The 110,761-nt window shown below is 63.8% G+C and carries 108 protein-coding genes, 1 tRNA gene and 1 pseudogene (2 of these 110 cut by a window edge); 48 read left to right on the forward strand and 62 right to left on the reverse strand.

Features of this window, described 5'->3' with window-relative positions; all coding sequences use genetic code 11:
* The 3 genes in view from hutG to hutI are tightly spaced (each overlapping or abutting the next) and all read right to left on the reverse strand, a layout consistent with a single transcriptional unit that may run on beyond the window.
* Positions 1-275, reverse strand: the 5' portion of a protein-coding gene (gene hutG / locus JI59_RS15200) for an N-formylglutamate deformylase (protein WP_007011796.1). The gene continues 535 nt to the left of window position 1, outside the view; only the first 275 of its 810 coding nucleotides appear in the window; its start codon is at positions 273-275; its stop codon lies off the left edge, out of view.
* Positions 272-1,801 (reverse strand): histidine ammonia-lyase, encoded by a 1,530-nt coding sequence (gene hutH / locus JI59_RS15205; RefSeq protein ID WP_007011795.1) that lies wholly within the window; start codon positions 1,799-1,801, stop codon positions 272-274. The genes hutG and hutH overlap by 4 nt, the downstream gene beginning before the upstream one ends.
* Positions 1,798-2,997 (reverse strand): imidazolonepropionase, encoded by a 1,200-nt coding sequence (hutI, locus tag JI59_RS15210; protein ID WP_038577708.1) that lies wholly within the window; start codon positions 2,995-2,997, stop codon positions 1,798-1,800. Before hutI ends, hutH begins: the two co-directional genes overlap by 4 nt.
* Positions 2,998-3,086: 89 nt before the next feature.
* Between hutI and JI59_RS15215 the strand changes: the two genes are divergently transcribed.
* On the forward strand, positions 3,087-4,451 hold the full coding sequence (locus tag JI59_RS15215) for a formimidoylglutamate deiminase (RefSeq protein WP_007011793.1): 1,365 nt from the start codon (positions 3,087-3,089) through the stop codon (positions 4,449-4,451).
* Positions 4,448-5,155: a GntR family transcriptional regulator gene (locus JI59_RS15220; protein WP_007011792.1), complete on the forward strand. Its 708-nt coding sequence runs from the start codon at positions 4,448-4,450 to the stop codon at positions 5,153-5,155. The genes JI59_RS15215 and JI59_RS15220 overlap by 4 nt, the downstream gene beginning before the upstream one ends.
* 49 nt (positions 5,156-5,204) lie before the next feature.
* Here the strand turns inward: JI59_RS15220 and JI59_RS15225 are convergent, their stop codons facing one another.
* The 7 genes from JI59_RS15225 to JI59_RS15255 form a co-directional block, all read right to left on the reverse strand.
* Entirely contained in the window at positions 5,205-6,056 is an 852-nt protein-coding gene (locus tag JI59_RS15225) for a TorF family putative porin (protein ID WP_007011791.1), read from the reverse strand.
* Positions 6,057-6,361: 305 nt separating this feature from the next.
* Entirely contained in the window at positions 6,362-7,894 is a 1,533-nt protein-coding gene (locus JI59_RS15230; protein WP_007011790.1) for a SulP family inorganic anion transporter, read from the reverse strand.
* Positions 7,891-8,580 carry a carbonic anhydrase gene (locus JI59_RS15235; RefSeq protein WP_038577710.1) on the reverse strand — a complete coding sequence of 230 codons (690 nt, stop codon included), beginning with the start codon at positions 8,578-8,580 and terminating at the stop codon, positions 7,891-7,893. Before JI59_RS15235 ends, JI59_RS15230 begins: the two co-directional genes overlap by 4 nt.
* 131 nt (positions 8,581-8,711) lie before the next feature.
* Entirely contained in the window at positions 8,712-10,037 is a 1,326-nt protein-coding gene (locus JI59_RS15240; protein ID WP_007011788.1) for an ATP-binding protein, read from the reverse strand.
* A complete protein-coding gene (locus JI59_RS15245; RefSeq protein ID WP_007011787.1) occupies positions 10,037-10,765 on the reverse strand; it encodes a response regulator in 729 nt (242 codons plus the stop codon). The genes JI59_RS15240 and JI59_RS15245 overlap by 1 nt, the downstream gene beginning before the upstream one ends.
* A 119-nt stretch (positions 10,766-10,884) precedes the next feature.
* The gene (locus tag JI59_RS15250) at positions 10,885-11,529 is read right to left on the reverse strand and encodes a hypothetical protein (RefSeq protein WP_007011786.1); all 645 of its coding nucleotides are present in this window, start codon (positions 11,527-11,529) and stop codon (positions 10,885-10,887) included.
* Positions 11,526-11,843, reverse strand: a complete 318-nt coding sequence (locus JI59_RS15255; protein WP_007011785.1) for a hypothetical protein — start codon at positions 11,841-11,843, stop codon at positions 11,526-11,528. Before JI59_RS15255 ends, JI59_RS15250 begins: the two co-directional genes overlap by 4 nt.
* 395 nt (positions 11,844-12,238) lie before the next feature.
* Here JI59_RS15255 and JI59_RS15260 point away from each other — a divergent pair, with 395 nt between their 5' ends.
* Genes JI59_RS15260 through JI59_RS15270 form a run of 3 tightly spaced genes read left to right on the forward strand, consistent with a single transcriptional unit; the run spans position 12,239 to position 14,185 of the window.
* On the forward strand, positions 12,239-13,459 hold the full coding sequence (locus JI59_RS15260; protein WP_007011784.1) for a PP2C family protein-serine/threonine phosphatase: 1,221 nt from the start codon (positions 12,239-12,241) through the stop codon (positions 13,457-13,459).
* A complete protein-coding gene (locus JI59_RS15265; RefSeq protein ID WP_007011783.1) occupies positions 13,456-13,779 on the forward strand; it encodes an STAS domain-containing protein in 324 nt (107 codons plus the stop codon). The genes JI59_RS15260 and JI59_RS15265 overlap by 4 nt, the downstream gene beginning before the upstream one ends.
* On the forward strand, positions 13,763-14,185 hold the full coding sequence (locus JI59_RS15270; RefSeq protein ID WP_007011782.1) for an ATP-binding protein: 423 nt from the start codon (positions 13,763-13,765) through the stop codon (positions 14,183-14,185). Before JI59_RS15265 ends, JI59_RS15270 begins: the two co-directional genes overlap by 17 nt.
* Here JI59_RS15270 and JI59_RS28015 read toward each other — a convergent pair.
* Complete coding sequence (locus JI59_RS28015) at positions 14,176-14,310, reverse strand: hypothetical protein (protein ID WP_007011781.1); 135 nt, start codon at positions 14,308-14,310, stop codon at positions 14,176-14,178. The two genes, JI59_RS15270 and JI59_RS28015, sit on opposite strands and share 10 nt — an antisense overlap.
* A gap of 279 nt (positions 14,311-14,589) precedes the next feature.
* Between JI59_RS28015 and JI59_RS15275 the strand changes: the two genes are divergently transcribed.
* Positions 14,590-15,390 carry a DUF2189 domain-containing protein gene (locus JI59_RS15275; protein ID WP_007011780.1) on the forward strand — a complete coding sequence of 267 codons (801 nt, stop codon included), beginning with the start codon at positions 14,590-14,592 and terminating at the stop codon, positions 15,388-15,390.
* Positions 15,391-15,396: 6 nt separating this feature from the next.
* On the opposite strand, the gene JI59_RS15280 is transcribed toward JI59_RS15275, so the two are convergent.
* From JI59_RS15280 to cyoA, 14 genes are all read right to left on the reverse strand, one after another.
* Positions 15,397-16,083, reverse strand: a complete 687-nt coding sequence (locus JI59_RS15280; protein WP_007011779.1) for a c-type cytochrome — start codon at positions 16,081-16,083, stop codon at positions 15,397-15,399.
* A 3-nt stretch (positions 16,084-16,086) separates the two neighbouring features.
* Positions 16,087-16,455 carry a cytochrome C oxidase subunit IV family protein gene (locus JI59_RS15285; RefSeq protein WP_007011778.1) on the reverse strand — a complete coding sequence of 123 codons (369 nt, stop codon included), beginning with the start codon at positions 16,453-16,455 and terminating at the stop codon, positions 16,087-16,089.
* Between the two features lie 18 nt (positions 16,456-16,473).
* Positions 16,474-17,169: a heme-copper oxidase subunit III family protein gene (locus JI59_RS15290; RefSeq protein ID WP_007011777.1), complete on the reverse strand. Its 696-nt coding sequence runs from the start codon at positions 17,167-17,169 to the stop codon at positions 16,474-16,476.
* Positions 17,170-17,191: 22 nt separating this feature from the next.
* On the reverse strand, positions 17,192-17,830 hold the full coding sequence (locus JI59_RS15295; protein WP_007011776.1) for a cytochrome c oxidase subunit 3: 639 nt from the start codon (positions 17,828-17,830) through the stop codon (positions 17,192-17,194).
* Positions 17,827-19,575, reverse strand: coding sequence for a cytochrome c oxidase subunit I (locus JI59_RS15300; protein WP_007011775.1), 1,749 nt, complete (start codon positions 19,573-19,575; stop codon positions 17,827-17,829). The genes JI59_RS15295 and JI59_RS15300 overlap by 4 nt, the downstream gene beginning before the upstream one ends.
* The gene (locus JI59_RS15305) at positions 19,575-20,444 is read right to left on the reverse strand and encodes a cytochrome c oxidase subunit II (RefSeq protein WP_007011774.1); all 870 of its coding nucleotides are present in this window, start codon (positions 20,442-20,444) and stop codon (positions 19,575-19,577) included. The genes JI59_RS15300 and JI59_RS15305 overlap by 1 nt, the downstream gene beginning before the upstream one ends.
* A 146-nt stretch (positions 20,445-20,590) precedes the next feature.
* Entirely contained in the window at positions 20,591-20,971 is a 381-nt protein-coding gene (locus tag JI59_RS15310) for a winged helix-turn-helix domain-containing protein (RefSeq protein ID WP_007011773.1), read from the reverse strand.
* A 15-nt stretch (positions 20,972-20,986) separates the two neighbouring features.
* Positions 20,987-21,535: a response regulator transcription factor gene (locus tag JI59_RS15315; RefSeq protein ID WP_007011772.1), complete on the reverse strand. Its 549-nt coding sequence runs from the start codon at positions 21,533-21,535 to the stop codon at positions 20,987-20,989.
* Complete coding sequence (locus JI59_RS15320) at positions 21,532-22,827, reverse strand: ATP-binding protein (RefSeq protein WP_007011771.1); 1,296 nt, start codon at positions 22,825-22,827, stop codon at positions 21,532-21,534. Before JI59_RS15320 ends, JI59_RS15315 begins: the two co-directional genes overlap by 4 nt.
* The gene (locus JI59_RS15325; RefSeq protein WP_007011770.1) at positions 22,821-23,510 is read right to left on the reverse strand and encodes an SURF1 family protein; all 690 of its coding nucleotides are present in this window, start codon (positions 23,508-23,510) and stop codon (positions 22,821-22,823) included. The genes JI59_RS15320 and JI59_RS15325 overlap by 7 nt, the downstream gene beginning before the upstream one ends.
* Positions 23,511-23,581: 71 nt before the next feature.
* Positions 23,582-23,992 carry a cytochrome o ubiquinol oxidase subunit IV gene (cyoD, locus tag JI59_RS15330; protein WP_038576294.1) on the reverse strand — a complete coding sequence of 137 codons (411 nt, stop codon included), beginning with the start codon at positions 23,990-23,992 and terminating at the stop codon, positions 23,582-23,584.
* Complete coding sequence (gene cyoC / locus JI59_RS15335; RefSeq protein WP_007011768.1) at positions 23,992-24,636, reverse strand: cytochrome o ubiquinol oxidase subunit III; 645 nt, start codon at positions 24,634-24,636, stop codon at positions 23,992-23,994. Before cyoC ends, cyoD begins: the two co-directional genes overlap by 1 nt.
* Before the next feature lie 3 nt (positions 24,637-24,639).
* Positions 24,640-26,646: a cytochrome o ubiquinol oxidase subunit I gene (cyoB, locus tag JI59_RS15340; protein ID WP_007011767.1), complete on the reverse strand. Its 2,007-nt coding sequence runs from the start codon at positions 26,644-26,646 to the stop codon at positions 24,640-24,642.
* 4 nt (positions 26,647-26,650) lie between these two features.
* Entirely contained in the window at positions 26,651-27,904 is a 1,254-nt protein-coding gene (gene cyoA / locus JI59_RS15345) for a ubiquinol oxidase subunit II (protein ID WP_007011766.1), read from the reverse strand.
* A gap of 191 nt (positions 27,905-28,095) precedes the next feature.
* On the opposite strand from cyoA, the gene JI59_RS15350 reads away from it, so the two are divergent.
* Positions 28,096-29,421, forward strand: coding sequence for an MFS transporter (locus tag JI59_RS15350; RefSeq protein WP_007011765.1), 1,326 nt, complete (start codon positions 28,096-28,098; stop codon positions 29,419-29,421).
* 82 nt (positions 29,422-29,503) lie between these two features.
* Here the strand turns inward: JI59_RS15350 and cueR are convergent, their stop codons facing one another.
* From cueR to JI59_RS15365, 3 genes are all read right to left on the reverse strand, one after another.
* Positions 29,504-29,908, reverse strand: coding sequence for a Cu(I)-responsive transcriptional regulator (gene cueR / locus JI59_RS15355; RefSeq protein ID WP_007011764.1), 405 nt, complete (start codon positions 29,906-29,908; stop codon positions 29,504-29,506).
* The gene (locus JI59_RS15360) at positions 29,905-32,253 is read right to left on the reverse strand and encodes a heavy metal translocating P-type ATPase (protein ID WP_007011763.1); all 2,349 of its coding nucleotides are present in this window, start codon (positions 32,251-32,253) and stop codon (positions 29,905-29,907) included. The genes cueR and JI59_RS15360 overlap by 4 nt, the downstream gene beginning before the upstream one ends.
* Before the next feature lie 87 nt (positions 32,254-32,340).
* Positions 32,341-33,918: a BCCT family transporter gene (locus tag JI59_RS15365; protein ID WP_007011762.1), complete on the reverse strand. Its 1,578-nt coding sequence runs from the start codon at positions 33,916-33,918 to the stop codon at positions 32,341-32,343.
* 373 nt (positions 33,919-34,291) lie between these two features.
* Between JI59_RS15365 and JI59_RS15370 the strand changes: the two genes are divergently transcribed.
* Together JI59_RS15370 and JI59_RS15375 are read left to right on the forward strand one after the other, a co-directional pair.
* Entirely contained in the window at positions 34,292-36,961 is a 2,670-nt protein-coding gene (locus JI59_RS15370; protein WP_007011760.1) for a TonB-dependent receptor, read from the forward strand.
* A gap of 84 nt (positions 36,962-37,045) precedes the next feature.
* A complete protein-coding gene (locus JI59_RS15375; protein ID WP_007011759.1) occupies positions 37,046-39,013 on the forward strand; it encodes a tetratricopeptide repeat-containing sulfotransferase family protein in 1,968 nt (655 codons plus the stop codon).
* 13 nt (positions 39,014-39,026) lie between these two features.
* On the opposite strand, the gene fahA is transcribed toward JI59_RS15375, so the two are convergent.
* Complete coding sequence (gene fahA, locus JI59_RS15380; protein WP_007011758.1) at positions 39,027-40,328, reverse strand: fumarylacetoacetase; 1,302 nt, start codon at positions 40,326-40,328, stop codon at positions 39,027-39,029.
* Between the two features lie 210 nt (positions 40,329-40,538).
* Between fahA and JI59_RS15385 the strand changes: the two genes are divergently transcribed.
* Positions 40,539-40,997 carry an Lrp/AsnC family transcriptional regulator gene (locus tag JI59_RS15385; RefSeq protein WP_007011757.1) on the forward strand — a complete coding sequence of 153 codons (459 nt, stop codon included), beginning with the start codon at positions 40,539-40,541 and terminating at the stop codon, positions 40,995-40,997.
* A gap of 23 nt (positions 40,998-41,020) precedes the next feature.
* Here JI59_RS15385 and JI59_RS15390 read toward each other — a convergent pair whose 3' ends face one another.
* Positions 41,021-41,635, reverse strand: a complete 615-nt coding sequence (locus tag JI59_RS15390; protein ID WP_007011756.1) for a TetR/AcrR family transcriptional regulator — start codon at positions 41,633-41,635, stop codon at positions 41,021-41,023.
* A 66-nt stretch (positions 41,636-41,701) separates the two neighbouring features.
* Here JI59_RS15390 and JI59_RS15395 point away from each other — a divergent pair, with 66 nt between their 5' ends.
* From JI59_RS15395 to JI59_RS15405, 3 genes are read left to right on the forward strand one after another with little or no spacing between them, the layout of a single operon-like run.
* A complete protein-coding gene (locus JI59_RS15395; protein WP_038576299.1) occupies positions 41,702-43,162 on the forward strand; it encodes an efflux transporter outer membrane subunit in 1,461 nt (486 codons plus the stop codon).
* Positions 43,155-44,315, forward strand: coding sequence for an HlyD family secretion protein (locus tag JI59_RS15400; protein ID WP_007011754.1), 1,161 nt, complete (start codon positions 43,155-43,157; stop codon positions 44,313-44,315). Before JI59_RS15395 ends, JI59_RS15400 begins: the two co-directional genes overlap by 8 nt.
* Positions 44,315-45,877, forward strand: a complete 1,563-nt coding sequence (locus JI59_RS15405; RefSeq protein ID WP_038576301.1) for a DHA2 family efflux MFS transporter permease subunit — start codon at positions 44,315-44,317, stop codon at positions 45,875-45,877. The genes JI59_RS15400 and JI59_RS15405 overlap by 1 nt, the downstream gene beginning before the upstream one ends.
* Before the next feature lie 99 nt (positions 45,878-45,976).
* Here the strand turns inward: JI59_RS15405 and cheB are convergent, their stop codons facing one another.
* Positions 45,977-47,014 carry a chemotaxis-specific protein-glutamate methyltransferase CheB gene (cheB, locus tag JI59_RS15410; RefSeq protein WP_038576304.1) on the reverse strand — a complete coding sequence of 346 codons (1,038 nt, stop codon included), beginning with the start codon at positions 47,012-47,014 and terminating at the stop codon, positions 45,977-45,979.
* Between the two features lie 355 nt (positions 47,015-47,369).
* Between cheB and JI59_RS15415 the strand changes: the two genes are divergently transcribed.
* The 9 genes from JI59_RS15415 to JI59_RS15455 all read left to right on the forward strand — a co-directional run bounded on the left by JI59_RS15415 (position 47,370) and on the right by JI59_RS15455 (position 54,179).
* Positions 47,370-47,630: an STAS domain-containing protein gene (locus JI59_RS15415; protein WP_052117901.1), complete on the forward strand. Its 261-nt coding sequence runs from the start codon at positions 47,370-47,372 to the stop codon at positions 47,628-47,630.
* On the forward strand, positions 47,627-49,846 hold the full coding sequence (locus tag JI59_RS15420) for a chemotaxis protein CheA (protein WP_007011750.1): 2,220 nt from the start codon (positions 47,627-47,629) through the stop codon (positions 49,844-49,846). Before JI59_RS15415 ends, JI59_RS15420 begins: the two co-directional genes overlap by 4 nt.
* On the forward strand, positions 49,843-50,712 hold the full coding sequence (locus JI59_RS15425; protein WP_007011749.1) for a CheR family methyltransferase: 870 nt from the start codon (positions 49,843-49,845) through the stop codon (positions 50,710-50,712). The genes JI59_RS15420 and JI59_RS15425 overlap by 4 nt, the downstream gene beginning before the upstream one ends.
* Positions 50,709-51,734 carry a protein-glutamate methylesterase/protein-glutamine glutaminase gene (locus JI59_RS15430; RefSeq protein WP_007011748.1) on the forward strand — a complete coding sequence of 342 codons (1,026 nt, stop codon included), beginning with the start codon at positions 50,709-50,711 and terminating at the stop codon, positions 51,732-51,734. Before JI59_RS15425 ends, JI59_RS15430 begins: the two co-directional genes overlap by 4 nt.
* A 6-nt stretch (positions 51,735-51,740) precedes the next feature.
* Complete coding sequence (locus JI59_RS15435; RefSeq protein WP_007011747.1) at positions 51,741-52,292, forward strand: chemotaxis protein CheD; 552 nt, start codon at positions 51,741-51,743, stop codon at positions 52,290-52,292.
* Positions 52,293-52,308: 16 nt separating this feature from the next.
* A complete protein-coding gene (locus JI59_RS15440) occupies positions 52,309-52,680 on the forward strand; it encodes a response regulator (RefSeq protein ID WP_013833019.1) in 372 nt (123 codons plus the stop codon).
* A 41-nt stretch (positions 52,681-52,721) separates the two neighbouring features.
* A complete protein-coding gene (locus tag JI59_RS15445; RefSeq protein ID WP_007011745.1) occupies positions 52,722-53,162 on the forward strand; it encodes a chemotaxis protein CheW in 441 nt (146 codons plus the stop codon).
* 8 nt (positions 53,163-53,170) lie between these two features.
* The gene (locus JI59_RS15450) at positions 53,171-53,494 is read left to right on the forward strand and encodes a hypothetical protein (protein ID WP_007011744.1); all 324 of its coding nucleotides are present in this window, start codon (positions 53,171-53,173) and stop codon (positions 53,492-53,494) included.
* Between the two features lie 82 nt (positions 53,495-53,576).
* Positions 53,577-54,179 carry a DUF938 domain-containing protein gene (locus tag JI59_RS15455; protein ID WP_007011743.1) on the forward strand — a complete coding sequence of 201 codons (603 nt, stop codon included), beginning with the start codon at positions 53,577-53,579 and terminating at the stop codon, positions 54,177-54,179.
* Here the strand turns inward: JI59_RS15455 and JI59_RS15460 are convergent.
* The 5 genes from JI59_RS15460 to JI59_RS15480 form a co-directional block, all read right to left on the reverse strand.
* The gene (locus JI59_RS15460; RefSeq protein ID WP_138921277.1) at positions 54,160-55,518 is read right to left on the reverse strand and encodes an MATE family efflux transporter; all 1,359 of its coding nucleotides are present in this window, start codon (positions 55,516-55,518) and stop codon (positions 54,160-54,162) included. The two genes, JI59_RS15455 and JI59_RS15460, sit on opposite strands and share 20 nt — an antisense overlap.
* A 961-nt stretch (positions 55,519-56,479) precedes the next feature.
* On the reverse strand, positions 56,480-57,409 hold the full coding sequence (locus tag JI59_RS15470; RefSeq protein ID WP_007011739.1) for a 1-phosphofructokinase family hexose kinase: 930 nt from the start codon (positions 57,407-57,409) through the stop codon (positions 56,480-56,482).
* A gap of 128 nt (positions 57,410-57,537) precedes the next feature.
* Positions 57,538-59,610: a putative bifunctional diguanylate cyclase/phosphodiesterase gene (locus JI59_RS15475; protein WP_007011738.1), complete on the reverse strand. Its 2,073-nt coding sequence runs from the start codon at positions 59,608-59,610 to the stop codon at positions 57,538-57,540.
* 289 nt (positions 59,611-59,899) lie between these two features.
* A complete protein-coding gene (locus tag JI59_RS27400) occupies positions 59,900-60,073 on the reverse strand; it encodes a hypothetical protein (RefSeq protein WP_162829753.1) in 174 nt (57 codons plus the stop codon).
* A 139-nt stretch (positions 60,074-60,212) separates the two neighbouring features.
* Positions 60,213-61,805 carry an isocitrate lyase gene (locus JI59_RS15480; RefSeq protein WP_007011736.1) on the reverse strand — a complete coding sequence of 531 codons (1,593 nt, stop codon included), beginning with the start codon at positions 61,803-61,805 and terminating at the stop codon, positions 60,213-60,215.
* A gap of 150 nt (positions 61,806-61,955) precedes the next feature.
* Here JI59_RS15480 and JI59_RS15485 point away from each other — a divergent pair, with 150 nt between their 5' ends.
* From JI59_RS15485 to JI59_RS15510, 6 genes are all read left to right on the forward strand, one after another.
* Positions 61,956-63,353 carry a helix-turn-helix domain-containing protein gene (locus JI59_RS15485; RefSeq protein ID WP_007011735.1) on the forward strand — a complete coding sequence of 466 codons (1,398 nt, stop codon included), beginning with the start codon at positions 61,956-61,958 and terminating at the stop codon, positions 63,351-63,353.
* Between the two features lie 16 nt (positions 63,354-63,369).
* On the forward strand, positions 63,370-64,140 hold the full coding sequence (locus tag JI59_RS15490; RefSeq protein ID WP_007011734.1) for a TonB family protein: 771 nt from the start codon (positions 63,370-63,372) through the stop codon (positions 64,138-64,140).
* Positions 64,141-64,269: 129 nt separating this feature from the next.
* Positions 64,270-65,082 carry a class I mannose-6-phosphate isomerase gene (locus JI59_RS15495; RefSeq protein WP_007011733.1) on the forward strand — a complete coding sequence of 271 codons (813 nt, stop codon included), beginning with the start codon at positions 64,270-64,272 and terminating at the stop codon, positions 65,080-65,082.
* A gap of 24 nt (positions 65,083-65,106) precedes the next feature.
* Entirely contained in the window at positions 65,107-65,547 is a 441-nt protein-coding gene (locus tag JI59_RS15500; protein WP_007011732.1) for a DUF2721 domain-containing protein, read from the forward strand.
* A gap of 133 nt (positions 65,548-65,680) precedes the next feature.
* The gene (gene asnB / locus JI59_RS15505) at positions 65,681-67,600 is read left to right on the forward strand and encodes an asparagine synthase (glutamine-hydrolyzing) (protein WP_007011731.1); all 1,920 of its coding nucleotides are present in this window, start codon (positions 65,681-65,683) and stop codon (positions 67,598-67,600) included.
* Complete coding sequence (locus JI59_RS15510) at positions 67,590-69,194, forward strand: FAD-dependent oxidoreductase (protein ID WP_007011730.1); 1,605 nt, start codon at positions 67,590-67,592, stop codon at positions 69,192-69,194. Before asnB ends, JI59_RS15510 begins: the two co-directional genes overlap by 11 nt.
* A gap of 150 nt (positions 69,195-69,344) precedes the next feature.
* On the opposite strand, the gene JI59_RS15515 is transcribed toward JI59_RS15510, so the two are convergent.
* On the reverse strand, positions 69,345-71,105 hold the full coding sequence (locus JI59_RS15515; RefSeq protein WP_007011728.1) for a fatty acyl-AMP ligase: 1,761 nt from the start codon (positions 71,103-71,105) through the stop codon (positions 69,345-69,347).
* Positions 71,106-71,254: 149 nt separating this feature from the next.
* On the opposite strand from JI59_RS15515, the gene JI59_RS15520 reads away from it, so the two are divergent.
* Entirely contained in the window at positions 71,255-71,809 is a 555-nt protein-coding gene (locus JI59_RS15520; RefSeq protein WP_007011727.1) for a regulatory protein RecX, read from the forward strand.
* A 35-nt stretch (positions 71,810-71,844) separates the two neighbouring features.
* The gene (locus JI59_RS15525) at positions 71,845-72,291 is read left to right on the forward strand and encodes a DUF192 domain-containing protein (RefSeq protein WP_081473927.1); all 447 of its coding nucleotides are present in this window, start codon (positions 71,845-71,847) and stop codon (positions 72,289-72,291) included.
* 249 nt (positions 72,292-72,540) lie between these two features.
* Here the strand turns inward: JI59_RS15525 and JI59_RS15530 are convergent, their stop codons facing one another.
* On the reverse strand, positions 72,541-72,870 hold the full coding sequence (locus JI59_RS15530; RefSeq protein WP_007011725.1) for a glycine zipper 2TM domain-containing protein: 330 nt from the start codon (positions 72,868-72,870) through the stop codon (positions 72,541-72,543).
* Between the two features lie 278 nt (positions 72,871-73,148).
* On the opposite strand from JI59_RS15530, the gene JI59_RS15535 reads away from it, so the two are divergent.
* Together JI59_RS15535 and JI59_RS27700 are read left to right on the forward strand one after the other, a co-directional pair.
* On the forward strand, positions 73,149-73,556 hold the full coding sequence (locus tag JI59_RS15535) for an NADH:ubiquinone oxidoreductase subunit NDUFA12 (protein WP_007011724.1): 408 nt from the start codon (positions 73,149-73,151) through the stop codon (positions 73,554-73,556).
* A 252-nt stretch (positions 73,557-73,808) separates the two neighbouring features.
* A pseudogene (locus JI59_RS27700) lies at positions 73,809-73,991 on the forward strand (DUF2155 domain-containing protein); the annotation flags it as partial.
* A gap of 35 nt (positions 73,992-74,026) precedes the next feature.
* Here the strand turns inward: JI59_RS27700 and aat are convergent.
* Positions 74,027-74,827: a leucyl/phenylalanyl-tRNA--protein transferase gene (gene aat, locus JI59_RS15545; RefSeq protein WP_007011723.1), complete on the reverse strand. Its 801-nt coding sequence runs from the start codon at positions 74,825-74,827 to the stop codon at positions 74,027-74,029.
* Positions 74,828-74,981: 154 nt separating this feature from the next.
* Here aat and JI59_RS15550 point away from each other — a divergent pair.
* The 4 genes from JI59_RS15550 to nusG all read left to right on the forward strand — a co-directional run bounded on the left by JI59_RS15550 (position 74,982) and on the right by nusG (position 77,684).
* Positions 74,982-75,057: transfer RNA gene (locus tag JI59_RS15550), tRNA-Trp, on the forward strand.
* A gap of 223 nt (positions 75,058-75,280) precedes the next feature.
* Entirely contained in the window at positions 75,281-76,792 is a 1,512-nt protein-coding gene (locus JI59_RS15555) for a hypothetical protein (protein WP_007011722.1), read from the forward strand.
* Between the two features lie 131 nt (positions 76,793-76,923).
* Positions 76,924-77,118, forward strand: a complete 195-nt coding sequence (gene secE, locus JI59_RS15560; protein WP_007011721.1) for a preprotein translocase subunit SecE — start codon at positions 76,924-76,926, stop codon at positions 77,116-77,118.
* Positions 77,119-77,147: 29 nt separating this feature from the next.
* Positions 77,148-77,684 carry a transcription termination/antitermination protein NusG gene (gene nusG / locus JI59_RS15565; RefSeq protein ID WP_007011720.1) on the forward strand — a complete coding sequence of 179 codons (537 nt, stop codon included), beginning with the start codon at positions 77,148-77,150 and terminating at the stop codon, positions 77,682-77,684.
* Between the two features lie 21 nt (positions 77,685-77,705).
* On the opposite strand, the gene JI59_RS15570 is transcribed toward nusG, so the two are convergent.
* Positions 77,706-78,401, reverse strand: coding sequence for a GNAT family N-acetyltransferase (locus JI59_RS15570; protein WP_007011719.1), 696 nt, complete (start codon positions 78,399-78,401; stop codon positions 77,706-77,708).
* Positions 78,398-78,913: a MarR family winged helix-turn-helix transcriptional regulator gene (locus JI59_RS15575; protein ID WP_007011718.1), complete on the reverse strand. Its 516-nt coding sequence runs from the start codon at positions 78,911-78,913 to the stop codon at positions 78,398-78,400. The genes JI59_RS15570 and JI59_RS15575 overlap by 4 nt, the downstream gene beginning before the upstream one ends.
* A gap of 164 nt (positions 78,914-79,077) precedes the next feature.
* On the opposite strand from JI59_RS15575, the gene JI59_RS15580 reads away from it, so the two are divergent.
* The 5 genes from JI59_RS15580 (at position 79,078) to JI59_RS15600 (ending at position 82,965) form a co-directional block, all read left to right on the forward strand.
* Complete coding sequence (locus JI59_RS15580; RefSeq protein WP_238532463.1) at positions 79,078-80,157, forward strand: acyltransferase family protein; 1,080 nt, start codon at positions 79,078-79,080, stop codon at positions 80,155-80,157.
* A gap of 26 nt (positions 80,158-80,183) precedes the next feature.
* On the forward strand, positions 80,184-81,275 hold the full coding sequence (locus JI59_RS15585; RefSeq protein WP_038576310.1) for an acyltransferase family protein: 1,092 nt from the start codon (positions 80,184-80,186) through the stop codon (positions 81,273-81,275).
* A gap of 211 nt (positions 81,276-81,486) precedes the next feature.
* The gene (rplK, locus tag JI59_RS15590; RefSeq protein ID WP_007011715.1) at positions 81,487-81,918 is read left to right on the forward strand and encodes a 50S ribosomal protein L11; all 432 of its coding nucleotides are present in this window, start codon (positions 81,487-81,489) and stop codon (positions 81,916-81,918) included.
* Positions 81,919-81,922: 4 nt separating this feature from the next.
* Complete coding sequence (gene rplA / locus JI59_RS15595) at positions 81,923-82,624, forward strand: 50S ribosomal protein L1 (protein WP_007011714.1); 702 nt, start codon at positions 81,923-81,925, stop codon at positions 82,622-82,624.
* Between the two features lie 113 nt (positions 82,625-82,737).
* Positions 82,738-82,965, forward strand: coding sequence for a hypothetical protein (locus JI59_RS15600; RefSeq protein WP_007011713.1), 228 nt, complete (start codon positions 82,738-82,740; stop codon positions 82,963-82,965).
* On the opposite strand, the gene JI59_RS15605 is transcribed toward JI59_RS15600, so the two are convergent.
* From JI59_RS15605 to rimO, 3 genes are all read right to left on the reverse strand, one after another.
* Positions 82,920-83,492, reverse strand: coding sequence for a hypothetical protein (locus JI59_RS15605; RefSeq protein ID WP_007011712.1), 573 nt, complete (start codon positions 83,490-83,492; stop codon positions 82,920-82,922). The genes JI59_RS15600 and JI59_RS15605 overlap by 46 nt on opposite strands.
* A complete protein-coding gene (locus JI59_RS15610; RefSeq protein ID WP_007011711.1) occupies positions 83,482-84,243 on the reverse strand; it encodes a competence/damage-inducible protein A in 762 nt (253 codons plus the stop codon). The genes JI59_RS15605 and JI59_RS15610 overlap by 11 nt, the downstream gene beginning before the upstream one ends.
* A 477-nt stretch (positions 84,244-84,720) precedes the next feature.
* A complete protein-coding gene (rimO, locus tag JI59_RS15615) occupies positions 84,721-86,103 on the reverse strand; it encodes a 30S ribosomal protein S12 methylthiotransferase RimO (protein ID WP_007011709.1) in 1,383 nt (460 codons plus the stop codon).
* 171 nt (positions 86,104-86,274) lie between these two features.
* Between rimO and JI59_RS15620 the strand changes: the two genes are divergently transcribed.
* A complete protein-coding gene (locus JI59_RS15620) occupies positions 86,275-86,667 on the forward strand; it encodes a DUF1761 domain-containing protein (protein ID WP_007011708.1) in 393 nt (130 codons plus the stop codon).
* 10 nt (positions 86,668-86,677) lie between these two features.
* On the opposite strand, the gene JI59_RS15625 is transcribed toward JI59_RS15620, so the two are convergent.
* The 5 genes from JI59_RS15625 to JI59_RS15645 all read right to left on the reverse strand — a co-directional run bounded on the left by JI59_RS15625 (position 86,678) and on the right by JI59_RS15645 (position 91,349).
* Positions 86,678-87,715, reverse strand: coding sequence for a potassium channel family protein (locus JI59_RS15625; protein ID WP_007011707.1), 1,038 nt, complete (start codon positions 87,713-87,715; stop codon positions 86,678-86,680).
* Between the two features lie 9 nt (positions 87,716-87,724).
* Complete coding sequence (locus JI59_RS15630) at positions 87,725-88,978, reverse strand: LysM peptidoglycan-binding domain-containing protein (protein ID WP_007011706.1); 1,254 nt, start codon at positions 88,976-88,978, stop codon at positions 87,725-87,727.
* Positions 88,975-89,739: a 5'/3'-nucleotidase SurE gene (gene surE / locus JI59_RS15635; RefSeq protein WP_007011705.1), complete on the reverse strand. Its 765-nt coding sequence runs from the start codon at positions 89,737-89,739 to the stop codon at positions 88,975-88,977. The genes JI59_RS15630 and surE overlap by 4 nt, the downstream gene beginning before the upstream one ends.
* Positions 89,740-89,822: 83 nt before the next feature.
* Positions 89,823-91,103, reverse strand: coding sequence for a serine--tRNA ligase (serS, locus tag JI59_RS15640; RefSeq protein WP_007011704.1), 1,281 nt, complete (start codon positions 91,101-91,103; stop codon positions 89,823-89,825).
* Between the two features lie 54 nt (positions 91,104-91,157).
* A complete protein-coding gene (locus tag JI59_RS15645) occupies positions 91,158-91,349 on the reverse strand; it encodes a YgaP family membrane protein (protein ID WP_038576314.1) in 192 nt (63 codons plus the stop codon).
* A 166-nt stretch (positions 91,350-91,515) separates the two neighbouring features.
* On the opposite strand from JI59_RS15645, the gene JI59_RS25685 reads away from it, so the two are divergent.
* The 5 genes from JI59_RS25685 (at position 91,516) to JI59_RS15675 (ending at position 94,341) form a co-directional block, all read left to right on the forward strand.
* Positions 91,516-92,991, forward strand: a complete 1,476-nt coding sequence (locus JI59_RS25685; protein WP_007011702.1) for a DHH family phosphoesterase — start codon at positions 91,516-91,518, stop codon at positions 92,989-92,991.
* A complete protein-coding gene (locus JI59_RS15660; RefSeq protein WP_038576316.1) occupies positions 92,991-93,170 on the forward strand; it encodes a hypothetical protein in 180 nt (59 codons plus the stop codon). The genes JI59_RS25685 and JI59_RS15660 overlap by 1 nt, the downstream gene beginning before the upstream one ends.
* Positions 93,167-93,490 (forward strand): hypothetical protein, encoded by a 324-nt coding sequence (locus tag JI59_RS15665; protein ID WP_039857058.1) that lies wholly within the window; start codon positions 93,167-93,169, stop codon positions 93,488-93,490. Before JI59_RS15660 ends, JI59_RS15665 begins: the two co-directional genes overlap by 4 nt.
* Entirely contained in the window at positions 93,480-93,731 is a 252-nt protein-coding gene (locus JI59_RS15670; RefSeq protein WP_007011699.1) for a hypothetical protein, read from the forward strand. The genes JI59_RS15665 and JI59_RS15670 overlap by 11 nt, the downstream gene beginning before the upstream one ends.
* Before the next feature lie 343 nt (positions 93,732-94,074).
* On the forward strand, positions 94,075-94,341 hold the full coding sequence (locus tag JI59_RS15675) for a hypothetical protein (RefSeq protein ID WP_138921275.1): 267 nt from the start codon (positions 94,075-94,077) through the stop codon (positions 94,339-94,341).
* Between the two features lie 8 nt (positions 94,342-94,349).
* Here JI59_RS15675 and JI59_RS27405 read toward each other — a convergent pair whose 3' ends face one another.
* From JI59_RS27405 to JI59_RS15705, 7 genes are all read right to left on the reverse strand, one after another.
* Complete coding sequence (locus JI59_RS27405; RefSeq protein WP_007011697.1) at positions 94,350-94,517, reverse strand: hypothetical protein; 168 nt, start codon at positions 94,515-94,517, stop codon at positions 94,350-94,352.
* Positions 94,518-94,662: 145 nt separating this feature from the next.
* Positions 94,663-95,067: a hypothetical protein gene (locus JI59_RS15680; protein WP_007011696.1), complete on the reverse strand. Its 405-nt coding sequence runs from the start codon at positions 95,065-95,067 to the stop codon at positions 94,663-94,665.
* Entirely contained in the window at positions 95,064-95,447 is a 384-nt protein-coding gene (locus tag JI59_RS15685; RefSeq protein WP_007011695.1) for a hypothetical protein, read from the reverse strand. Before JI59_RS15685 ends, JI59_RS15680 begins: the two co-directional genes overlap by 4 nt.
* Positions 95,444-96,094 carry an N-acetylmuramidase domain-containing protein gene (locus JI59_RS15690; RefSeq protein WP_007011694.1) on the reverse strand — a complete coding sequence of 217 codons (651 nt, stop codon included), beginning with the start codon at positions 96,092-96,094 and terminating at the stop codon, positions 95,444-95,446. The genes JI59_RS15685 and JI59_RS15690 overlap by 4 nt, the downstream gene beginning before the upstream one ends.
* Positions 96,094-96,486, reverse strand: a complete 393-nt coding sequence (locus JI59_RS15695; RefSeq protein WP_007011268.1) for a hypothetical protein — start codon at positions 96,484-96,486, stop codon at positions 96,094-96,096. The genes JI59_RS15690 and JI59_RS15695 overlap by 1 nt, the downstream gene beginning before the upstream one ends.
* A 116-nt stretch (positions 96,487-96,602) precedes the next feature.
* Positions 96,603-98,168, reverse strand: a complete 1,566-nt coding sequence (locus tag JI59_RS15700) for a hypothetical protein (RefSeq protein WP_007011692.1) — start codon at positions 98,166-98,168, stop codon at positions 96,603-96,605.
* Between the two features lie 59 nt (positions 98,169-98,227).
* The gene (locus JI59_RS15705; RefSeq protein ID WP_038576321.1) at positions 98,228-104,503 is read right to left on the reverse strand and encodes a hypothetical protein; all 6,276 of its coding nucleotides are present in this window, start codon (positions 104,501-104,503) and stop codon (positions 98,228-98,230) included.
* A 136-nt stretch (positions 104,504-104,639) separates the two neighbouring features.
* On the opposite strand from JI59_RS15705, the gene JI59_RS26795 reads away from it, so the two are divergent.
* Positions 104,640-104,981 carry a hypothetical protein gene (locus JI59_RS26795; RefSeq protein WP_203226067.1) on the forward strand — a complete coding sequence of 114 codons (342 nt, stop codon included), beginning with the start codon at positions 104,640-104,642 and terminating at the stop codon, positions 104,979-104,981.
* Here JI59_RS26795 and JI59_RS15710 read toward each other — a convergent pair.
* The 6 genes in view from JI59_RS15710 to JI59_RS15735 are tightly spaced (at most 40 nt apart) and all read right to left on the reverse strand, a layout consistent with a single transcriptional unit that may run on beyond the window.
* The gene (locus JI59_RS15710; RefSeq protein WP_007011689.1) at positions 104,978-107,059 is read right to left on the reverse strand and encodes a lytic transglycosylase domain-containing protein; all 2,082 of its coding nucleotides are present in this window, start codon (positions 107,057-107,059) and stop codon (positions 104,978-104,980) included. The genes JI59_RS26795 and JI59_RS15710 overlap by 4 nt on opposite strands.
* Position 107,060: 1 nt before the next feature.
* Complete coding sequence (locus JI59_RS15715) at positions 107,061-107,606, reverse strand: virion core protein, T7 gp14 family (RefSeq protein WP_038576324.1); 546 nt, start codon at positions 107,604-107,606, stop codon at positions 107,061-107,063.
* Complete coding sequence (locus JI59_RS15720; protein WP_239000569.1) at positions 107,606-108,019, reverse strand: hypothetical protein; 414 nt, start codon at positions 108,017-108,019, stop codon at positions 107,606-107,608. The genes JI59_RS15715 and JI59_RS15720 overlap by 1 nt, the downstream gene beginning before the upstream one ends.
* 40 nt (positions 108,020-108,059) lie before the next feature.
* The gene (locus tag JI59_RS15725) at positions 108,060-109,871 is read right to left on the reverse strand and encodes a phage tail protein (protein WP_038576326.1); all 1,812 of its coding nucleotides are present in this window, start codon (positions 109,869-109,871) and stop codon (positions 108,060-108,062) included.
* A complete protein-coding gene (locus tag JI59_RS15730) occupies positions 109,871-110,512 on the reverse strand; it encodes a hypothetical protein (RefSeq protein WP_007011685.1) in 642 nt (213 codons plus the stop codon). The genes JI59_RS15725 and JI59_RS15730 overlap by 1 nt, the downstream gene beginning before the upstream one ends.
* A protein-coding gene (locus tag JI59_RS15735) for a phage connector family protein (protein ID WP_007011684.1) crosses the window boundary here: on the reverse strand, positions 110,509-110,761 show its 3' portion. It continues 386 nt past the right edge of the window; only the last 253 of its 639 coding nucleotides appear in the window; the start codon falls outside the window, past its right edge; it ends in the stop codon at positions 110,509-110,511. The genes JI59_RS15730 and JI59_RS15735 overlap by 4 nt, the downstream gene beginning before the upstream one ends.

A 110,761-nucleotide genomic window follows, 5' to 3' on the forward strand; every position in this document is an offset into this window, starting at 1 on the left:
CACAGGCCGGTAGTCGCCTGGCCAGGATAGAGTGAGAGGCCGGAAGGATCGCGATTGCAGTCAATCACCGTGCGCGACATGGCGGTGCGGATCGTCGTCGCGCCCATGTCGCGCACGAAGGCGTAGAGCTGCGCGATGTGCCAGTCGGCATCCTTGCGCGCCAGCCAGGGCGAGCTCAGGCCCGCCTCGATGGCTTCTGGGATCGCCGTGCCGCCATGCGGAAAGCAGACGATCAGCGGTGCATCGCCGCGCTCTATGTCGAGCCAGTCGCTCATGCCACGCCCGGCAGCTCGACGCCTGCCGCCGCGATGATGGCGCCCGAACGGATCAGCGCATTGGCCGCTTCCAGGTCGGGATGAAAATGGCGGTCCGGGCCAAGCGCAGGGACCTTTGCGCGCACGGCGTGCCTGACTGCCTCCAACGCCTCGCTCGACTGTAGCGGGGCATGGAAGTCGCATCCTTGCGCGGCGGCCAGCAGTTCGATGCCGACGACAGCGGTTGCATTGCGGGCCATGGCCACGAGGCGGCGACTCCCGTGCGCAGCCATCGAGACATGGTCCTCCTGGTTGGCGGAAGTCGGGATGGAATCGACGCTGGCGGGATAGGCGCGCTGCTTGTTCTCGGAAACGAGCGCGGCGGCGGTCACTTGCGGGATCATGAAGCCGGAGTTGAGCCCGGGCTCGGGCGTCAGGAAGGCGGGCAGGCCGGACAGCGCGGGATCGACCAGCATGGCAGTGCGGCGTTCGGAAAAAGAGCCGATCTCGCAGATGGCCAGCGCGATCATGTCGGCGGCGAAAGCGACCGGCTCCGCATGGAAATTGCCGCCCGACAGCGCCTCGTCGGTTTCGGGGAAGATCAGCGGATTGTCCGAGACGCCGTTGGCCTCGATAGCAAGGGTCCCGGCCGCCTGCCGCAGCACATCCAGCGCGGCGCCCATGACTTGCGGCTGGCAGCGCAGGCAGTAGGGGTCCTGCACGCGTATGTCGTTCTCGACATGCGAGGCGCGGATCGCCGAACCGGCCATGAGGCAGCGCAGGACATCGGCGGCGGCGATCTGGCCGACATGGCCGCGCAGCGTGTGGATTCGATGATCGAAGGGCGCGTCCGATCCCTTGGCCGCCTCGGTCGATAGGGCGCCTGCGACCAGCGCGGATTGCAGCAGGCGTTCGGCCTCGAACAGCCCCGCAAGTGCCCATGCGCAGGAGAACTGCGTGCCATTGAGCAAGGCAAGACCCTCCTTGGGGCCAAGCTCGGCCGGTTCCAGTCCGGCATCGGCCAGCGCCTTTGAGGCTGCCATGCGTTCACCGCCTGCGAAGACATCGCCCACGCCCAGCATCGTTGCCGCCATGTGGGCAAGCGGCGCGAGGTCTCCGCTCGCGCCGACCGACCCCTGACAAGGCACGACCGGTGTAATGTCCCTTTCGAGCATCGCTTCGAGCAGACCCGCCGTGCGCGCCGAGATGCCCGATGCGCCCTGGGTCAGGCTGGCGAGCTTGAGCGCGAGCATCAGCCGGACGACTTCGACGGGCGTCGGCTCGCCCGTACCGGCGGCATGGCTCAGGACGATATTGCGCTGCAGCTTGGCAAGGTCGGCATCCTCGATGCGGATGCTGGCCAGCTTTCCGAAACCGGTGTTGATGCCGTAGACCGGCTCCCCGCGCGCGACGATGCGGGCCACGGCCTGCGCGCCGCGGGCGATGGCCTCGTTCGCCCCGGCATCGAGGCGGACTCGCGCGCCCCGGTAGATGGCGCGCCAGTCGGCCAGCGGAACGCTGCCGGGCTTCAGGGTAACGGTATTCACTGGCCTCTCCGAATGCGGGCGTGAAGGGGATTGAAGCCGATGCGGTAGACAAGCTCGGCCGGGGTCTCGATGTCCCAGATCGCCAGGTCGCAGGCCTTGCCTGCCTCCAGCGTGCCGATCCTGTGGCCCAGCCCGAGTGCGAGGGCCGAATGACGGGTAATGCCGAGCAGGCATTCCTCGACAGTCATGCGAAACAGCGTCGCCCCCATGTTCATCGCCAGCAGGAGCGACGTCATCGGCGATGTGCCGGGGTTGCTGTCCGTAGCAAGCGCCATGGGTACGCCCGCGCCGCGCAAGGCTTCGATAGGCGGAACGCGGCTTTCGCGGGTAAAATAGAAGGCTCCGGGCAGCAGGGTGGCGACAGTGCCTGAACCGGCCATCGCGGCGACGCCGGCATCGTCGAGCCATTCGAGATGGTCGGCCGAGAGCGCGCCGAAACCTGCAGCAAGGGCTGCGCCGTGCCGGTTCGACAGCTGCTCGGCATGGAGCTTGACCGGCAGGCCGGCCCGGCGCGCCGCTTCGAAGACGCGCCGGGTCTGCGCGGGCGTGAAGCCGATGCTTTCGCAGAAGGCATCGACGGCATCGGCCAGCCCTTCGGCGGCAAGCGCAGGGATCATTTCGTGCACCACGGTATCGATGTAGCCATCGGCATTACCGGCGAATTCCGGAGGCAGGGCGTGGGCGCCAAGAAAGGTTGTTGTCACGCCGACGGCGCGTTCGTCGGCAAGTCGGCGGGCAGCGCGCAGCATGCGCCGTTCGGCATCGAGCGAGAGCCCGTAGCCCGACTTGATTTCGATGGTGGTGACGCCTTCGGCGATCAGCGCGTCGAGGCGGGGCAGGGCACTTGCGACCAGTTCGGCTTCGCTGGCGGCGCGCGTCGCCGCCACGGTCGAGACAATGCCGCCACCGGCGCGGGCAATCTCCTCGTAACTCGCACCGGCGAGCCGCAGTTCGAATTCCTGCGCGCGGTTGCCCGCGTAGACAAGGTGCGTGTGGCAATCGATCAGGCCAGGGGTGATCCAGCGACCCGCGCAATCGACCGTCTCGACAGCTGCGAAGTCCGGAGCCTGCCTGCGCGGTCCCGCATAGGCGATATTGCCGCCGTGCACCGCTACGATGCCGTCTTCGACCACCCCGAGACCGGGCCCGGCCATCGTCGCCAGACGCGCATTCATCCAGACCCTGTCGCACTTCACGAGAATCGCGGCCTCCATTTCGAGAGTGAAATCTTGGCATGGACGTGCAATAATGTATAGACATTAAATCGAGCCGATGGAGTCGCGCCATGAACACGGAAACGGTGCTGCATTTCGAACGCCTGCTCCTGCCCGGCGGCTGGCAGCGCGACGTGCGTCTGGTGCTCGAGGACGGGTTGATCGTGTCGATCACGCCCGATGCCGCGCCGCGGCCCGGCGACAAGCGCCACGCCACCGGACTACCCGGCATGCCCAACCTGCACAGCCACGCCTTCCAGCGCGGCATGGCAGGCGCTGCGGAGTATCGCGGCGGGGGCAAGGACAGCTTCTGGACCTGGCGCGAGGCGATGTACTGCTTTGTCGACCGGCTCGATCCCGAGGCGATGCTGGCCATCGCCGCGCTCGCCTACATGGAGATGCTGGAGGCGGGCTTCACCCGCGTTGGCGAGTTCCATTACCTGCATCACGATCCTGCCGGCCATTCTTACGAAGAACCGGCGCGCATGGCGGTAGCGCTTGCAGAAGCCGCCGCCGAGACCGGGATAGCGCTTACGTTGTTGCCGGTTTTCTATGCGCAGGCAGGCTTCGGCGGGTTGCCTGCCTCACCTCGGCAACGGCGCTTCGTTACCGATCCAGAGAGTTACGCGCGGCTGCTTGATGCCTCGCGGCACGCGCTCGCGGGATTGCACGATGCGCGCCTCGGTATCGCCCCGCATTCGCTGCGTGCGGTCACGCCCGCCGCATTGGCCGAGGTGACCGCGCTGGGGCATGATGGCCCGGTACACATCCATATCGCCGAACAGCAGCGCGAAGTGGACGATTGCCTTGCCTGGAGCGGTGCGCGGCCGGTGCAGTGGCTGCTCGACAATGCCGAGGTCGGACCCGACTGGTGCCTCGTCCACGCAACCCACGTGAACGAGGCGGAGTGGAGGGGCATGATCCTCAGCGGCGCGATTGCGGGGCTTTGCCCCATGACCGAGGCGAACTTGGGCGACGGCATCTTTCCCGCTGCCGCAGCGTTGGCAGGTGGGCTGGGCTTTGGCATAGGCTCCGATTCCAACATCCGGATCGACATGACCGAAGAACTCCGCCTGCTCGAATATGGCCAGCGCCTCTCGCACCATGGCCGCAACTGCCTGACAGAACCGGGCGGAGGATCGACCGGTCGGTTCCTGTATCATGGTGGGGTGGCGGGCGGTTCGCAGGCACTGGCCGCTCCAGCGCCGCTTGCCCCGGGATCGCCGGCCGATCTGGTGAGCCTGCGCGCCGATGCGCCGTCGCTGATCGGGCGCAGCGACGATGCGCTGCTCGATGCCTTCGTATTTTCCGCCGGACAGGGCGCTATCGAAAGCGTGTGGCGGCGTGGTTGCCGGATCGTACGGGATGGCCGCCATGTCCGGCGCGGTGCGATCGTCGATCACTTCGCGCTAACCCTCAAGCGGCTGGCGCAATGACACTGCCGCTGGGCGAACGCATTCGCGCCGAAGTGGAGGCACGCATCGTTTCGGGCGAGCTGTCTCCAGGAGAGCGGCTGCCGACCGAGGCGGACCTGATGGCACACTACGGCTGTTCGCGCATGACGGTGAACAAGGCGCTGTCCGCGCTCGCTGCCGCCGGACTGATCGAGCGGCGCAAGCGTGCCGGCTCGTTCGTGTCCCGGCCTCGGGTGCATTCGATGGTGCTGGACATTCCCGATCTGGCCGAGGAGATCGCGGCGCGGGGACAAGTGCACCAGTATCGCTTGCGCAAGCGCGAGATCACCGAAGGGTCCGACAGTCCTTTCGGGCCGGAGCGAGGGCGGGTGCTGTCTCTGGCAGGGGTTCACTACGCCAACGATGCGGCTTTTGCAGTCGAGCATCGCCAGGTCGACCTGACGGCAGTGCCGGATATCGAATTCGTCGATTTTGCCGAGCAGGCGCCGGGGTCATGGCTGCTGCGGCACGTGCCCTGGGACGAAGCCGAGACGCGCATTGCGGCGGAAGGTGCGGATGCTGAAGTGGCAAGCTGGATGGAGGTTGTGCCCGGTACGGCAACCTTGCTGGTCGAGCGCAGGACATGGCGCGGCAAGGACAGCATCACTTTCGTGCGCCAGCACTTTCGCGGAGATCTCTACGATCTGGTCGCGCGCTTCGGCCAGACGGGCGCGCGGCGAAGCTAGAGGGAGATGCCCGCCCGGACGCGCATCGCATCCGGGCGGGACATCAAGGTCAGAAGCCTGCCGAGATCGAGAACAGGATCGTCGAGTCGGCGATCTTCGAGCCGTCCTTCGACGAGGCGAAGTTCGGCTGCAGGTAGGCGGCATCCGAGCTGGAGATGTCGGTGTCGACATAGGCGACGCCCAGCGTCACCGGGCCAAGCGCGAGATCGGCGCCGAGCGACCAGTCGAGGAATTCACCGGTCGGCGCGATGCTCGTGCCATTGGGGCCGAGGCCCGCGTTGCCGTTGGAATAGCCCAGGTGCGCGCTGAGCGTGAGCGGCGTATTGGGCACGCCGACGCTGGCATCGGACCAGATGTAGACGTTGTCCGACTTGGCACCCGGATTGTCGGGGATGCCGGCGTTGTAGCTGGCGGCGTTGTTGTAGACCTTGCCGAGCGCCTGCTGCTTGGGCGCGTAGGCGACACCGACGAGGAAGTCGGCCGGGCCGAACGTGGTCGAACCCTTGACGTAGACTTCGGCGAAGTCGGTGTCGGAGGCGCCGCCCGGATACATGAACCAGGTCATGCCGACGTCGACGTTGAGGCCGCTGGCGATTTCGGTGGCATAACCGGCGTAGAGGTCGAGCTCCATGTTCGAGCCGCCGAAAGTGCCCCACCCCGAGAGATTGGACGCCCAGGTGCCAGCGTAAAGGCCGCTCTCATGTTCGACGTTGATACCGCCCTGTACTGCCATTTCCTCGTCGGTCTGCGAAACGCCGCGGAAACGGTAGTCGGAAACGAGAGCGACTTCGCCCGAAACGGTGATCGGGCCGGGAACTTCCTGCGCAAGGGCAGGGGACGCCGTGCCGAGCAGGCTGGCGGCGGCAAGACCGGCAACGCCGGAAAGCAGACGAAACTTCATAGTTGGAACACCCTCATGTTGACTTGTGTCTTCGTGTCCCTTCCTGCGGCCGCCTCGTCGCCTGTCGTTTCGTGACGCAGGTGTGTCGTGGCGGACTATCCACTCCTATGCGCGAGACTTGTCCGCAGCCTTGCCTGTTTGTGACAAAGTGTTTCGCACCTGCAGCATGGATATGCGGCGGGCGGGTTTCTGGCCGGTCGATGGTCTGGGGTCTGCAGGAAAGAAGCGGGCGGGCACCCGTGCGCGTGCCCGCCCGCAGATGGCGGCCGGACGTGGAGGTGTCCGGCCGCTCAAGGTCAGTTGTGTCAGGTTGCCAGCGGCAAAGGCTTCAGGATCGAGGCCGGTCCGGTCACCCTGTCCTGATGGCCGCGCTGGCGCCGGCGGGAGATCCACTCGCTGAGCGTTTCCGCCGTCGTGTGGTCCATGGCGCGCACCCGATCGAGATCGAGGTGGACGGGCCGGTCGGCGGGCTGGCGCTCCAGCACCGCATTGAGCCGCGTCAGGCCGAGGAAGGTGGCCGCGCCGTGCAGTTCGAGACGCGGTCCGGCCTCGTCCTCGTGTTCCTGGACCTTGAGGCCGAGGTCACGGCCGTGGGGCAGGAGTTCGACCAGCGACAGGCCGAGGCCGACAAGCACGCCGGTCAGGAGGTCGGTGGTCACCACCAGGATGAAGGTCACTGCCCAGATCGCAGCCGGCAGGTAGCCGTGGGCCTTGAGCAGGTGCTGGACATGCTTCAGGCTGACGAGGCGCCAACCGGTGACGACGAGCACGCCGCCCAGGGCAGCCATCGGCACTTCGCGCAGCAGCCAGGGCAGCAACGCGACGAAGCCGAGGATCCAGGTACCGTGCAGGATCGTCGACAGGCGGGTCTTGGCGCCGGCCTGCACATTGGCAGAGCTGCGCACGATCACACCGGTCATCGGCAGCGCGCCGACCATGCCGCACAGGAAGTTGCCGATGCCCTGCGCCCGCAACTCCTTGTTGTACTCGGTACGCACGCCGTCGTGCATGCGGTCGACCGCAGCGGCCGAGAGCAGCGTTTCGGCACTGGCGATGAAAGCGATGGCCACGGCGGCAATGATCAGGCTCGGATTGGCAAGCGGGGCGAACCAGTCAGCGCTGGTGGGCAGCGCGAAGGCCGAACCGATCGAAGCGGGTACCTCGATCCGTGCGACGCCCAGGCCCAGCATCCATGCCACGGCAGTGGCAGCGACCACGCCGAGCAGGGCGCCCGGGACGAGAGCCATCGACTTGGGGCGCAGCTTTTCCCAACCCAGCATGATGACGATGGTCAGCAGGCCAAGGCCCAGCGCCAGTTCGGTGGCGGACACGCTGGAGAGATCGAGACCCAGAACCCGGGCGGGCATCATCGCGATGTTCTCCAGCCCGCTCGACATCGGCTTGGCGTCGAACAGGATGTGGAACTGGCCGATCACGATCAGCGCGCCGATACCGGCGAGCATGCCGTGGACGACGGCCGGGCTGATGGCGCGGAACAGGCCGCCCATCTTGAGCGCGCCGGCTACCAGCTGGATCACACCGGCCAGCAGCAGGACCGGGCCGAGCGCTTCGAGGCCGTTTTCGCGGACGAACTCGAAGACGATGACGGCAAGGCCTGCGGCTGGGCCGCTGACCTGCAGCGGCGAACCGGCGAACAGGCCCACGATGATGCCGCCGATAATACCGGTGACGAGGCCCTTTTCAGGCGGCACGCCCGAAGCGATGGCAATGCCCATGCACAGCGGCATGGCGACCAGGAAGACCACGATCGAGGCCGTGAAGTCGCGCGCGAAGAAGGCGAAAGGCCCACTGCGCGTTTCGGCGGCAGCGCTGCTCATTCCGCGGCCTCGGCCAATTCGGTGGCGATGCGGGTGCGAGCCTTGAGCGCGACCGGCAGTTCGCGATCCTCGCGCAGGGCCACGAATTCGCCGGTATCGCCGTCGAGTCCGAGGACCTGGCCGGCGTGGATGTCGACGAACCAGCCATGCAGCGACATTTCGCCGCGGGCAATGGCCGCCGCGACCGAGGGGTGGGTGCGCAAGTGGGCGATCTGCGCGATCACGTTCTCAAGGCTGATGGCCCGCACACGTTCACGCTCGCCCAGTTCGGGGTGGCAGGTGCTCACGATGTGCTCGGCCGCCGATCCGTGACGCAGCCATGCCGCGACATTGGGCATCTTTTCGAGTCCTACCGGGTTGCTCAGTGCCTTCATCGCGCCGCAGTCGGAGTGGCCGCACACGATGATGTCGCGCACGCCGAGGGCCGCGACGGCATATTCAACGGTGGAGGATACGCCGCCATTCATCGTCGCGAAGGGCGGGACGATGTTGCCGGCATTACGGCAGACGAACAGGTCGCCGGGCTGGGCCTGCATGATCTGTTCGGGGACGATGCGCGAATCCGCGCAGGAAATCATCAGCGCCTTGGGCTCCTGGCCGTGGGTTGCCAGCTTGCCGAACAAGTCGCTGCTTGCGGGGAAGATCGTCTTCTCGAAACTGAAGACGCGGCCGATCAACTCGTTCACGTTGCTCACCTTTCCTTGGGTAGAATCGTCCTGCGGGATTTCCCCTCAGGTTCTTCTCCAAGAGCTAGGTGGCGTGATTGTCCGTCATCGTTCGCGAACGTTACGAAGTTTTGCTGCGGTGCAGCGCCTCGTCATTCGGGCGCAAGCGGAAGGCGGACGGTCGCGCGAAGACCGCCGTCGCGCCGATTGCGCAAGTCGAGCGTTCCGTTCTCCGCGCGCACGGCCTTCTGGACGATCGGCAGGCCAAGTCCCATTCCCGCGGTGTCGCGGGTGCGCGCCGTATCGAGGCGCACGAAAGGCTGGAGCGCATCGGCGATGCGGTCCTCCGGGATGCCTGGGCCATCGTCCTCGACGACGACTTCCGCGCCGTCGCCGTCGCGGCGCACGGTTACCCGGACGTTGCCGCCATAGTGAACGGCGTTCTCGATGAGGTTGGAAAGCGCGCGCCGGATAGCCACCGGCCGGGCCTTGATGACGACGCCGGGTGTGCCTTCGAACCGGGCGTCGGCGCCATGGTCGGCAGCAGTGTCAACGAGCGTCTCGGCCATGATCGAGAGGTTGATGCGTTCGGAGGGAATCGTTTCGCCGCCATTGTCGATATAGGCCTGAATCGATTCGATCAGCATGCGCATCTCGTCGATGTCGTGGGAAATGCCTTCGCGCACTTCGGGGCCGATGCTGCCGTCGTCGAGGCGCAGGCGCATGCGCGACAGCGGCGTCTTGAGGTCATGCCCGATCGCCAGCATCGTCTGCGTCCGGTCGACCAGCGACTGGTGGATGCGTTCCTGCATGTCGTTGAGCGCGCGGATCAGCTGGCGCATCTCGTCCGGTCCGCGCTCGGGCACGGGCTGGGGCGGTCCAGAGCCCAGTTCCCGGGTTGCGCCGATGACAGAGCGCAGCGGCTTGAGCGTGGCGCGCAGCAGCACCCAGGCGAGGGCGATGAGGAGCAGCGTAGGCAGGACCATGCTGAGGAGCCGCCCGGCGGTCAGCTTCCAGGCGGCATTGGCGTGAGTGTGGAACTTGAGGATGCTGCGGTCCGACAGCAGGATCGAACCGCCGATGTTGCCTTGGCCGGGTAACTCCTCAAGGTGCAGTTCGATGTCGCCCGTGGCAAGCGTGGGTTCGATCTCCACGACTTGCGCGCGCAAGTTGGCAAGGCCCAGCGACCCGCGCTTGCGATCGGTCGGCGGCGACCAGTCGAGTGAGAAGCGATCCGTGCTGAGCGCTGCGGCGATGGGCGCGCGTTCGATGGGCGGCGCGCGCTCGATGGCGCGTGTCGCGAGCACCAGGTTCTCGGCAATCCGCTCGGCGTCGTCGCGGCGCAGTTCGAACGAGTTGACCCGTTCGAACAGCACCGTGTTGGCGATGATGTCGACGACGAGGACGAGCAGGAGAACGGCAAGCAGGCGCTCTGGCAAGCCGAGGCGCCGGAACAGTCCCATGCCGCGCGAGAGCATCAGGTACGGGTCACTTCCGCCCTGAACATGTAGCCGACGCCGCGCACCGTGACGATCGGCGACTCCTTGTCTTCGGTCTGGAGCTTGCGACGCAGTCGGCTGACGAGGACGTCGATGCTGCGATCCGAGCTGTCGCCGATGCGCGAGCGCGACAGCTCCATCAGGCGCTCACGCCCGAGCACCCGCTGGGGATAGCCCAGGAAGGTGGAGAGCAGGTCGAATTCGGCGCCGGTCAGATCGACCATGACGCCGTTCGGCGCGCGCAGTTCGCGCCGCGCGAGCGAAACCTGCCATCCATCGAAGTAGATCAGTTCGGGCGCGCGGCCGTCTGCGGGGCTTTCGATCGCGCCTTCGTAGCCGCCCCGGCGCAGGACGGCGCTGACTCGGGCGGCCAGTTCGCGGGTACTGAACGGCTTGGGAAGATAATCGTCGGCGCCGAGTTCAAGCCCGAGCACGCGGTCTTCCTCGCTGCCCTTGGCGGAGATGAAGATGATCGGAATGTCGCTTTCACGGCGCAGGCTCCGGAACAGGTCGAAGCCGCTGGTGCCCGGCAGCATGATGTCCAGCACGATGAGCTGGACCTGGGTTTCGCGCAAGGTGACCCACATCTCCGCCCCCGTTGCCGCGGTCAGCACGTTGAAACCGCTCTGGCGCAGGGCCCGGGCGGTCAGCGTGCGAAGCGCGCCATCGTCTTCTACAAGAAGGATGGTGGGGGGCGTGGTGATCATGTCGTGGGGGGATCTGATTCTGTGTGCGAACGTCATCGTCTCTTGCATGTTGCTGCGGATATAGGAAGGCCGGCGCGGTCAGGCAAACCGCACCGGCTCAATTTGCATGGGGCTCTCGATCAGCCGAGCGTTCGGGGCAGCGCCCGCCGCAGGGTTTCGACGGCATCGAGCAGACCTGCCGCTTCTGCCGGAGCGAGACCGCCCCTGATCGACTTGCCGTCCTCGGCCTTGAACTTGAGTTGCCACGGCTTGCGGCTTTCCGGCGTGTAGCCTTCGGCAATCTCGCTCACGACGTACTCGGGCAGTTCGAAGACGAGGCGGGTGTGGCGGTTGCAGGCCCGGTGGATGGCATCGACCGGGGGGCAGTCTTCGTTCCACGCTTCGGCGATCAGCAGGTCGGCCTGGGCTGGTTGCCCACCGGCTTCGAACTTCACGCCGACCACACGCGGGGCCGGGCCGGGGTGGACCAGTTCGTGCCAGACCTGCCAGCGCACGGCGCCGGACTGTCGGTCGACCAGAGCCTTCAGGTGGACGTCACGTGCATGGGCCCCGCCGATGGTGCGGCTGCGGTCCCATGCCTCATGGGTGGACACGAGGACATGGGGGGAGGCTGGATCGTCGTGAATTTCGACCTGTTCGCGCACCTCATCGGGGGTGAGCTGCGCCAGGCCGGTCGGAAGCCGGTCGTAGGCGAGAGCGGAACCGGCCCCGGCGAATGGTGCGATCGCCAGCGCCAGAGGCATGAGCGAACGCGCGAGGATCATTGCGCGGTCTCTTCGCGAGCCGTCTCAAGCGCGAAGTCGGAGAGCAATGCTTCGCCCTGTTCCTTTACCATGCGGTGGCGGCAGGCGGGGTTCTTGGTGGGGTGCGCGGCGCAGGAAAGCGTTGCCTGTTCGTTGCCTTTTGTTTCCGAGGTATCGGTGCGGCTCATGCCGATCACGCCCTTGGCCCTGAGGAAAGGACGCTGCGGATAGGCCTGGGCGGCCGGAGCCGGTTCCACGCAGGCGAGGGCTGCCGGAGTGCAGGATGCGCCCGGGTTTGCGAGAGTGGAAATGGCGAAAAGCGCTACCGAAATCATTATATGCTCCCATGTGGAATCTTGATGCTTCCTGATTGGGAGTTATTCGTGTCCTGGTTCCTTCGTCTCTGTGACGAATTGTTTCCGGCGACTATTTTCGGAAATGAACGAGAAAGGCTTCGCTTGCGCTGGAGCAGGATTGCTTGTGGCGTGGCTCACGCTCAGTCCTTGCCTCCAACCGTGCGGTGCGCCCCGGCGCTGGCTGCGACATCGGCGCGGCAGGCGGGTCGAGACGAAGCCGCGGGTGCTGCGGCGGGTATGGCTGCGATCACCCTGAATGCCGTCCTCGGCATACGGGAAACAGTGGCTGATTCCGGAACCTTTCGAGAGGTGTTTGCCAAAAGGTAACCATTTCCGAAGATGATTTCGGAAGGCCTTCGCAGTTGCCGGATCCGATGCAGAACTTCCAACCCAGCCTCGTGCGCTATCATCTCGAAGTGCTGGTCGTCGATGACGACGATCTGATGAGCGATGTCCTCACGGTGCATCTCGAGGCGCTGGGCTGCAATGTCGCTTGTGCGGCAAGCGCGGAAGAAGCGCTTGCGCTGCTCGCGCGCAAGCCGGTCGACCTGCTGGTCACCGACTGGCAGATGCCGGGGATGGACGGGATGGATCTGGTCCGCCATGTCCGCGCCGGTCGCAGCGAGGACAGCTACCTTCACGTCGTGATGTTCACCGCGCGCAACGATGAACTCGTGATCCGCCGGGCCATGGAAGCGGGCGTCGATGATTTCCTATTCAAGCCCTTCGAGCAGGTCCAGCTCGAACTGGCGCTGCAAGGCGCGCAGCGCAATCGCCTGCTCCATCGCCGCCTGCAGCGCCGCAACAGCCTGCTGGAAGTGGCCCATCGCCGCACCCGCGAAGCGCTCGACCGGGTACGCGCCGACCTTGACGCGGCCACGGCCCTGCATGCGCGGCTACTGCCGGCCGAAGGGCTCGTGGGCGCACTGAACTTTCGCCACCTTTACCGCCCTGCGGCGATGCTCGGCGGCGACTCGATCGGCGTATCGCCCTTGCGAGAGGGCGGAGCGCTGTTCTTCCTGATCGACGTGTGCGGCCACGGCGTGCCGGCAGCGCTCGATTCGTTCCACCTGCATCATCGCATCAAACAGCTCCGCCCGAAGTCGCCCGCCGATCTCGTGCAGTCGCTCGAAGCGATCAACCGCGAGATCCTTGACCGCGGGGACGAAAGCTATGCCACGATTGCATGCGGCATCGTCCGGCCCGAGCGCGAGGAGTGCTGGATGGTCTGCGCCGGCCACCCGCGCCCGCTGATCGCCATTGGAGACGAGGTCCTGATCCCCGAAGTCGAGTACGGCATGCCGGTGGGCTGGTTCGCCGATGCATCCTGGAAGCCGACGCGCTTTGCCTTCCCTCCCGGCGCAAGACTGGTGCTCTATTCTGACGGCGTGACCGAATGCAGCAACAGTGCCGGCGAGCAGTTCGGGGTGGAGAGGTTGGTGCGGACGCTCGCAAGCAATGCCGGCAAGCGGATACGCAACTTTGTGGGCGAACTGGAAAGGGGCATGCTGGCCAGGCGGTCGAGCGCCGGCTTCGAGGATGACATTTCGCTCCTCGTGATCGAGAACAAGATTCTGGAGATACAATCGGCATGACGGGCAACACGCAGATCTTGCGGATCCTGATCCAGCATCCCAGGCTCGATGCAGCGGCAGCTCCGGCGTTTCGCGATGAAATGGCGGGAACTTTCGCGAACCGTCCCGAACGCGTGCTGATCGATCTCGGGCAGGTGGAATTCATCGACAGCACCGGGCTCGGCGTGCTCGTCTCGCTGATGAAGCAGATGGGGCCGGGCGGCCGGATCGCGGTCGTCGGAGCCAATGCGGCGGTGCGCCGCCTGTTTCAGATCACGCGGCTCGATACGTTGTTCGTGATCTGCGATACCGAAGAACAGGTAGATGCCACTCTCGGCTGACCCGCCCGCCGTCATCGCCATCGCGGCGAACCTCGCTCAGGTTCGCCGTCTTGCAGCTTTTCTCAAGGAATTCCGGGCCCGCGAAAGCGTGGACGATCTGGCGGCGTTCGATCTTGAAATGGCCCTGGTCGAAGCGGCGAACAATGTCGCCGAGCACGGCTACGCCAACAGCGGGCAGGGCGAAATGACGCTGGAAGTCGTCGCGGAGGCAGACGCCTTGCGCCTGGTTCTGAGCGACGGCGGCGCGCCGGTGCCGGATGGGTACTTCACGCAATGCCGGATGGTCGATCCCGAAGCGACCCATGGCCGCGGCTGCAACATCATCCAGGCCTGCGTCGACCAAATCGACTATGTCAGCGCGGACGGCATCAACCGCCTCACGCTGGTGAAGCGCCTTCAGTCCTGAGCCTTGCCTAGCGTGGTTGCCGCATCCCGGACCGGAGCGGCATGATCGGGCACCGGCTTGCCGGCTTCGCGCTGGAGGTTGCGGTCCTCGATGTGCACGGCCAGGACTCCGGCGCCGATCAGCACTATGGCCGTGATGATCTGGCTGCTGCCGCGGCGCCGTCACTTGTGTTCATCGGTTATATAACTGTGCGAAAGTGTTCGGAATGCTTGCCATGATGCGCGGCGGGGGCGTATTGTCAGGCATCAATCGAAGCCGCGGGGGCAACTCCGAGCTGAGATTTTGACTGACCGCGCTTTCGCTTATCGGCAATGCGGTAATCGATCGACGCCCTTGGCCATGATCCCGGCTGGGAGTTGCAGGCAGAACATTTCCCCTCGGCTGAGAGCGTGGGAGAGATGTCCATGGCAATAGCGCGTCCTGCCGGTTCACTTCATGCCGGCGATGAGATCCACATCCGCAAGATCGGCCTGCATGACCTGATGACGGCCCTTGCCCAGGGATGGGACGATTTCCTCGACAAACGGGGGGATCTCGTTTTCGTCGGGCTGATCTATCCTGCGGCGGTGATGCTTGCGGGCATCTATGCCTATCAGGAATCGGTGCTGCCCCTTGTCTTCCCCATCGTGGCCGGTGCGGTCCTGCTTGGGCCTGCCGTGGCGAGCGGCTTTTATGAACTGGCCCGGCGCCGCGAACTTGGCCTCGATGCCCGCTGGCGGCATTTCCTGGATGTCTTCCACGGCCCTGCGGCCCTGTCTGTCATCAGCCTTGCCGCGGTTGTGGCGCTGCTCTTCGTGGTCTGGCTGATCGCGGCCTGGTATATCTATGCGACGACCTTCGGCGCGGCCTATCCGGATGCGGCCCGCAACGTGGGGACTTTCTTCCATACCGTGCTGTCGACTTCGGAAGGCTGGCGGATGATCGTCATCGGCAACCTGGTCGGCTTCGGCTTTGCCGTCGTCGTTCTTGCCATGAGCTTCATCTCCTTCCCGATGATGGTCGATGATCGCGTCGACTGGGGAACCGCGATGCGCACATCCGTCCGCGTGGCGATGAAAAGCCCCGGCACGACTGCGATCTGGGGTGTGATGGTGGTCGGAATGCTGGTGCTGGGAGCGCTTCCGGCGCTGATCGGCCTGGCGGTGGTGCTGCCTGTACTCGGTTACGCTACCTGGCACCTCTACACACGGGCTGTGGTGCGCTGAGCGCCGCTACTGCGCCGCCGTTTCCCCGGCCGGCTCCTTGGGCCGGGGAAGCGGCGGCGCACTGCCGCCCAGCGTGGCGAGATAGCGAATGACCGCTGCCCGGTCCTCGGGCTTGCGCAGACCGGCAAAGCCCATCCTGTTTCCCGGAATGTCCCGTGCGGGCGAGGCGAGGTAGTCGAACAGGTTTTCGTAGGACCAGTTTCCGGGCTCCGATTTCATGGCATCGGAATAGGCGAAACCGGCATGAGAGCCGATGTCGCGGCCAACCACGCCCCACAGGTTCGGACCGATCCTGTTCGGGCCGCCTTGGGTGAAATCGTGGCAACTGGCGCAGACCTGTGACTTGGCCTGGCCGACTTGCGGCTCGGCGCCTGCTAGCAGGGTGCCCAGGTCCACAGGTGCGGCCTCCGGCTGCGGGGCAGGCGCAGCAATCGGCATCGGCTCGCGGCTGCCCATGCCGTGCATGTAGGCCATCATGCGCGCCCGCTCGCTCGGGTCGTGCATGGCGTTGGGCCAGCCCCGCTGCACCGCGCCCATATCCATTGGCGCTGCGTCGTTCTCCATCGGATCGTAGCCGAGCTGGCCGCCCGGGGGTTTGCTCATGAGGTGATCGAAGAAAAATCCCAGCCCCCACGCGACGCCGACCGTTGCCGCAATGCACAGTCCCGCCGCCGTCCATCTCGACCGGATCATGGTTCAGCCTCCTCCGCCGAAGAAGATCGCCCGCGTCCAGAACGTGTAGTCGGACTCGAACAGCATGATCCGCACCAGCACCAGCAGCACCAGCGGCGGGACCAGGATCGCGTAGATCAGCGACAGCCGCTCCCACGCCATGTGCATGAAGATCGACACGATCAGCCCGGCCTTGAGCAGCATGAACACGATGATCAGCGTCCAGCGCACGATCCCCTGAACGTGGAAGTAGTCGACCAGGTAGGACAGCGTGGACAGGACGAAGAGATAGCCCCAGACCTTGAGGTAAAGCCCCAGCGGATGCTGCTGATGCCCGTCCTCATGCGCGGATGCGCTCGGGGCCTCTTGGGCGGTCGCGGTGTCATGGTCCATGCCGTGCTTCCTTTCGCGTCACCACAGGTAGAAGAATGCGAAGATGAAGACCCATACGAGGTCGACGAAGTGCCAGTAGAGGCCTGCGATCTCGACGGCGGAATAGTCGCCCTTGCGGTCATAGTGACCGCGCAGGACCAGCGTTGCGACGATCAGCAGCATGATCACGCCGCAGGTGACGTGCAGGCCGTGGAAGCCGGTGATCATGAAGAAGCTGGCGCCGAACTGCGGCGCGCCCATCGGGTTGGCCCAGGGCCGCACGCCTTCCTCGACGATCAGCTTGGTCCACTCGAATGCCTGCATGCCCACGAAGGTCGCCCCGAACAGGGCAGTGGCGAACATCAGCGCGGCAGTCTTGCGGCGATCGCCGCGGTATCCGTAGTTCACCGCCAGCGCCATCGTGCCGCTGGAACTGATCAGCACGAAAGTCATGATCGCGATCAGGATCAGCGGTATCGGCTCGCCGCCGAAGCTTAGCGCGAAGACCTCGGCGGTATTGGGCCAGGGCAGGCTCGCCGATGCGCGCATCGTCATGTAGGCGGTAAGGAAGCAGGAGAAGATGAAGGTATCGCTGAGCAGGAAGATCCACATCATCGCCTTGCCCCAATGGGTGTGGCGAAAGACTTCCTGATCCGCAGACCAGTCCGCGGCGATCGACTGGATGCCCTGCGCGGCGTCGCGCGGTTCCAACTGGCTTGTCGTTACGTGGTCCATGTTCCCATCGTCCCGCCTCTTTTCAGGTCGCAACCAGCAGCGCCGCCAGCAGCAGCCAGACGGCCAGCAGGTAGTGCCAGTAGATCGTACAGAGCCGGACATTGCGGCAGATCCGCTGCCCGTCGGCGCGGATCGCCATCTGGCCGAGCGTGCGTCCGCCCGCGAAGATCCCGCCTGCCAGGTGCAGGCCATGGATCGCCGTCAGCAGATAGAAGAAGGCATTGGCGGGATTGGCCGAGAGGTAATAGCCCGCGGTCTGGTAGTGCCACCAGAGCAGCACCTGCCCGACAAGGAACAGCAGTCCCAGTGCATTGCCCGCCAGCACCATCGTTCGCATGCGGGGCACGTCGTCCCGGCGCGAGGCACGGGCGGCGGCTTCCCAGGCAAGGCTGCTGAGCAGCAGTATCGCGGTGTTGATCCAGAGCAGCGGCGGCTCGGGCATCGGGCGCCAGTCGTCGCCCGTTCCGTGATCGACCGCACCGGGGACGCCCATGCGCACCAGGTAGGCCGCCGCGAGCAGCGTGAAAATGACGGTGGCGACGCCGAAATAGACATAGACGCCCACCGTCGCGGCCGCTGGGCGATAGCTGTCCGGCTCGCGGTAACGGTCGATGCCGGGGGTCTCCCAGCTCTTCTCGGCAAGCCGCGAAATCAGGCTCATGGCAGCACCTCCTCGGAAGGCGCATCGGCAGATGGCGGCTCGTTCTGGGCGATGAAGTCGCGCGCGGCGTGGGGGACGCTGTAGTCATAGGCCCAGCGGTAGACGGTGGGAAGGCGTGGCCCCCAGTTGCCATGACCCGGCGGGGTCTCAGGCGTCTGCCATTCGAGGCTGGCCGCGCCCCAGGGGTTGGGATCGGCCTTGGGTCCCCGGAAATAGCTCCAGATCATGTTGTAGAAAAACAGGAACTGCGCGGCGAAGACGACGATCGCTGCTACCGATATCGCCTCGTTGGCGAGGTGCGCGGATTCGGGAATGAAGCTTGTCTCGCCCAGCGCATAGTAGCGGCGCGGTACGCCCAGGATGCCGAGGTAGTGCATCGGCAGGTACACCGCATAGACGCCAAGGAACGTGACCCAGAAATGGATCTGGCCCAGCGTCTCGTTCCACATCCTCCCGGTGATCTTGGGATACCAGTGGTAGATTGCACCGAAGATCACGAGGATCGGCGATACGCCCATGACCATGTGGAAGTGGCCGACGACGAAGAACGTGTCGCTCAAGGGGACGTCGACGCTGACATTGCCGAGGAACAGGCCGGTCAACCCGCCGTGGATGAAGGTGAACAGGAAGGCGATGGCGAACAGCATCGGCACGCGCAGGTGAATGTCCCCGCGCCACAGGGTCAGCAGCCAGTTGTAAACCTTGATCGCGGTCGGGATCGCGATGATCAGGGTCGAGGTCGCGAAGAAGAACCCGAAGTACGGATTCATGCCCGAGACGTACATGTGGTGCGCCCAGACCAAAAAGCTCAGCCCGCCGATGACCACGATGGCCCAGACCATCATGCGGTAGCCGAAGATGTTCTTGCGCGCGTGCACGCTGATCAGGTCGGACACGATGCCGAAGGCGGGCAGGGCGACAATGTAGACTTCGGGGTGGCCGAAGAACCAGAACAGGTGCTGGAACAGGAGCGGGCTGCCGCCCTGCGTGCTGCTCTCCTGCCCCATCGTCATCATCGCCGGCATGAAGAAACTGCTTCCCAGCAAATGGTCGAGCAGCATCATGATCGCCGCCACGAACAGCGCGGGAAAGGCCAGCAGGCCCATGATCGAGGCGATGAAGATGCCCCACACGGTCAGCGGCATGCGCATCAGCGTCATGCCGCGGGTACGGGCCTGCAGCACGGTCGTCACGTAGTTGAGGCCACCCATGGTGAATGCGATGATGAAGATCGCCAGGCTGCCCAGCATGGTGACGATGCCCCACTGGTTGCCGGGCGTGCCTTCGCTGATCGCCTGCGGGGGATAGAGCGTCCAGCCCGCGCCGGTCGGTCCGCCGGGCACGAAGAAGCCGGAGACGAGCACCAGGACGGAGAGCAGATAGATCCAGTAGCTGAGCATGTTGACGAAGGGGAACACCATGTCCCGCGCGCCGATCATCAGCGGGATCATGTAATTGCCGAAACCGCCCAGCAGCAATGCGGTCAGCAGGTAGACCACCATGATCATCCCGTGCATCGATACGTATTGCAGGTAGTTTTCCGGCTGGATCCACGGGATCAGGCCGGGAAAGCCAAGCTGCAGGCGCATCAGCACCGAGAGGACGAGCGCAACCAGCCCGATGGCGATGGCCGTGACGCCATACTGGATCGCGATGACCTTGTGGTCCTGGCTCCAGACGTATTTGCCGACCCAGGTCTTGGGATGATGCATCGGCCTCAGGTCGTCGGCAATCGTCGTAGCCATCAGCGCACCCCCCAGGTTGCCGGCGTCGAACAGGAATTGGCTTTGCGGAACATTTCCGTGACGGCATCTGGGCTGGACATCGCCAGGAGCTGGTTGAAGCTCTCCTGCTGTCCCAGCCATGCCTCGAAGCTTTCGCGTGGCTCTACCACCACCTTGCCGCGCATTTCATGGTGACCCACGCCGCACAGTTCGGCGCAGAGAATGTCGAAGGTTCCGATGGTCGTTGGCGTCATCCAGAAATAGGTGACGAGGCCGGGGACGAGATCCATCTTGGCCCGGAATTCCGGCACGTAGAAGTCGTGCAGCACGTCCTTGGAGCGCAGCACCAGCTTGACCGACTTGCCCTTGGGCAGGTGCAGTTCGTTGCCCTGCACGAGAATGTCGTCGCGGCCGAAGGGGTCGAGCGGATTGACGCCGAAGGGATTGTCCGGCGTCATGTACTGCACGCCGGCGGTTCCGAGCACGCCGTCAGGCCCGGGGTAGCGGAAGGTCCACTGCCACTGCTGGCCGATCGCCTCGACGACGGCGGCATCCTTGGGCACGTCGACGTACTTGCCCCAGGCGACGAGGCCGGGGGCGAGCATCCCGACGATGCCAAGGCCGGTCCAGAAGGTCAGCGTCTTTTCGAGCCGGGGGCTCTCCGGCGCATAATGGGCGCGGCTGCCGGGGCGGTGGCGGAAGCGCACTATCGCAAGCGCCAGGAACAGATTGAGCGACACGAAGGCGATCGCGCAGATCAGCAGGGTGATGTGCAGGGCGGAATCGATCGAGTCCCAGTTGGACGCAAGCGGCGTCTGCCACCACGGACTGAGCAGGTGGAATACGATCGAGCCGAGCACGAGCGCCACTATGGCGATCGCAACGCGCATAGGCCTCTCCCCCTATTACCGGGCGAGCCTTTGCCGTTTCAGTGGCAAGTTTCGACTCGCCGGGTCGGATTTAACCAACCCGAAGAGCTATATAGAAAAATGCACAGATAAGGAAGCTTGGCGCCATACGGCGCCGTTGTCCGGCGTTACTCGCTCTGGCTGGGCAGGGGCTCGGGACGCACTCCGTCCTTGAGAAAGGCGTATTCCTCGGAAGACTCGGCCTTGGCGAGAAGGTCCTGCAGGGCGCGGTATCGTTGCAGGACCGTTTCGCCAAGCGTGGAAAGCCGGGCCCCGCGTTCGTGGCTGCCTCCGGCGACCGTTTCCACCAGCGGTTCGGTCCAGCAGCGGTTCATCGCGTCGACCAGCAGCCATGCCCGGCGATAGCTCATGCCCATCGCGCGCGCCGCTGCCGAGATGGAGCCTTCACGCCCGATCGCGTCGAGCAGGTCTGCCTTGCCCGGCCCCATGGCGATTTCGTCTCCGCAATAGAGGCGTGCGTGGAGCTTGAGGCGGGGCGTTTCGGACATGGCGCGATAGTGGCCTCAAATCCGGCGCTTTTCCAGCTTGCGTGCCAGCGTACGGCGATGCAGCCCGAGGCGGCGGGCCGCCTCGGAAATGTTGAAGTCGCACTCGACCAGGGTCTGGTGGATATATTCCCACTCCAGCGTCTTGATCGAGCTCTTGCGCCCGTCGACCGGGACGTTGGGATCGCCCTGCGCACTGGAGAAGGCGGCCTCGATGTCGTCGGTATTCGATGGCTTGGCCAGGTAATGCGCCGCGCCCAGCTTGATCGCCTCGACGGCCGTGGCGATGCTGGCATAGCCGGTGAGGACGACGATATGCGTATCGGGCCGCAGGGCGTGGAGCGACTGGACCACCGTGAGCCCGGAATCGTTGCCCAGCTTTAGGTCGACCACGGCATAGTCGAAGTCATCTGCACGGGCGAGCTCGTCGGCCTCTGCCGCCGACGATGCCGAGGCGACGATGTAGCCGCGTCGCTCGAAGGAGCGGCGCAGGGTGCGCCCGAAGGCGGGATCGTCCTCGACGATCAGCAGGGTGGGCTTGTCTTCGCTGCGCTCGCTCGTGGTCATGCCTGGTTGTCCTTGCCATAGGCGAGCGCTGCAAGCGGCAGGATCAGCCGCACGGTCGCGCCGCCCATTTCGCGGTTCTCGACGATGACACGGCCGCCCAGCTTGCGCACCACATTGACCACCAGAAACAGGCCAAGGCCGCCGCCGTCGCGTCCCTTGGTCGAGGAATAGGGCTGGCCGACGCGAGCGAGCATCTCTTTCGAGAAGCCCGGGCCGATATCGCTGACCGCGATGACGATATTGCCGCTTTCGCGCGCAATTTCGAAGATGACAAGGTCGGGCGAGACTTCCTGCGCATTGTCTATTACATTGCCGATGACCTGGCGCAGGCCGGGGTCGGCGACAATCGTCGCATCCTCACCGAAGCGATTCACGAAGCGCAGTTCGCCGTCCATGCGGCTCTGCCATTCCTCGACGATTTCCCCGAACAGGGTGTGGACCGTCGAGATGCTGGGGTTTTCGCCGCGCATTTCACCGGCCGACATCAGGATCCCGGTGACGATCGTCTTGCAGCGTTCCAGCTCGACGCGCATGTCGGCAAGGTCCTCGCCGAGTTCGCCGTTGGCCTTGATCTCGGGCAGGTGGGCCCAGTCCCCGAGGATCACCGACATGGAGGAGAGGGGTGTGCCCAGTTCGTGCGCCGCGCCCGATGCGAGCAGGCCCATGCGGATGATGTGGTCTTCCTCGGCAGCCTGCTGGCGCAGCGCGGCAAGCGCCTTGTCGCTCTCGCGCCGGTTGCGGTCGAGCCGCACGACGAAGAAGACGAGCAGGACTGCGGCAAGCAGAAAGCAGAACAGGCTGCCGAAGATGTAGAGCCGGAACGGGTTGTCGGAATGCGGCGCGGGCAGTTCGAGCGGCACGTACTGGAAGGTGAGCAGCACCATGCACAGGCAGGTGTTGAGCGCGACCAGCCAGCTCCAGCGCGGCTCGAGGATGACGGCGCCGATCACGATCTGCAGCAGGAACAGGAACGTGAAGGGGTTGGTCGCGCCGCCGCTGTGGTAGAGCTGCCAGCACAGTGCGACGACGTCGATCATCAGCGCCACGAACAGCTCGGCCTGGGAAAAGGCACGGCGGCGACGGATGACGCTTGCCGAGCCGAGGTTCACCAAGATCAGCAGCAGCGGAGCGATCAGCAACGCGGCGAGCGGCAGGTGAACATGCAGGAACTGCTTGACCGAGACGATGGTGATCAGCTGGCCGATCACCGCGATCCAGCGCAGCTGCATCAGCAGGATGACGCTGCGCCAGGTCTCGCTGCCGGACTTCGGAAAGGCGGCCAGTCTCAGCACGCCTGCCTGCCGCCCTTGCGCGTCCAGACGAAGACCGTCGCTGCAATCGACATGAATGCCATCGCGAACCAGGTCAGGGCATAGCCGAGGTGGTTGTCGGGGAAGTGGATAACGGTGAGGCCCGGCTTCGGGGCCAGGCCGCCCGGTGCCTTGCCTGCGCCGCTCTCGCTCTGCGCATCGATGAAGACCGGCGCTGCCGGCCCAAGCTGGCGCGACCGGGACAGGGCGGCGATGTCACGCGAGTACCAGCGCTCCTCCCCGGGGCGGTTCGACTGCAGCAGGCTGCCGCCCGGTTCGTCCTCGCGCATCAGCCCGATCACCGAGACCCGGCCCTGCGGCACGCCCTTGCGGACTTGCGCCAGCTTGCTCCCTTCGGGAAGGAAGCCGCGGTTGATCCAGACCAGCCTGCCGTCGTCCATGCGCATCGGCGTCATCGTCCAGTACCCGGTTCCCAGTTCGGTGGCCGCCCGCACCAGTGCGGAGGCCCGGCCGATATAGGTGCCGCTTGCGCGCACGCGAAGATATTCGGTGCCGTCGCTGCCTTTCGCTATCAGCTCGGCATTGCCGGGCAGGGCGGCGGGCGCGGCATGGACGCGCGCGTCGACCCGCGCGATCAGCGCGTGCTTCCAGTGCATGCGCTGGATCTGCCACAGGCCAAGTGCGGCAAAACCGACCGTCAGCAAAAGCAGAAGCGCGGCGAACCCGAAGGGCCGCCGCGCTTGCTTGATCTCCGGCCCTGCTGAGCGGGTCCCGGTCAGGGCAACTGCCCCATATCGTGGCTCATCGGCATCATGTTGTGATTGAGGTGGTACATGACCCAGAGCGAACCGGAAAGCGCGATCACGACTATGATGATCGTGAAGATCAGCGCCATGACCGTCCAGCCATTCTCGGCCTTCGTGTTCATGTGCAGGAAGTAGATCATGTGGACCACGATCTGCACGATGGCGAATGCCATGATGACGAGGGCCGTCGCCTGCTTGTCGGCGATGGCGCCGGTCATCACCAGCCAGAACGGGATTGCGGTCAGGATGACCGATAGGAAGAACCCGATCAGGTAGTCGCGCATGGAGCCGTGGCTGCCGTGATCTCCGTCATGGTGGCCAACGGCATGGTGATCGTCGGCGTGCGGGTGCGGGTGGATGTGGTGGTCGGCAGCGCTCATCACAGCATTCCCATGAGATAGACGAAAGTGAAGACGCCGATCCAAATGACGTCGAGGAAGTGCCAGAACAGCGAAAGGCACATCAGGCGGCGCTTGTTGGCCGGGATGAGGCCCTTCTTCGCGATCTGGCTTACCAGCGTGAAAAGCCAGACGAGACCGAAGGTGACGTGCAGGCCGTGGGTGCCCACCAGCGAGAAGAACGCGGTGAGGAAGCCCGAACGCATCGGCGTCGCGCCTTCGTGGATGAGGTGTGCGAACTCGTAGAGCTCGATCGAGAGGAACGCGGCGCCGAACACGGCGGTGACGAGCAGCCAGATCTGGGTCTGGCCGACGCGGTTCTTCTCCATCGCGAGCATGGCAAAGCCGTAGGTGATCGAGGAGAACAGCAGCATCGCGGTGTTGAGCGCGACGAGCGGCAGCTCGAACAGGTCCTTGGGGCCCGGGCCCGCGGCGAAGTTACCGCCCAGGACACCGTAGGCCGCGAACAGCATCGCGAAGATGAGGCAGTCGCTCATCAGGTAGAGCCAGAAGCCGAGCATGGTGCTGCCGCCTTCGGGATGGTCGTGCTCGTTCAGGTCGTAGAACGCGGCGGTGATCTCGGCCGGGCTCGCCTTGGGCGAGGATTGCATGGTGGTGGCGTTCATGTCTCAGGCTCCCGCCGCCGCAAGCTGGCGGTCGCGCGCGGCCTCGGTCTCGATGACCGTCTCGACCGGGATGTGGTAGTCGCGCTTGTAGTTGAAGGTATGGGCGATGGCGTAGCCGAGGATGCCGGCGAAGGAGAGCGCCGCCAGCCACCAGATGTACCAGATCATCGCGAAGCCGAAGACCAGCGAGAGACCGGCCAGGATCGCGCCCGCGCCCGTGCCCTTGGGCATGTGGATCGGGCGGAAGCCGCTGGTCGGACGCTCCACGCCGCAGCGCTTCATGTCGTCCCAGGCGTCGATGTCGTGGACGATCGGCGTAAAAGCGAAGTTGTATTCCGGCGGGGGCGAGCTGGTCGACCACTCAAGGGTGCGGCCGTCCCACGGATCGCCGGTCTCGTCCTTCAGTTCCTCGCGCTTCCAGATCGAGACGGCGAACTGCACCAGCATCGCGGCAATGCCGAGCGCGATCAGGAAGGCGCCGAAGGCCGCAACGATGAAGAAGGGCTGGAGCGAGGGATCGTCGAACACGCGCATCCGGCGGGTAACGCCCATCAGGCCCAGGATGTAGAGCGGCATGAAGGCGAACCAGAAGCCGGGGATCCACAGCCAGAAGCTGACCTTGCCCCAGAACTCGTTGAGCTTGAAGCCGAAGGCCTTGGGCCACCAGTAGTTGATTGCCGCGAAGATGCCGAACAGTACCCCGCCGATGATCACGTTGTGGAAGTGGGCGATCAGGAACAGCGAGTTGTGCAGCACGAAGTCGGCAGGCGGCACTGCGAGCAGCACGCCGGTCATGCCGCCGACCACGAAAGTCAGCATGAAGGCGACCGTCCACATCATCGGCAGCTCATAGCGGATGCGTCCGCGGTACATCGTGAACAGCCAGTTGAAGAGCTTCGCGCCCGTCGGGATCGAGATGACCATAGTGGTGATCCCGAAGAACGAGTTGACGCTTGCCCTCGAACCCATCGTGAAGAAGTGGTGCAACCACACGACGTACGACAGGATGGTGATGACCAGCGTGGCGTAGACCATCGAGGAGTAGCCGAAGAGGCGCTTGCCGCAGAAGGTGGAGGTGACTTCCGAGAAGACGCCGAAGAGCGGCAGGATGAGGATGTAGACCTCTGGGTGGCCCCAGATCCAGATCAGGTTCACGTACATCATGGCGTTGCCGCCGAAGTCGTTCGTGAAGAAGTTGAAGCCGAGATAGCGGTCCGCGGTCAGCATCGTCATCACGGCCGTCAGCACCGGGAAGGCGGCAACGATCAGGATGTTGGTGCACAGTGCGGTCCAGGTGAAGATCGGCATGCGCATCATGGTCATGCCCGGCGCCCGCATCTTGACGATGGTCGCGATCAGGTTGACGCCGGATAACAGCGTGCCGACACCGGCTATCTGCAGGGCCCAGATGTAGTAGTCGACGCCGACCCACGGGCTGTACGCGAAGTTGGACAGCGGCGGGTACGCCAGCCAACCGGTCTGCGCGAACTCGCCGACGAACAGGCTCATCATCACGAGAACCGCGCCGGCCGTCGTCATCCAGAAGCTGAAGTTGTTGAGGAAGGGGAAGGATACGTCGCGCGCGCCGATCTGCAGCGGCACGATGTAGTTCATCAGGCCGGTGACGAAGGGCATCGCCACGAAGAAGATCATGATCACGCCGTGGGCGGTGAAGATCTGGTCGTAGTGATGGGCGTTGAGGTAACCCTCATTGCCGTTGAAGGCGATCGACTGCTGGATGCGCATCATCACCGCGTCGGCAAAGCCGCGCAGGAACATGACGAGGCCCAGCACCATGTACATGATGCCGATCTTCTTGTGGTCCACGCTGGTGAACCACTCCTTCCAGAGATAGCCCCAGAGCTTGAAATAGGTCAGCCCGGCAAGCAGCGCCGCGCCGCCGAGGGCGACGACGACGAAAGTCGCCAGGACGATCGGTTCGGTGGGAATGGCATCCCACCACAGGCGGCCCAGCAACAGGCTCCAGTGCGAGTGATCTACGGCTTCCATGTCGTCAGTTCCGGGAAATCAGGAGGGGGCGCGCCGGCGCTTCGTCGTTTTGTTCCAGAGCGACGGACTGCGGGGCGGAAAGGCCGGCGCCGGTCAGCGAGCGCATGCTGGCGGGGGCCTTCACGGTATTGTCTGGGGCCTTGCCGGGCTCCTGCTTGCACAGGGCGCGGACCCAGGCCAGTTCGCGCTTGGTGGCGGCGTCGGGATTGGCGTTCGCCGCTGCCGAAGCCTGGCGGCCGTACTTGTCGTAGGCGAGCATCTCGACGTTGCGGATGCCGGCCTTGCCCAGGCCGCCGCGCGCGTCGATCGCCATCATCTCGCTCATGCACATCTTGCCCGGCTCCACGCACATGTCGAGGATGGCGCCGTAAAGGTCTGCATCGACCGAGGCATAGCGGGCGACCGGGTTCTTCTCGCTCGGCTTCTCAAGCTTCAGGTAAGTCGCGCGGTCGAGCGTGCCGGCGCTGTCCTTGCCTCCGGTCTTCACGCCATCGACCCACTTGGCGAAGTCCGCGTCGGAAACCGAATGCGTGGCAAAGCGCATGTGCGAGAAGCCTGCGCCCGAATAGTTGGCCGAAAAGCCGATGAAGTCGCCGGTCTCGTTCATCACTGCATGCAGGCGCGTTTCCATGCCCGGCATCGCGTAGATCTGGCCGGCCATGGCGGGCACATAGAACGAGTTCATCACGCTCGATGCGGTGATCTTGAACTGCAGCGGGCGGTTGGTCGGCACGACCAGTTCGTTGACGGTGGCGATGCCCTGCTCGGGGTAGATGAACAGCCACTTCCAGTCGAGCGCGACGACGTCGACCTCGAGCGGCTCGGCATCGTGCGCGACCGCGGTCTGCTTGTCGATGCGGCCGATCGTGCGATAGGGGTCGAGCAGGTGGGTGCCCACCCAGGTCAGCGCGCCCAGGCAGATGATGATGAGCAGCGGCGCCGCCCAGATTACCAGTTCCAGCTGGGTCGAGTGATCCCAGTCCGGCTCGTAGGTCGCTTCCTTGTTCGACGCGCGGTAACGCCACGCGAAGAAGATCGTGAGCGCCATGACCGGAACGATTATCAGCAGCATCAGCACGGTCGAGATGACGACGAGGTCACCTTGCTGTTGCGCGACATCGCCGGCCGGGTCGAGCACGACCGTATTGCAGGCGGAAAGGGCGCCCGTCAGCGCCAGGGCGGCGGCAGTGCGGGCGACGGGGACTCGGGCCAGCGCGGACAGAAGGCGCGGCGAAGGGGGAGACTCGGGAGAGCGCATGGCGCAGCGCCTAGGCCGATGCTGCGAATGCGAACATAGGACATTTTGTCCAATCCCCTTGATGGCGATCAATGACGATAGGGCGCAGATGTGACGTCGGGCGCCGCGTGCGTACCGCAAGTGATTCGTCCGTGACAGGCGCAGGATTGCAGCACCGGGCACGGACCAGAAACAAAGGCCGCGAGATCCAGATGACCAGCACCCCCCAGACCGGCGAAGGAGTCCGCGAAGCCCTGGGCCTGCCCATCTTCAAGGAACATCACAAGCCCTCGCCGGGCGAGATCGCCATTGGCGTGATCATTGGCCGCACCTCGGAATTCTTCGACTTCTTCGTCTATGCCATCGCTTCGGTGCTGGTGTTCCCGAAGCTGTTCTTCCCGTTCGTCGATGCGCTGACCGGCACGCTCTATTCCTTCGCGATCTTTGCGCTGGCGTTCATCGCACGCCCGGTCGGTTCGCTCGTCTTCATGGCCGTCGACCGGGCTTATGGCCGCGGCACCAAGCTGACGATCGCGCTGTTCATGCTTGGCGGCTCGACCGCATCGATCGCCTTCCTGCCTTCCTATGCCGATGCCGGGACCACCTCGATCTGGCTGCTGGCGCTGCTGCGCCTTGGCCAGGGCTTTGCGCTCGGCGGTACCTGGGACGGTCTCGCCTCGCTGCTCGCGCTCAACGCGCCGGAGAACCGCCGCGGCTGGTACGCGATGATCCCGCAGCTGGGCGCGCCGTTCGGCCTGATCGTGGCAAGCATGCTGTTCGCCTACATGATCGCTTCGCTGCCTGCTGCCGACTTCCTTGACTGGGGCTGGCGCTACCCGTTCTTCGTGGCTTTCGCGATCAACGTCGTCGCGCTCTTCGCGCGTCTGCGCATCGTCGTCACTTCCGAGTTCGAGCACTTGTTCAACAGCCGCGACCTGCAGCCGGTCAGCGTGCTCGGCACTATCCGCAGCGAGTGGCGCACCATCGTGATCGGCGCCTTCGCACCGCTTGCCAGCTTCGCGCTGTTCCACATGGTCTCGGTCTTCCCGCTGTCCTGGGTGTTCCTCTTCACCCGCGAAGCGCCGACGAGCTTCCTGCTGATCGAGGCGATGGCGGCAGCCTTCGGCGTCGTCGCTGTCATCGCCTCGGGCCGCCTGGCCGACAAGTACGGCCGTCGCCGCCTGCTGGGCGCCTGCGCCGTGGGCATCGCCGTGTTCTCCGGCTTCGCGCCGCAGCTGCTCGACGCAGGCACGGCCGGTGAGATCGTGTTCATGGTGATCGGTTTCATCCTGCTGGGCCTGGCCTTCGGGCAGTCCTCGGGCGTGGTCGCCTCGGGCTTCGCAAGCGAGCACCGCTACACCGGATCGGCGCTGACCAGCGACCTTTCCTGGCTCTTCGGTGCCGGCTTCGCGCCGCTGGCCGCGCTGCTGCTCTCGGTCAATTTCGGCCTGATCGCCTCGGGTGCCTACCTGCTATCGGGTGCGCTTGGTACGCTTTTGGCGCTCTGGTCCAACTCGGAGCTGGCAAGCCGCAACTGAAGCACCTGCCAGACGGATCCTATGAAGGCCGGGATGCGCCCTGCGTGTCCCGGCCTTTTTCGTCATTGCGAGAGGCGGAGGGTCAATCCCGGTTGGCGTCGTCTCCGGCGAGGCCGCGCAGGATCGGGCAGTCGGGGCGGTCGTCGCCGTGGCACTGCTCGGACAGGTCCCGCAGGGTTGTTCTCATGGCTTCGAGCGCCGCGATCTTCTCGCCCAGTTCTTCGATGTGGCGCAGGGCCATGTCCTTCACTTCGCTGCTCGCCCGCTCACGGTTGTCCCACAGGTCCAGCAGCGCTTCGATTTCGCTGACCGAGAAACCCAGATCCCGGGCATTGGCGATGAAGTGCAGGCGGTGGACGTCCCGTGCGTCGTAGTCGCGATAGCCGCTGTCGCGCCGCAGGGGCGGGGGGATCAGGCCGATCTTCTCGTAATGGCGGATCATCCGCTGCGATACGCCGCTCCTGCGCGAGGCCTCGCCGATGTTCACAGGGAGACCCGGTTGAGGCGCAGCGCATTGCTGATGACGCTGACCGAGGAGAGCGACATCGCCGCTGCGGCGATGATCGGTGAGAGGAGGATGCCGAAAAAGGGATAGAGCAGTCCCGCAGCAATCGGTACTCCTGCGGCGTTGTAGATGAAGGCGAAGAACAGGTTCTGGCGAATGTTCGCCATCGTCGCGCGGCTCAGGTGCCGGGCATGGACGATGCCCTTCAGGTCCCCGCGCAAGAGCGTGACCCCGGCGCTTTCGATGGCGACATCGGTGCCCGATCCCATTGCAATGCCCACGTCTGCCGCAGCGAGGGCCGGGGCGTCGTTCACCCCGTCTCCCGCCATGGCGACGATCCGCCCTTGGGCCTTGAGCCTGGCGACGACCTCGCTCTTCTGGTCGGGCAGGACTTCCGCCTCGACCTCCTCGATCCCGAGCTTGCGCGCCACGGCCCTTGCCGTCGTGCGATTGTCTCCGGTGAGCATGACGACGCGAATGCCGTCCTCGCGCAGCGACTTGACCGCTTCGGGCGTGGTGACCTTCACGGCATCGGCAATCGCGACGATCCCGGCGGCCTTGCCGTCGATGCCGACGAAGATCGCCGTCGCGCCGTCGCCCCGCAGGTTCTCGGCTTCGACCTGTAGCACCCCGGTGGCAATGCCTTGTTCTTCCATGAAGCGGGCGTTTCCAAGTATGACCTTGCGGCCTTCGACGGTACCGAGTGCCCCCTTGCCGGTCGGCGAGTCGAATTCGCGGACGTCGGGAAGGGCGATCGACCGGTCCTCGGCAGCGCGGACGATGGCCGCGGCCAGGGGGTGTTCCGATGCGCGCTCGACTGCGGCGGAGAGCCGCAGCAGCTCGTCTTCGTCGGCGCCTGCGGCAGAGATCACCTTTACGACCGAGGGCCTGCCTTCGGTCAGGGTACCGGTCTTGTCGACGACGAGCGTGTCGACTTTCTCGAACTGTTCGAGCGCCTCGGCATTGCGGATCAGTACGCCCATCCCGGCGCCTCGCCCGATGCCGACCATGATCGACATCGGGGTCGCCAATCCCAGCGCGCAGGGGCAGGCGATGATCAGCACCGACACGGCGGCGATCAGAGCATGGGAAAAGCGCGGGTCCGGGCCCCAAATCGCCCAGATCGCGAAGGCTGCCACGGCGACGGCGAGAACGGTGGGCACGAAGAGGCCGGCTACCCGGTCTGCCAGGCCCTGTATCGGCGCGCGCGAACGCTGCGCTTCCGCAACCATCTGGACGATGCGCGCAAGCATCGTGTCGCGCCCGACCTTCTGCGCGCGCACGATCAGCGCGCCGCTCTGGTTGATGGTGCCGCCGATCACGCTATCGCCCACGGTCTTGGTCACCGGCATCGATTCCCCGGTAATCATCGCCTCGTCGAGCGCCGAACGTCCTTCCTCTACCACCGCGTCGACCGGAACCTTCTCGCCAGGACGCACGCGCAGCCGGTCGCCGGTGGCGATGTCCTCGATTGCGACTTCCGCCTCGCTGCCATCGTCCGCAATCCGGCGTGCGGTCCGCGGCGCCAGTTCGAGCAATGCCTTGATCGCGCCCGAAGTGCGTTCACGCGCGCGAAGCTCGAGGACCTGTCCCAGCAGGACGAGGACGGTGATGACGGCCGCAGCTTCGAAATAGACAGGGACGGTGCCGTCGGCGCTGCGCAAGGACGGCGGGAATGCCGAAGGGACGAGCGCGGCGATCATGCTGTAGACCCACGCGACGCCGGTGCCCATCGCGATCAGCGTGAACATGTTGAGGTTGCGCGATTTTACCGAGGCCCAGCCTCGCTCGAAGAAGGGCGCCCCGGCCCAGACGACGACCGGCGTCGCCAAGACCAGCTGGATCCAGATCGAGGTGCGCATCGGCACCAGGTGGTGGATTGCCGGAAAAAGATGCCCGCCCATCTCCAGCAGGAATACCGGGAGGGCCAGGGCGAGGCCGATCCAGAACCGCCGCGTCATGTCGATCAGTTCGTGGTTAGGTCCGCTGTCGAGCGAGACCGTCTCGGGTTCCAGCGCCATCCCGCAGATCGGGCATGAACCGGGATGGTCCTGCCGGACTTCCGGGTGCATCGGGCAGGTCCACTGGGCGCCTTCGGGGACGTCCTCTGGCGATGCATCGGACGGGTTCAGGTAGCGATCCGGATCGGCTTCGAACTTCTCGAGGCAACGCGCGCTGCAGAAGTAATGGCTGTGCCCGCCAGGTTCACTGCGATGCTTCGCCGTGGCGGGATCGACGGTCATGCCGCAAACCGGATCGCGCACCGCAGCGTCTTGCGGTGCAGCGGTATCGAGATGGTGCTGGTGGCATTGCCCGGGCTGCGTCATTGCTCGTCTCCAGAAGTGACGCAGCATGGAATGGACCCTGACACGATGTCAGAGTCAAGCACCTCGGTCAGGGCTGCAGTTCAGGCGCTACTCTGCAGCCTCGTCAAGGATATCCTCTTCGGCCGCGACCTGCCGATCCGCGTGCCTCAGCATCTTGATCAGGCCGTAACACATGGCGAGCAGCACCAGCGCGAAAGGCAGGCCGGTGACGATGGCCGCCGTCTGGAGCGCGCCTAATCCGCCGGCGTAGAGCAGGGCGCCGGCCAGAGCGCCGATGGCGATGGCCCAGGTGACGCGCGGCACGAAGCGCGCCTCGTGATGGCCGCCCGAGGCGATCATTGCGGTCACCAGTGCGCCGGAGTCCGCCGAAGTGACGAAGAACGTGGCGACGATGACGATGGCAAGGCCGGAGGCGATCTGGCTGAAGGGATAGTGGCTCAGGAAGGCGAAGAGCGCGTCGGGCATTGAGGCATTCACCGCTTCGGAAATGCCCCCGGGGCCGAACAGTTCGATGTGCAGGGCACTGTCGCCGAACACGGTCATCCAGGCGAACGTGAACAGGCTGGGTACCAGCAGCACGCCGCCGATGAATTCGCGCACGGTGCGCCCGTAGGAAATCCGGGCGATGAAGATGCCGACGAACGGTGACCAGCTGATCCACCACGCATAGTAGAAGATGGTCCAGGCGCTCTGCCAGTCTTCCGCGGTGTAGCTTTCCGTCCATGTCGAAAGGTAGATGAAGCGCTGGGCGTAGTAGCCCAGGTTCTGGATGAAGCTGTTGAGCAGATAGACCGTCGGGCCGGCGACGAAGACGAAGATGGCCAGGCCGAGCGCCAGCAGCATGTTGGCTTCGGACAGGCGCTTGATCCCGACGTCGAGACCGAGTGCGACCGACAAGGTGGCAAGGCTGGTGATGATCACGATCAGGATCGCCTTGACCACTCCGGTCTGGGGTACGCCCGCCAGCAGTCCAAGCCCGGCATTGATCTGCGACGCACCGAATCCGAGCGACGCGGCAACGCCGCAAACGGTGGCGGTGATCGCCAGCACGTCGATCAGGTCGACCAGCAGGGTCGGAATGCGCGGGAAGGCAGCGCGCAGGAAGGCGCCGATGCTAAGGGTCAGACCCTTGTTGTAACTGACGTAGGCCAGGCCCAGGCCGATTATCGCGTAGATAGCCCAGGCGTGCAGTCCCCAGTGCAGGTAGGTCAGGCCCATGGCGTGCTGGGCATTGCGCGCCAGCCCTTGCGGCAGTGTCGCTCCGGGGTTGGAGAAGGACGAGATGGGCGGGTTGGAATAGTGCATGACCGGTTCCGCCACGCCATAGAACAGCAGCCCGATGCCCATGCCTGCGCTGAACAGCATCGCGAACCAGCTCAGCGCGCTATAGGCCGGCTTGGCATCGCGTCCGCCGAGTCGCACGTTGCCCAGGCTGGTGAAAGCAAGATAGCCACATGCGATCAGCATGACATTGACCGTAAGTACCAGCAGCCATCCGAAATTGTGCGTCGCGAATGACTGGATGGTCGCAAAACGCGCTTCCGCGACATCTGTATCGAACAGGGCGAATAGTATCAGCAGGCCGATAGCGGCGATGGCGCCGAAGAAGACTGTCGGTTTGAAGTCGGCAATGGGACTTGCGACGTTATCGGGTTGACTTGCCACCGAGAAAGAACCTCAAGATAATCTCGCAATAATTACTTGTTTGAACTTTCCAAAGACAAATAAACATCACGAGAATTTAAATAAGTAAAATGCGCCCATTTGCGATCGGATATTAAGTCGTGATCGGTGATGGGGCCGATTGAAATGCCAATATGACGGGTGTTGTGATTTAGCAACGATTCATAACAGTGTGACTGAAGCGCGCATTTTATGATTGGCAATGGATATCATGCTTGGCTAGGGGGTGCTGCGGAGAAACGGGGGCTGTGAATCCGTTCTCATGTATTTTGACGCTTCGGTTGTTCTGAGGCGTCGCTTGGCGCGTGCGCGCCTTTCGCCATCTCCCAAGAGAATGACAGCAGGGGTATTTGACATGTTGAAGCATTGCACCGGCGCGTCCATCGGCGCCCTGGCAATCGCTATCGCCGCGCCGACCGCGGCGCAGACGGCTCCGCAGGCCACATCGCAGGCACAGCCGGTAAAGCGTCAGGGCGGCGTGACCGAAATAGTCGTGACCGCCACCAAGCGCACGGAAAGCCTGCAGGACGTTCCGCTCTCGGTAAACGCGCTCGGCTCCAAGGAACTGGACAACCTGGGCGTCGACACCTTCAGCGATTATCTCGACCAGCTGCCAAACGTGACGGCAGGCGGGGGCGGCCCCGGCCAGAACACGATCTACATTCGCGGCCTCGCCTCGACGACGCCGAACCTGACCACTGCGGGCGTGGCGGGCCTGGCGCCCAACGTCGCCATGTATCTCGACGAGCAGCCGCTTTCGCAGCCGGGCCGCAACCTTGACGTCTATGCTGCGGACCTTGAGCGCATAGAGGTTCTCTCCGGTCCGCAGGGCACGCTGTTCGGCGCCAGCTCGCAGGCCGGTGTCGTCCGCCTGATCACCAACAAGCCGAGCCTCGCCGGCTTCGACGCTTCGGCCAAGGCCGGCGTCTCCTTCACCAAGAAGGGCGAGAGCAGCTACAACGGCGAAGTCATGCTCAACGTGCCGGTCAGCAACACGCTGGCGGTGCGCGGCGTCGTCTATCTGGACGATCAGGGCGGCTATATCGATAACGTGCGCGGTACCCGCACGGCTGCCGAAAGTGCCCGTTTCCGTCCCGAGGGCACGGTGCGCGCCAATGGCGTTCCGGTCAGCGCCCAGCGTGCCGGTTTCCAGTCGACCGCCGACCTGTCGAACGTCAACTTCCTCGCCGCCGACAATTCGGGGCTGGTCGAGAAGGACTTTAACGACACCCAATACGCGGGCTTTCGCGTCAGCGCGCTTTGGGAAATCGCGCCGGACTGGAAGGTTACCGTCGCCCACTCGCGTCAGAGTGTGGAATCGGACGGGGTCTTCTTCGCCGACCCGGAACTGGGCCTCGACGACCTCTCGATCCAGCGCTTCGAGGATGACCGCCTCGAGGATGACTTCTCGAACACTGCCTGGACCGTCGAGGGCCGTGCGGCCATGCTCGACGTGGTATACACCGGTGCCTACACCGACCGTGAAACCGACCAGCGGGTGGATTACACCGACTACCTCTTCGTCGGTCAGTACCTGCCCTACTACATCTGCGACGGCTCGGTATCCTACCCGGGCGCGGCCGATCCTTCGGGCACCTGCCAGGCGCCGAACCTCTATGTGACCTCGCATACCAAGACGACGCAGTTCACGCAGGAACTGCGCGTCAACACGCCGGAGGAAAACCGTCTGCGCGCCACGGCCGGCGGGTTCTACTCGAACACCGTGCTCAAGGAGCGCAATGACTACGTCTATCCGGGCAGCACTTCGATCGACCTGTTCGGCCTGAATGGTTTTCCCGACAACTACCCGTTCCCGTCCGCCTGGCAGAGCGATGCCGGTCCGTTCCCGCCGGGAACCATGTTCCGCAACGACGTGAAGCGCACCGACGAACAGTTCGGCCTGTTCGGTGAAGCCGCCTTCGACGTGGTGCCCGACCTCCTGACAGTGACGCTGGGCGCACGCTACTACGACGTGAAAGTCGACCTGAAGGGTTCGGCGAACAGCTCGTTCTGCAACTCCAGCGGCGTCGACGAGAACGCCTTTGGCACCAACATCTCCGATCTCTACGGCGGGGACGGGCAGTACACCTTTATCGGCACCTGCAATGACGCGCTGCGCCAGACCTTCACGAAGGGCGACACGGTCGACGACATCATGGCGGCCGGGCTGACCGAAGCACAGGCGATGCAGGTCTTCAACGCGCTGTCGGCACCGGACAAGGCGAAGACCAGCGGCACCATCTTCAAGGGCACGCTCACGCTGACCCCGGCAGACGACGTCATGCTCTATGCGACCTATTCGGAAGGTTTCCGTCCGGGCCTGCTGAACCGGCCCGGCGGCGCTGTCGCTCCCTCGGGCAACTTCACGGTGCCCTTCGCGCTCGATACCGACGAAGTGAAGAACTACGAGATCGGCTGGAAGACCGAGCTGTTCGACCGTCAGCTGCGTTTCAACGGCAGCGCCTATTACGTCGACATCTCGAACCTGCAGACGACGATCTTCGACACCAGCATCGTCAACCTGTTCTTCTCGGACAATGCTGCCGATGCGCGCATCTACGGCGTGGAAGGCGATTTCACGTTCGCACCCTACGCCGTTCCGGGCCTCACCGTGGCCGGTGCCTTCTCGGTGCTGGACACCAAGATCACCAAGGTCCTGACACCGACCAACGATGTGACCAAGGGTTCCAGCCTCGCCTATGCGCCCAAGTTCCAGGGCAACCTGAGGGTGCGCTACGAGTGGGATCTGGGCAGCTCGGGCTTGGTCGCCCACATCATGCCGCAGATGGTCCATTCCGGCTCGAAGTACACCGACATCATCGACATCAACCGGTACAAGCTGGAAGGTTACACCACCTTCGCGCTTTCGGCCGGTGTCGAGAAGGACCAGTGGAGCTTCGAGGTCTACGGTGAGAATCTGAGCGACAAGCGCGCCCAGGTTTCGGGCAATTTCTACTACGATCGTGCCCGGATCGTGACCAACCGTCCGCTTACCGTGGGCATGCGGGTCGGCTGGCACTACTGACGCCAGAGAGCGCGTCGTTATCGGGCGGCAGGCAGGGCTGGGGGGCCTTGCCTGCCGTTTCCTTTTTCCGGCAAGGGAGACTCCATGGCCGAGCAAACCCCATTGCAGATCCTCGCCGCGGCCCAGGACGCCTTGCGCGCGGGGCAGTTCGACACGGCCTATGCCGGTGCCTGCCAGGTGCTGGGCGAAGATCGCGAGAACGCCGATGCACTTTACATTGCGGCTGTCGCCTGCCGCTACCTCGAGAACTACGTTGAAGCGGCAGGCTTGCTTTCACAGCTCTCGGCGGTGGTGCCGGAATACGGCCGGGCCTGGCAGGAGCGCGGCCACCTCGCCCGCGCGCAGGGGCAGGTGGAAAAGGCCATCGCCGCCTACCAGCGCGCCTGCCGCTACAATCCGGCGCTCGAGGCCAGCTGGCGCGCGCAGGTCGACCTCTTCGCTTCGACGGGTCGCCCCGCGCAAGCCGCTGCGGCGCGCGCCCAGGCCGAGCGCGTGGCGGCCCTTCCGGGCGAACTGCTTGCCGTCTCGAACCACCTGTTCGAAGGCCGGTTGCTGCGCGCCGAGGAGATCTGCCGCCACTACCTGCGCCAGCATCCGCGTGATATCGAAGGGATGCGCCTGCTGGCGGAGATCGGCTCGCGTCTCGGCGTGCTAGACGATGCGGAGTTCCTGCTGGAAAGTGCGGCGACCTTCGCGCCCGACAACATGCAGGTCCGGCTCGACTACATGCAGGTCCTGCGCAAGCGGCAGAAGTTTGCGCGCGCGCTCGAAGAGGCCGAAGCGCTCCACGCGCGCGCGCCGGATAGCCCGCTTTTCGCATCGCACCTTGCCATCGAGGCCATGCAGACCGGCGACTACCAACGCGCATTCTCGCTGTTCGACCAGGTGCTTTCGGCACTGCCCGACGATCCGGCTACGCTGACCAGCAGAGGTCACGCGCTCAAGACCATGGGCCGCCGGGAAGATGCGGTTGCCTCCTACCGGGCCGCGATTGACGCGCGGCCGGATCATGGCGATGCTTGGTATGCGTTGGCCAATCTCAAGACATGGCGCTTCGACGAGGCCGATCGCCGCGCGATGGCCGAGCAGCTGGAACGGCCCGACCTGGCCTTCATGGACCGTGTCCACCTCACTTTCGCGCTGGCCAAGGCTTGCGAGGACGAAGGCGATCACGAGGCGGCATTCCGCCACTATGACCTGGGAAATGCCCTGAAGCGGCGCCAGACCCGCTACGATGCCGACAGGATGAGCGCCGAACTCGCCAGCCAGGCCGAACACTGCACGTCCGCCCTGTTCGCCGCGCACGAAGGGCATGGCCATCCCGCGCCCGATCCCGTCTTCATCGTCGGCCTGCCGCGAGCAGGCTCGACCCTGCTTGAGCAGATCCTGGCCTCGCATCCCATGATCGACGGGACGCTGGAACTGCCCGACGTCCTTGCGCTTGCCCACCGTCTGCGCGGGCGCAGGGCAGGCGTTTCACGCTATCCGCAAGTCCTCCACGACCTGAGCGCCGAGCAGCTCGAGGCGATGGGCAAGGGCTATATCGAGAGCACGCGCATTCACCGGCAGGGGGCGCCGTTCTTCATCGACAAGATGCCGAATAATTTCCGCCATATCGGCCTGATCCACCTGATCCTGCCCAATGCCAAGATCATAGATGCCCGCCGGGCACCGATGGATTGCTGCTTTTCCGGCTTCAAGCAGCTCTTCGCCGAAGGGCAGGAATTCACTTACGGGCTTGAGGAAATCGGTCGCTACTACAGCGACTACGTCAAGCTGATGGACCACTGGGATCGCGTGCTGCCGGGCAAGATCCTGCGCGTGCAGCACGAGGATGTCATCGACAACCTGGAAGGGCAGGTGCGCCGGATGCTGGCCTATCTCGGCCTGCCGTTCGATCCGGCCTGCCTTGCCTTCCACAAGACCGACCGCGCGGTGCGCACGGCAAGCTCCGAGCAGGTCCGCCGCCCGATCTCGCGCGACGGCGTCGATGCCTGGAAGCCTTACGAAGCGTGGCTGCAGCCGCTGCGCGACGCGCTGGCGGCTGCCTGACCTGGGGTGACGATCAGCGTGCCGGCAAGACCGCCGCGCGGCATTCGCCGAATCCGATGGAGACGTAGCCCTCGGCATGTGCCGTTGCGCGCAAGGTGACTTCGTCTCCGTCCTCCAGGAACGTGCGGGTCTCGCCGGAGGGCAGGGAGATCGGCTCCTTGCCGCCGCTTGTCAGCTCCAGCAAGCTGCCGAAGCCGTCGCGGGTCGGTGCGGAGATGGTGCCGGTGCCCAGCAGGTCGCCGGCTTGCAGGTTGCAGCCGTTCGATGCGTGGTGGGTGACGATCTGCTGGACGGTCCAGTACATGTTGCTCGCCGGACCGCGGCTCAGGCGGAAGGGCTCCATGCCGGCCTCGCGCATCTTTGCGCTGCTCAGGAAAACCTCCAGAGTTACGGCAAGCGCGCCGTGCGAGCGGTCTTCGTCGTCCGAGAGATAGCCGAGCGGGGCAGGGTCGCCCTCGGGCCGCGGGGGCTGGGCCATGCGGAAGGGGGCCATGGCCTCGGGCGTGACGACCCACGGCGAGATCGTCGAGTGGAAGTTCTTGGCAAGGAAGGGGCCGAGCGGCTGGTATTCCCACGCCTGGAAATCGCGAGCCGACCAGTCGTTCAGCAGGCAGAACCCGGCTATATGGTTCGCGGCTTCTGAAATCGGGATCGGTGTACCCAGTTCGTTGCCCTGACCGATCCACACGCCCAGTTCCAGTTCATAATCGAGCCGCACGCTCGGTCCGACCACTGGCGCGTCGGCTTCGGGTGGCTTGCGCTGGCCGGTCGGGCGCACGAGCGGCACGCCCGATGCGCGGATCGAGGAGGCGCGGCCATGGTATCCGATGGGCACGTACTTGTAATTGGGCAGCAGTGGATTGTCCGGCCGGAACTGGCGTCCGACATTGTTGGCGTGATGGATGCCGACGTAGAAATCGGTGTAGTCGCCGATCCGCGCGGGCAGGTGCAGGGTGCAGGTCCCGGCGCGGTGAAGGTGCGGTTCGACGGCACTGCGCTGGTCGTTGTCGGCAAGCATCTGGCTCAGGATGGCGCGCAGGGCCTTCCGGTCGCCCTCGGGCAGCGCCATGAACGCATTCAGGCTGTCCGAGCCTGCGGCAGAGGACGCTGCATCGGGTAGCAGTCCCGCCTTGGCGCAGGCAGAAAGGTCGAGGATCATGTCGCCGATCGCTACGCCTATGCGCGGAGTCTCGCCGGCCGGGGAGAATACGCCGAGCGGAAGGTTCTGGATCGGGAAATCGCGGTGTCCCTTGGCGCTTTCGACCCAGCTTGCGAGTGCCGGATCGTGCGTCGCGTCGGTCTGCCAGAAGGTCATGTCTCGCTTATCCCTGTTTGCGGGCGAACGACTTGTGCCGCCCATGCCATTCGAACGCGGACCCGGCGCCGTCGTTCCGACGCACCGGGCGGTCCTTTCCTACCATTGTCTCAGATGGGCTGCGAATTTGCCGTTCAAACTTGCCATTGCAGGAGTGGTGTTTGAGACGTACGTTCATAATTTTACAAAAAATTGAGTGATTGTTTCGATATGGACGCATTGGACCGAAAGATCGTAGAGGCTTTGCAGAAGGATGGCGCGCTCAGCCATCCCGATCTGGCGCAGAAAGTCGGCAGTACGGCACCGTCATGCTGGCGACGGGTAAAGCAGCTTGAGGAGGCTGGCGTCCTGCGCGGCGTGGTCCGGCTCGCCGATCCCAAGCTGCTCGGGCAGACGGTCAAGGTGATCTGCCAGGTTCGCATGCACAGCCACACGAACGAAAACGTCGCCGAGTTCGAAGCGCTGATGCGCGGACATCCGCAGGTCACGGAATGCTATTCGATGTCGGGGGATTGGGATTACCTGCTCCACGTCGTTGCCGAGGACGTGGAGGAATATGAGAAGTTCCTGGCCCACACCTTGCTCAAGCATCCGGCCGTGGGCGCGGCCTCGTCCCATTTCGCCCTGCGCACGGTGAAGTACGAGACGGCGCTGCCGATCAAGGGATAGGTGCGGCAGCAGGCCTAAGCCGATCAGGCCTCGATCGGCGCAATCTTGTCCAGCCCGAGGCGTGACAGAAGCACATCCACGAAGGCCTCAATCTCTGCCTTGGTCGGCATTATGGGTCTGATGATCGCATCGGACCGGAAGCCGAGAAGGGCGGCGCGAACCACTCGCGAAAGCTCTTCGGCGTCGCGCTGGTCGAAGTGGCTGGCGAAATAGTCCCGCATGTCGCTGCGCAGGCGGGAGGGGCCGCGCGTGTAGAAGGCTTCGACGATTTCCGGAAACCGGCTTCCTTCTGCCAGCACCAGGGCAAAGAGGCGGCGTGAATTCTCTTCGATGAGTTTCTGGAGCACGGCAATGCAGATCTTGCGCAAATTGGAGGCGCTGAACCGGTTGTCTTCGAGCGCCGCTTCCATGTCTTTGCCGAAGCAGTCGACGCGATCGTCGACGACCGCGATGAAGAGCTCCTCCTTGGAGGAGAAATGGGACCAAAGCGTGGTCTTTGATCCGCCAAGTTCATCGGCTATGGCCGACATGCTAGTGGCTGCGTAGCCGTTTTCCAAAAATGAATGAGTCGCAATGGCGACGATCTCGGCGCGTTTACGCGCCTTGTTGAGTTCCCGCTTTCCCAGTTCTTTTGTCATGTCTGTACTAGTGAGTACACTTTTTGGTTGACACTGGCAAGGAGAAGTTCGATAAAAAGTGTACGCATGAGTACGATCTTATCATCACGAGTCGCAGTGGCTTCCATGCTGGCTGCGACCTTTTCGCTTTCCGCCTGCGCCGCGCCCGATCTTGGTCCGCGGCCCGAGATGCGCGCGCCTGCAAATCTCGGATCCGGGCGGTCGTTGCAATCTTCCGATGCCAGCGCTGCCTGGCCGCGTGAGCAGTGGTGGAAGGCTTACGGCGATCCGCAGCTCGACGCGCTCGTGGATGAAGCGCTGGCCAATTCGCCCAGCGTCGCCATGGCCGAGGCGCGAATTCGCCAGGCACGCGGTGTTGCGCAGGTTACCGGCGCGCAAGGCTTGCCCAGTCTGGGCGGTCAGGCCTCGGCAGGGGTGACCAAGCAGACCTACAACAACGGCATGCAGAAGGGGTTTGCGCTGCAGGGCTGGAACAGCACCGGTACGCTGGCCTTGTCCGGCGAGTTCGATCTCGACTTGTGGGGCAGGGCGCGCAATGCACTGGCCGCTGCGACTTCGGACGAGATGGCGGCCATGGCCGACGCCCGGCAGGCGCAGCTGATGCTTTCGTCCAATGTCGTGTCGTCCTACTTCGATCTGGCCCGCCTGGTGGAACGCGGCAAGGCTCTGGGTGAAGCCGTGAAGGCGCGCGAGGCCATGGTCGACTTGACCGAGCAGCGCGTGCGGCAAGGGCTTGAGAACGAGTCTCCGCTTCACCAGGCCCAGGCTGCGGCCGCGCAGGCACGTGTCGCCCTGTCTGCCAATCAGGAAGAGGAGCTGCTCCGCCGCCATGCGCTTGCAGCCTTGCTGGGGGCTGGACCCGACCGTGGGCTCGAAATCGCAGCTCCAGCGATCGATGCCATTGCCGAAACACCGGTTCCGGCAGATGCGGGAATTGCGCTTGCCGGCAGGCGTCCAGATATCCTCGCGGCGCGCCTGCGCGCCGAAGCGGCTGCATCGCGTATCGACGAGGCCCGCGCAGCTTACCTTCCGGACATTTCGCTCAGCGGCCTGATCGGCCTTACCTCGATCGGTCTTTCGAACCTGATCGACAGCGGGTCGAAATATGGCAATGCCGGCGGCGCGCTGAGCCTGCCGATCTTTCAGGGCGGCCGGCTCAAGGGACAGTTCACGCAGGCTCGCGGCGGCTATGACGCCGCAGTCGCGAATTATAACGATACGGTCGTCGGCGCGCTTCGCGACGTCGCCGATTCGCTGGCCAGCCGCGAGGCGGCGGCTCAACAGGAGAAGGACGCCCGGCAGGCGCGGGAACAGTCCGAAGCCGCCTACGATATCGCGCTCAAGCGCTATCGTGGAGGTTTGTCGAACTACCTCGAAGCCCTGACAACCGAAACTGCAGCGCTGCAGGCGCGCACTTCGGCGGTCGATGCCCATTTCCGGACCCTTGCTTACGAAGTTGCGCTCAAGCGCGCTCTGGGCGGCGGGTTCGAAGACAATTCCAGTGAGAAGGCTCCTGACAATGAGTGACGACGTGCAGGAACTGCCTGCGGAAGACGAGAACGGAGCCAATGAGGCCAGCGTTATCGACGAGCGCCGGCGCAAGCCGCTGCTGATCGGTCTCGCTGTCGCCGTTCTGGCGATCGGAACCCTTTATTTTCTTTATGACATTTTCCTTGGCGGTCGTTCGGTGTCCACCGACAATGCCTATGTGGCCGGCGATTCCGCGCAAGTGACGCCGCTGACCAGCGGCCAGGTCGCCGAAGTTCTGGTGACCGACACGCAGCCGGTCAGGAAAGGGCAGATGCTCTTCCGGCTCGACGATACCGACCAGAAGATTGCGCTGGCCCAGGCCGAAGCCGATTTCGCCGCCGCCCAGCGTCGCTATTCGCAGTCGCTTGCCAACAACAGCGCTCTGGGCGCTGCAGCCGATGCGAGTACGCAGCAGATCGCGTCTGCCAGGGCGCGCGTCGAATCCGCGGCTGCATCGCTCGCGAAGGCGCAAGCGGATTACAGGCGGCGCGCGGCTCTCGCCGATAGCGGAGCGGTATCCGCGGAAGAACTGATGAGCGCCCGCGAAGCGCTTACTTCAGCCGAGGCCGCTGCGCGTCAGGCGAATGCCGCGCTCGACGAGGCACAGGCCAACGCCATCAGCTCGCGCAAGAAGGAACAGGCGTCCGTCGCCTTGACGGAAGGCACGACCGTCGAGACAGCACCGGAAATCCGTCTCGCGAAGGCGAAGTTGGCGCAGGCCATGCTCGATCTGAAGCGCACCGTCGTGCGTGCACCTGTCGACGGCGTGGTCGCAAAGCGTTCGATCCAGGTCGGTCAGAAGATCGCGACGGGCTCGGTCGCGATGATCGTCGTCCCGGTGAATCGCCTCTACGTGAACGCGAATTTCAAGGAGGACCAGCTCGGCCGCGTGCGTTCGGGACAGAGCGCGAAGGTGACCTCGGACTTCTACGGCGATGACGTCACCTATCACGGCAAGGTCGTCGGATTTGCCGGCGGCACCGGTGCGGCATTCTCGCTGATCCCGGCGCAGAACGCGACGGGTAACTGGATCAAGGTCGTGCAGCGTCTTCCGGTTCGCATCGAGCTGGATCCCAAGGAACTGAAAGAGCATCCGCTGCGCATCGGTCTGTCGATGGAAGCTGAAATCGATCTGACGGATTCGGAGTAATGGCTGGCGCGCCCACAGCACCTGCCGAGGCAGTTCCGGGCGAGGCACCACCTCGCCCGCTGTCCGGAATGCGGTTGATCTTGGCCGGCTTCGTGCTGGCCATGGCAAATTTCATCGTCGTGCTGGACCTTACGATTGCCAACGTCTCGGTTCCGCACATTGCCGGCGGCCTCGCGGTTTCGGTTTCAAGCGGTACCTGGGTCATCACCTCCTACGCGGTCGCCGAGGCGATCTGCGTGCCCTTGACGGGCTGGCTGGCAGGACGCTTCGGAGCCTTGAGGGTCTTCCTGTTCTCGATTTCGGGATTTGCCCTTTTCTCTGCCCTTTGCGGGCTTTCGGGTTCGTTGGGAATGCTGGTCCTGTTCCGTCTGGGGCAAGGGTTCTGCGGCGGACCGCTGATGCCGCTCTCGCAGACTCTCCTGCTGCGGATCTTCCCCAAGGAAATGCATTCGCGGGCGATGGCGATGTGGGCGATGACGGTCGTCACCGCGCCGATTGCAGGACCGATCATCGGTGGCTGGATCAGCGATAACTGGTCGTGGGAGTGGATTTTCTTAATCAACGTGCCGCTTGCCATCCCGATCGTTCTCGGCGTTGCCGCCCTCCTGCGCGGGGCAGAAACCCCGACGCGCAAGCTGCCCATCGACACGATCGGCCTGCTGCTTCTGGTGACCTGGGTCGGCGCCTTCCAGATGATGCTGGATCTTGGCCGCGAGGAAGACTGGTTCAGTTCGACCAAGATCGTGATCTTGGCGTGTACGGGGGCCATCTTCTTTGCCGCGTTCGTGATCTGGGAATTGACTGAAAAGCACCCTATCGTGGACTTGAAGGTGCTGAGACACAAGGGATTTTCGGCAGCCACGTTGTCGCTGATGATCGGTTTCGGGACATACTTCGCCTCTGTCGTCGTCATCCCGCAATGGTTGCAGACATCGATGGGATATACCGCGACCGAAGCTGGTTTCGTGATGGCCTTCGGCGGCGTTCTTGCCGTTGCCGCGTCTCCACTCGTCCCCGCGCTCATGCAGAAGTTCGACCCGCGCCTCCTGGTGTTCGTCGGCATCTTGTGGATCGGTTTCTGTTCATGGATGCGCACGTACTGGTCGACGGATTCGACGTTCTGGATCGTGTCCATGCCCCAGCTTCTGCAGGGGCTAGGGGTTTCCTTGTTCTTCGTGCCGCTGACCACGATCAGCCTGGCCGCCGTAAACATCGAGGAAACCGCCACCGCTTCGGGTATCGCCAACTTCGGGCGAACCCTGGCCGGCGCATTGGCGACGGCTCTGGTGACGACTTACTGGAACGACTCCGGGCGCATGGACACCGCTGAGATGGTCGGAACGCTGAATGGCGCCGAGCAGTTGTCCAACACCCTGCAGCAGCAGGGCTTCAGCGCCGAACAGGCCGCGGCGACGATTGCCCAGATTGTGCAGCAGCAAGGCTTGGCCGTGGGTACCACACACCTGTTTGGCGTTGCCGCCATTGTTCTGGTGGTGGCTGCCATGACGATCTGGATTGCGCCGCGTCCGCCCAAGGACATGAAACCCCAGGCCGGGCACTGATTCTTCGCGTCCGGTCGCCCAACGCCGGATGCGAAAAGGGACGGGCGGGCGACACGTTTCACCGTGTCGCCCGCCCGTCTTGTTTTCAGAAGGGAATGATCAGCCTTCAGAGCCGCAATTCGCGAGGATGTCGGCCGCAAGATCCTCGAGGCGCAGTTCGCTGTCGACCGCGCCGGCCTCGACCGCCGCTGCCGGCGCCTGCGGGACGGTGGCGGTGTTGCGGTCCTGGGCAAGCGTGCGCCAGCCTGCGGCCTGCAGCAGTTTCAGGCCCTTAGCGCCGTCTTCGCCCATGCCGGTCAGCACCGCGCCGATGGCGGGCATCGAGGCGCGAGCGATCGAGCCGAACAGCAGCGTTGCCGAAGGACGGAAGCCTTCGACCGGATCGCGCTCGACAAGGCGCAGCTTGGCCGGCGCGCCGGGTTCGACGATGACGTGCTTGCCCGGATCGGAAGCGATGTAGACCGTGCCGGAGCTCAGCTCCGCACCGTCTGCGGCGGCCTTTACCGCGCAGGGGAAGTCCTTGTTGGCGCGGTCGATGAACATCTGCGCCAGCGCCGGCTCGGTCTGCAGGATGATCACGGTCGGCGGGCAGTTCTTGGGATAATGCGAGAGCACTTCGGTCAGCGCGTCGACGCCGCCCATGGAGGCGCTGAATGCCGCGATCTTGCCGTTGCTGGCATAGCCGCCGGCTTCCGCTTCGGCCTTGGGGCCGCGGTTGCGCGGCTTGTCGCGCACGTTGGAGTTGGCCGCGGCCAGCACGATCTTGCCCAGTTTGCCCACCGTCTTGGCGAACTGCTCCGGCGTTGCCTTGAGCGGCTTGGGGAAACATTCCACCGCGCCCAGTTCGAATGCCTTGAGCGATGTTTCGGTGCCGCTCTGGGTAAGGCTGGACAGCATGACGACGGGCAGCGGGTTGGTGGTCATGATCTCTTCGAGAAATTCGATGCCGCTCATTCCGGGCATCTCGACGTCGAGCGTGACTACGTTCGGCATCAATTCCGCGATCTGGTCGCGGGCCTCGGCGGCATTGGCGGCCGTGCCGACGACGCGAATGTTCTTAGTCTGCTCTAGAACATCGCAAAACAGGGCGCGCATAGCCGCTGAATCGTCGACTACCAGTACGCGGGCGTCATGCATGAGTGAGAAACCTTCTCGCTGAATAGTGGATATCGATTGGCTGCGCTGGATACCACTAATTGAGCGATCAAATTCCTTAACCAATCTACGGACATCGCCTGAGTTGGTAGCAAACGAGGTTTTGGCAAGCGGCCGTGTAGCGTGACCTTTGTCAGTGGTTCGCGGACGATTTCCCGGTTCGATCGGAAGGTCATCCCGTTGTCTTGAGTTAACGATCGGGATGCCCCGGAATTCGGCAGGCGGAGTGCCTGGATGACCGGCTTCTGACCGTTTCCCTAAGGATAACTGCGTAGGACCAGTGACATAGTGACGGAAAGGCTGTGGTCGTATTCAGCGGCAAACTGCTGGGGGCAAAATGAACAGTATTATCTTGCCGGCGCGCTGTGACCGCGCCGCTGCCGAAGCGATATGGCCGGAACTGGTTGCGGCGATGGGCGGCAGTCCGACCGCGATTGACGGTTCGGGTGTGGAGCACGTCGGCCAGGCGGTGCTTCAGCTCCTCGTGTCCGCGCGCCGCAGCGACGGCGGCGCGACCATCGTGCCGTCACCGGCACTTCTCGATGCGGCCCAATTGACAGGCCTCACCGCGGAACTCTTCGAAGAGAGCGAACTATGAGCCCTGAGGAAATCCAGCAGATATTCTTTGCCGAATGCGAGGAATCGCTGGCGGCCGCTGAAAGCGGTCTTGCCGCCTGCCAGGCAGGAACGCAGGACGCCGATACGGTCAATGCGGTTTTCCGCGCGGTGCACTCTATCAAGGGCGGCGCCGGTGCCTTCGGTTATGTTGCGCTTCAGGCCTATACCCATACGTTCGAAACGCTGCTTTCCGATGTCCGCGAGGGGCTCGTGGCGATCGAGAGCAAACTCGTCGACCTGCTGCTCAGGGCACTCGATACGCTTTCGGACCATGTCGAGGCTGCACGCGAAGGGGGCGATGCGCCGGCCGACGCGGCCTTGATCAGCGAAATGGAAGCGTCCATGGCGGCCAATGCCGGCGGCGCTCCCGAAGCGGCGGTTGAGCCCGCAGTCGAGCCGGAGGTCAGCGAGCCGGATACGACCGACTCGGATGCGGAAGGCAGCGCCGACTACGAACTCGATCTCGATGCACTGCTCGACGATCTGACGGCAGGCTTCGATCCGGCCCCGGCCAAGGCCGCCGAAGCCGCACCGGAGAAGCGCTGGAAGGTCCATCTTCGTCCGCATTCGGGCGCCATGCGCAATGGCAGCGAACCGCTGCTGATGGTGCGTGAAATCGCCAGCCTTGGCGGCGAATGCGTGCACTGCGACGTCTCGCAGGTGCCTCCGCTCGATGCCTTCGATCCGGCGCAGGGTTACCTGGGCTGGACGTTCTCGATGCCCGAGGCGGCCAGCGAGGATTCGGTTCGCGAGATCTTCGACTTCATCGGTGACGACTGCGCGCTCGCATTCGGCGAGGACGCGGACATTCCTGAAGTGAAGATCGTTGCAGCGGCTCCCAAGCCTGCACCTGCCCCTGCACCGGCTGCGCCCGCACCCGTGAGCGAAGCGAAGGTCGCTGCCCCGCAGCCGGCAACACCTGTCGCTGCTGCGCAGCCCGAACCGGTGCCGGTTCAGGAAGCGCCCGGCGACGTTGGTGCGAAGGCTGCCCAGGCTGCGCCGCCGGCTCCCCCGGCAGGTGGCCAGTCGATTCGCATCGATCTGTTCAAGCTCGATCGCCTGATCGACCTCGTGGGCGAACTCGTGATCGCGCAGGCCATGCTCGTCCAGCGCCTCGGTGCCAACGGCATCACGGCGAACGAGGAGCTTTCGCTGCTCGAGACGCTGACCCGCGACATCCAGGAAAGCGCGATGTCGATTCGCGCGCAGCCGATCTCGAGCGTCTTCAGCCGGGTGCCGCGCATCCTGCGCGAACTGGCATCCTCGACCGGCAAGCATGTGAAGCTCGACGTCATCGGCGAGACTACCGAACTCGACAAGACGGTGATCGAGCGTCTGGGCGAACCGCTCACGCACCTTATCCGCAATGCCGTCGACCACGGCATCGAGAGTGCCGAGGACCGCATCGCCGCCGGCAAGGCCCCGGAAGGAACGCTCACGCTTTCGGCAGAGCATCGTTCGGGCCGCATCCTCATCTCGATTGCCGACGACGGCGCCGGCATCAATCGCGAGCGCGTGCTGGCAAAGGCCGTGGAGAAGGGCATCGTCAGCGCCGAAGCGCAGCTGTCCGCCGAGGAGATCGACAACCTGATCTTCGCGCCCGGCTTCTCGACCGCGCAGACGGTTTCGAACATCTCCGGTCGCGGTGTCGGCATGGACGTCGTGCGCCAGAACGTGAAGGACCTTGGCGGTCGCATCACAATCGACAGCACGCCGGGCAAGGGCACGACCTTCATCCTGACCCTGCCGCTCACTCTCGCGATTTCGGACGGCATGATCGTCAACGTCGGCGACCAGACACTGGTCGTTCCGCTCGCCAGCGTGGTCGAAAGCCTGCGTCCGGGCGACGGCGAAGTGCAGGGGCTTGGCTCCAACCGCAACATGCTCAACGTGCGCGGCCGCTTCATTCCCATCGTGTCGCTGCGTTCGGCACTGGGCGCGTCGAGCGGCGCGTTGACGCCCGACGAAGGCGTCCTGATCGTCGTCGATACCGAAAGCACCGGTCAGGCCGCGCTGCTTGTCGATGAAATTCAGGACCAGCGCCAGTTCGTCATCAAGAGCCTGGCTACCAACTTCCGCCCGGTCGACGGCGTTGCCGGCGCTACAATCCTGGGCGACGGACGCGTGGCGCTGATCGTCGATGTCGACGGCCTCGTCTCCAATGCCGTTCCCGGACAGGAGCGCCAGGCTGCATGAGCGCTTCGCCCGCCACGACTGAGCCGATTCCCGGCGTCAGCCCGGACATCTACAGTGCGGCCGATTTCCAGGCCGTATCCGAGATCGTCTATCGGGCCGTCGGCATCGTGCTCCAGCAAGGCAAGGCGATGCTCGTCTATTCGCGCCTCGCTCCGCTCGTGCGCCAGGCCGGGTGCGTCACGTTCTCGCGCTACATCGAGCTGATCCGCTCTGATGCCGATGAACTGAACCGCGCCGTGGCCTCGCTGACGACCAACCATACCTTCTTCTACCGCGAAGCACATCATTTCGAACACTTGCGGCGCGAGGCGCGTCCGCGCCTGCTTGCCAAGCTGGGCGATCGGCAGCCGGTTCGGCTGTGGTCGGCGGGTTGCTCCAGCGGGGAAGAGACATGGTCGATGGTCATGACCCTGCTCGGTCCCGAACGGCAGGTAGGCCTCAACCTCATGCGCAGTGACTTGCGCGTTCTGGCCAGCGACGTCGCGCCGCACGCCATCGCGAAGGCAGAAGCGGGGGTCTATGCGGAAAAGGAAGTGCAGCCGGTGCCCGAGGACTTGCGCAAGGCCTGGGCGCGCATCGAGGGCGGCAATGTTTCGATGTCCGATGCGATCCGTTCGATAGTGCGATTTCGCCTGCTCAACCTGCTGGGCGACTGGCCGATGAAGGGTCAGTTCGACGTCATATTCTGCCGGAACGTCATGATCTATTTCGATAATCCTACCAAGGAGCGTCTCGTGCAGCGCTTCGTCGATGCCCTCGTCCCCGGCGGTTTTCTCTACATCGGTCACTCCGAACGCGTGACCGGACCCGCCCAGCGCCAGCTCGACCTTGTCGGGCCCACCATCTACCAGAGGAGCGCTGCATGACGATCCGGGTTCTCATCGTCGACGACTCAGCGACCATGCGTGCCATCCTGATGTCGCGCCTGCGCCAGCAGCCTGACATCGAAGTGGTCGGCGCCGCTTCCGATGCCGCAGAAGGGCGGGCCATGATCAAGAGCCTCGATCCCGACGTGGTGACGCTCGACATCGAGATGCCGGGTATGAACGGCCTCGACTTCCTCGAGAAGATCATGACCTTGCGCCCGACCCCGGTGATCATCGTCTCGGGCGCCACGCGCGAAGGCAACGAGGTTACGGCGCGCGCGCTCGCGCTAGGTGCGGTCGATTGCTATTCGAAGTACGATCCCAGCGGAAAACTCGCATTCGAGGACGGCGGCCGGCTGGCCGGGATGATCCGTCAGGCCGCACAAATATCCTATGAAAAGCCGGGCAAGTCTCCTTCGGCCGCGCCAAGTGCCGGCAGCAAGGCGATCCGTCGCGATGCCCGGCTGATCGCGGTGGGCTCCTCCACCGGCGGGGTCGAGGCGTTGCAGGTCCTCCTGCGCGACTTTCCGCAGGATTGCCCGCCCACGGTCATCGTCCAGCATGTCAACCCGCGCTTTGCACCGGCGATCGCGCGTACGCTCGACCAGGTCTGCCCGGCCAAGGTCGGCGTTGCGGTGCATGACATGCCGCTGCGGCCAGGCCACGTCTACCTCGCCGCCGAGGCTGACCATCACCTGCTGGTGAAGGGCGGTGACGTACTCTACGCCAAGCTGCGCAAGGGTGAGCCGATCTCCGGCCACGTACCCAGCGTCGATGCCCTGTTCCATTCGGTAGCCCAATATGTCGGCGCCGGAGCGGTGGGCATCCTGCTGACAGGAATGGGCCAGGACGGCGCCAAGGGCCTGCTCGCGATGAGCGAGGCGGGCGCACACACCATCGTCCAGGACGAAAGCACCTGCATAGTCTTCGGCATGCCTCGCGCGGCCATCTCGCTGGGAGCGGCGCGCGTCGTCGCCCCGATAAACCGTATCGCGCACCACGCGCTCAGCATGGCGGCCTGACGGATCATGAACGCGATCATCACGAGCGGGGCCACTGTCCGCCTGACCGTTCTGCAGGGGCAGTTCAAGGTCAGTTCCGGGCCGCGCGTCGAACTCAGCACGGTGCTGGGCAGCTGCGTCGCCACCTGCCTTTACGATCCTGAAATCGAACTGGGCGGCATGAACCATTTCCTCCTGCCCGAGCCGCCGTCTGGCCGAAATCCGGGTGAGGTGGACGTCCATTACGGCGTTTACCTCATGGAAATGCTGATCAACGAAATGCTGTCCTACGGCGCACACAAGAATCGTCTGCGGGCGCATCTCTATGGCGGCGCGAACATTCGCGCCGGCATGCAGCAGATCGGCACTGCCAATGCCGAATTTGCCCGCGGTTTCCTGAGGAGCGAACGCATCGAACTGGTGCGCGAGGACCTGGGAGGCGCCAATGCGCGCCGCGTCGATTTTCGCCCGGCATCCGGAAAGGTCCGCTGCCGTACCGTCGCCTCCTCGGATGCACCCGAGATCCAGGCACCACCCATGATCCGCCAGGCACCGCGTGGCGAAGTCGAACTGTTCTGAAGAAGCGAGGCATTTGATGTCCAGGACAACCAGAGTTCTAACCGTTGATGACAGTGCCTCTATGCGCGCGCTGCTCAATCACGCCCTGTCCACCAACGGCTTCGAGGTTTCGCAGGCCGACGACGGCGTATCCGCGCTGGAATGGCTGGCGGTAAACGAAGTCGATGTCGTGATCACCGACATCAACATGCCGCGCCTCGACGGCTTCGGCCTGATCGAGCAGGTGCGCGGCGGCACCCGCCACCGGGATCGCCCGATCCTGGTGCTGACCACCGAAAGTTCTGACGAGAAGAAGGCGCGTGCCCGCGCCGCCGGTGCGACCGGCTGGATCGTCAAGCCTTTCGATACCGACAAGCTCGTCGCGGCCGTGCGCCGCGTCGCCCACTGATCCGGCCCGGCAGGGTCATCGTTCAAAACGAGGATGAGTTCATGCAACGCGAACTGATCACTTTCCAAGTTTCCGGCCAGGTCTTTGCGCTGGACATCATGCAGATCCGCGAAATCCGCGCCTGGAGCCCGGTTACGCCCATGCCGCGCGTTCCCAGCTACGTCGCGGGCGTCGTCAACTTGCGCGGTACCGTGCTGCCGGTCGTCGACCTGGCCGCTCGCCTGGGCTGGCCCGCTACCGAAGCGACGCCGCGCCACGCGATCATCGTGTGCCAGGTCAACGGGCAGGCGCAGGGCCTGATCGTCGAATCGGTTAGCGACATCGTCACATTCGACAGCGAAACGCTGCAGGCGCCGCCCTCGACCGGCAACGACAGTGTCGTGCCTTTCCTCGAAGGGCTTGCCGCGATCGACGACAACATGGTCATGGTCCTCGATCTCCAGGCGCTCAGCTCCGCCGAAGACGGCCTGATGGCGGCCTGAGAGGCACGATGCACCACGAACCCAAGTTCCAGGCCATGGCCGAGGTTCTCAACGAGCTCGGCAGCGAAGTGGAGGCGCTCGGCGAAGTCTTCTGCCGGGATGCAGGCTTCGCAGGTCGGCACATGCGTGAACTACAGGCGATCGACCTGATCGCCCAGAAGCAGCGCGTGCTGGCCGCGATCCTGGCGGCAGGGTTCAGCGAACAGGAAATGCGGCGCATCAGTCTCGATGCGCTGCGCTCCCGCTTCTGCGGTTTCCTCGAGGATGAAACCGGCGCAGGTGAAGCGGCGGCCGGCAATGGCAATACCGGCGAGGCGAGCCTCTGGGATTGAGGCTCGCCCCGGTCTCGGCCGGCAGGTGCAATCGACGAGGCGGGGACTTGCGGGAGATGGGCGCGAGCCCTAGTCCTTGCCCATGACCGACGAGCGTCGCCACGCGCCTGCTACCGCCCGAAATCGCGATCCGATCCTTGCCGTCCTGCGCGAAGCGTTGCCGGGCAGGGGGCTTGTGCTTGAGATCGCGAGCGGGACGGGTGAGCACGCCGTGCACTTCGCCCGGGCACTGCCCGACATAACCTGGCAGCCGAGCGATCCCGATGCCGATGCACGGGCCTCGATTGCCTCGTGGCGCGAGGCGGAAGGCTCGTTCAACCTTCGCGCGCCGCTGGAGCTGGATGCCGCCGCCGAGACATGGCCGGTCGAGCGCGTCGATGCGATCGTGTGCATCAACATGATCCATATCAGTCCCTGGGAATCGACGCTTGGCCTGATGGCGGGGGCAGGGCGCACACTGCCTTGCGGTGCACCGCTCATCCTCTACGGACCGTTCCGCCGCGAAGGGTATCCGCTCGAGCCCAGCAATGCAGAATTCGACCTGAGCCTGAAGGCCCGCGATCCGCGCTGGGGACTGCGCCAACTCGAGGACGTCAGTGGGGTCGCCCGTGGCGAGGGCCTAGCCTTTGAGCGTTTCGTGGAAATGCCGGCCAACAACCTTTGCGTTATTTACCGTCGCAGCTGAAACTGCGGCGCGTCAGGCGCGGCAGGACGATAATCTGGCCGATCGCGCGAACGACGAAGAACAGCGTGAAGGCCAGCCACAGGCCATGGTTGCCCAATGGGTGGAGCAGCCAGATCAGGACGCCGTAGACCGCCATGGCCACGGCCATCGTTCCCAGCATCGCACGCGTCCATCCTGCGCCGACGAACACACCGTCAAGGACGAACGAGGCGACGCCCAGTAGCGGCAGCAGCGCTACCCAGAAGACATAGGTTCCGGTTTCGGCGATGACGGCGCTGTCGGTGCTGAAGCGGGCTGCCAGCCATGGGCCGCCCAGCAGGTAGGCAAGGCTCAGAACCAGCCCGGTAACAGTGCCCCAGAGCAGGGCGTTGCGCACTGTGGCGGTGAAGTGCTTGCGATTGCTTGCCCCGATGGCCTCGCCGCACAGGACCTGCGATGCATTCTCGAAACCGTCGAGCAGCAGGGTGGACAGCATGAAGAGCTGGAACAGGATGCCATTGCCGGCCAGCGTGACAGCCCCTTGCTGGGCCCCGCTTCGCGCGAATACGAGGATGGCCGCGTTGAGCAGCAGGGTGCGGGCGAACAGGTCGCGGTTGAGCGCGAAGAGGCGCAGCAGCGCATGCCGTCTCCACGTCATTCGTCGAGTGAATGCCGCCCACGCCTCTCTCGAGGCGGGCTGGCGCAGCACGATTGCTGCCAGGAGGGCGAACTTGAGCGCTTCCGAACTCAGCGTGGCCGCCGCGACACCGGCTACGCCCCACTCTGCAACAAGCACGAGCAGCAGGTCGAGCGCGATGTGCACGACATTGGCGGTGATCTCGACGACCAGGATATGCCGCACCATGCGTTGTCCGATCAGCCAGCCCACCAGCACGCAGTTGGCGAGCCAGATCGGTCCGGCCCAGTAGCGTATCGCGATATAGTCACGGGCGCCTTCGCGGACCTGGCCGGAGGCTTCGAGCAGATCGAGGCCCAGTGGAATGACCAGATGCATCGTCGCCAGCAGCAGCGCTCCGATGCCCAGTGAAACGGCTAGCGCGCGCACGAGCGTTTCGGCTTGCTCGGCGCGGTCGCCCCGTCCGGCGCTCTGCGCGGTCAGCGCGACAGTGCTGGTGCGCAGGAAGTTGAAGACGTTGAGCAACGCCATCATGTACTTTGCGCCAAGTTCGACTGCGCCTTGCGCCGGGGCATCGCCCAGGCGCCCGATCGCCCACATGTCGGCGAGCCCGAAGAGCGCGGTTGCGACATTGGTCAGCATCGCGGGCAGGGCAATGGTCCAGAGCAGGCGCGTCGTACTCGGTTCGGGCGCAGTGGGGTGGGGTGAAATTTTTGTCGTCATGGGCGGTGCCATTGCGCTTCAACCGGCATGTAGCTGCTCGTTCGGGTGGAATGACGTGCAAGGGCCGCCGAATCAGACAACGGTGTCATATATTCGGACATAAATTTCGCATTCGCAGCAATTATCGGAAACTCAATGCTGCATTTGCACATCGGGTGGCTCGCGAATTGTCGAGTGAACAAGAAAAATGCGCCCGAAGGCGCATGATTCTCTTGTAATTTTCGCTAATGGGCGTCTTATTGCAACTGCGAGATATCGGCGCGCCGGAGAGGGCCTAAACTCTCCCCGGCGCGCTCTCTCCCAACGCCGGTAAGGTCGGTGAGGACCTTTCGCGTTCATATTGCAGAAATTTATATGCCGCGCAAAGGTTGAATTACACGATATGCTGCGCAGCATCTTCGCGCCGTCGTCTTATCATGCATGAGGTCTCGTCGTGGCGCCTCCTCGTGCGGCCTCCTCGTGCGGCCTCGTCCAGGCAGCTTGTTCCGATTTCGCCGGGACAGGTCCTTGCCACCTGCGTCAAGGTCGCCGTTCGTTAACCAGATTGCTCGGGATCGGATGACGATGCCCTTTCGCCGCCTGGGTCGGGGTGGGATGATCGCGATAATCGAAAAGAGCGGGAGAAAGGCGATGGCGGAAGGGACGGAGCCGGAGGCGGAAAGGACATGGTGGGCAATCAGCGTGAAGGACGCGGCGCAATCCGGCGGCGGGACGAAAGGGAAGCAAGGGTGCGGGGGCATAGGGCGGGCTGGCAGGCGTTCGCCGAAGCGTGGCGGCATGACGCTTTCGATGCATGGTCGCTCGGGCCGGTCGATCTTCCAGCTGGACCTGCAGCTACAGGGGCGCGGTGGCGCGGCTTAGCTGGGTGCGGTGGTCTTCCGTGCGGATCGCCTTGCGCCCAGCGGCCTGTCGGATCGCATGCAGGCCATGAAGGCCGAGCCCGATCAATCCGCGAGATCTCTCAGATGGCGGCGACCTGATCCAGCAGGCGTTCGATGTCCCGGGGATGGGCAAGGCCCGCGCCGGCCCGCAGCACGGCTGCCGATCCTGCGGCCAGGCCAAGGCGGAAGGCCTCGGTGTCGCTCTGCCCGCTCGCGAGGGCGAAGATCATTCCGGCGACGAAGCTGTCCCCGGCGCCAACGGCACTGGCAGCTTCGATAGATACAGCCGGCAGCGCGACGGTTCCTTCCTTGCGGGCCAGCACGGCTCCATCATGCCCCATCGTAACGGCGACGAGACGGGCCTTGCCCGCCTCGACGATGCCCATGGCGGCTTCCTCGATGGCCTCCGCGGTTTTAAGTGGGCGGCCGATGTACGACTGCAATTCGCCCAGGCTGGGTTTGAGCAGGGCGAGGCCGCCCGCCTCGATCCCGGCGGCAAGGGCCTTGCCCGAACTGTCGAGAACGATTTCCATGCCGCGCGGACGCAGCAGCTCCGAGATCCTGGCGTAATAGTCGTCAGGCACGCCCGGTGGGAGCGATCCGCTCAACACCATGTAATCGCACTGCGCTTCGCCCAGCTGTTCGAGGCAGGAGCGCCATTCGCTTTCGGCGATCTGGGGGCCTTGGGGCACGAAGCGGTATTCCTTGCCCGTCTCGTGCTCGAACACGGCGGAGGCGATGCGCGTTGGCCCGGCGATGGGAATTCGGGTGCGCACCAGTTGGTGGCGGTCAATCAGGCCATCGAGAGCCGGGCCGGTGGCGCCGCCGGAGAGGTAGTAGCAGCGCGCATTCCCGCCGAGCCTGGCGAAGACCCGCGCCACGTTGATGCCGCCGCCACCCGGCGCGTACCACTCGTTGTCGGTGCGCATCTTGTGCGTATGGCGCATCTGGCCGACGTCATAGGATACGTCGATGGTGGGATTCATCGTCAGCGTGGCGATGCTTTTCATCTCGCGGCCTCCTTGCCTTGCCTGACAGACAAACTCGCGCGGCTACCCTTCGGGTTCCATGCGTTCCGTCAAATCGGCAAGACAATCAAGGGCGAATGCCCCTGCGCCGGCCCGGTACAGGGAAGCGATCAGGCCGCGTCAAGTTGCTGTGTGACCGCAAGGGCGTAAGCCGGTTCGGCCCGGCCGAAGAGAAAGCCCTGTCCCTGCACGCAGCCTTCGCTGCGCAAGTAGTCGCGTTCGATTTCCCGCTCGATTCCTTCTGCGGCAACCGTCAACCCGAGGCTGCGGCCAAGACCGATCACGGCGCGGATGACTGCCCGCGAATTGGTTTCTTCGTGCAGGCTGAGCACGAAGGACTTGTCGATCTTGATCTTGGTGAACGGATAATTGAGCAGGTAGCTGAGCGACGAATAGCCGGTCCCGAAATCGTCCAGCGAGATGCCGATGCCGAAGGCGCGCAAGTTGCGGATGATGGCGGCCGGGCGCGGGCCTTTTTCCATCAGCACTGCCTCGGTGATTTCCAGTTCGAGCCGTTCGGCGGGCAGGCCGGAAGCCGACAGGGCGTTGATGACCGTGCTGAGCAGGTTGCCGTTGCGGAATTGCAGCGGCGAGACGTTGACCGAGAGCTTGACGTCATGGGGCCATCGCATCGCCTCGGTGCAGGCGGTCTGCAGCACGAAGCGCCCAACCTGATCGATCAGGCCCATTTCCTCGGCCAGCGGAACGAAGATCTCGGGAGAGACGCTGCCGCGCTCGGCGTGGTTCCAGCGAGCCAGCGCTTCGTAGCATTCGATCGCACCGCTTTCGAGATTGACCAGCGGCTGGTAGAAGACGTCCAGTTCCCCGTTGCGCACGGCTTTGCGGAAGTCTTTCTCCAGCTTGTTCTTTTCCTGCGCCGCATGGTCCATCTGCGCTTCGAAGCTGCGGCAGCTCCCGCGCCTGTCTCCCTTGGCGGCGTAAAGCGCAAGATCGGCAAAGCGAAGCAGCGTTTCAGGATCGCTGCTGTCGATGGGGGCACTGGCGAAGCCGACAGTGGCGCCGATATGGATCATGTTTCCCTTCACGTAGAAGGGTTCGGACAACGTGGTGATGATCGCGCGGCCGACCAGCTCGGTCTGCGTCGGGCTGGAACGGCGGAAGATAACCGCGAACTCGTCACCGCCGATGCGGCACAGCAGGGCATCGGGCGGGATCAGCTCGCGCATGCGCATGGCTGCCTCGGTCAGCAGCAGGTCGCCGAACTGGTGGCCATAGGTATCGTTGACGGCCTTGAAGTGGTCGAGATCGACAAGTGCGATCGTTACCGTTTCGCCGCGGCGCGCGCGGTTGAGGGCGTCGCGTAATTGCTCGCGGCAGTGGGCGCGATTGGCCAGGCCGGTCAACTCGTCGTGACGCGCCATGTGCTCCATGCGCTGTTCGATGCGGCGGCGCTCGGTGACGTCGAAGATCGAGACGATCGTGGCAGCATAGCCTTCCATTTGCGAAAGGCGGGTCGAAATGACTGCTTCCACGGCGTCCCCGTCGCGGCGCAGCATCTGCCAGCACTCGTTCGTGTCCGGGCAGTCGGCAGCGAGCATGGCCTCGGCCTCGGCGCGCGTGGCAGCCGGAAACAGGGCGGCTATCGGCATTCCTGCCATTTCGCTGGTTTCGTAGCCGAAGAAGGCGCAGGCGGCTTCGTTAGCAGAGCGGATCTCGCCCCGGTTCACGTCGCACACCAGGGTGGCGATGGGATTGCGTTCGAAGAGCAGGCGGAAGGTTTCTTCCTTCTGCTTGAGATCGGTGATGTCGACGCGGATGCCGATGGTCCCGCCATCGCCGGTCTTGCGCTCCTCGATCATGATGCAGCGGCCGTTGGAGAGACGCTGTTCGTGACGAATGCCGGGCTTGTGCATCAGCGAAAGGCGATGCGCGAGCCATTCCTCCTCGCGCCCGGCAGCCTCGGGATAATCCCCGCGCTCGATGCCGACGCGCAAGGTGTCCTCCAGCTTCACCCCAGGTTCGAGAAGATCCGCAGAGCGCGAATAGATCTCGGCGTACTGGCGGTTCCACAGGACGTAACGGCCTTCCGCGTCGAGGAAGACGATCCCCTCCGGCAAGACCTCGATCGCTTCACGCAGCCGTCGTTCCGCAAGCGAAGCCGCCTGCAGCGCATGCTCCAGCGAAGACTGTGCCTGCTCCTGGGCAGGCTCGCCGCTTTGCACTTGGTAAACCCCCACAGTCCCTTGCACGACCCCAGTGCCGGGAACGCTATCTGGCAGAGGTTAATTTTCTCATCATAACAAGAGGAAGGCAGGATTTCGTCGGCCCGGTCCGCAGTCTTGCCGCGCAATTGTGCCGGATTCGAGTAATTGCCGCGTCAAATCCGCGCAAGTTCCTCAAGGCAAAAAGAAATGGCCCGTCGCGCAAAAGGCGACGGGCCAAGCTTTCCTCCCCAGGAAAACATAACGGTGATTCGGTCGGCGCTTGCGCGCGCCGCACCTTTGCTGTGGCTCAGCGGCGGGCTGCGCTGCTCAGACGGTGATAGAGGTTCGAGTACTTCGAGGAGATCGGATCGTCCTCATGTGCCTGAAGGTAGAACAGGACCGCTTCCTGAAGCAGCTGGAAGTCCTGGGTCGAAAGCACGGCGCGCGAGCGAGCCGGTTCGCAAGTGGTGGTAGTAGTCATCACTGTACTCCTTTCATATCGCTCGTGGGTGCGGATCGGCCCGCGAACTCGTTGTTTCACTGCCCTGTGCAGCGAACCTGGGTCCCTTGTGACCGGGAAGGGGGTTTCTCCGGCCACAAGGGAGATCGGGACGTTCGCCTCAGGCGGCGAACTGATTCATCGTGTTGTGCTCGCCGCCGGCCTTGAGGGCCGCTTCACCGGCGAAGTATTCCTTGTGGTCGTCGCCGATGTCAGAGCCGGCCATGTTCTGGTGCTTGACGCAGGCGATGCCCTGGCGGATTTCCTGGCGCTGCACGCTCTTGACGTAACCGAGCATGCCCGCCTCGCCGAAGTATTCCTTGGCCAGGTTGTCGGTCGACAGGGCCGCGGTGTGGTACGTCGGCAGGGTGATCAGGTGGTGGAAGATGCCCGCCTCGCGCGCCGCGTCCTTCTGGAAGGTGCGGATGCGCTCGTCGGCCTCTGCCGCCAGATCGGTGCCGTCGTAGTCGACGCTCATCAGCTTCGCCCGGTCATAGGCCGAGACGTCGCGTCCTGCCGCGCTCCAGGCGTCGAAGACCTGCTGGCGGAAGTTCAGCGTCCAGTTGAAGCTCGGTGAATTGTTGTAGACCAGCTTGGCATTCGGAATGACTTCGCGGATGCGCGAGACCATGCCGCCGATCTGGCCGATGTGGGGCTTCTCGGTCTCGATCCAGAGCAGGTCGGCACCGTTCTGCAGCGACTGGATGCAGTCGAGCACGCAGCGGTCCTCGCCGGTTCCGGGACGGAACTGATAGAGGTTGCTCGCCAGGCGCTTGGGGCGCATCAACTTGCCGTCGCGGCTGATCAGGACATCGCCGTGGCCGAGCTTCGCGGCATCGACTTCCTCGCAATCGAGGAACGCGTTGTACTGGTCGCCGATATCGCCGGCTTCGCGAACGAAGGCGATCTGCTTGGTCAGTCCGGCGCCGAGCGAGTCGGTGCGGGCAACGATGACGCCGTCGTCAACGCCCAATTCCATGAAGGCGTAGCGAACCGCGCGGATCTTCGCGATGAAGTCCTCGTGCGGAACCGTGACCTTGCCGTCCTGGTGGCCGCACTGCTTTTCGTCCGAGACCTGGTTTTCGATCTGGATGCAGCAGGCGCCCGCCTCGATGAACTTCTTGGCGAGGAGGTACGTGGCCTCAGCATTGCCGAAGCCGGCATCGATGTCGGCGATGATCGGAACGACGTGCGTTTCGTAGTTGTCGATCGCGGCTTCGAGGCGCCTGGCTTCCATTTCGTCGCCGGCGTCTCGGGCCTTGTCGAGTTCGCGGAACATCATGCCCAGTTCGCGTGCGTCGGCCTGCTTGAGGAAGGTGTAGAGTTCCTCGATGAGGGCCGGGACGGAAGTCTTCTCGTGCATCGACTGGTCGGGCAGCGGGCCGAACTCGCTGCGCAGGGCGGCAACCATCCAGCCCGAAAGATAGAGGTAGCGGCGCTTGGTCGAGCCGAAGTGCTTCTTGATGGAAATCATCTTCTGCTGACCGATGAAGCCGTGCCAGCAGCCCAGCGACTGGGTGTAGTTCGCGGGATCTGCGTCATAGGCGGCCATGTCCTCGCGCATGATGCGCGCGGTGTAGCGGGCGATGTCGAGGCCGGTGTTGAAGCGGTTCTGCAGGCTCATGCGCGCAACCGATTCGGGCTCGATCCCGGTCCAGTTGGGTTCGGTGCCGATGGTGCGGCCCGCCTCGATGATCTTCTGCTGGTAGGTCATGATTCGCTTTTCCCGTAAGCACTGGTGTTGCCGTTCGATGGCTCTGAGCTAGGCAGGAATTGCGCCGCGGGAAACGGCCCGCGAAGTGTCGTTGTCAAACTTTACAGATTTTCATTGTAAAGTTGTGCAGGTCTGACAATACTTTCGGATATGGCTGAAAACCGTCCCTTATACCTTGGTCCAAGGCTGCGCCGCCTGCGCCGCGAGCTGGGTTTGACACAGCAGGCGATGGCCGACGATCTGGAGATTTCGCCCAGCTATGTCGCGCTGCTCGAGCGCAACCAGCGACCGGTCACGGCGGACATGTTGCTGCGCCTGGCACGTACATATCGGCTGGAGATCGGCGATCTCGCAAGCGAGGACGGCGCCGACTATGCCCGGCGGCTGGGCGATGTGCTGCGCGATCCGGTGTTCGACGACATAGACTTGCCGCCGCTCGAGGTGTCGGACCTGGCGATGAGCTTTCCGGGCGTGGCCGAAGCCCTTCTGCGGCTTCACAGCGCCTACACGCGCGAGCAGCAGGCCCTGGCCGAGCAGCGCGATGCAGGACCGGGCCGGCAGGACAGCGATCCGGTGCGCGAGGCGCAGCGCTTCTTCGCCCATTCGCGCAATTACTATCATGGGCTCGACACCCAGGCCGAAGAGCTTGCCGCGGAGATCGACAAGGCAGGCGGGATGGAAAAGTGGCTCGGCACCAAGGGTGTACGCGTGCGTTTCATGCCATCCGACGTGCTGATGGATGCGATGCGCCGCTTCGACCGCCACAACCAGCAATTGCTGATCGACGATTCGCTCGACGCGGCGAGCCGGACCTTCCAGCTGGCCACCCACATCGCGCATACGGCCATGCGCAGCACGATCATGCAGCTCGTGCGAGAGCAGGAATTCGCCAGCAACACGACGGCGACGCTCGTGCGCCGGGCGCTGGCTGGATATGGCGCGGCGGCGATGGTCATGCCCTACCGCAAGTTCGCGCGGGCGGCGGAAGCGCGCAAGTACGACATTGCGGCGCTCGGCGGCCTGTTCGGCGCCAGCTTCGAGCAGGTGGCGCACCGCCTCACCACCATGCACCGGCCCGGAGAGGAACGGGTGCCGTTCTTCTTCATTCGCGTCGATGAAGCGGGCAATGTCTCCAAGCGGCTCGATGGAGCGGGCTTTCCCTTCGCAGCGCATGGGGGCGGGTGCCCCTTGTGGAACGTGCACCAGGTTTTCCGGCGTCCGGGCGAGATCCAGACCCAGTGGCTGGAGCTACCCGACGGCCAGCGCTTCTTCTCGATCGCGCGCACGGTCACATCGGGCAGGGGGCGCTACGGCCGTCCGCAGGTCATGCGCGCAGTTGCGCTGGCGTGCGCTGCGGAAGAGGCTGGACGGCTCGTTTATGCTGCCGGCGTCGAACCGAATGAGGCGCCCGGTACGCCCATAGGCGTGACCTGCCGCCTGTGCCACCGCGCCGAATGCGTGGCGCGGGCGGTTCCGCCCATTGGCAGGGACATCCTGGCCGACGATTATCGCCGCGCGGCGCAGCCCTATTCCTTCGCCGAAAGCTGAGGCTAAAAGGGCGAGGATGAGCAAGGCCGATCTCAAGCCGGAGCGCAAGACGCGGCTGGGCGTTGTCGCCATCGTCGCCCTCCTGCACCTCGTGGCGATTGCCGCGCTCGTTCGCGCCTTCACGCCGCAGTTCGCGGCCAGCGTGTTGGACGGCATGACCCAGGCATTCACGGTGACGGTCAAGCCGGCGCCGGCGCCTGAGCCGACCGAGACGCCGCCTCCCGAACCTGTTCCGCCCGAAGAGGAAGGCGCTGCTGCGCCGCCGGGCAAGAAAGCCAGGCCGCGCGAAACGGCGGCCCCCAAGGCCCCCATTGCGATCAAGCCGACACAGGCGCCGCCCGTGGCGGGCAAAGGCGACGAAAACGCCTCGGGCGCCCGCAACGAAGGCGAGGGCACGGGCGCGTCGGGCGAAGGGCACGGGACCGGCTCGGGTAACGGCGGGTCGGGTCAGGGGGGCGGCGCCGTCACCCCGCCGGTCAAGATCAGGGGCGATATCAACTCAGCCAAAGATTACCCGCGCGGCAGCCGCGATCTGCGCATCGGCAGCGAAGTCATCGTTGCCCTGACGGTCGGCACCGACGGCCGGGTGAAGGGCTGCCGTGTGGTCAAGCAGAGCCCGGACCCGAGCGCAGGCCAGATTACCTGCCGCCTAGCGGCCGAGCGCTTTCGCTTTCGCCCGGCACAGGATGCCTCCGGGCGTCCGGTCGAGTCCGTCTATGGCTGGAGGCAGCGTTGGTTTTATCGCGACTCTGGTGTAACCCTGCGGGAATTCGGACGTACCTCCTGAATTTCCACGTTCTTTTCCACAAAAATGGCCTAGGTTCAATTTTATGTCCGTAGGAGTTATCTCGATCCTCGAAGGCGGTTTGCGCGTGTGCGGAGGCAGCTTTGCTACCCCGAACCGTGGAGCGCAGGCATGAGCGGGACTTTGCCGATCCGACAGGTGGAAAAGCCCTGGGGTCGGGACGAACTTCCCGCACCGTTCATTGCGCCGGACGGCCAGCGCATCGGCGAAATCTGGTTCGAGCCGCCCGCCGAATTGCCCGCACTTCTGGTCAAGTACATCTTCACCAGCGAGAAGCTCTCCGTGCAGGTCCACCCGAACGATGCGCAGACTCTCGCGAAAGGGATCGGTCGGCAGGGCAAGGAAGAGTGCTGGCTGATCCTGGCCACGGAGCCGGGCGCGACCCTTGGCATCGGCTTTCATGAAGACCTGAGCGAGGACGAACTGCGCACAGCCGCGCTGGACGGCTCTATCGAGGACCTGATGGTCTGGCATGAGGTTGCGCCGGGCGATTTCTTCTACATTCCCGCGAATACGGTTCATGCCATCGGCGCGGGGGTCAGCCTGATCGAGGTGCAGCAGAACAGCGACATTACCTATCGTCTGTTCGATTACGGCCGGCCGCGTGAACTCCACCTGGAAGAGGGCATGGCTGTTGCGCGCGGCGAACCCTACGCGATGAAGTGGAGCCGCAAGGTCGCTCCCGACAGGTCGCAGGTGCTTGTCGACGGGCCGCTGTTCCTGCTCGATCAAGTCGCAGGCCGGCCCGATGACGCCATGGCGGATCGCTATCCCGGCGCCTTGCTGGTCATCCCGCGTGAAGGCACGGTCACGGTTTCGGGCCAGCCCGTATCGCCGGGCGAATGCGCGCTTGCGCCCACTTTCGATGCTATCGGATTTGCACAGGATAGCGTCTGTCTTCTTGCACGCGGCTGTGCAGACTGACGTCTCGATGCAATAAGTACGGGCATGATCGTCCAAACCATCCAGTTGGCATTGACGCCGGTCTTCGTCCTCGTTGCCATCGGCAATATCCTCAGCATCCTTTCGACCCGGCTCGGCCGGGTCGTCGACCGGGCGCGCATCCTGCAGACGATGCACGAGAACACCGAGGGCACCGAGCACGACTTGGTGGTCCGGGAAATCCGCGTCATCGACAAGCGCATCACGATCATCACCCAGGCCATCCGCATCATGGTGCTCTCGGGCCTTGCCATCGGTTCGACGGTAGCCGTCCTGTTTCTCGAAGGGCTTGCGAGCTTCGACCTGCATGTCCTTGCTGCAGTGACCTTTCTGGTATCGGTGGTACTTCTGCTCTACGCGCTGATCCTGTTCCTGCGCGAGACGCAGGTTGCAGCCGAGGCGCTGCGCATCCCGCGCGATTACCTGGAACTCGACCGCGAGATCTGAGCCTGCATTTCCGGTCAGTGGGGGCAGGGCCTTTTCCACGATCCGAAAGCCTGCGATGCGCGGGGGCCTTTCCCTGAGGGGCCACCCGCTGTAACGCGGCTGTGAGAGGATTGGCGGTATAGGCAGGGCGCAAATGTGCGGTATTACCGGCTGGTACAGGCGCGGCGGCAGGCCGGTGCCGCGCGATGCGATCGTGCGGGCCTGCAATACGATCGTCCATCGCGGCCCTGACGACTGGGGCATCCACCTCGACGGCGACATCGGCCTCGGACACCGCCGCCTTTCCATTGTCGATCTCGAAGGCGGGCATCAGCCGATCTATTCGGCAGACGGGCGCTGGGCCATCGTCTTCAACGGTGAGGTCTATAACTTCCCGGAGTTGCGCGACGAGCTGGAGGCCTGGGGCTGGACCTTCTCGACGCATAGCGACACCGAGACGGTGCTGGCCGCCTACGTGCGTTGGGGCGACGATGTCTGGCCGATGCTGGAAGGCATGTATGGTCTGGCCATCTGGGACGCCAGGGAACGCCGCCTCGTCCTTGCCCGCGATCCTCTGGGTATCAAGCCGGTCTACTACACCCTGCAACAGGGGGGCATTGCCTTCGGTTCGGAGATCCGCACGCTGCGGGCGATGACCTCCCCTGACGGCGGCTCGCTTGATTTCTCGATCGATGAGCGCGGCGTCCATGACTTCTTCATGTTCGGGCACGTCCAGAAGCCGCGCTCGATCTGGCGCGAGGTCAAGACGCTGCCGCCCGGCCATGTCCTGCACATCGCTTCGGAGGGCGATCCCGAGATTCGTCAGTTCTGGCGCCCGCAGTTCAGCGAGCGCGCGGGACTTTCCGACGCGGAGTGGATCGAGGAAACGCAGCGCTGGGTTTCCGAGACCACGAAGCGGCACATGCTAGCCGACGTCACGGTCGGGGCATTTCTGTCAGGAGGGGTCGATTCCAGTGCAATCGTCGCGGCGATGGCCCGCCATGCAACGGCCCCGGTCAAGGCCTTCACCATGGGCTTTCCCGGCACCTCGATCGACGAGACCGAGGCGGCAGGACGCATCGCCAGGCACCTGGGCTGCGAGCACATCACCTTGCCGCTCGAACCGCAGGATGCCGGCGTCATGCTGCCGGAAGTGCAGCGCAGCCACGACGAACCCTGCGCGGCGACGGCGGCGGTTCCGGTCTGGCATCTTTCGAAACTGGCGGCCGAACATGTGAAGGTCGTGCTGTGCGGGGAAGGATCGGATGAGATCTTCGCCGGTTACAAGCGCCAGCGCACTGCCCTTGCCGCCGCGCGCACGGCACCTTTTCTGCGCATGCTCGAGCCGGTCCTGGCGGCGGTGGACAATGTGCCGGGCATGGGAGGCAAGCGGCTCAACTACCTACGGCAGAACGCGCGCCGGTTCCGGCAGTCGGCCATGCTGGAAAGCAATTATCAGCGCTTCTTCCAGGGCACGCAGATATCTACCCCGTGGGTGCGCGAGGACCTTTACGAAGAGGGCTTTTACGCGCGGCAGGAAAGCGATCATCCCTTTGCCGACCTTGAGCGCGAGTATTTCGGCTGGCCCGGCGCGCGCGATCTCGATCCTCTGGCGCAGTTCATGCTGGCGGATCTGACCGTCCACATGCCGTCCTCGCTGCTCAACCGCACGGATCGCGGATCGATGGCCCATTCGCTCGAGGCGCGCGTGCCGTTCCTCAGCCACAAGCTGGTCGACTGGGCGCTGACGATGCCGCGCCACATGAAGCTGCGCGGCAAGGTCGGCAAGTATGCCCTTAGAAAAGCAGCGGAACCCTGGCTGTTCCCGGGTGCGCTCGATGAACGCAAGCTGGGTTTCCAGCTGCCTTTCGCCGAGTGGTTCAGCGGCGGCTTCGCCAGCTTCGCGCAGGAGGCCTGGATCTCGAGCGGGGCCTCGCGCAGCGGCTACTTGCGGCAGGACGCGGTCGAGAAGCTGTTTGCCGAGCATGCCGCGGGCCTCGCCAATCACGGTCGCATCCTCTACGCGATCGCCATGTTCTCCTGCTGGTGGGACCAGACTTTCGATGCTCGTTGACCTTGCCAAGAACCCCGAAGCCGCCGACCGCCAGTTCGACGTCTGCGTGATCGGCGCCGGCGCCGCCGGCGTGACCATCGCGCGCGAACTGATGCGGGCGGGTCATCAGGTGTGCCTGGCCGAAAGCGGCGGCATGGACTTCGAGGAGAAGACGCAGGCCCTCTACAAGGGCGAGAACATCGGCCACGAGTACTACGACCTGGAAGAATCGCGCCTGCGTTTCTTCGGCGGGACGGTATCGATCTGGGGGGGCCGATGCGCGTTGCTCGACGAAATCGACTTCGCCAAGCGTTCGTGGGTTCCGCACTCGGGCTGGCCGATCAGCCGCGATGACGTCATGCCGTATTACCGTCAGGCGCAGGACATCTTCGAGATCGGCCCGTTCGAATGGGATGACGCGTACCGGCTCTGCGGCATTCCCGACCAGGGTTTCAGCCCCGAGAAGCTGGCGACTGACCTGTGGCGCTTCGACGAGGCGACCGAACGCTTTGCACAGGGCCGCGCAAGGGACCTGATCGACGCGCCGAACCTGACGATCCTGCTCCACGCCAATGTCGTGAACCTGCAGGCCAGCGCGAACGGGGCCGAGATCGAGCATGTCGAAGTGCGCACATTGGGCGGGCAGTCGGCCAGGCTCAAGGCGAAGCACTATGTGCTGGCCTGCGGTGCGATCGAGAACGTGCGGCTCATGCTGGCCTCGGACGACGTCTGCGCCGGCGGTATCGGCAATGGCCGCGACCAGCTCGGCCGCTTCTTCATGGAGCATCCGACGGGGCGCATCGGGAAGGTCGAAACCGACAGGCCCTTCGATCTCTGGGCCGCCTACCAGAAGCGCTTCATGAAGTCCGGTCCGCCGCTGGCCCCGGTGCTGCGTCTGGCCGACGGCCTGCAGGAAGCCGAAGGTGCGATGAACTCGATCGTCACCTTCAAGTTGCAGCGCCCGCCGGAAAAGGGCGTGGCGCTGGGCAACAAGCTCTACGGCACGATCAAGCACTCGCTCAATCCGGACCGCACCGGGCGCAAGCTCGATCATATCTACCGGGGGCTGCGGGCATGGTTCCACCGCGTCGTGCGCGAGCGGGTCGAGGCGGCCATGGCCAATACCGGCATGACCGGTCTCTACATGATCGTTCGCGGCGAGCAGGCGCCCAATCCGGACAGCCGCATCGTCCTGTCGCAGACCCGCAATGCCCTGGGGGAACGGCAGGCCGACCTCAACTGGCAGCTCGATCCGCTCGACAAGCACACGGCGCGCGTGTTCGCCCGTGTCTTCGGTGAGGAGCTTGAGCGCATGGGCCGGGGCTCGGTGACGCCGAGCGAGTGGATCAGCGAGGCAGGCAACGACTGGCCGGTCGATCCCACCGTCGGCAACCACCCCATCGCCGGCTATCACCACATGGGCGGCACGCGCATGAGCGACGATCCGGCGAGCGGCGTCGTCGATGCCCACTGCAAGGTTCACGGCGTGGCGAACCTGCACCTTGCGGGCAGCTCGGTCTTCGCAACGGCGGGCTGGGCCAATCCGACCTTTACCCTGGTGGCGCTGGCGCTCAGGCTGGCGGAGCGGCTCGACGGACAGCTACGGGCAAGGTGACTGCTGGCCGTCCCCGGGCGGACCGTGGATTGTCAAATTGTTGGTTGAGCCCTCCGGAACAGGCGCAATGGCCCTGAAACGGCAATAGCCCGGAGCGGCTTGACGCGGCTCCGGGCTGCTGGGTCCTGGATGGCCTGTCGGCGCGGCGGATCAGGCCGCCAGCCTGAACGGCTCGATTTCGCCCGACAGGTAAAGTTTCTTGGCCTTGGCGCGGCTGAGCTTGCCCGAGCTGGTACGCGGCAGGCTCTTGGGCGGAACCAGTTCCACCACGCAGTTCATGCCGGTGATCGAGCGGACCTTGTCGCGGATCATCTCGTGCAGCTCCAGCCGCTTGACCGGATCGGACACGCGGCAGTGGACCAGCACGGCCGGGGCTTCCTCGCCGTTCTCCATCTCGACAGAGAAGGCGGCGATGTCGCCGTGGTTGAAGCCGGGCAACTGCTCGACGGCCCACTCGATGTCCTGCGGCCAGTGGTTCTTGCCGTTGATGATGATCATGTCCTTGGCGCGGCCGACGATGAAGAGGTAGCCCTCGGTCATGTAGCCCATGTCGCCGGTGTCCAGCCATCCGTCGACGAGGCATGCCTCGGTCGCTTCCGGATCGCGGAAGTAGGAATGCATCACGCTGGTACCGCGGCACCAGACCTTGCCGATCTTGTGATCGCCCAGGGTCTGGCCGTTTTCGCCGCGGATCACGACTTCCATGTCGAGCACGGGCTTGCCGCAATTGACGATGGCGCGGTAGCGGGCCGGGCGGCTGAGGTCGCGCGGGGAGCCCGAAAGGCGTTCTTCCTCGACCAGCTCGACGCGGATGCCTTCGCCCGGGGGCATGATGGTGACGGCCAGCGTCGCCTCGGCAAGGCCATAGCTGGGCAGGAACGCGGAAGCCTTGAAGCCCGCATCGGCGAAGGCGTTGACGAAGTTCTGCATGACGTCGGGACGGATCATGTCCGCGCCGTTGCCGGCAAGGCGCCAGCGCGACAGGTCGAATCGGTCCGACACCGGGCTCTGGCTGGAAATGCGGCGGGCGCAGATGTCGTAGCCGAACGTCGGCGAGTACGAGATCGAGGTGCCCCGGTTGCGGGTGATGAGGTCCAGCCATGCCAGCGGGCGGCGGGCGAAGTCCTCGGTCTTGAGGTAATCGCCCGAGACCTGATTCGCGATCAGCGAGAGGAAGCAGCCGACGAGGCCCATGTCATGGTACCAGGGCAGCCAGGAAATGCAGCGGTCGGTCTCGGTAAGCTGCATGCCGTGACTGTGTGCGGCGAGGTTCGACATCAGCGAACGGTGGGTGACGGCAACGCCGTGCGGGAAACGGGTAGAGCCGCTGGAGTACTGCAGGTAGCAGATATCGTCGGGCAGTGCCTTTGGCAGTTCGACTTCGGGCGCGTCCTTCGCCGCGAATTCGGACCACGTTGCATGGCCGCAGCCCTGCCGCTCTGCCGCGGCAGAGGTCAGGTGCGCGATTTCGTCCGGACCGATCAGCATGGCCGGGTCCGAACTGGAAAGCTGGACGGCAAGTTGCTCGATGTAGTTGTCCTTGCCGCCGAAGCTGGTGGGCAGGGGCAGCGGCACCGGCCACGCGCCAGCATAGACCGTGGCGCAGAACAGGGCCGCGAAATCGGTGCCGGTCTCGGCAATCAGGGCAATGCGGTCACCCGGCTTCACGCCGCGCGCCACCAGCGCATAGGCCACCGCCAGTGCATCTTCGCGCAGTTCGCTGAAGGGATAGACGCGCGTCAGTGTGCCGCGCGGATCGTGGAAATTGAAGCCGCGCGAACCTTGCGCGGCATAATCCAATGCATCACAAAAGGTGTCGAAGTCGGCAAATCGACGGGGAAGCGCGTCCTCATTGGGAGTGCGGACAAGGTCCTTAGCCGCATTCGGCACCACGGAGATGGTGTCGCTCATATCTTCATAACCCGTTGTTGTTATACCGTTTTTCTCGCGGAACTGGGAGCTTCTAGCCGGTTTAACCTGAACCTTAGATAGCTGCCTTCAACGACCAAATTCCGCGCGCTCTCCCCATTCTGAGCCGACTGTGGCACGAATAGGGCAACATGTCCTCCAAGCGTCGCAATCCACAACCGTTGACGAAAGCCCGCCTCGAGGAATTGGCGCTGGCCTATGTCGCGCGCTTTGCAACGACGCAAGCAAAACTGCGCAGTTATCTTCAGCGCAAGCTGCGCGAGCGGGGGTGGGAAGACGATGGCGCTCCCGAACTCGATGACCTGGTCGGTCGATACGCGCAGCGCGGCTTTGTCGACGATGCAAGCTGGGCGCGCATGAAGGCAGGCAGTCTGCTGCGCCGGGGCTACGGCGCGCGGCGCGTGGGCGAGGCGCTGCAGGTCGCCGGAGTGGATCACGATATCGCCCAGGACATTCGGCCGGGTGAGCTGGAGCAGCGCCGGGCCGCGCTGGTACTGGCACGGCGCAGGCGTTTCGGGCCGTTTGCCATTCAGGTTCCGGACATGGCGAAGCGGGAAAAGCAGATTGCCGCGATGATGCGGGCCGGACACAGGCTCGACATCGCCCGGCAGATCGTTGATGCCGACGATCCCGACGCGGTCGAAGACTGGGTCGAGTCGGTTTCCGGAGAAGATTCTTGCGCCTGAACAAAGCTTTCACTGCCGCTGCCGCCACGTTCCTGATGATCGTCGGGGGGTGTTCCCAGGGCGGACAGGAGGCCGTCGCCAAGCCGACCGCGCCTCTTGTTCATCCGATTTCGGGGCTCGAAGTGGTGCCGCTGATCGTCAAGTCGCAGGGCAAGGTCCACAAGTTCAGCGTCGAAGTGGCGAAGACCGAGGAAGAGCAGGCCAAGGGCCTCATGTTCCGAACCGAGATGGGCCCGGACGAAGGGATGATCTTCCCCGAAGACCCGCCGCGCCGGCCTGCCTTCTGGATGCGCAACACGGTCATCCCGCTCGACATCATCTTCATCGGTACCGATCACCGCATTCTCAACATAGCGGCCAACGCCGTGCCCTACGACGAAACGCCGCTGCCGGCTGCCGGCATGGCAAGCGGCGTGCTCGAGCTGAATGGCGGCCGGGCGGCCGAGTTGGGTATCAAGCCGGGCGACAAGGTGGAGTGGTGAAGCGGCGCGACTTCGCAACTTTTGCGCAATAGGCGAGGTGCCAAAACCCGGCCCGTCTCATGACATGCGATCCCGACGTTGCGCTCAGGCTGGCTGATGAAGCCGCGAAAGTCTGCATCAATTACCACGGCAATTCTGCGGCTGGCGATGACGTGCTGCCGATGATCGCGGACAAACAAAAGGCGCCCCGGCCTATCGGTCGGGGCGCCTTTTGTTTGTATCTTGGATGAAAGCCGTGCGGATCAGGTCTTAGCGGCAGCGGGCAGGGCGGCTCGAATTTCGGTCGATCTCGCGGCCGAGGAGGGCGCCCGCGCCAGCGCCGACGATCGTGCCGACCGTCTTGTCGCGGCCGCCATCGATGGCGCGTCCGATGAGGGCACCGGCAACGCCGCCGATGAGCAGTCCGGTCGTTCCGTCCGACTTCTTGCAATAGTAGCGGCCATTATCGCCCCGCCAGTAGCGGATGCCGTTGTCGGTCCTGTGATAATGCCGCTGCTTCGCGAGGGCCGGGGTCGCGGTCACGACGGCGGTGGGGACAGTGAGAGCCGCCATGGTGGCGGCGATGATGGCTTTACGCATGGTGGATCACCTTCGTTGCTCTGCGTGTTTCGCGAATGGAACGCGCTCCATCGTGTCACGATCCACAACGCCAGATGAACGGCTGCAAATGTCGGAAAATCAGCGGCGAGAGGTGGTCGCGCTGCGGTGAAGCGGGAGGAGGGCGCAGCCATGCAGGACGCTGGGTCCGTCGATCCGGCTCTTATGTCCTCGCCTGGCCGCGAATTTTCTCGCTGCCCGGTGGGCAAAGCGCTTCAACGTGCTTGGCATCGCGGGCGAAGGGCGCTAACGCGCGGCTCATGGGAATCCTGTCGAAGATCTTCACCTGGTGGGATGGTGCGACCATCGGAACCTCGCTCTGGAGCTCGCGTCATGGCGAGCACGTCGGAACCGACGCGCAGGGCAACAAGTACTATCGCTCGAAGGGCGACAAGACGAAGACCACCGAAGGCTATGAGCGCCGCTGGGTCATCTACGCCGGCGCCAACGATGCAAGCCGCGTTCCGGCCGAATGGCATGGCTGGCTGCATCATTCCTATGACGGTGTCCCCGAAAGCCACCTGCCGCCGCCGCGGATCTGGGAAGTCGACTATACGCCGAACGCCACCGGCACGGCGCAGGCCTACCTCCCGCAAGGCGCGCTGGAGCGTGGCGGCAGGCGTGCGGCTGCCACCGGCGATTATGAAGCCTGGTCGCCGGACGCCTGAAGCCTAGTGATGCGGGCCCGCGGCTCACGAATCTCCGCGCTGGCGTTGACTGCCTGCCTTCTGGCTCTTGCCGGGTGCGGGGGCGAACCTGAACCAGAAGCCGAAGACACCAGCGTCCCCGAGGCGCTGGCCGGCATGCAGGCAGGCCCTGCCCAGGCCGTTCAGGGCCAGCGGATCGGTACGCCCAACAAGGATCGTGTCGTCACTCTTGGCGTGCTTAACAAGCGCAATAACCTGACCCAGGATCTCGAGATGAAGCCGGGCGAAACCCGGCGCATCGGTAACCTCGTGGTCAAGGTCGCGACCTGCGAAAAGACGCTGCCCTGGGAAAAGCCGCAGGAAGAGGGCGCCTTCGTCCAGGTCTTCGTGGAAGACCGCAGGACCTCGAAGGAAAAGCTGGCCTGGCAAAAGGTGTTCTCGGGCTGGCTGTTCAAGAATTCGCCGGGCCTCAACGTGGTCGAGCACCCGGTTTACGATGTCTGGGTCAAGTCCTGCGCGATGAGCTTCCCGGGGCAGGACGCCAGTCCCGCTTCGGCTGCATCCTCAAGCAATGCGGCGAAGCCTTCCGGCAGCGAAAGCACGCCTGAGCCCAATCCTGCGCCCAGTCCCGCGCCGAGTCCGGCCCTTGCGACGCCCCCGAGCCCGACTGCTTCCGCATCGGATTCCAGCGCGAACTGAGCGGCTTTTAGCAGCGTCAGATAGCGCTTCTGCGGCATTTCCACCGCGCCGAGGGAGGCGAGGTGCGGCGTTATGAACTGGCAATCGAGCAGGATCGCGCCCGCGCGGCGTAGCGCCGCGACGAGCCAGGCGAGGGCGACCTTCGACGAATCGGGCACGCGCGAAAACATCGATTCGCCGCAGAACACCCGGTCGAACCCGACGCCGTAGAGCCCCCCGACAAGTTGCCGCCCGCTGCCGTCTGCCGATTCCTGCCAGCATTCGATCGAATGGGCATGGCCCAGGAAGTGCAGGTTCTCGTAGCTGTCCTGGATCCGGTGGCTGATCCAGCTGCCGCCTTCGTCGTCATCCTCCCGCACGGCGCGCGGGGCGGCGCAGGCTTCCATCACGTCCGAGAAGGCCTCGTTGCAGGTCACAGTGAAGCGGCCGCGCCGCAGCGTGCGTGCCAGCGACTTCGACAGGTGGAAACCGTCGAGGGGGAGAATCGCCCGCTGGCGCGGCTCGATCCAGAAGATCTCGGGATCGTCGCGGCTGTCCGCCATCGGGAAAATCCCGCTGCGGTAAGCGAGCATGAGCAGTTCGGGCTCGATCATGTTCGCGGTTCGCGGTGCGTGCACGGTGGTTTCCGAGGCCTTGTTCCTGGCGGTATTGCCTTGCGGGATCTTAGCAAATCGTTGTGGCGTCGAATATCTTGTAAGGACACTCTTGTAATCCGTCGCGGCTCCATCTAGAGGCCACGGCGCCCGCAGGAGTGTAGCTCAGTTGGTAGAGCATCGGTCTCCAAAACCGAGGGCCGCGGGTTCGAATCCTGCCACTCCTGCCAAATTTCCCGAAAATCGTTGAGTTCGAAGCTTTCCCCTCATGGCGCGACGATTCGCCACGCGCTCATGCGATGGGAATTTGCGGCGAGCGGAAATCGGCTGTATCGCTGGCAGGCTTGCCAATCGCCTTGTGACGATTAGGAGGGCCGCGTCCTGCGACTCGGACCGTATGGTCCATCCGGGGCTCACGTTCTTGGTGGCGTATCGGGGAAGATTCAGTCGCAGATGCACGGAACCGCGCGGCACAATACGGTCGAGACAAGCGCGTCAGGTGGACTGAAACGCGACGAAGCGCTCTGGCTTGGCATTTTCCTGTCATTCCTTGCAGCCCTGCCGGCCCTGCTGGCGTGGACGCCGCAGATGACCGACTATCCTTCGCATCTCGCCGGCTACCAAATCATGGTCGATCACGGGCGCGACCCGTTCCTGACCAAGTATTTCCAGTTCAAGTGGGAATGGACCGGCAATCTCGGCGTGGAGCTGCTGATGGTGCCGATGGCGCCGCTGTTCGGGATCGAACTGGCAGGCCGCATCATCGTCGCGCTGATCCCGATCCTCACCGGGCTTTCGATCATATCGGTCAGCTGGACGCTGCGCCGCCGTGTCGGTGTAGGCGCCATCCTGGCCTTCGCGACGATCTGGTCGCCCTCGCTCTTGATGGGGTTCCTCAACTACTCGCTCTCGGTCGCGCTTGCGCTGTTCGCGTTTGCGGTCTGGGCCCAGCTTGACGAGCGTCCCTGGACGCGGCGCCTGCTGTTTATTCCGGTCGGCTTCGTCGTGTGGCTCTGCCATGTCTCGGGTTGGGGCGTGCTGGGCGTCATGGTCTTCGGCTACGAATGGAGCAAGCGGCGCAGCTGGCTGGACTGGCGCCCGTTCCTCAAGCCCTGGCCGCTGATCTTCCCGCTAGTCCCGATGCTCCTTGGCATGGGCGCCAATTCCAAGGTGTCCTACGGCGGCGGTGTGCTCGATTACAAATGGGGCATCCTCTACAAGGCGATGCGCAGCTACGACTACCTATTGGACGTGACCAGCGTGGCCGTGCTCGCGCTGGTCCTGTTCGTGGCCTTCGTTACCCGCCGGATCGACGGGCGCATGGGTTGGGCGGCGCTTATCCTCTTCGGCCTGACGCTGGTGGTGCCGCGGCAGATCTTCGGCGGCGACTATGCCGACTATCGCCTCAGCACGACGGCGCTGCTCGTCGCGTGCCTGGCCATCAACTGGCCTGCTCCGCGCTGGGGCCTGGCGCTTTCAGGTCTCCTGTTCACAAGCCGCCTCGCGATCACGTCGGTGGTCTGGTACCAGGACGCGCAGACGGCGCGCCAGATGATCGCCGCGCTCGACTACATGCCCGAGGGCGCGAAAGTGGCGACGGCCGTGGCGATCCCGCGCAGCCAGTGGCTGTTCGGTCCCTTCGAGCATTTCGGCAGCTATGCCGTCGTCCGGCGCAGCGCGATGGAAAACTCCAACTTCGCCTTGCCTGACGTGCACATGCTGACGATGCGCGAAACCGCTTTCCGCTTTGCCGATCCGACGCAGCGCATCCTCTACTCCTCGAACCAGCGGATAGACCTGCGCAAGTTCCGTCCCGCACTCCATGCAGAGTACCTGTGGTACATCGGCAGGGCGAAGCCGGTGGCGCTGCCGGACGGGGCCCGGATCCTCTACAGCACGTCCAACTCGTTCCTTGCACGACTTGCCATACCGGCAGACCTTGCAAATCCGGTGGACGGAAGCTAAGTCGCATCTTCCTTCCGACAAGCGGATAACATTTGCCCCTCCCGGCCCCGGCCGGGGCGGCGATGTCCCCTAGCCGGAAGAGATGAGAGTTTTTTCTCAGGCATCAGGCAAGAGACACGAGAGCAACTGACATGGCCAAGACCACTCCCGGCGAATTCATCCGGCAGGTGCGCGCAGAAGCCTCCAAGATTCACTGGCCCTCGCGCCAGGAAACTGTGACGACGGCGATCTTCGTCGGCATCATGACGGTGCTGCTCGCCACGTTCTTTCTTGGAATCGACGCGCTGTTCGGCTGGGTCGTCAGCTCGCTTCTGTCGCTGCTGTGATCGCCTGAAAACCGGAAGAAGAGAGAACCATGGCCCGTTGGTATATCATCCACGCCTACTCCGGCTTCGAGAACAAGGTTAAGGAAGCGATCCTGGCCGAGGCGGAGCGGATGGGGCTGTCGCAGCTCGTCGAGGAAGTGCAGGTCCCGCACGAGAACGTCACCGAAGTGAAGCGTGGCAAGAAGGTGCAGGTCGAGCGCAAGACCATGCCCGGCTACGTCCTCGCCAAGCTGACGCTCAACGACGACGTCTATCACCTCGTCAAGAACACTCCGAAGGTCACCGGCTTCCTGGGATCCAGCGGCAAGCCGCAGGCCATCAGCGAGAGCGAGGCCGCGCGCTACTTCGGTGCCGCCGAGGCCGCTGCCGCAGAGCCGCGCAAGCAGATCAGTATCGATTACGAGATCGGCGATTCGGTGAAGGTCCTCGACGGTCCGTTCGCCAGCTTCAACGGTATCGTCGAAGAACTCGATTTCGACAAGAACCGCGTCAAGGTTTCGGTGTCGATCTTCGGCCGCGCCACGCCGGTCGAGCTCGACTTCGAGCACGTCGAACTCAGCAAGTAATCTGTTCCGGCGCCGCGCCTGTCAGGGTGCGGCGTCATACAGCGTCATCCAGACGCGGGCGCGCTCGGCAAAGCCGAGGTGCCCATAAAGCGCCAGCGCGCTTTCATTGTCCGCATAGCTGTGCAGGAACGGCACGCGGCCTTCTTCCAGGATATCGGCGATAACCTTGCGCATCAGCCGCGAGGCAAGTCCGCGGCCGCGTACTTGGGGCAGGGCGCATACACCGCTGACTTCGACGAAGCCGGGAACCCGCATGCGTTGCCCGGCCATGGCGACGAGCAAGCCGCCTTCGATCAGGCCCCAGAATTGTCCGAGGTCTGCGGTACTGTCGGCAAAGGGGCCGGGTTCGGTCAGCCGGGCCAGTTCCAGCATCTGCGGATAGTGATCGCGGGTGAGCTTGACCATCGCGGTATCGTCGAGGGCGGGGCGGTCGCCCGCGAAGACGAGCTGAATTCCCTCGCGCCGTTTGATGATCCGGGTTCCCGCCGGCTCCATGGCTGCGGGGGCGTGGTCTGCCCGTTCCACGATGAAGGCCGGGCCGTGTTCGTGGACGAGAGCGGCGAGATCCGCCTGGCTTTCAGGCGAACGGTCCTGCGTTGCAGCAAGCGGGCCGATGTCCAGGCGGTAGCGCCGCGCCTTGCCCGATCCGATCGCGAATCCGGCCTGATCGCCGGTCAGGGCATTCCAGATGAGACGGTCGAGGACATGCTCGCTCATGCTCCGCTCCCTTGATTGCGCATGGCACGAAGGCGCTGTTCGAAGGGGGTCTTCGCCAGCGCATGGTCGAGGCGGGTGAGGTGGCCCAGCAGGTCGTCCGCAGGCCCTTCGCACAATTCCGCCACGGCGCGCTGGACCAGTGGAAATATGCGTTTTCGAATGCGGGCCAGGAGATCCTGTCCTGCCGCGCTCAGCGCGAAAGTACTCAGGCGTTGGTCGCCGTCGCTCTCGACCGGCTCGACCAGTCCTTCCGTAACCAGTTTGCCGATGCCGCGGGTAATGCCGGGCTGGCTCAGATCGAGCCGCCGGGCCAGCGCGCCGACAGTCCGCGGGCCCTGTTCGAGCGCCACCAGTATCGGAAACTGCGCAGGATTGAGGGCTATGCCTTCCAGACCCGCCAGTTCGGACACGCCTGTCTGCAACCGTTCGCCCAAGCGGCGGAAGCGGCTACCCAGTGACAGGAACCCTAGCTGGGCGATGAGGTCGCCGTCGATCGCTTCGTCAATTTCCATATCATGCTATATAGCGAGTTATGAAAATGCATGCAATTGCGCTCCTGCCTTTGCGAAACAAGTCCCGCGCCCGCGGATCTTGAGAACTTTCAGCGGGTTGGATCGGGCTTAGCGCGATATTAACTAATCGCTCGCTACCCTTGCCGGAACATTCGGGGGAATCGATGATGCGACAAACGCTCGATGCGTTTGGAGGGGGCGTGGTCCGGTTGGGGCAACTCGACGGCCTTCGCGGCATTGCCGTTCTGGTCATTGTCCTTGGCTACCAGGCGCAGGCTCTCTTCACGGCAGGCTCGTTCGATCACGCAGGACCGGTGCTCGGCTGGCTCCATACCTGGGGCTGGAGCATCGTTGACCTGTTCTTCGTCATCTCCGGCTTCATCTTCGCGCATATCTACATCGGTGGGCGGGGGCTTGGCAGCCGCGATGAATTGGCATCCTTCACATTCGGGCGGATCGCCCGGCTCTATCCGCTTCATCTGCTGATGCTGGGGCTATGCGCGGTGCTTTATTGGGGCGCGGCGCAGAACGGAGAGGCGGCGTTGCTGACCCACCTGTTCATGCTGCAGGGACTGGTGCAGCCAGCGGCATACGCCTTCAATCCGTCGGCCTGGCTCCTGTCGGTGGAAGCGATCTGCTGCGGCTTCTTCGGTCTGGCGCTGCATGCCGGGCGGCCGACGCTGCTCAAGGTGTCGATCGCTGCCATTTTCATCAGCACGGCATTCATTCTTTCGTTCGGTCTGCCGGGCGGACCGTGGAGCCAGGATTTGCTGATGCGGGGCATTCTGGGCTTCTTCATTGGCCAGATCCTTTGGCGGCGGCGGGTTGAGCTTCGCAAGTCTTCCCCGCTCGTGCTCTCGGTCATCTTCGTGCTCGCCATTGCGCTCGACATGGGAAATGTCAGTCCGCTGCTGCCGCTTGGCCTCCTGGCTTGGCCGTCCCTGTTGCTCCTGGCCCTGCGGGTACCGCTGCTGGAAAGCCGCGTCCTGCTCTGGTTGGGCGATCGCAGCTACGCAATTCTCTTGGTGCATGTCCCGATGCTTGATCTGATCGTAAGGGTCATGGGCAGGCAGGAAGGCAGTGGCTGGTTCATCGTCGGCGCGACACTGCTTTACGGGCTGGCCGTGCTGATCGCGGCCGAACTGCTCTATCTGCTCGCCGAAGTGCCGACCCGGCGCCTCGTTCGCGGCCGTATCGACATGCGCGATGTCAGTTTAACCCGGGCATTACCGAGCCGGGGCTAAGAGCCGCCAGTCAATCAGGAGTTGGAATGGATCGGGCGGCAAATGGGCCAGGTCACGGGGTGGAGCGGCTGACGCGTCTCGACGGCTTGCGCGGGCTGGCCGCTTGCGGCGTCGCTTTCCTCTACCATACGCAGCTGCTGTTCGCCCCTGACATGCACGGGGGTGAGGCGGGGGTCTATCACTGGTTTCACGAATGGGGCTGGGCCCTCGTCGATCTGTTCTTCCTCATCTCCGGCTATATCTTCGCGCATGTCTATCTGGGAGAGAACGCGGGAGGGGGCGGTCAACCCCTGGCCCGCGGCAGGTTGCTCGATTTTGCCGTCGCACGCTTTGCCCGGCTCTATCCCCTGCATTTGCTGACACTGCTGTTCTGCGCTGCCGTGTTCTTCGCGGCGCCGGGCAATACCCCAATCGCCTTCGGGGCGCATCTGATGATGCTGCAGGCTTTTGTTCAGCCCGTTGCCAATACCTTCAACGGACCGAGTTGGTCGATCTCGGTGGAGGTGGTCTGTTATGTGCTCTTCGCGCTGGGTGCGGCGGGCGGCCGCAGGACTTTGCGACTGGTGACCGCGCTCGCGATCGTGGGAGCCCTTGTGCATTTCTTGCTGCAGGGGCGATCCGGCGGCCCATGGGTCGGCGATGGCCTGCCGCGCGGGCTGCTCGGCTTTTTCCTCGGGCAGGTCATGTGGCATTGCCGCGCGCGAATGGCGCAGACATCGAGCGCATTGCTGGTCTGCCTGCTGGCCTTCGGGCTCGCACTCGACATGGGTACGCGCAGTTCGCTTCTGCCATTGACGCTATATGCCTGGCCGGCTGTCCTGCTGCTGTCCTTGCGCGCGCCTTTCATGGGTAGTGCGCCCATGCAGTGGCTAGGAGACCGCAGCTACGGGATCTACCTGATCCACATGCCGGTCCTGCAACTGTTCCAGTTGCGGCTGGGCGAATTGCCCGGGACGGGTGCGACGCAAGTGGTCGTGATCGCCGCATTTGCCGGCACGGTCCTGATCCTTGCGGACATGGGCTATCGCATGGTCGAGCAGCCTGCCCGCCGGGCGATCCGGTGTGGCTTTGAGCGCCGCAGGGCGGGTTCGGGCAGCGGTCGGACCAGTCCCGTCTGACACGGCAGGCAGGCGCGCAATAGCGGGCCTTGCAACTGTCTCTTTCCTTTTATCCCGATATCGTTTAGGGGCGCGCCCTTCGGATCGGCCTTGCCGGTGCGATTCCCGGCGGGAGGATGCGCAATCGCATCCGTCATACCGCTAAACATGAGCGCCCGATCTTGCCGATTTGCTCGGGGGTCTGGCGCGAAAGTGTGAAAGGAGCGGCCTCATGGCCAAGAAGATCGAAGGTTACATCAAGCTGCAGGTGCCTGCCGGCGCCGCAAACCCCTCTCCGCCGATCGGCCCTGCCCTGGGTCAGCGCGGCGTGAACATCATGGAATTCTGCAAGGCGTTCAATGCCGCCACGCAGGAGATGGAAAAGGGCATGCCGATCCCGACCATCATCACGGTCTATGCGGATCGCAGCTTCACGTTCGTCACCAAGACGCCGCCTGCCAGCTTCCTCATCAAGAAGGCTGCCAACCTCAAGTCCGGCTCGAAGGAGCCCGGCAAGATTTCGGCCGGAAAGATCGCGCGCTCGAAGCTTTCCGAAATCGCCGAGATGAAGATGAAGGACCTCAACGCCAACGACATCGAAGCGGCTACCCGCATCATCGAAGGCTCGGCCCGCGCGATGGGCCTCGAAGTGGTGGAGGGCTGATTCCATGGCAAAGCTGAACAAGAAGCAGAAGACGCTCACCGAAAAGCTGGGCGACAACCAGAAGCACTACCCCGTCGGTGAGGCTCTGACGCTGCTGCGCGAACTCAAGACCACCAAGTTCGACGAGACCGTCGAAGTCGCGATGAACCTGGGCGTCGACCCGCGCCACGCCGACCAGATGGTCCGTGGCATGGTTTCGCTCCCGGCCGGCACCGGCAAGACCGTCAAGGTCGCCGTGTTCGCCAAGGGCGACAAGGCCGAGGCCGCACTGGCTGCTGGCGCCGACAAGGTGGGTGCCGAGGACCTCATGGAAGACATGCAGGCCGGCAACCTCGACTACGACCGCGTCATTGCCACTCCGGACATGATGGGCGTCGTCGGCCGTCTGGGTAAGCTGCTGGGCCCCAAGGGCCTGATGCCGAACCCGAAGCTGGGCACTGTCACCCCGAACGTCGAGCAGGCCGTGAAGGACGCCAAGGGCGGCCAGATCGAGTTCCGCGTCGAGAAGCAGGGCATCATCCATGCCGGCATCGGCAAGATGTCGTTCTCGGACGCCGACCTGCAGAAGAACTTCGACGCATTCGTCGACGCGATCGTCAAGGCCAAGCCCTCGGGCGCCAAGGGCAAGTACGTTCGCAAGATCTCGCTGTCCTCGTCGATGGGCCCCGGCCTCAAGATCGACACGACCGAGGTCGCCGGGGCCTGATTTTTTCAGGACCGGACAAACGGTTAGGAACGGGCCGGCAGGGGAAACCTTGCCGGCCCTTTTCTTTTGTCAGGAAGGAGCGGGCTCAGTCGGCTTGGACCAGGACGGTGTCGATGGCCGTCCGCCTCGATCGCGAAGTGCTCCGCCACTTCTGGGCACGCTGCCGCCTGAAGCGCGCGAATCGCGGCGCAACGCTCCGGCGTGGTCCGCGCGCGTTCAATCGTCCCGAAGACCGTCTGGCGCATCTTTCGCAGCATACGCTCGCAGATGCGGAGCGCGGCGATTTTCGCTTCGTCTATCTGCTGCCTGTGTCGACTGATGCGGCCAGCGCCGCCGATTGATAGCACTCGACGACGAGGCTGATCGGCGCGCCGCCGGGCAGATGCAGGACCGCGCGATGGGACAGGACCGTGCCTGGCGGACAGCCTTCGACGCGGCCGCGAAAGGCAGCCAGACGCTCGCGGGTGAAGCGAAGCGGGGCGATAACCTTGCCGAATGGCTGGTCGGTATCGCGCAAAGCAGCGTTCATCTCAGGCGTAAGGCGCGCAGGCACGAACCAGTTGTGCGCCTGCGACAGGGTTACCCCGCCGCAATCGAGCCGGACGTGGCGGTAGCCAAGGCTTGCCTCGTCCTCGACCTGCAGCAGATCGAGAGCATCGGAGGGCAGGGGCGCATCGTCGTCAAGGACGGGCCTTGCCGTGATGCGCGGTGGATCGCCGATGTCCCTGGCGGTGCACCAGTCCTGCAGTGCGGATGTCGCGCTGTCCTGTGCGGCCAGGGCTCGCTCGAACTCTGCCAGCCTGCCGCCGGCGCATCCGGTAAGGGGAAGCCAAAGCAGCAGGATCGTCAGGGTAGCCCTAGATGCCACCGGCAACGGCCGGCCGATCCATGGCTTCCAGGCCCTTGATCAAGGCACGGGTGCAGGCGGCAAGGTCTTCGGCGCTGATCGAGCGGATGACGAAATTGGCACCGGTGCGGCCTTCGCGCCAGAAGGGATAGGATCCGATCTGGCAGGTCTCGAAAGCCTTTTCCGTGTCGCGAAGCAGGTCGGCGACGTCGCTTTCGCCGACCCAGCAGCCGATTGTTTCAGACAGCAGCGGAGCGCCGCCTTCGAGCTGGCCGGAAAGGGCATCGAGCATGCCTGCAGTGATACTGGGCACGCCGGCCATGATGAAGACGTTCCCATGCCGGATGCCGGGCGCGCCGGTGTAGCGATTGGGAATCAGGTCGGCTCCGTCAGGGGTCCGGGCCATGCGCAGGCGCGCATCGGTCAGGCCGCCACGGGTCTCGTAGTATTTCTCAAGGATGGCGCGGGCATCGGGGTGAACGATGACATCCACGCCGAGCGCTTCGGAAATTGCATCGACCGTGATGTCGTCGTGCGTCGGGCCGATACCGCCAGTTGTGAATAGGTAGTCGTTGCGCGCGCGCAAGGTGTTGACTGCCTCGACAATCGCCGCCGTGTCATCCGCAACCACGCGCACTTCGGCGAGGCGGATGCCATGGATCTGCAGCCAGCTCGCCACCTGGGCGATGTTCTTGTCGTGGGTGCGTCCGGAAAGAATCTCGTCGCCGATAACGACGAGGGCGGCAGTGTAGATTCGCGAGGATTCGGCCATGGCCGCATGGCTAGGACAAATGCACGCGAACCGCTAGCCGCACCGGGCCATAATTGCCCTGTGATATGCCGCGCATCTCGTTGGTTGCCGTGCCGCTCCGAATTGCGGCAACATCATGGAAAGCGCAAAAAAAAAGGCCGATCCAAAGACCGGCCCATGGAAGTTTATTTGGGAGAGGATGCCTGAAAGGCCCGTTCGATATGCCTCCCGAGCCGATTCGCTGCAAATGCGAAAAGATTTCCTGATGTTGCATGTTTTGCAATTACACCTGCCTCGTTCCACTCGAAGTTCGGATCAAGCTCATGGAAAACGGCCAAAAAAAATGGGCCGGTCCGAAGACCAGCCCTTGGAAGTTTTTTGGGAGAGGATGCCTGAAAGGCCCTCCCTATATGCTCGTGATCGGGCCATGCCGCAAATGCGAAAACCTTCCTTAGTATTGCGTATTTTGCAACACAGGTATCGTGCTGACGATAGGCCTCAGCTGTCGCTGCGTGCTCCGAACAAGTCGTGCTCATCCGCGTCTTCGACAAGAACGTCAACGATATCACCTACTTGCAGGTCATTCCCTACATTGCGAAGGAAGACATTGCCGTCGATTTCCGGGGCATCGGCCTGCGAGCGTCCGGTTGCGCCAATGTCGCCATCTTCATCCGGTTCACCGATTTCGTCGATGATGACGGGCAGGATTCGACCGATTTTGGACTGAAGCTTGGCCGCGCTGATCGCCGCGGTCTTTTCCATGATTCGGGCGTAGCGCTCTTCCTTGACCTCTTCGGGCACTGCGCCGGGCAAGTCGTTGGCTGCAGCGCCTGCAACCGGTTCGAAACGGAAGGCGCCGACGCGGTCGAGCTGCGCTTCCTCGAGCCAGTCGAGCAGATACTCGAAATCGGCTTCCGTCTCGCCGGGGAAGCCGACGACGAAGCTGGAACGGATCGCGATGTCCGGGCAGATTTCACGCCAGGAGCGCAGGCGTTCGAGCACCTTGGCTTCATTGGCCGGACGCTTCATCGCCTTGAGCACCGAAGGCGCTGCGTGCTGGAAGGGAATGTCGAGGTAGGGCGTCAGCAACCCTTCCGCCATCAGCGGGATCACCGCGTCGACATGCGGATAGGGATAGACGTAGTGCAGGCGCACCCACGGCGCGCGGCCCTGTGCGTCCTTGAGCTGGCCCAGTTCGCGGGCGAGGTCGGTCATGTGGGTCCGGACTGCATGGTCCTTCCACGAACGCTCCTCGTGGCGCACATCGACGCCATAGGCCGACGTATCCTGGCTGATCACCAGCAGTTCGCGGGTGCCGGCCTGGACCAGCTTTTCCGCTTCGCGCAGCACCGCGTCGATGCGGCGACTGGCGAGCTTTCCGCGTAGTTGCGGGATGATGCAGAACGCGCAAGCGTGGTTGCAGCCTTCCGAAATTTTCAGATAGCTGTAGTGGCGCGGCGTCAGCTTGACCCCGGCCTCGTCGTAAGCCTGCGGGATCAGGTCGAGGTAGGGGCTGAGATCCGGCGGCGCGGCTTCGTGAACGGCTTCGACGACGGCTTCGTACTGGTGCGCACCGGTCACGGCGAGCACGTCCGGGAAGCGGGCGCGGATCGTCTCGGCCTCATTGCCCATGCAGCCTGTCACGATGACACGGCCGTTCTCGGCAATGGCTTCACCGATCGCTGCCAGGCTCTCTTCCTTAGCGGAATCGAGGAAGCCGCAGGTGTTGACCAGCACGACGTCGGCGCCGGCATAGTCCGGGCTCATCGTGTAGCCGTCTGCACGCAGGCGGGTGAGGATACGTTCGGAGTCGACAAGCGCCTTGGGGCAGCCGAGGCTGACCATGCCGACCTTCGGCGGGGAGGGGAGTTCTATGGCCATGGGATGGCGCGCCCGATACGCCGATTGAGCCGATGAGTCACGAATTGAATGACGTGCGGCTTTTGACATGCTGCGCAATCGCGTCCTTGCACCCGTTACCGAAGGCTGCGAGACTGGCGCTAACACGGCTTTTTCAATGGGATATGGCCGTAAACGGAAAGGAGTTACGTCATGGGTCCGGTAAACTGGGTGGCGGTGGTGATCGCCGCGGCACTGGCCCTTGGCATCAGCATTGCGTGGTTCGGCACCTTTACCCGCAAGAGCGGCCAACTGATTCCCGCCAAGACGGAAACGCGCAGCAACTACATCCTCGTCGGCGTGCTGATGCTGGTGAGCGCGGCGATGTTCGGGCACAACTTTGCCCGCATCGGCGCTGAAACGCTGCAGGCGAAATCCTGGCTATACTTCATGCAGACCGGCGGGATCGCCATTGCCTTCGTCATTCCCGCAGTATGGCTGGTCGAATTGCGCAATCGTACCGAGCCGATGCGCCGGGTGATCGATTGCGCGTTCTGGCTCGTGGCCTACCTTGCCATGGGCCTGGTGTTCTGGGTGCTGGGTTGATCCGGCGCCTTCAGGCCGGGTCGCAACTGGCGTAGGAAATCTCGACGATCAGGTCGTCCGCTTCCAGCACGTGGGCGTCCGGTTCCCAGAAACCGATCACGCGCGATCCGCGGTAGATCCGCAGTCCCTTGCCGGTCGCGATCTTTTCCAGCGGCTTGCCGATCTCGTCAGGCTTGACCTTGCGTTCGACAAGCTGGACGCGGCCCGTGACCGAGGCAAGGTCCGACAGGTATTCCGAGATATGCTGGCCTTCCGCCGAGCCGGCAAGCAGCAGGCCGGTGAAGCGCACCGGGTTGATCACGTTGTCGGCACCAGCCTGGCGGGCAAGCAGCTCGTTGTCATCGGCGCGAACCACCGCCGTGATCGGCACCTTGGGGGCGACGTGGCGGGCGGTCAGGATGATCAGGATCGTGGTATCGTCGCGGCCTGCCGACACGAGGATCGAGCGGGCCTTGCCGATGCGCACGGCCTCCAGCGTCTCGTCGCGGGTGGCGTCGCCCTCCATGACGTTGCAGCCCGCGCTTTCCGCCAGCGCCAGCCTTGCCGAACTGGGGTCGATCACGACGATGCACGAGGGATCGGTGCCGCGCGCGATCAGCTCCTGCACTGCTTCGGACCCGCTGACGCCGTAGCCGAGTACGACGATGTGGTCTTCGAGCCGTTCCTGGATGCGCTTCATGCGCCAAGTCTCCCAGCTGCGCTTGATGATGAAATTATAGGCCGTGCCGACGAAGATGTAGATCACTGCCAGGCGGATCGGCGTGACGATGACCGCTTCGATCAGGCGCGACTTGTCGCTGACCGGGGCAATGTCGCCAAAGCCGGTCGTGGTGATCGAGATCATCGTGAAATAGACGACGTCGAGGAAGCTGACCGTGCCGTCGTGCGTATCCTTCAGGCCATCGCGGTCCAGCCAGTGGACCATGACGACAAGGAAGATCAGCCCGAGTGCAAGGCCGAGGCGAATGGCGACATCGGCCCAGACCGGGACGCCGATAGCGCGACGCAGCGGCTTGAACAGTGCCGGGTTGGGCCGCTTCTTCGACATAACCGAGGCTTAGGGTGACTTGGGCAGTTCGTCCAGCGGGTCTACCGGCTTGCCGTCGCGGCGTACTTCGAAGTGCAGCTCGTCTCCCTTGGCGAGACCTGTGTCCCCCACGAGGCCGATTCGCTCGCCCGCGGCGACCCTGGCGCCGTCCTTCACCGTGATGCGGCTGAGGAAGCCGTAGGCGGTGAACCAGCCATCGCCGTGGTCGATCACGACGAGATTGCCGAACTGCTCTTTCTCCTTGCCCGCGAACTTCACCGTGCCCGCTGCCGCTGCCCGCACCATGGTGCCCTTGGCCGCCGTAATGTCGAGGCCGTCGTGGTAGTTCGCGCCGCTGCTGAAATCGCGCCGGATCGGTCCGGAGACCGGCCAGAGGAAGCGTGACTTGCTTGCCGCAGGCGTGGCAGGGGCCGGCGTCGCGGCCGGTGTGGCGGGCTGCGGGGCCCCGTTTTTCTGCGGATTGAGCAGCGTCGGGATCAGCAGGTTCTGCCCCGGCTTGACCGGTGCGTCCGGATCGAGGCCGTTGGCGGTGGCGATCTGGTCCCAGGGAACCGCGTACTTGTAGGAAATCGCAAAGCCGGTATCGCCCGCCTGCACGGTGTGGCGCCGGGTTCGCGGGATCTGCAGCTTCTGGCCGACCTTGACCACGTAGGGCGGCTCCAGCCCATTGGCTTCGGCGATCAGGATACGGGCGACCTTGGCGCGCTGGGCTATCCCGCCGAGCGTCTCCCCGGGAGTGACGAGATGGACTGTCTCTTCCTCGGGAGCGGTTGCTGAGGCCGTATCGCCGCGCGCGGGGATCACCCGCGATGCGGTCCTGACGGCAGTGGCGTCCTGCGACTTGCCGGGAATGGTCAGCTTCTGGCCGATACGCAGCACATAAGGCGGCTCGAGACCGTTGGCGCTGGCTATCGCGCTGGCAGATGTGCCGGTGCGATTGGCAACGCCGAACAGGGTTTCGCCGAAGGTGACCTCGTAGGTGCCGCTGCGTGTGCTGACGCCTGTGCCTGCACTGACGCCTGCGCCGCCGCGCGGGATCTCCAGTTCCTGACCGGCGCGAACGATGAACGGCGCTTCCAGGTTATTCGCCCGGACAATGGCGGCTGCATCCACGCCGGCCCGGTTGGCGATCCCGTTCAGGGTTTCGCCCGGCTCCACCACATGGACGGTTTCCTGAGCGGCATTGGCGGCGCTAGCGTGGGAGGGCGTCAGCACCAGTCCCGGCAGCACGGCTGCGGCGGCAAGCAGGAGAGGCGGCTTCATGCCTTGTAGCGATCCATCAGGTTGGACATTGACGCATCGTGCGTCAGGTCGAGCTGCAATGGCGTCACCGAGACAAATCCTTCCGCGATGGCTTCCAGGTCGGTGTTTTGACCGGGGGTATGCTCAATACCGTGTAAACCAAACCAGAAATAAGGAAAACCTCTAGGATCAATGCCTTCCACAACCGATCCGCGGGCGTAGTCATGGAATCCCTGCCTCACGACGCGGATGCCGTTAACCTTGTCTGCAGGCAGCGCCGGAAAGTTGACGTTGATCAGCGTGCGCGGTGCGAAGGGGGCGTCGATCAGCGGCCGCAGCGCCTTGGCGCCCCATGCCTCGGCAGCGGAAAAGTCGACGTTGTTGCCCACGCCTTCCTTGGAATAGACCTGGCTCAGCGCGATCGAGGGTATGCCGGCCAGCGCGCCCTCCATGGCGGCCGAGACCGTACCCGAATAGGTGATGTCATCGCCCAGGTTCGCGCCGCGGTTCACGCCCGACAGGATCAGGTCGGGCGCGCCGGGCAGCACCTTGCGCAGCGCCATCGTCACTGAATCGGTCGGCGTTCCCGAGACCGAGAAGCGCCGCGGCGCGTGTTCGCGCAGGCGCACCGGGCGCGTCAGCGTCAACGAGTGACCGGCGCCCGATTGCTCCTCGCTCGGCGCACAGATCCAGATGTCGTCCGAGAGCTGCGCGGCGATCTTCTCGAGAACGTAGAGGCCCGGCGCGTTGATGCCGTCGTCGTTGGTGAGAAGAATGCGCATCGATCAAATTCCTTCGTGGCCCCGAATTGCCTGCGGAGCCGATTGTCGGGCTGTTTGCCGGCGATTGCCCGCCGGCGCGTCGTTCAGGCGAGCGGTTCCAGCTTCTCGATCCCGCCCATCCAGGGCTTGAGCCTTTCGGGCACCGCGACCGAACCGTCTTCCTGCTGGTAGTTCTCCAGTACGGCCACGAGAGTGCGGCCGACCGCAAGGCCCGAGCCGTTCAGCGTGTGCAGGAACTCGGTCTTCTTGGAGCCTTCGGGCTTGTAGCGTGCGTTCATGCGCCGCGCCTGGAAGTCGCCACAGTTGGAGATCGAGCTGATCTCGCGGTAGGCGCTCTGCCCGGGTAGCCAGACTTCGAGGTCGAAGGTCTTGCGCGCGGTGGCGCCCATGTCGCCGGCGCAGAGCAGGACCTTGCGATAGGGAAGTTCCAGCGCCTGCAGGATGCCTTCGGCTGCCGCGACCATGCGCTCGTGCTCCGCCTCGCTCTCTTCCGGCTTGCAGACGGTGACGAGTTCGACCTTCTCGAACTGGTGCTGGCGGATGAAGCCGCGCGTGTCGCGGCCCGCCGCCCCGGCCTCGGAACGGAAGCAGGGGGTCAGCGCGGTCATGCGCAGGGGCAGGGCCTCGGCATCGACGATCTGTTCGCGCACCGCGTTGGTCAGGCTGACTTCGGCGGTAGGGATCAGCCAGCGTCCATCGGTTGTCTGGAACAGGTCCTCGGAGAACTTGGGAAGCTGACCGGTGCCGAAGGCTGCATCGTCCTTGACCAGCAGCGGGACATTGCATTCCATGTAGCCGTTGTCGGCGGTCTGCGTGTCGAGCATGAACTGGGCAAGGGCACGGTGCAGGCGCGCCATCTGGCCCTTCAGGAACGTGAAGCGCGCGCCCGATAGCAGGGCGCCGGTCTCGAAGTCGAGGCCGAGGGCCGGGCCGAGATCCGCGTGTTCCTTGGGCGTGAAGGCGAATTCGCGCGGGGTGCCCCACTTCGCGACTTCGACGTTCTGCGTCTCGTCCTCGCCATCGGGAACCTCGTCGACCGGGATGTTGGGCAGGCGCGCCAGTTCGTCCTGCAGCCTGGCGCTCAGTTCCTTCTCCTGCGCCTCGAGCGCGGGGAGGGTTTCCTTGAGCTGCGCGACTTCGGCCTTCAGCGCCTCGGCGGTTTCCTTGTCGCCCTGGCCCATCGCCTTGCCGATCGCCTTGGACGCCTCGTTGCGGCGGTTCTGGCCTTCCTGCATGCGCGTCGCGACCGCGCGGCGCTGCTCGTCGAGCGCGAGGATCTGGGCGGAAGCGGGTTCAACCCCGCGGCGGGCGAGACCGGCGTCGAAAGCGGCCGGGTTGTCACGGATCAGGCGGATATCATGCATGGCGCCGGGCTATGCCGCCTCGGCGAGTCCGGCGCAAGCGCGAGATGGCCTGCGTCACTCAGCCTTGCAGGTGCGAATTCCCAGCAGTGAATAAAGCGGGCAGGTGCGCAGCAGCCCCGTCATCAACGGGACGAGGCCGATCCAGCCCCACGGCGTCTTCGGTCCGACGAAGACGAGGGCAATGAGGACGATTCCCAGAACGATACGTCCCAATCGGTCCAGCGTGCCGACGTTTGTCTTGAACATGGCAATTCCCTCCTTCGATGAAGGAGCCATGCGCCGGTTCGTGCATGCGGCGCATTGATTGCGATCAATCGCGGAAGTTCGGGATCTGTCCGAGAAACCATCCAATGGATGGTGGGCGCGACAGGGATTGAACCTGTGACCCCACCCGTGTGAAGGGTGTTAAGACATGGAAAACGGCCAAATCTCGTCAGCCAGTTCCGGAACAGATCATGATTCAAGCGCGAACAAAGCGCGAGCTGCTGACCATTTGCTGACCACGGGCGATCCAGCCGCCCCGTGGGCTCCTGACCTGATCATATACCACGACAAGTGCGCGGACGGAATCGTTGCGGCCTGGGCTTGCTGGCGCCGCTGGGGAAATCGCCCCGCCTACATCGCCTGCAACTATGGCCACACGCCGCCTTACGCCGAGGCCATGGGCTGCAATGTCCTGATCGTCGACTTCTCGTTTCCAGCCGATGAGCTGCGGGCCATGATCGAAGCAGGAGCGCAGTCGATCGTGATCCTCGACCATCACAAGACGGCGCAAGCCGCCCTTGCCCCCTTCCAGGTCTTCGCTGATCGCCCGGAGCGGTTTACACCCGCCGTTGCTGCATCGATGATCAACGACCTGCAGATCGGAGGATACCCGCCAATCCTCGCACTCTTCGACATGAACCGGAGCGGCGCGCGCATGGCGTGGGATTTCGCCAGCCACTTCACGTTCACACCGCTCCTCGTCCAGCTCGCTGAGCAGTATGACTTGTGGCGATTCGTGCCGGGCACGCACTCCCCGGCCGAGGCGCTGCACGTCGAGATCCAGGCGGGCGACATGACGGTCGAACGCATGGAGGTGCTGGACGGCCAGCTCACTGCGGGAGACGGGCCCATCGAGCGCGGCCGCGCCATCCTGCGCTGGAAGGATCAGCTCGTGCAGGAGATCGCCGCACGCGCCCATCTGCGGACCGTGGCGGGCGTCGAGGGCGTGATTGCCGTCGAGTGCCCTTACTCGCTCGTGTCGGCCGTCGGGCACTACCTCCTGGACCAGCATCCAGCCGCACCATTCGCCGCGATATCGGTGAGCGGCGAGAAGTCCGTCACCTGGTCACTGCGCAGCCACGACGACCGCACCGACGTCAGCGAGGTTGCCAAGAGCATGGGCGGGGGAGGGCACCGCAACGCGGCGGGGTTCCGGGAGGGTAAGACCTTAAACCAAGTGTGCGAGGCTTTGGCAGCCAAGGTCGCGCAGCAGGGCGCCGATCTCGTCTATCAGGCGAAGATGCTTGAGCGCGTGCGCGATGGCCTGGTCTTCATGGACGAACTTGAGGACGAGGGCGACCGTGTCTATTTCGGCAGCAGCAACCACGCCGACCACTTCCGCGATCTAGACCGCGACATCCGCGCTTGGGATTTCGAGCGCGCCGTCGTTCCAGCGGAGGATCGCGACCTCTATGCAGAGATGCGGGCGCTGCGGGCTGAGAACGACCGGCTGCGCGAAATGCTCGAGAACCCGCCGAAGCATAGGTACTGGCGACCCGGTGAGCCTGACTGCCCGCCAGAACTGAAGGCCGGTAACGGCGAACTGCACACGCTGCGCTGCAAGGCCTGTGGGCAGGACAACCCGCGGGACCAGATATGCCGTGCTGGCTTGGGAGAGCAGTGATGGAAAACGCAATGGCCGTCTTTGCGGCGATCAGGAAGTTGACCTTTTCCGAGATGGTGGCGCTCGCAACCGAGCTTCGTGACAGCGCGAACGCAGATACGTTCGATTACACCGACCAGTACGAATGGGCGAAGCTGCTCGATGGCCTGGCTCGTAGCTACAAGGACCTGGCCGAATGACGATGCTTAAAGTGACTGAGGCGGACCACCAGGCCTATCTCGCATGGAGCAACCTACCTCCTCGGGACCGGGAGGCCGTGCTCGCGGGCGAGTGGGACGAGACTACCGGAATGCAGGTTCTCGCCCGGCATCGACTTGCATCCGAAAAGGCCGAGCGCGAAGCGTGCGCGAAGGCGGCTCGCAAAAGGGCAGGCGAGTGGAAGGCCGCTATCAGCAATGGCCTGAAGCGCGTCTCGGTCAGCAAGGCTTATGCAGAGGGCGCGATGATCGAAGCAGAGGTTATCGCAGCGGCGATCGAGGCCCAGGCCCATGGGATATGAAGTCACGATCCGCTGCGACGACGGCAAGGGCGATCCGGTTGGCAAGCGCCAGTGCGTCACCTATGCGCGCAGCGATGCTGATAAGCCGCGGCGCGAGGCCGCTACCAGCCGCGATGCGGTCTATGCGGTCGAGAAGCGCGCAAAGGCCGCAGGGTGGAAGCTGATCAGGAGGGCAGGGCACCCGGCGCGGTGGGTGTGTCCGGTGTGCCAGGGCAGTGAACCATCCAACATTTCCGGATAGTTGCAACCCCATCTGATAAAGGGTAGATTTCTCAAGCACAGCAGGCCTCGAACGCATCGCCGTTCAACCTGCAGGCGCTATCCGGTACAACCGGAGTTTTCACACAGTCAAGGCCGCTGTGGCGTCGTAAGGCCTACCTCCCGAACTCCGCCGGCGGTATCGTTAGCTATCCGTGAGGCAATGAAAAAAGGCCCGGACAATGCCGGGCCTAAGTGCAGGTACTGGGCCGAAGCGAAAGGAGCAGGGTCTGCGATACCTCGTTCGACTTCGTGACTGTACACCTATCCGGCGCGTGCGAAAAGAGTATCTACCGGAACGTAAGGAGAACGGATAGAAGGCGGGCATGACCTACCTCTCCCGATTCTCCACCATGTCCGACGACGAGATCGCCGACGAAGCCCAGCGCCGGTTTGATCGCGTGAAGGAATCGACCAGCGCCGAGATCGGGCTCATCGAACTGCGCAACATCATGCCCGAGATGATCACCCGGTTACGCAAGCACGCCGACACGATGCGGGATATCGTCGAGATCCCTGAGTACGATCTCAGCAATCCGGCGCACGTTCAGATGATGCTTGAGCAGGCCGGGAAGGTCAGACAGCCTGACTAGGCCGCGGCTCACCGCACCAGGGCGGTGGCGATGAGAATGACCACGGCAAGCCCTATAAACACGAACGTCAGGTTGTATCGAATTTCGTGCGTTTCTTTTTCGCGCTCAACTTCCATCTCAGCTTCGCTGGGATGTGTGATTTTCTCAATCTCGTCGTCAAGGTCTGACTTGTTCATCGTATCTCTCTATCGCGCCCGATCCCTATGGACACAATTTAAGCATCACTTGCTGTGAGTTGAAGGCCATGCCTCGACGGTTCGATGATGACGGCCGGCGCACTCACCGTAAAGAGAGATGAGCGCGTTCTCCCAGATCGATCGCTCAGGGTCGATCAGCGGAACCGGGCCCAGCGGCAGTGCTGGGCAGTCCTGGCGCAGGTTCGCCTGCAGCTCTGGCATTGGCGGAACGGACGGCGTCGTTGAGCACGCCGCGCACATCGTCGCCAACAGCGCAATCGGTAGGGACCGGCCGGTCGTGATAGATCTCGCGGATCGTGCTCTCGCGCACGTTGGTCTGCACTCGTGCATCTTCTCGCTCCTGCTCATAGGCCTGCGCTGCAGCGTCGATCGTTGCGCGCTGCTCGTTGACGAGCTCGGTCGCCTTCTCGATTCCAGCGAGGACTTCGCTGTCTCGTTTCCAGTCGCGGACCGTCCAACCGCCCCAGGCGCCAACGAGGGCAGCCGCGGCCGCACCGCCGAGGCACCAGCTGATGGGGATCGGGTTCATTCTCCATCGTCCTTGATAGAGGCGGGATCATCCTTGCCGAACTGCAACTCCCGGTCGCCCCACTTGGCGCGTAGCCAGTCGGCGCCGAACACGATCAACCCAAGGATCACGGCGAACCATGCGACGAGCGCGGAGTTGAACCGCATCTGCTCCTGGATCAGATCGAAGAGCGGGCGGTAGGCCTCGCCCCGAGCAACAGCTCGGCGGGCGAAGTAGGTGTAGATGAAGTTCTGCCCCGACAGCGAGATCATGCCGCCGATCATGGCGAGCGAGAACAGCGCACGCATCTGCTGGCGCGTCAGGTTCACGAGGACGGTCAACGCGGAGACGACAGCCCGCAGCGGATGGCCGAGCCAGTGCAGGAACTCGCGGACCGTCATCGCATCGCACTCGCCAGCTTCTTGTGATAGTCGAACCGCTCGTAGGCCGGGCCGTTGTAGCGACGGGCGAACGCGCGGCAGTCCTCGGGATCGGTGCTCAAGGCACGCAACTCGTCGGCAAGACCGAAGGCCTCGATGTACCGGCTGAGCAAATCATAGTGCGCGGTCTCGCTCTCCACCGTCGACACGGCCAGCGCGAACGGGCTTTCATAGCCGAGCTTTGACCAGTGCAGGCCGAGCACCTGGAACTTGCCCCACGAGCACGAGGAAAAAGCCGCGTCTGGGTCTTTGGCGCAGGCGAGCAGGAGTTTGCCCCAACTGTCCTCGGAATATCTGCCCCCCGTAGCCTGGCTAAAGGATGACGGCGACCATCGGCCTCCGGTCTGTCTGTGGAACAGATGGCGCTCGAACAGTATCTTGGGCCGTCCGCGATCGTCGAATCCGCCGCCCGCGCTCTCGACCTTGGCGACGGCAGCGAGCTGCTTGCCGGAGCAGTGGAGCCGGGATGCGAAGCTGATCAGATCCGCACTGTTCACGGCCGGCGCGGCAATGTTGGTAAGGCGGGCGATCAGCGCGGCGCGGCTCTTAGGGCCGAACATGCCATCGGCTACAACACCAAGTCTCGACTGCAGGGCACGAACGTCCATCACTTTGACCTCTCTCTAATCGACAGGACCTCAGCTGCTTGCTCGGTCGCGATGCGCTGCCGGGCATCACCGTATCCCTGCATCATCGCCTCGAGGTGCTTGTTGCGAGCCTCGGCGACGGCGTGCTGTTCCTTGCATTCGGACAGCTCTTGCTCGACGTGGTCGAGCCGCTTCGTCAGTGCATCGATCCTGTCTTCGAGGCCTTTGATCAGCTTGTCCGTACTTGCGTCGAGCCGGTCGGCCCTCTTGTCCATTCGTCCCCCGAAGTATTCGATAATCCACCGCGCGGCGCTGCCCAGCGCCCGCATGATGCCGATGGCAAGAACACCGCCGGCGCCAAGCCCGACACCCATCGGCAGCGTTGTCGAAGCAAGAGATGCAAGGTCAGGCATCGTTCACGCCCTTTGCCTGTAATATGAAGCAAACACAGGATTGCGCAGTTCTTCGGAGATCTGCGCTTCGCTCATCTGTCCCGAGCGGATGCAGGCAATCAGGCGCTCGAAGTGGCTCATGAAAGGCGAACCTTCACTGCGCCGGAGGTATGGTACAATCCACCAACCGGAATACCCCCGGCGGCGGCAGCTGTGTCATCTGCATAAGAGAATGACGGCAGATCAATAATTTGAAGGCCGCCGCCGATAGGGATCGTCACGCGATCAAAAGCAGACGCGCCAACGCCATATCCAAATGTGATCTGAGACGTACCACCGGGCAGTCCGCGAAACGCCATCCACGGCGAGCTTGCCGCTGCGTCGGAGCCATCCACGCTGCCACGGAGTCGGAATTCAGCGGAGGTCCAGTCAGACCCGGCAGCATAGCGATTGAACTCGATATGTCCGGCGAGGGCGTTCCCGCTTGCCGCTTCAAGAAGATAGCACTCCTGGCGCGCGTACTGCCCCGTTTCAAGGTCGCCCGCATTGACGTAAGTCCGACCTTCTTCGTCAACCTGAAAGGCCGTTCTCCCGTCAACTATCGCGGCGATATGGTTGTCGAATTGCCCGCCGCTGGCTTCAGTGATGAACAGTAGACCGTAACCAATCGTCCCAGTATCTGGCGTAGCGAAAAAGCCAAACGACGAATTGTTGACCGTATCGATGATGCCCATCTGCGTGCGGATATCGAGTAGTGTGGTGCCGCCACCGTCGATATGCTTCGTCGATCCTTCGTGCTGTCCCCAAAATCCGGTCCCACCGTTCCAACCGGCAACGTCAGTCAGGATTGCGCAGGCATCGGATGCCGCACCGGCTTGGCGAACCACCACGTTGAGCCCGTCTACCTCGCCTACATTTGTGCCGTCCTTAATGACCGACACATTGAAGCCGATATCGGCGTGGGCAGGGCCGTTGGAGAGCGAGCCTGTTGGGCGGAATTCGATACCAAGGCCGGAGAACTGCTCGCCGATATGCGCGCCGCGATCGAAAGGAGCGATACGTTGTCGTGCGCGGCGGCCGGATTCGGCAAGGTCATACACGTTGAAAACGACGGGCTCGCTACCTTCCGTCGTGTAGGTGACGCCGTATGGCGTGAAGTTGACGAGACCCGCCCCTTTTCCACCCTCTGTCGAAGCAAGGTCACCGCGCAATCCTGCATCGGCGCCAGTGCCTTCCGACATGACGATATTCTCGCCGGTCGCGTCAAAAACAGGGAACTTGCTCGCGCGCGCCGATGCAGATGGTAGGGAGGGGCCTTCCTCTCCCATCGGTACCTTGAAGCCGCGATCGATATCCCGCTTCAGAACCTGGTCGCGAAGGACTGATCGATCATAACCTTCGTTGACTGGTTCAGCCAACCAGGCGGAGCCGTCTTCGAATTGCAGGTCCTGAGTGAACAACGCGGCGAGATATGGTGTGATCGAAAGACCGTCGGCCGGCGCGGTAGAAAACGACACAGAACCACCACTGCCGCTGTTGATGCTGACCGTATAGTCGCCGGGATCAACGTCGCTTCCGTCGCTGTCGCGCACCAGGACGGCAACTTCAGCGGCAGTGGGGGCTTTGAACGTGAACGGGAACACTGTGGTCACGCCGTTCGCGATATAAGGCCCCGAAAATGCGTTGGTTGTAGAAACTGCCATTAAAAGCCTCGCCTAGTTGGCAAGGGATTACGGGAGGCAGTGCACGCGTTGAATCGCGCCTAGTCGTCGATCTTTCCGGTCGACAGGCCTTGGAGCCAATCACTGAAACCTTGCGGATTGGTATCGCCATATCCGACGTCGACCAGGAATTGCGTCGCGGATGCCACCTGCCCGGGCACAAGGCCGGTCAAATATCCAGCCGCTTCTAGAACATCCTTTGTTGCGTGTGGGGCATCTCCTCCGCTGGCCTCTTTGGCAACAGACCCGACCGCCTTCACAAAGGATTCGAGCGCGCGGGAAACAGGAGAAATGGAAGGCGCATAGTAGCGCGCGCCACGCGCAGCATTCCAAGCTGGCTCAAACACATCACGCACAGCGGGGATCGGCCCGATTGCGTTCGCAAGTAGTTTGCGCGCAACCCATTGCGTCCACCACTCATCATCGTCGGGCCCCGCATGAGCCCCGACTGCAGCGCGCAATACCTCAGTCAGCAACGGAGGAAGCACCAGCAGGAAAAAAGCTCGGGCAGCGAGCTTGGGAACATTCCGCCTTCGGCGCCGATCTACTCCCATCGCATCGCGCGCCAGTGTGCGCTCACGTTGATATTGCGCTGAGAAGAAGCTGTAGAACATGGTCATGAGCTTGAGAGCTTCACCCCAGTTTCCTGTCCCGCGCTGGATTGCCGCGAGATCTTTAGGGCCGCCAGCGCCCTGCGACTGCCGCACAGCCTTATCCGCTGCATAGGCGGCGTCTTGCTCACTCATCCCAGCCGCCAGCGCATTACTGTATCCTGCCATCCAAGTCGGGATTGATACGGCAAGATCCATGTAGCCGATGCCGTGGAAGAAGAACTTTCTCCCATCAATGACCGCTGCCGCAGCCTTGTTGGCTGGGTTAATACGGGAAAGTCGCGCGATTTCGGTACGGATGTCGCGATCGATGGTGTTCATCCGGTGACGCAATTCGTCGGACCGCTCCATCACCGCGCGCGCATGGCCCGGAATGTCCCGGTAAAACTGCGCAATAGCCTTCACCATGGCCGCTTCGCCGACAACTTCGAATGAGTTTGAATAGCCCGCGATCTGGGATACCATCGTGGTCGCCCGCAAACCCATGCCAACAGCTGTCGTGTTTGCGCGAAGCCTACCCAGCCACTTGCCGATCCCCTCGTTGCCAGCTCGCTCGACGGCCCATGAATTGGCGACGAACTTGATCCACGGGCGGAATTGCTTGCCGATCTCCTGTCCAAGAGCAGCATCGACAGCTCGGCGCACACGCTCGCTGGTCAGGAACCGGTTCACCTGGATTACCGCCTCGCGATGCGTGATGTCGTGGATCACCTCGCCGAGGTGCCGATTGATCACGCCGAGGTCGAGCAGGATCGGCATTTTTACCTGTTCGCTACGAGCTTTCGATGAGGATGCATTAGTGTTTGATTTCGAATATCGTGAATCCAGAAGGTCGCTTTCCTTGCCTGCGTTCTCCTGCGCCTTGTAGTTGCGCGACGTATTATACACTGCCGGATAGTACCCGCCGCGCATCTGGCCGTTGGTGCTGGTGTCGAACTTGCGTGCGCGAACCTTGCCTTGGGCCACGCCATTAACGCGCTTCTCCATTGCGGAGCTCTCCGGCCACAGCGAGTCGAACGTGTCCCATACGTTCTGGACGAATTGCCACTCTTCCTTGGTCAACGTCTGGTCGAGGTAGCCAACGAGGGCGCCCCCGTTGAGGCGATAGCCGTCGGCGAGGCGCTGAAGGTTGCCCTCGTTGCCGACGTTCAAGGCCATGGCGACAAGCTGCTGCCGGTTGAGCACCATGTTCCGCCCGGTCTCGACATCGATGAAGGGGAGGACCATGCGGTCCTGCCAGCGCGCCGCAACCTCCGGCGGGACCTCCTCGAAATGCGCCTTGATCCGGCTGAGGTAGTCCTTGAGCATATCCGCTTCGCGCGCCTGGGCCCTGGCAATCGGGCGGAACGCGATGCGATTGAAAACCCCATTCGGGTTTCCGTCGTCGAGCCAGTCGAACACCGTCTCCATCTTGAGAAGTGTGGCGTCGATGCCGGCTATGCCGCGGCCGATACTCTCCCACAGGCGCGGATCGGCCAGGTCGGCAGGAGGCTTGCCGCGCAGATTCTCGGCGCTCGCCACTGCTTCCTTCTCTATCTCTTCCCAGAGGCGTTCTTCCTGTCCGTCGATCAACATCTGCTTTCGACGGCCCAGATGCATGATCTGCTTGACCGCCTCGTCGAGCATGAGGATGTCCTCTACCGGCATCTTGCTCCAGTTTGTCAGGCCGATGGTGGCCTCGAAGGTTTCCGGCACGACAACATCGAAGCCTTCGGCCTCTCGGGCCGCAGCCCATGCGGCAAAGCTGCCCTTGCGCTTCTCGTAGATCTGCGACCGGCGCTTGAGGTCGACCGCCTCGAGAAGCATCTGCGCCTGCTCGAGATAGTCCTGGTCGATCGCCTTGCGCGTCTTGGCCTCGGCAATCTTCTCCATGCGCTTGCGCGCCGTCTCGACTTCGTCAGCGGCGACATAAGCCTCGGCAGCAAGTGCGTTGTTGAGCATCTGGAACTGCTTTTGCCGGTAGGCCTCGGCATGGTCCCCGGCAATCAATGCGGCCTCGGCAGCCTTACCAGCCTTCGCAGCATTCCGAGCATGGCGCACCAGCGCGCCGGGCGAAGCGACATCGATCCACTTGCCCGACCGCACCTTGCCGCGCGCCCAGTCGCGCGCGATCTGGTAGGGCAGGGGGCCGCGCCCGGTCTTCCGGCCTAGCGCCCGGATCTCGGAGGAGATGACCTCGCCGAGCTGCTCCGACTGCACCGCCTCCATGGCCTCGCGCTCGATCGATCCGTCGTTGAGTGGATCGCCGTAACGCCGGGCCATTTCGTTATCGGTTGCGGTTTCGATCGCACGAACCCGCATCGACCGCTGATCACCTCCTTCCTTGGCTTGCCTATGAGTGCGCTCGGCACCGATCAGGGCTTCGATCATTTCGGTTGCGGACGAATAGCCCGCCATCTCGGCGATGCTCTCAGGGTTCACCCCACCCTCGATGTAGAGCGGCGGCACGCGGCGCGGCAGCAGGTCGAGGGCGTCGAGCCCCATGCGGTCGACGAGCCATTCCTTGCTGATGCGGTTGCCGTCCTTCTTTGGGTCCATAGCAGCCAGGGCCCGGAACAGCGGGCTCGCCTCGATGCGGGCGGCTTCCTCTTCGCGAACCCCGCGGCGGGCCTCACGGTACCGCTCCGTCTCGCGCCGGCGGATGGTTGACATCACGCGCTCGAGCAGCTTGGCGTGAGCGGCTGCGTTCGCGTCCTCGGCCTTTGCCTGGTAGGCGGCGAATTCGGCCTTGCTCATTCCAGCGTCGGCAGCCTGCTTGAACAGGGCGTCGATGCCCTGGCGCTCACGTGCTGCGGCGATTTCCTCGTCGCTGGCGATCATGCGGTCGAAAACCTCGCGGATCTCCGGACTGATCTCGGAACGGAGGGCGGACACCGAGCGATAGATTGATAGCATCCACTGACGGACGTTCTCGAAGATGCGGGTGAGGGCGTTTGTCGGCGCCTTGCCCTCCATGAAGTACCGCTCGATGCCACGCGCGAACAGTTCATGCGCCTCGACCGGGATCGTGCCGTCTTCGGCGATGGCGTGGCCTGAGTGTGCGAACCACGACTGCACCGCGGCCCAATCGGTTCGAAGTTGCTCGGGCGCACTGGGCAGCGCAGCATCGGCAGCAAGTTCCTCAAGCCAAACGTGTCCCAGCTCGTGGATAGGCGTCGACAGATCTCGGCCCTTGAACAGCTCGATGACACGCTTGTTCTCGTCGAAGATCACGCGGCCGCGCGTCTCCTGATTGAATTTTTCAATCTTCCGCGCTACAGCTTGCTCCGAGGCGTCGGTGGAGCGAGCTGTGTCACCTTCACCCATAGAGCCGGTAGTGTCTGTCGTCGTATCGGCTACGCCTCCTTTCTTATTTCCCTGCTCGTAGGACCGACCGACAATGTCGACCTCCTGCGCCAGCCGTTCCACCGCGTCGCGAATGTCCTGGTCAGTCATGTCCGACGGCGAGTAGCCGGCGTCCTCGAGCATCTGGCGCAAATCCTCCGCAGAGGCTCGGACATCATCGGTCCGGGTCTCGGCATAGACAGGTTGGCCCGCGATCTCCCCGGCAATGGCGTCGAGCAGGCGCTGTGTGTCGAGCGTCGACGGGCCCTGTTCGTTCTGGATGTTTGCCAGATCCGGGAAGTACCCGGCCTCGATCGCGGCAAGAAGGGTATTATCGATGCCGAAATCACCATTGCCGGAGACACCGCCGGCCATCTCCACCTGGCGCGGATCGTACTCGCGAAGGAACTTTGCAGGTACGCCCATCGAGGCGAGGTCGCCGCCGACGTCGTTGACTCCGCCACGCTGGGCTATGAATTCAAGCAGCGACGGACCCACACCATATTCGACCGGCCGTCCTTCGCGCAGCGCATTGATGACCAGATCCAGCCGGTCGGCCGCCACTGCCTGCGCAACACCTTCAGGCAGAACTTGCCGCACAGCGAAGTTGTCGAAGTCCTGTGGTGACAGCTCCATTCCCAGCCGCTGGGCGCGTGTCTGGGCGCGCTGCACCGCGATCTCGGCATACTGGCGCGCGACTGGCGCGGTGTACCCTTCGCCGAACATGGCGGCAACGCGGTCGACGAGCTGGTCGCGCGTAGACCGTGCGGTCCGGTCGGCGCGCTCGCTCGCAGCCATTTCATCGGCTGCCCGGCTCATGACCTCGGCCATTGCATCATCGAAGGTCTGGGCTTCGCGAAAAGACATGCCGCCCTGCGACAGGCGCACGTCATCCTTGATTGCCTCCCACGCGGGCGTGCCGACGACGTCGGTCAGGAAGTCTTCGATCGGCATCACGACATCGCCGCCGGTGGCAGCCGCTTCCTGAGCGTCGGAGCCGGCAAACGGATCGCTGGCCGGATCATACCCTTCGGACTGGTTGAAGGACCGGATTGCTTCGCCCGGGATGAAGACGGAAGTTGCCCCTGCTTCCTCGGCATGCTCGCGCATCAGGGTGCGGAACGCCTCTGGATCGCGCTGCTTGAGCTTGGATGCCTCAGCGCCCTTTGCCATCTCATCCAGGGCGGTGCGTTCGGCGCGGGCGCGTCGCGCCTCGCTGGCCCGGCCTGCGACAGAAGCGGTCGCATCGGTGGCGCGCTGCGCAGCACCAATGACCAACGAGGTCGTTCCACTTCCGCCAAGGACAGCCAATGCAGTCTGACCAGCGGCTTCAGGGCGCTCTAAAAGGAAATCGCCGAAGGTCTTGTCGCGGTTCTCGGGTAGATAGGCCCAATCTGTAAGATCTTGCGTGAAGGTAGCGATTTGTTCGCCGGTCATTTCCTGACCAAGCTCTCGCAGAAATGCCTTTCCCCACGGCATCTTGCGTGTGATCATCTCACCGAGGATACCGATCGGGATCTTCTCGGTGAGCGCCTCGGTTGTACCTTGGGCGAACGCATAGGGAATGGCTGATGCAGTCGAGAGTCCTTTAGCCTTTGCCGATTCGTATGCTGTCGACCCAGTCATCACGCCGATGGCGGTGGAGCCCAGTTCAGGGTTCCTGGTCGCGAGGGCGATGGCGGTCAGTGGAATACTGTCGACGCCTTGGAGCAGCCCTTCTGTGATACCGGTCGCGCCGCGGACCCGATTTCTTCCAGCTTCAGCCCGATCACCCCATGCATCACTAATGGCCTGCCGCTGTCGCACCGAAGTATTCAACGCGCCTTCAGGATCAAGAATTGACCAGCCAGTCGCTTGAGCAAGGCCGGACATCCCCGCATTGATCGGAGACTGCGCGAGTTCGTTTATGTCGACAATGCGGTTCCACGTCGCTGCAACGCCTTGCCCAGCCAGAGGAAGACCTGAATGGAAGACGCGCGACGGTACCTTGCTGATAAAATCCCACGCCTGACCAAGCACGCCGAGGCTTTCATGGTCGTCGACTGCCATAGCCGCGCCGCGCGGATTTTTCGCTGCCCATTTCCCGACGGCGGGATATTGGCTTGCTATGTCGACCATCTTGCGGACCTGAAGGCCGCGCTCGGCTGCGTCTTCATTGCCCTGGACATCAAGAATGCTGGAGCCGGTATCGCGGGCGATCTTCTCGGTTCGCGCTACGGCATCGGGAGCAGGGGCGGAAAGCAGTCCATCACGGATCTGGTCATCACGCTGGCGCTCCATCTCGCGATCGAGCCAAGTGCTCGGCGCGTTTGACGTCGATGGCTTTCGGGGCTGGCGCGCCCCGGGAAGATAGGTTTCCAGTTCGGGGAATGGCGTCGGCATAGGTCCTCGCTTGACGAGCGGACCCTACGGGCGGCATCTAAAGCTTTGAATCGCAGAGGGGCTAGAGATGATAAGGATTTCGTTGGCGGCGCTTGGGTTGGTTGCAACACTTTCTGGCTGCACAACATTCAGTAACATGGACAAAGGGCTGGACGCACTACAAGGTCAGCCGATTGAAGCCGCTTTTGCCAAGATGGGCATGCCAAACAGTGAAGGTGTATTAGCGGGTCAGAAGGTTTATATTTGGAGCAATGCGTACAGCATGACGATGCCAACCCCGCAGACAACAAATTACCAAGGTACCGTTGGCACTACACCATATAGCGGGACAGCAAGCACCACGGCTTGGAAGACTTCTGAATATGAATGCACAATTCGTCTCTTCGTAGACGAAAGAGAGCGCATCAATAACTACGATTATTCTGGCAACATCGGCGGGTGTGGCACATATTCATCACGCCTCAAGCCGAGGCGTTAGCCCCCAGGCTTGCCCATAGCCTCCCAGGCTTTCTCGATCTCGTCGTCGCTCGGATCGCGACCGTTGGCTTTGCGGAAGCTGCGGACGATCTGGGCCCGGAAATTCGGTGAGAGGATCTGTGACGAGCGCTTCTCTCCGCCGATGCCAAAGACGTTCGTCGTTTTGACCGTGCGGGTCGCGTCACGGAACAGGCGATCGAAGTCGGCATCGCCCATTTCGCGCCGGCCGGATTCTTCGGCGGCGCGCTGCTCCATGTAACGACGAATACGGAAGGCCTCGGTCGGATCCTTGTCGACGTCGATGCCCGACCACTTCTTCGCGCGTGTGATCGCACTGTCGATGTTGCTGCGAAGATCCAGCGCCTTCGGGTTGTTCAGGTCCTGCTGCGCCTTGATCTGCGCTGTTGCCAGCTCGTCGAACTCACCAGCCGTCATGAACGGCTTGTACTTGGCGAGGTTGAGCCCTGCGAACTTGGCCTGATCGACACGGCCGCCAGCCGCCATGCGATGCAGCGCAACGACGGTCTCGCTATTGGCAGGCGGAGCTTCCGACTTCTTGAGCTGCTTCTCGATGTTCTGGAACTGGATTTGCTGATCCGGTCCGAGCGCGTTCCAGGTATCGCGCGGGATCATCGATGTGCGGAAGGTGTCGCCCGAGTTTGCAAGGATCGTCGTGGCAGATTCGTCGGCGGCCTTCCTCTGATCAGCCAGAAGTCCATCATCAGTCTTGACGCGCCTGTCGATTTCCTCCCGCGCACGCTGGGCGCGTTCCGGGGAGATTTCCCCGCGATCAACCGCAGCATCGATTGCTTTGTAGGCTGTCTGGCGCGTTGCCGACCAATCGCGCGCAGCTGGTGCGTAGGCCGTAGCCTGGGCGCCGAGAGCGGAAACATTCTTCGCGACGTAGTCTCGCGTCTCCTTGGGGGCATGAACCAGCCAGTCGGCGCCATAAGCATCGATAGCATCGTCGAGATTGCCAGGTCCCCAATTGTATGCCGCCCACATTTTGGCGAGGTCGCCGCCATAGCGCTTTTCCATAACAGCGCGGTATTCCTGCCCGACCCGTACATCATCGGCGGGCGTTCCATTCGACGGGCGAATACCGAAGCCGGGATCTTTCGCCGTCGCTGGCATGACCTGCATCAGCCCGCGCGCGCCAACCGGACTTACCGCATCCGGGTTTCCGCCGCTCTCAGATTGAACCGTTATCGCGTTCAGTCGATCTGCGGTAGGGGTGCCGCCGGCATCAGTAATGGCCGCCGGTTGGGGCGTGAGGCCCATGAAGTAATCGGCATCGGCGCTGGCAACGCGGTCCTGCATCGGTCCCTGCATGCGCGCCATCGTCTTGGCGTAGAGCGCGCCGGTCATCTCGTCTCGGTACGCCTTAACGTAGTGAGCGACCTCGACGAGGTCCGGATCGAGTGAGGCGAACATGCGGTCGAGGACGCCGCCATGCATTCTCGACATCGCAGCCTTCTCGGCGACGGCATAGGCATCAGGCATGGCCTCTTCGTCGAAGCCGTCGAACTGCAGCTGTCGGCGCACGCTGTCGCGTAGCTTGAGGCCAGCCTGATCGCGGAAGGCAGGATTGTCGGAGGACACGGCGGAATCGATCAGCGAGTCCTGCTCGACCTTGAAGCTGGCCGAGGTCTCGGCGCGGCTTTCCGCGAAGGCATGGCTTGCCCCGATGGACCGGGCAGAGCCGTCCAGCTCGATCAATCCCTGCTCGATCATCTGGCGCATGCGCGGCGATGTCGCGGAATTGAGCGTGGACTTGCGGATCTCGTCGAGGCCCTTGTCGAATTCTGGTTGCCCGGCGCGCGCGGCGCCGAGTTTCGTGGCCTTGTAGCGATCGAGCGCAGAAGAATATTCAACGCGCGCGTTGGCAAGCGCCAGCCGGGATTGCGTCTCGTCATTCTCGAGGTTGATCTTGTCCTGCGTGTCGGCCAGCTTCGAGAGACCGGCAAGGCCCTCGGCAATGATGCCAGCCGCACCGGGGCCCGACGGTGCCTGAAAGCGTTCGCGCGTGGTCTGGACCGGGCCGACCTGGCCGGGCTGATAAGTTGGAACCCTTGGCATGTCAGCCGTTCCCGAAGCTGTAGGCCGTGCCCATGTTCTTAGCCCCCGATCCAGCAGGACCCTTCAGGTCTTTGTACTGTTTGGCCCCAGAAAGCAGCGAGGAACCCATGTCGAGGCCACCCTTGATCAATGCCGCTGTCCCGGCCTGTCGCGATGCCGAGGCCTCACCCTCGTAGTTCGAGGCAGCAATGTCATGACCGCGCAGGTTCTGGGCACCTTGCTTGTAAATCCGCCCCACGTCCTCGCGGGCGAGCATCTCGGTGTCGTCGACGACGCCCGCTGCGGTGCCGAAGTCGACGCCAACCCCGGCAGCGGCCGCCCGCGCGCGCTGCGCGCCCTTGAGTTGTCCTACCTTGCGGTAGTGATCGAGTGCCGCCTGCCGCGTGTTCTCCAGCTCCTGCTGGCCCGCCTCGCGTTCCATGTCGGCATTGCGCTCGGCGATCTTCGCCTTGAAGCGCGCCTGGGCATTGGCGGCCAACGCGCCCACGCCTGCGCTGGCCGCCGCCATGCCGGCCGCCACAAGGGGAAGGGCTGCAGGACCGCACATCAGGATATTACCTTGCTGAAACGGCGAAACGCCACACCGCGGATCATGATCTCGTCCTCCTCGACGGTGAAACCCCAGCACTGAAGCAGCCGGATGGCTTGTCGATTACGGGAGGAAACTAGATTGCCGAGGCGCTGCAATGAATCGCCCAGCCGTGAGACGAAGCCCGGTCCCCACATCAACAGCTCCCGGCCATGCCGGTAGACCTCATCCGTGCCCAGAAACCACGGCGTGCCGAGCCCGTTGATCAGGTCCTCGACGACAACACCGAACATCGCCTCCGGTTTTCCATCGACGAGCGCTGTCCAAGCCTTGCCGCTGGTAGCAAGCCCCAGCCGCATCGCCTGCTTTGCGGTTCGGCCCATTGCCGCGCATTCCTCGCGGTCGACCTCGCGCAGACGATTGGCGATCATGTTGATGTGGCGAAACTCAGCCGGGACGACGGCGACGCGACTATCCATTGATGACGATGTCGCGCGAGACGCCAAGGACAGTCATCGGCAATGGCGCGTCGGAGCGGATCCAGCACGTGATCTCATCGCTGGCCTTGTTCGCCATGCCTACCACGTAGTCACCCGTCATGAGGTCGTCGGGCGCACCATAAGCCTCACTGGTCCGGTTCTTGACGAGGAACAGGTTGTTCGCGTCTGAACCTGCCTTGACGGACCGACTGTCGCGGAGCGTGAGGACCACATCGCCCACCTGCTGGCGGCGCCCTACGTTGAATCCTTTATTCGGGATGTTGATCCGCACCGGCAGCGGTTCGATGTCTGCCGTATAGGGAATGCCGAACGTAACCTTGCTCGCCGTCGGCTTGATCGATGGGAGGGTGACACTGCCGTTGGTGACAGTAAGGTCGTAAACGGCGACGCCATCGACCAGCCCGGCGACATCGGTGCGCCCCTCGAGATGCCACAGGCCCGAGAAGCTCGATTGCGGCTCGTCGAACTCGGCCGAAACTGCGCAGTCCAGATAGACGCAGTCGGACACATCGCTCCACAAGTGCGGCGCCAGCCGCTCCACGAACCGCTTGGTCACTCCGCCGACTTCGCGCTCGACGATGAAGTAGACGCGGTCCTCACCGCCTTCGGAGATCGCGATGCAGTCGAGGAAGGCGCCATCCGTCTCGCACAAGGTCCAACCCCAGACGTTCTGCTCTTGCTCCCAGGTGAAGCACAGCAACTTGCCGTCAGACCGGCAGGCCCAGATCAGCGAGCGGGGTTCCTGCGCGTAGCACCAGCTGACAATGTGGAACTCTTCGAAGAAGTGCGGCGAGAAGATCGACACGTCATTCGACTTCTGTCCGTCCACGTCGAACGAGTAGAAGATGCTGCGCACCGACGATCCGACCGACGGGATGTAGAAGATCACGTTGTCGACGACGATCGAACCAACACGCGATGATCCCCGGCCAATCTGGCGCTTGATCGACGGTGGCGAGTTCCCGACAAGGATTCCGCCCTGGCCGTCTCCGTCCACCGTGAAGATGGAATCGGACGAAAGCGCGAGGAGGCCGGTCGTCGACACTAGCTGATTGATCGAGTTCACGCGTCCGGCGACGATCGTGAATGAAAGGCTATCGTCTTCGCGCAGAGGCTGGGATCGATCCATGTTCTCGAGCTCCGCCGAGCGGGTGCCCCAGACGCCGTTGGGTACGTTGCGCGTGCGCGCCCACAAGCCGCGCTGCTCGAACAGGGTGACGGTCGAGGGGTAGTCATCGGCTGTGTCGCCGAACGGATTGTAGGCTTCCGGCGGCGCCTGATCGAGCGCCGGGCCGATGTTGTCGTCGCGGAAGGTCAGGCCGTCAGTGGTACCAATGTAGCCGAAGAACTGCGAGTTCTCCGCCTTGTACACCTTGTATCGGTCCGCACCGGTCACCGCCGACCAGGTGATCGTGTTGTAGTTGCGCTTGAGCGTCAGGTCATTGGTGACGGTGTCCTCGTTCGAGGCGCGGCTCTCCAGCCCGTCAGCATCGATCGCAGTAACGCAATAGGTAGCGGGCTGCGGGAAGTAGTTCTCGCCGTCGTTCGGATCATCGATATTGGGCGTCGTGCTCGTCGCATTGCAGCCCGTCGGAGCAGCCAGGGACGGCCCGAACGTCACGTCTACAAATTGCCAGGACGTGTGCCCTTCGCGGATCAACTTGCCCGGTGAATGGTCGATGTGGGCGAGATACATCGTGTCTGCGGTCTGCTCGAAATCGAGATCCGCCAGCTCCACGCCGTTGTAGGGCGAGCCCACCTGATAAATACGGGCGACACCCATCAGTAGAACCAGTACCAGCCGCCGCCGGGGATGATAACCGGAGGATCAGGATCGGGGACGGGATCGGGGACGGTCGGCGCGACCGGATCGGGATCGGGCGCAGAGGTGCGCGTGATGCCGCCGGTTGCGGACGTGAATGCATCCAACCCTGTTGTATCCGCATCAATCGTGAAGTTGTCGGTGTCGATCGATGAGACGACCGTCCACACACGGCCATTGAGCAGTTCGCCGATCTCGCCAGCAATGCCTGTCAGATAAACGCGATTGCCAGCCGAGTATCCGTGGTACGCTGCCGTGATCTGGGCATTGGCCGCGTTGGTGATAGCGGTAATTGCGAGCTCGTCCTCGATCAGCCGGCCGCCGTTCGCGCAAGGGCTCATATACCCCTGGCCCATTTCCAGCGCATAGGTCTGCGTGAGCGAGAACTGGAACGGTAGCAGGCGATTGGGCGCACTGTAGTCGAGCACCTCTGCGACAAGGTGCGTGCCAGGGCGCTTGGACATGCCGCCGTACTTTAGCACCATGACATTTCGGGCGCGGCGCACCGCCGATTGGTACGCATCGACATCGAAGCGGCCATGCAGGTGCGGGGCGAGTTCGCCCTTGCTGAAATTCGGTTGTGCGGCGCGGAAGTTGCTCACCGCATGATCCCCATGCGGGCGAGCTCAGCTTCCGAGACGTAGGAGGTCTGCCGCTGACCCATCCGGTTTTCCTCATGAGCAAGGGCCCGAGCCCGCGACAGCTCCGCCACCCTGATCAGGGACTCGGTGATCTTCGGTTCTTTACTGAGGGGCGTGGCGATGCGGACAGCCAGTTCATCTACGAATGCCTTTTGCATCAGCGCGCCGAGTTCGGACGCGGTAACGGTCGACGCCGTGTAGATCAGCGTG

It is taken from the genome of Novosphingobium pentaromativorans US6-1 (genome assembly GCF_000767465.1).
GTDB lineage: Bacteria > Pseudomonadota > Alphaproteobacteria > Sphingomonadales > Sphingomonadaceae > Novosphingobium > Novosphingobium pentaromativorans.

Excerpts from the sequence above, each read along its gene's own strand:
- JI59_RS15215 (WP_007011793.1), top strand. The coding sequence starts at position 3,087 with ATGAACACGGAAACGGTGCTGCATTTCGAACGCCTGCTCCTGCCCGGC.
- JI59_RS15220 (WP_007011792.1), top strand. The coding sequence starts at position 4,448 with ATGACACTGCCGCTGGGCGAACGCATTCGCGCCGAAGTGGAGGCACGC.
- JI59_RS15225 (WP_007011791.1), bottom strand. The coding sequence starts at position 6,056 with ATGAAGTTTCGTCTGCTTTCCGGCGTTGCCGGTCTTGCCGCCGCCAGC.
- JI59_RS15230 (WP_007011790.1), bottom strand. The coding sequence starts at position 7,894 with ATGAGCAGCGCTGCCGCCGAAACGCGCAGTGGGCCTTTCGCCTTCTTC.
- JI59_RS15240 (WP_007011788.1), bottom strand. The coding sequence starts at position 10,037 with ATGCTCTCGCGCGGCATGGGACTGTTCCGGCGCCTCGGCTTGCCAGAG.
- JI59_RS15245 (WP_007011787.1), bottom strand. The coding sequence starts at position 10,765 with ATGATCACCACGCCCCCCACCATCCTTCTTGTAGAAGACGATGGCGCG.
- JI59_RS15250 (WP_007011786.1), bottom strand. The coding sequence starts at position 11,529 with ATGATCCTCGCGCGTTCGCTCATGCCTCTGGCGCTGGCGATCGCACCA.
- JI59_RS15255 (WP_007011785.1), bottom strand. The coding sequence starts at position 11,843 with ATGATTTCGGTAGCGCTTTTCGCCATTTCCACTCTCGCAAACCCGGGC.
- JI59_RS15260 (WP_007011784.1), top strand. The coding sequence starts at position 12,239 with ATGCAGAACTTCCAACCCAGCCTCGTGCGCTATCATCTCGAAGTGCTG.
- JI59_RS15265 (WP_007011783.1), top strand. The coding sequence starts at position 13,456 with ATGACGGGCAACACGCAGATCTTGCGGATCCTGATCCAGCATCCCAGG.
- JI59_RS15270 (WP_007011782.1), top strand. The coding sequence starts at position 13,763 with ATGCCACTCTCGGCTGACCCGCCCGCCGTCATCGCCATCGCGGCGAAC.
- JI59_RS15275 (WP_007011780.1), top strand. The coding sequence starts at position 14,590 with ATGGCAATAGCGCGTCCTGCCGGTTCACTTCATGCCGGCGATGAGATC.
- JI59_RS15280 (WP_007011779.1), bottom strand. The coding sequence starts at position 16,083 with ATGATCCGGTCGAGATGGACGGCGGCGGGACTGTGCATTGCGGCAACG.
- JI59_RS15285 (WP_007011778.1), bottom strand. The coding sequence starts at position 16,455 with ATGGACCATGACACCGCGACCGCCCAAGAGGCCCCGAGCGCATCCGCG.
- JI59_RS15290 (WP_007011777.1), bottom strand. The coding sequence starts at position 17,169 with ATGGACCACGTAACGACAAGCCAGTTGGAACCGCGCGACGCCGCGCAG.
- JI59_RS15295 (WP_007011776.1), bottom strand. The coding sequence starts at position 17,830 with ATGAGCCTGATTTCGCGGCTTGCCGAGAAGAGCTGGGAGACCCCCGGC.
- JI59_RS15300 (WP_007011775.1), bottom strand. The coding sequence starts at position 19,575 with ATGGCTACGACGATTGCCGACGACCTGAGGCCGATGCATCATCCCAAG.
- JI59_RS15305 (WP_007011774.1), bottom strand. The coding sequence starts at position 20,444 with ATGCGCGTTGCGATCGCCATAGTGGCGCTCGTGCTCGGCTCGATCGTA.
- JI59_RS15310 (WP_007011773.1), bottom strand. The coding sequence starts at position 20,971 with ATGTCCGAAACGCCCCGCCTCAAGCTCCACGCACGCCTCTATTGCGGA.
- JI59_RS15315 (WP_007011772.1), bottom strand. The coding sequence starts at position 21,535 with ATGACCACGAGCGAGCGCAGCGAAGACAAGCCCACCCTGCTGATCGTC.
- cyoD (WP_038576294.1), bottom strand. The coding sequence starts at position 23,992 with ATGAGCGCTGCCGACCACCACATCCACCCGCACCCGCACGCCGACGAT.
- cyoC (WP_007011768.1), bottom strand. The coding sequence starts at position 24,636 with ATGAACGCCACCACCATGCAATCCTCGCCCAAGGCGAGCCCGGCCGAG.
- cyoB (WP_007011767.1), bottom strand. The coding sequence starts at position 26,646 with ATGGAAGCCGTAGATCACTCGCACTGGAGCCTGTTGCTGGGCCGCCTG.
- cyoA (WP_007011766.1), bottom strand. The coding sequence starts at position 27,904 with ATGCGCTCTCCCGAGTCTCCCCCTTCGCCGCGCCTTCTGTCCGCGCTG.
- JI59_RS15350 (WP_007011765.1), top strand. The coding sequence starts at position 28,096 with ATGACCAGCACCCCCCAGACCGGCGAAGGAGTCCGCGAAGCCCTGGGC.
- JI59_RS15360 (WP_007011763.1), bottom strand. The coding sequence starts at position 32,253 with ATGACGCAGCCCGGGCAATGCCACCAGCACCATCTCGATACCGCTGCA.
- JI59_RS15370 (WP_007011760.1), top strand. The coding sequence starts at position 34,292 with ATGTTGAAGCATTGCACCGGCGCGTCCATCGGCGCCCTGGCAATCGCT.
- JI59_RS15375 (WP_007011759.1), top strand. The coding sequence starts at position 37,046 with ATGGCCGAGCAAACCCCATTGCAGATCCTCGCCGCGGCCCAGGACGCC.
- fahA (WP_007011758.1), bottom strand. The coding sequence starts at position 40,328 with ATGACCTTCTGGCAGACCGACGCGACGCACGATCCGGCACTCGCAAGC.
- JI59_RS15385 (WP_007011757.1), top strand. The coding sequence starts at position 40,539 with ATGGACGCATTGGACCGAAAGATCGTAGAGGCTTTGCAGAAGGATGGC.
- JI59_RS15390 (WP_007011756.1), bottom strand. The coding sequence starts at position 41,635 with ATGACAAAAGAACTGGGAAAGCGGGAACTCAACAAGGCGCGTAAACGC.
- JI59_RS15395 (WP_038576299.1), top strand. The coding sequence starts at position 41,702 with ATGAGTACGATCTTATCATCACGAGTCGCAGTGGCTTCCATGCTGGCT.
- JI59_RS15400 (WP_007011754.1), top strand. The coding sequence starts at position 43,155 with ATGAGTGACGACGTGCAGGAACTGCCTGCGGAAGACGAGAACGGAGCC.
- JI59_RS15405 (WP_038576301.1), top strand. The coding sequence starts at position 44,315 with ATGGCTGGCGCGCCCACAGCACCTGCCGAGGCAGTTCCGGGCGAGGCA.
- cheB (WP_038576304.1), bottom strand. The coding sequence starts at position 47,014 with ATGCATGACGCCCGCGTACTGGTAGTCGACGATTCAGCGGCTATGCGC.
- JI59_RS15415 (WP_052117901.1), top strand. The coding sequence starts at position 47,370 with ATGAACAGTATTATCTTGCCGGCGCGCTGTGACCGCGCCGCTGCCGAA.
- JI59_RS15420 (WP_007011750.1), top strand. The coding sequence starts at position 47,627 with ATGAGCCCTGAGGAAATCCAGCAGATATTCTTTGCCGAATGCGAGGAA.
- JI59_RS15425 (WP_007011749.1), top strand. The coding sequence starts at position 49,843 with ATGAGCGCTTCGCCCGCCACGACTGAGCCGATTCCCGGCGTCAGCCCG.
- JI59_RS15430 (WP_007011748.1), top strand. The coding sequence starts at position 50,709 with ATGACGATCCGGGTTCTCATCGTCGACGACTCAGCGACCATGCGTGCC.
- JI59_RS15435 (WP_007011747.1), top strand. The coding sequence starts at position 51,741 with ATGAACGCGATCATCACGAGCGGGGCCACTGTCCGCCTGACCGTTCTG.
- JI59_RS15440 (WP_013833019.1), top strand. The coding sequence starts at position 52,309 with ATGTCCAGGACAACCAGAGTTCTAACCGTTGATGACAGTGCCTCTATG.
- JI59_RS15445 (WP_007011745.1), top strand. The coding sequence starts at position 52,722 with ATGCAACGCGAACTGATCACTTTCCAAGTTTCCGGCCAGGTCTTTGCG.
- JI59_RS15450 (WP_007011744.1), top strand. The coding sequence starts at position 53,171 with ATGCACCACGAACCCAAGTTCCAGGCCATGGCCGAGGTTCTCAACGAG.
- JI59_RS15455 (WP_007011743.1), top strand. The coding sequence starts at position 53,577 with ATGACCGACGAGCGTCGCCACGCGCCTGCTACCGCCCGAAATCGCGAT.
- JI59_RS15460 (WP_138921277.1), bottom strand. The coding sequence starts at position 55,518 with ATGACGACAAAAATTTCACCCCACCCCACTGCGCCCGAACCGAGTACG.
- JI59_RS15470 (WP_007011739.1), bottom strand. The coding sequence starts at position 57,409 with ATGAAAAGCATCGCCACGCTGACGATGAATCCCACCATCGACGTATCC.
- JI59_RS27400 (WP_162829753.1), bottom strand. The coding sequence starts at position 60,073 with ATGACTACTACCACCACTTGCGAACCGGCTCGCTCGCGCGCCGTGCTT.
- JI59_RS15480 (WP_007011736.1), bottom strand. The coding sequence starts at position 61,805 with ATGACCTACCAGCAGAAGATCATCGAGGCGGGCCGCACCATCGGCACC.
- JI59_RS15485 (WP_007011735.1), top strand. The coding sequence starts at position 61,956 with ATGGCTGAAAACCGTCCCTTATACCTTGGTCCAAGGCTGCGCCGCCTG.
- JI59_RS15490 (WP_007011734.1), top strand. The coding sequence starts at position 63,370 with ATGAGCAAGGCCGATCTCAAGCCGGAGCGCAAGACGCGGCTGGGCGTT.
- JI59_RS15495 (WP_007011733.1), top strand. The coding sequence starts at position 64,270 with ATGAGCGGGACTTTGCCGATCCGACAGGTGGAAAAGCCCTGGGGTCGG.
- JI59_RS15500 (WP_007011732.1), top strand. The coding sequence starts at position 65,107 with ATGATCGTCCAAACCATCCAGTTGGCATTGACGCCGGTCTTCGTCCTC.
- asnB (WP_007011731.1), top strand. The coding sequence starts at position 65,681 with ATGTGCGGTATTACCGGCTGGTACAGGCGCGGCGGCAGGCCGGTGCCG.
- JI59_RS15510 (WP_007011730.1), top strand. The coding sequence starts at position 67,590 with ATGCTCGTTGACCTTGCCAAGAACCCCGAAGCCGCCGACCGCCAGTTC.
- JI59_RS15515 (WP_007011728.1), bottom strand. The coding sequence starts at position 71,105 with ATGAGCGACACCATCTCCGTGGTGCCGAATGCGGCTAAGGACCTTGTC.
- JI59_RS15520 (WP_007011727.1), top strand. The coding sequence starts at position 71,255 with ATGTCCTCCAAGCGTCGCAATCCACAACCGTTGACGAAAGCCCGCCTC.
- JI59_RS15525 (WP_081473927.1), top strand. The coding sequence starts at position 71,845 with ATGATCGTCGGGGGGTGTTCCCAGGGCGGACAGGAGGCCGTCGCCAAG.
- JI59_RS15530 (WP_007011725.1), bottom strand. The coding sequence starts at position 72,870 with ATGCGTAAAGCCATCATCGCCGCCACCATGGCGGCTCTCACTGTCCCC.
- JI59_RS15535 (WP_007011724.1), top strand. The coding sequence starts at position 73,149 with ATGGGAATCCTGTCGAAGATCTTCACCTGGTGGGATGGTGCGACCATC.
- aat (WP_007011723.1), bottom strand. The coding sequence starts at position 74,827 with ATGATCGAGCCCGAACTGCTCATGCTCGCTTACCGCAGCGGGATTTTC.
- JI59_RS15555 (WP_007011722.1), top strand. The coding sequence starts at position 75,281 with ATGCACGGAACCGCGCGGCACAATACGGTCGAGACAAGCGCGTCAGGT.
- secE (WP_007011721.1), top strand. The coding sequence starts at position 76,924 with ATGGCCAAGACCACTCCCGGCGAATTCATCCGGCAGGTGCGCGCAGAA.
- nusG (WP_007011720.1), top strand. The coding sequence starts at position 77,148 with ATGGCCCGTTGGTATATCATCCACGCCTACTCCGGCTTCGAGAACAAG.
- JI59_RS15570 (WP_007011719.1), bottom strand. The coding sequence starts at position 78,401 with ATGAGCGAGCATGTCCTCGACCGTCTCATCTGGAATGCCCTGACCGGC.
- JI59_RS15575 (WP_007011718.1), bottom strand. The coding sequence starts at position 78,913 with ATGGAAATTGACGAAGCGATCGACGGCGACCTCATCGCCCAGCTAGGG.
- JI59_RS15580 (WP_238532463.1), top strand. The coding sequence starts at position 79,078 with ATGATGCGACAAACGCTCGATGCGTTTGGAGGGGGCGTGGTCCGGTTG.
- JI59_RS15585 (WP_038576310.1), top strand. The coding sequence starts at position 80,184 with ATGGATCGGGCGGCAAATGGGCCAGGTCACGGGGTGGAGCGGCTGACG.
- rplK (WP_007011715.1), top strand. The coding sequence starts at position 81,487 with ATGGCCAAGAAGATCGAAGGTTACATCAAGCTGCAGGTGCCTGCCGGC.
- rplA (WP_007011714.1), top strand. The coding sequence starts at position 81,923 with ATGGCAAAGCTGAACAAGAAGCAGAAGACGCTCACCGAAAAGCTGGGC.
- JI59_RS15600 (WP_007011713.1), top strand. The coding sequence starts at position 82,738 with ATGGCCGTCCGCCTCGATCGCGAAGTGCTCCGCCACTTCTGGGCACGC.
- JI59_RS15610 (WP_007011711.1), bottom strand. The coding sequence starts at position 84,243 with ATGGCCGAATCCTCGCGAATCTACACTGCCGCCCTCGTCGTTATCGGC.
- rimO (WP_007011709.1), bottom strand. The coding sequence starts at position 86,103 with ATGGCCATAGAACTCCCCTCCCCGCCGAAGGTCGGCATGGTCAGCCTC.
- JI59_RS15620 (WP_007011708.1), top strand. The coding sequence starts at position 86,275 with ATGGGTCCGGTAAACTGGGTGGCGGTGGTGATCGCCGCGGCACTGGCC.
- JI59_RS15625 (WP_007011707.1), bottom strand. The coding sequence starts at position 87,715 with ATGTCGAAGAAGCGGCCCAACCCGGCACTGTTCAAGCCGCTGCGTCGC.
- JI59_RS15630 (WP_007011706.1), bottom strand. The coding sequence starts at position 88,978 with ATGAAGCCGCCTCTCCTGCTTGCCGCCGCAGCCGTGCTGCCGGGACTG.
- surE (WP_007011705.1), bottom strand. The coding sequence starts at position 89,739 with ATGCGCATTCTTCTCACCAACGACGACGGCATCAACGCGCCGGGCCTC.
- serS (WP_007011704.1), bottom strand. The coding sequence starts at position 91,103 with ATGCATGATATCCGCCTGATCCGTGACAACCCGGCCGCTTTCGACGCC.
- JI59_RS15645 (WP_038576314.1), bottom strand. The coding sequence starts at position 91,349 with ATGTTCAAGACAAACGTCGGCACGCTGGACCGATTGGGACGTATCGTT.
- JI59_RS25685 (WP_007011702.1), top strand. The coding sequence starts at position 91,516 with ATGGAAAACGGCCAAATCTCGTCAGCCAGTTCCGGAACAGATCATGAT.
- JI59_RS15660 (WP_038576316.1), top strand. The coding sequence starts at position 92,991 with ATGGAAAACGCAATGGCCGTCTTTGCGGCGATCAGGAAGTTGACCTTT.
- JI59_RS15665 (WP_039857058.1), top strand. The coding sequence starts at position 93,167 with ATGACGATGCTTAAAGTGACTGAGGCGGACCACCAGGCCTATCTCGCA.
- JI59_RS15670 (WP_007011699.1), top strand. The coding sequence starts at position 93,480 with ATGGGATATGAAGTCACGATCCGCTGCGACGACGGCAAGGGCGATCCG.
- JI59_RS15675 (WP_138921275.1), top strand. The coding sequence starts at position 94,075 with ATGACCTACCTCTCCCGATTCTCCACCATGTCCGACGACGAGATCGCC.
- JI59_RS27405 (WP_007011697.1), bottom strand. The coding sequence starts at position 94,517 with ATGAACAAGTCAGACCTTGACGACGAGATTGAGAAAATCACACATCCC.
- JI59_RS15680 (WP_007011696.1), bottom strand. The coding sequence starts at position 95,067 with ATGAACCCGATCCCCATCAGCTGGTGCCTCGGCGGTGCGGCCGCGGCT.
- JI59_RS15685 (WP_007011695.1), bottom strand. The coding sequence starts at position 95,447 with ATGACGGTCCGCGAGTTCCTGCACTGGCTCGGCCATCCGCTGCGGGCT.
- JI59_RS15690 (WP_007011694.1), bottom strand. The coding sequence starts at position 96,094 with ATGGACGTTCGTGCCCTGCAGTCGAGACTTGGTGTTGTAGCCGATGGC.
- JI59_RS15695 (WP_007011268.1), bottom strand. The coding sequence starts at position 96,486 with ATGCCTGACCTTGCATCTCTTGCTTCGACAACGCTGCCGATGGGTGTC.
- JI59_RS15700 (WP_007011692.1), bottom strand. The coding sequence starts at position 98,168 with ATGGCAGTTTCTACAACCAACGCATTTTCGGGGCCTTATATCGCGAAC.
- JI59_RS15705 (WP_038576321.1), bottom strand. The coding sequence starts at position 104,503 with ATGCCGACGCCATTCCCCGAACTGGAAACCTATCTTCCCGGGGCGCGC.
- JI59_RS26795 (WP_203226067.1), top strand. The coding sequence starts at position 104,640 with ATGGACAAAGGGCTGGACGCACTACAAGGTCAGCCGATTGAAGCCGCT.
- JI59_RS15710 (WP_007011689.1), bottom strand. The coding sequence starts at position 107,059 with ATGCCAAGGGTTCCAACTTATCAGCCCGGCCAGGTCGGCCCGGTCCAG.
- JI59_RS15715 (WP_038576324.1), bottom strand. The coding sequence starts at position 107,606 with ATGTGCGGTCCTGCAGCCCTTCCCCTTGTGGCGGCCGGCATGGCGGCG.
- JI59_RS15720 (WP_239000569.1), bottom strand. The coding sequence starts at position 108,019 with ATGATCGCCAATCGTCTGCGCGAGGTCGACCGCGAGGAATGCGCGGCA.
- JI59_RS15725 (WP_038576326.1), bottom strand. The coding sequence starts at position 109,871 with ATGGGTGTCGCCCGTATTTATCAGGTGGGCTCGCCCTACAACGGCGTG.